The 115,343-nt window shown below is 56.9% G+C and carries 101 protein-coding genes and 1 tRNA gene (2 of these 102 cut by a window edge); 47 read left to right on the top strand and 55 right to left on the bottom strand.

Annotated elements, in window-relative coordinates; translation table 11 throughout:
- Positions 1–226, bottom strand: the 5' end (the start) of a protein-coding gene (locus tag KORM41_RS16845) for a flagellin (RefSeq protein WP_068150925.1). The gene continues 605 nt to the left of window position 1, outside the view; the window shows 226 of its 831 coding nt (coding positions 1–226); it begins with the start codon at positions 224–226; its stop codon lies off the left edge, out of view.
- A gap of 261 nt (positions 227–487) precedes the next feature.
- On the opposite strand from KORM41_RS16845, the gene KORM41_RS16840 reads away from it, so the two are divergent.
- From KORM41_RS16840 to KORM41_RS16825, 4 genes are all read left to right on the top strand, one after another.
- On the top strand, positions 488–1,720 hold the full coding sequence (locus tag KORM41_RS16840) for an argininosuccinate synthase (protein WP_068150922.1): 1,233 nt from the start codon (positions 488–490) through the stop codon (positions 1,718–1,720).
- Between the two features lie 125 nt (positions 1,721–1,845).
- Positions 1,846–2,787 (top strand): AEC family transporter, encoded by a 942-nt coding sequence (locus KORM41_RS16835; RefSeq protein ID WP_068150918.1) that lies wholly within the window; start codon positions 1,846–1,848, stop codon positions 2,785–2,787.
- Positions 2,787–3,248, top strand: a complete 462-nt coding sequence (locus tag KORM41_RS16830; protein WP_068150917.1) for a YtoQ family protein — start codon at positions 2,787–2,789, stop codon at positions 3,246–3,248. Before KORM41_RS16835 ends, KORM41_RS16830 begins: the two co-directional genes overlap by 1 nt.
- Positions 3,249–3,255: 7 nt before the next feature.
- Positions 3,256–3,846, top strand: a complete 591-nt coding sequence (locus tag KORM41_RS16825) for a glutathione S-transferase N-terminal domain-containing protein (RefSeq protein ID WP_068150914.1) — start codon at positions 3,256–3,258, stop codon at positions 3,844–3,846.
- A gap of 64 nt (positions 3,847–3,910) precedes the next feature.
- Here the strand turns inward: KORM41_RS16825 and KORM41_RS16820 are convergent, their stop codons facing one another.
- Complete coding sequence (locus tag KORM41_RS16820; protein WP_068150912.1) at positions 3,911–5,557, bottom strand: M28 family metallopeptidase; 1,647 nt, start codon at positions 5,555–5,557, stop codon at positions 3,911–3,913.
- A gap of 206 nt (positions 5,558–5,763) precedes the next feature.
- On the opposite strand from KORM41_RS16820, the gene KORM41_RS16815 reads away from it, so the two are divergent.
- The gene (locus KORM41_RS16815) at positions 5,764–6,552 is read left to right on the top strand and encodes a hypothetical protein (RefSeq protein WP_068150909.1); all 789 of its coding nucleotides are present in this window, start codon (positions 5,764–5,766) and stop codon (positions 6,550–6,552) included.
- Here the strand turns inward: KORM41_RS16815 and KORM41_RS16810 are convergent.
- The 6 genes from KORM41_RS16810 to KORM41_RS16785 form a co-directional block, all read right to left on the bottom strand.
- Complete coding sequence (locus KORM41_RS16810) at positions 6,541–7,260, bottom strand: LytR/AlgR family response regulator transcription factor (protein WP_068150906.1); 720 nt, start codon at positions 7,258–7,260, stop codon at positions 6,541–6,543. The genes KORM41_RS16815 and KORM41_RS16810 overlap by 12 nt on opposite strands.
- Before the next feature lie 3 nt (positions 7,261–7,263).
- Entirely contained in the window at positions 7,264–8,991 is a 1,728-nt protein-coding gene (locus KORM41_RS16805) for a histidine kinase (RefSeq protein ID WP_068150904.1), read from the bottom strand.
- Positions 8,992–9,015: 24 nt separating this feature from the next.
- Positions 9,016–9,636, bottom strand: coding sequence for a MarC family protein (locus KORM41_RS16800; RefSeq protein WP_068150902.1), 621 nt, complete (start codon positions 9,634–9,636; stop codon positions 9,016–9,018).
- A 103-nt stretch (positions 9,637–9,739) separates the two neighbouring features.
- Positions 9,740–10,645 carry a bifunctional methylenetetrahydrofolate dehydrogenase/methenyltetrahydrofolate cyclohydrolase FolD gene (gene folD, locus KORM41_RS16795; RefSeq protein WP_068150900.1) on the bottom strand — a complete coding sequence of 302 codons (906 nt, stop codon included), beginning with the start codon at positions 10,643–10,645 and terminating at the stop codon, positions 9,740–9,742.
- 37 nt (positions 10,646–10,682) lie between these two features.
- A complete protein-coding gene (locus KORM41_RS16790) occupies positions 10,683–11,015 on the bottom strand; it encodes a DUF167 domain-containing protein (RefSeq protein WP_068150898.1) in 333 nt (110 codons plus the stop codon).
- Positions 11,005–11,301 carry a YggT family protein gene (locus tag KORM41_RS16785; RefSeq protein ID WP_197421230.1) on the bottom strand — a complete coding sequence of 99 codons (297 nt, stop codon included), beginning with the start codon at positions 11,299–11,301 and terminating at the stop codon, positions 11,005–11,007. Before KORM41_RS16785 ends, KORM41_RS16790 begins: the two co-directional genes overlap by 11 nt.
- Before the next feature lie 226 nt (positions 11,302–11,527).
- On the opposite strand from KORM41_RS16785, the gene KORM41_RS16780 reads away from it, so the two are divergent.
- The 5 genes from KORM41_RS16780 (at position 11,528) to KORM41_RS16760 (ending at position 23,088) form a co-directional block, all read left to right on the top strand.
- The gene (locus KORM41_RS16780) at positions 11,528–14,536 is read left to right on the top strand and encodes an SBBP repeat-containing protein (RefSeq protein WP_068150895.1); all 3,009 of its coding nucleotides are present in this window, start codon (positions 11,528–11,530) and stop codon (positions 14,534–14,536) included.
- A 519-nt stretch (positions 14,537–15,055) separates the two neighbouring features.
- Positions 15,056–15,484, top strand: coding sequence for a hypothetical protein (locus KORM41_RS16775; RefSeq protein ID WP_068150893.1), 429 nt, complete (start codon positions 15,056–15,058; stop codon positions 15,482–15,484).
- A gap of 157 nt (positions 15,485–15,641) precedes the next feature.
- Positions 15,642–18,311 carry a TonB-dependent receptor domain-containing protein gene (locus tag KORM41_RS16770; RefSeq protein WP_068150888.1) on the top strand — a complete coding sequence of 890 codons (2,670 nt, stop codon included), beginning with the start codon at positions 15,642–15,644 and terminating at the stop codon, positions 18,309–18,311.
- Positions 18,312–18,915: 604 nt separating this feature from the next.
- Positions 18,916–21,453, top strand: coding sequence for a TonB-dependent receptor (locus KORM41_RS16765; RefSeq protein ID WP_068150884.1), 2,538 nt, complete (start codon positions 18,916–18,918; stop codon positions 21,451–21,453).
- Between the two features lie 186 nt (positions 21,454–21,639).
- A complete protein-coding gene (locus KORM41_RS16760; protein WP_082720019.1) occupies positions 21,640–23,088 on the top strand; it encodes an inorganic phosphate transporter in 1,449 nt (482 codons plus the stop codon).
- Between the two features lie 44 nt (positions 23,089–23,132).
- On the opposite strand, the gene KORM41_RS16755 is transcribed toward KORM41_RS16760, so the two are convergent.
- The 4 genes from KORM41_RS16755 to KORM41_RS16740 form a co-directional block, all read right to left on the bottom strand.
- On the bottom strand, positions 23,133–24,317 hold the full coding sequence (locus KORM41_RS16755) for a multidrug effflux MFS transporter (RefSeq protein ID WP_068150878.1): 1,185 nt from the start codon (positions 24,315–24,317) through the stop codon (positions 23,133–23,135).
- A 127-nt stretch (positions 24,318–24,444) separates the two neighbouring features.
- The gene (locus tag KORM41_RS16750; protein ID WP_068150875.1) at positions 24,445–25,197 is read right to left on the bottom strand and encodes an alpha/beta hydrolase; all 753 of its coding nucleotides are present in this window, start codon (positions 25,195–25,197) and stop codon (positions 24,445–24,447) included.
- 265 nt (positions 25,198–25,462) lie between these two features.
- Entirely contained in the window at positions 25,463–28,249 is a 2,787-nt protein-coding gene (polA, locus tag KORM41_RS16745) for a DNA polymerase I (RefSeq protein ID WP_068150872.1), read from the bottom strand.
- 55 nt (positions 28,250–28,304) lie between these two features.
- Positions 28,305–28,487: a zinc-finger domain-containing protein gene (locus KORM41_RS16740; RefSeq protein ID WP_068150869.1), complete on the bottom strand. Its 183-nt coding sequence runs from the start codon at positions 28,485–28,487 to the stop codon at positions 28,305–28,307.
- 160 nt (positions 28,488–28,647) lie between these two features.
- Between KORM41_RS16740 and KORM41_RS16735 the strand changes: the two genes are divergently transcribed.
- The 3 genes from KORM41_RS16735 to KORM41_RS16725 all read left to right on the top strand — a co-directional run bounded on the left by KORM41_RS16735 (position 28,648) and on the right by KORM41_RS16725 (position 32,608).
- Positions 28,648–29,595, top strand: coding sequence for an ABC transporter ATP-binding protein (locus KORM41_RS16735; protein WP_068150867.1), 948 nt, complete (start codon positions 28,648–28,650; stop codon positions 29,593–29,595).
- A complete protein-coding gene (nadB, locus tag KORM41_RS16730; RefSeq protein ID WP_068150863.1) occupies positions 29,592–31,220 on the top strand; it encodes an L-aspartate oxidase in 1,629 nt (542 codons plus the stop codon). Before KORM41_RS16735 ends, nadB begins: the two co-directional genes overlap by 4 nt.
- A gap of 230 nt (positions 31,221–31,450) precedes the next feature.
- Positions 31,451–32,608 (top strand): DUF547 domain-containing protein, encoded by a 1,158-nt coding sequence (locus KORM41_RS16725; protein ID WP_197421228.1) that lies wholly within the window; start codon positions 31,451–31,453, stop codon positions 32,606–32,608.
- Between the two features lie 105 nt (positions 32,609–32,713).
- Here the strand turns inward: KORM41_RS16725 and KORM41_RS16720 are convergent, their stop codons facing one another.
- Together KORM41_RS16720 and KORM41_RS16715 are read right to left on the bottom strand one after the other, a co-directional pair.
- Positions 32,714–33,079, bottom strand: coding sequence for an energy transducer TonB (locus KORM41_RS16720; protein WP_068150858.1), 366 nt, complete (start codon positions 33,077–33,079; stop codon positions 32,714–32,716).
- A gap of 133 nt (positions 33,080–33,212) precedes the next feature.
- Positions 33,213–33,578 (bottom strand): energy transducer TonB, encoded by a 366-nt coding sequence (locus KORM41_RS16715; protein WP_082720027.1) that lies wholly within the window; start codon positions 33,576–33,578, stop codon positions 33,213–33,215.
- A gap of 387 nt (positions 33,579–33,965) precedes the next feature.
- Here KORM41_RS16715 and KORM41_RS16710 point away from each other — a divergent pair.
- The 4 genes from KORM41_RS16710 to KORM41_RS16695 all read left to right on the top strand — a co-directional run bounded on the left by KORM41_RS16710 (position 33,966) and on the right by KORM41_RS16695 (position 36,589).
- Positions 33,966–34,042 (top strand) — tRNA-Arg (locus tag KORM41_RS16710).
- Positions 34,043–34,185: 143 nt separating this feature from the next.
- Positions 34,186–34,722: a prepilin peptidase gene (locus tag KORM41_RS16705; RefSeq protein WP_068150852.1), complete on the top strand. Its 537-nt coding sequence runs from the start codon at positions 34,186–34,188 to the stop codon at positions 34,720–34,722.
- A gap of 209 nt (positions 34,723–34,931) precedes the next feature.
- Complete coding sequence (locus KORM41_RS16700) at positions 34,932–35,738, top strand: hypothetical protein (protein WP_068150847.1); 807 nt, start codon at positions 34,932–34,934, stop codon at positions 35,736–35,738.
- A gap of 14 nt (positions 35,739–35,752) precedes the next feature.
- On the top strand, positions 35,753–36,589 hold the full coding sequence (locus KORM41_RS16695; protein WP_068150845.1) for a hypothetical protein: 837 nt from the start codon (positions 35,753–35,755) through the stop codon (positions 36,587–36,589).
- 3 nt (positions 36,590–36,592) lie between these two features.
- Here the strand turns inward: KORM41_RS16695 and KORM41_RS16690 are convergent, their stop codons facing one another.
- From KORM41_RS16690 to KORM41_RS16640, 11 genes are all read right to left on the bottom strand, one after another.
- Positions 36,593–37,504 (bottom strand): RDD family protein, encoded by a 912-nt coding sequence (locus KORM41_RS16690; protein WP_068150843.1) that lies wholly within the window; start codon positions 37,502–37,504, stop codon positions 36,593–36,595.
- Positions 37,501–38,532 (bottom strand): stage II sporulation protein M, encoded by a 1,032-nt coding sequence (locus tag KORM41_RS16685; protein ID WP_068150839.1) that lies wholly within the window; start codon positions 38,530–38,532, stop codon positions 37,501–37,503. Before KORM41_RS16685 ends, KORM41_RS16690 begins: the two co-directional genes overlap by 4 nt.
- Positions 38,532–39,842 (bottom strand): DUF58 domain-containing protein, encoded by a 1,311-nt coding sequence (locus KORM41_RS16680; protein WP_068150835.1) that lies wholly within the window; start codon positions 39,840–39,842, stop codon positions 38,532–38,534. Before KORM41_RS16680 ends, KORM41_RS16685 begins: the two co-directional genes overlap by 1 nt.
- Positions 39,842–40,798, bottom strand: a complete 957-nt coding sequence (locus tag KORM41_RS16675; RefSeq protein WP_068150832.1) for an AAA family ATPase — start codon at positions 40,796–40,798, stop codon at positions 39,842–39,844. The genes KORM41_RS16680 and KORM41_RS16675 overlap by 1 nt, the downstream gene beginning before the upstream one ends.
- On the bottom strand, positions 40,785–42,029 hold the full coding sequence (locus KORM41_RS16670) for a DUF4350 domain-containing protein (protein WP_068150826.1): 1,245 nt from the start codon (positions 42,027–42,029) through the stop codon (positions 40,785–40,787). The genes KORM41_RS16675 and KORM41_RS16670 overlap by 14 nt, the downstream gene beginning before the upstream one ends.
- A complete protein-coding gene (locus tag KORM41_RS16665; RefSeq protein WP_231727312.1) occupies positions 42,029–42,793 on the bottom strand; it encodes a DUF4129 domain-containing protein in 765 nt (254 codons plus the stop codon). Before KORM41_RS16665 ends, KORM41_RS16670 begins: the two co-directional genes overlap by 1 nt.
- 85 nt (positions 42,794–42,878) lie before the next feature.
- Positions 42,879–44,096 (bottom strand): right-handed parallel beta-helix repeat-containing protein, encoded by a 1,218-nt coding sequence (locus tag KORM41_RS16660; RefSeq protein ID WP_197421226.1) that lies wholly within the window; start codon positions 44,094–44,096, stop codon positions 42,879–42,881.
- A gap of 128 nt (positions 44,097–44,224) precedes the next feature.
- Positions 44,225–45,214, bottom strand: a complete 990-nt coding sequence (alc, locus tag KORM41_RS16655; RefSeq protein WP_068150818.1) for an allantoicase — start codon at positions 45,212–45,214, stop codon at positions 44,225–44,227.
- Positions 45,215–45,230: 16 nt separating this feature from the next.
- On the bottom strand, positions 45,231–45,746 hold the full coding sequence (gene uraD / locus KORM41_RS16650; protein ID WP_068150815.1) for a 2-oxo-4-hydroxy-4-carboxy-5-ureidoimidazoline decarboxylase: 516 nt from the start codon (positions 45,744–45,746) through the stop codon (positions 45,231–45,233).
- On the bottom strand, positions 45,743–46,675 hold the full coding sequence (puuE, locus tag KORM41_RS16645) for an allantoinase PuuE (RefSeq protein WP_068150812.1): 933 nt from the start codon (positions 46,673–46,675) through the stop codon (positions 45,743–45,745). The genes uraD and puuE overlap by 4 nt, the downstream gene beginning before the upstream one ends.
- 10 nt (positions 46,676–46,685) lie before the next feature.
- Positions 46,686–47,375 carry a GntR family transcriptional regulator gene (locus KORM41_RS16640; RefSeq protein ID WP_197421224.1) on the bottom strand — a complete coding sequence of 230 codons (690 nt, stop codon included), beginning with the start codon at positions 47,373–47,375 and terminating at the stop codon, positions 46,686–46,688.
- A gap of 195 nt (positions 47,376–47,570) precedes the next feature.
- On the opposite strand from KORM41_RS16640, the gene uraH reads away from it, so the two are divergent.
- Genes uraH through KORM41_RS16610 form a run of 6 tightly spaced genes read left to right on the top strand, consistent with a single transcriptional unit; the run spans position 47,571 to position 54,223 of the window.
- Positions 47,571–47,924, top strand: coding sequence for a hydroxyisourate hydrolase (gene uraH, locus KORM41_RS16635; protein ID WP_068150807.1), 354 nt, complete (start codon positions 47,571–47,573; stop codon positions 47,922–47,924).
- Between the two features lie 15 nt (positions 47,925–47,939).
- Entirely contained in the window at positions 47,940–49,418 is a 1,479-nt protein-coding gene (gene xdhA / locus KORM41_RS16630) for a xanthine dehydrogenase small subunit (protein ID WP_068150804.1), read from the top strand.
- Positions 49,411–51,717, top strand: coding sequence for a xanthine dehydrogenase molybdopterin binding subunit (xdhB, locus tag KORM41_RS16625; protein WP_068150801.1), 2,307 nt, complete (start codon positions 49,411–49,413; stop codon positions 51,715–51,717). The genes xdhA and xdhB overlap by 8 nt, the downstream gene beginning before the upstream one ends.
- Positions 51,718–51,721: 4 nt before the next feature.
- The gene (xdhC, locus tag KORM41_RS16620; protein WP_068150799.1) at positions 51,722–52,480 is read left to right on the top strand and encodes a xanthine dehydrogenase accessory protein XdhC; all 759 of its coding nucleotides are present in this window, start codon (positions 51,722–51,724) and stop codon (positions 52,478–52,480) included.
- 54 nt (positions 52,481–52,534) lie between these two features.
- Positions 52,535–53,722: a urate hydroxylase PuuD gene (locus tag KORM41_RS16615; RefSeq protein ID WP_068150796.1), complete on the top strand. Its 1,188-nt coding sequence runs from the start codon at positions 52,535–52,537 to the stop codon at positions 53,720–53,722.
- A gap of 3 nt (positions 53,723–53,725) precedes the next feature.
- Complete coding sequence (locus KORM41_RS16610; RefSeq protein WP_068150793.1) at positions 53,726–54,223, top strand: ureidoglycolate lyase; 498 nt, start codon at positions 53,726–53,728, stop codon at positions 54,221–54,223.
- On the opposite strand, the gene KORM41_RS16605 is transcribed toward KORM41_RS16610, so the two are convergent.
- The 7 genes from KORM41_RS16605 to KORM41_RS16575 all read right to left on the bottom strand — a co-directional run bounded on the left by KORM41_RS16605 (position 54,220) and on the right by KORM41_RS16575 (position 60,942).
- Positions 54,220–54,981, bottom strand: a complete 762-nt coding sequence (locus tag KORM41_RS16605; RefSeq protein ID WP_082720016.1) for a substrate-binding periplasmic protein — start codon at positions 54,979–54,981, stop codon at positions 54,220–54,222. The genes KORM41_RS16610 and KORM41_RS16605 overlap by 4 nt on opposite strands.
- 71 nt (positions 54,982–55,052) lie before the next feature.
- Entirely contained in the window at positions 55,053–55,766 is a 714-nt protein-coding gene (locus tag KORM41_RS16600) for a substrate-binding periplasmic protein (RefSeq protein WP_068150786.1), read from the bottom strand.
- Positions 55,767–55,856: 90 nt separating this feature from the next.
- A complete protein-coding gene (guaD, locus tag KORM41_RS16595; RefSeq protein ID WP_068150783.1) occupies positions 55,857–57,155 on the bottom strand; it encodes a guanine deaminase in 1,299 nt (432 codons plus the stop codon).
- Between the two features lie 176 nt (positions 57,156–57,331).
- On the bottom strand, positions 57,332–57,868 hold the full coding sequence (locus tag KORM41_RS16590) for a PAS domain-containing protein (protein WP_068150781.1): 537 nt from the start codon (positions 57,866–57,868) through the stop codon (positions 57,332–57,334).
- An 85-nt stretch (positions 57,869–57,953) separates the two neighbouring features.
- Complete coding sequence (locus KORM41_RS16585; protein ID WP_068150775.1) at positions 57,954–58,913, bottom strand: hypothetical protein; 960 nt, start codon at positions 58,911–58,913, stop codon at positions 57,954–57,956.
- A gap of 6 nt (positions 58,914–58,919) precedes the next feature.
- Positions 58,920–60,131 carry a glycosyltransferase family 4 protein gene (locus KORM41_RS16580; RefSeq protein WP_068150772.1) on the bottom strand — a complete coding sequence of 404 codons (1,212 nt, stop codon included), beginning with the start codon at positions 60,129–60,131 and terminating at the stop codon, positions 58,920–58,922.
- A gap of 193 nt (positions 60,132–60,324) precedes the next feature.
- Positions 60,325–60,942 (bottom strand): PAS domain-containing protein, encoded by a 618-nt coding sequence (locus KORM41_RS16575; RefSeq protein WP_068150770.1) that lies wholly within the window; start codon positions 60,940–60,942, stop codon positions 60,325–60,327.
- A 207-nt stretch (positions 60,943–61,149) separates the two neighbouring features.
- Between KORM41_RS16575 and KORM41_RS16570 the strand changes: the two genes are divergently transcribed.
- A complete protein-coding gene (locus KORM41_RS16570) occupies positions 61,150–61,341 on the top strand; it encodes a (2Fe-2S)-binding protein (protein ID WP_068150765.1) in 192 nt (63 codons plus the stop codon).
- Between the two features lie 103 nt (positions 61,342–61,444).
- Here the strand turns inward: KORM41_RS16570 and bfr are convergent, their stop codons facing one another.
- The gene (bfr, locus tag KORM41_RS16565; protein WP_068150761.1) at positions 61,445–61,924 is read right to left on the bottom strand and encodes a bacterioferritin; all 480 of its coding nucleotides are present in this window, start codon (positions 61,922–61,924) and stop codon (positions 61,445–61,447) included.
- A 224-nt stretch (positions 61,925–62,148) separates the two neighbouring features.
- On the opposite strand from bfr, the gene trhO reads away from it, so the two are divergent.
- Both trhO and KORM41_RS16555 read left to right on the top strand, forming a co-directional pair.
- Positions 62,149–63,126 carry an oxygen-dependent tRNA uridine(34) hydroxylase TrhO gene (trhO, locus tag KORM41_RS16560; protein ID WP_068150755.1) on the top strand — a complete coding sequence of 326 codons (978 nt, stop codon included), beginning with the start codon at positions 62,149–62,151 and terminating at the stop codon, positions 63,124–63,126.
- Complete coding sequence (locus KORM41_RS16555) at positions 63,126–63,785, top strand: glutathione S-transferase (protein WP_156432029.1); 660 nt, start codon at positions 63,126–63,128, stop codon at positions 63,783–63,785. The genes trhO and KORM41_RS16555 overlap by 1 nt, the downstream gene beginning before the upstream one ends.
- On the opposite strand, the gene KORM41_RS16550 is transcribed toward KORM41_RS16555, so the two are convergent.
- Positions 63,782–64,210, bottom strand: coding sequence for a BLUF domain-containing protein (locus KORM41_RS16550; RefSeq protein ID WP_068150752.1), 429 nt, complete (start codon positions 64,208–64,210; stop codon positions 63,782–63,784). The two genes, KORM41_RS16555 and KORM41_RS16550, sit on opposite strands and share 4 nt — an antisense overlap.
- A 158-nt stretch (positions 64,211–64,368) precedes the next feature.
- On the opposite strand from KORM41_RS16550, the gene KORM41_RS16545 reads away from it, so the two are divergent.
- Positions 64,369–64,797 carry an OsmC family protein gene (locus KORM41_RS16545; RefSeq protein WP_068150750.1) on the top strand — a complete coding sequence of 143 codons (429 nt, stop codon included), beginning with the start codon at positions 64,369–64,371 and terminating at the stop codon, positions 64,795–64,797.
- Here KORM41_RS16545 and KORM41_RS16540 read toward each other — a convergent pair.
- Together KORM41_RS16540 and KORM41_RS16535 are read right to left on the bottom strand one after the other, a co-directional pair.
- Positions 64,763–65,506, bottom strand: a complete 744-nt coding sequence (locus KORM41_RS16540; RefSeq protein ID WP_068150746.1) for a metallophosphoesterase — start codon at positions 65,504–65,506, stop codon at positions 64,763–64,765. The two genes, KORM41_RS16545 and KORM41_RS16540, sit on opposite strands and share 35 nt — an antisense overlap.
- A 30-nt stretch (positions 65,507–65,536) precedes the next feature.
- Positions 65,537–67,330 (bottom strand): aminopeptidase P family protein, encoded by a 1,794-nt coding sequence (locus tag KORM41_RS16535; protein WP_068150744.1) that lies wholly within the window; start codon positions 67,328–67,330, stop codon positions 65,537–65,539.
- A gap of 162 nt (positions 67,331–67,492) precedes the next feature.
- Between KORM41_RS16535 and KORM41_RS16530 the strand changes: the two genes are divergently transcribed.
- Complete coding sequence (locus KORM41_RS16530) at positions 67,493–69,544, top strand: S9 family peptidase (protein WP_068151148.1); 2,052 nt, start codon at positions 67,493–67,495, stop codon at positions 69,542–69,544.
- Positions 69,545–69,569: 25 nt separating this feature from the next.
- Positions 69,570–70,178, top strand: a complete 609-nt coding sequence (locus tag KORM41_RS16525; protein WP_068150742.1) for a GNAT family N-acetyltransferase — start codon at positions 69,570–69,572, stop codon at positions 70,176–70,178.
- Positions 70,179–70,184: 6 nt separating this feature from the next.
- Here the strand turns inward: KORM41_RS16525 and KORM41_RS16520 are convergent, their stop codons facing one another.
- The 6 genes from KORM41_RS16520 to KORM41_RS16495 all read right to left on the bottom strand — a co-directional run bounded on the left by KORM41_RS16520 (position 70,185) and on the right by KORM41_RS16495 (position 75,956).
- Positions 70,185–70,628: a TIGR01244 family sulfur transferase gene (locus tag KORM41_RS16520; protein WP_068150739.1), complete on the bottom strand. Its 444-nt coding sequence runs from the start codon at positions 70,626–70,628 to the stop codon at positions 70,185–70,187.
- A 16-nt stretch (positions 70,629–70,644) separates the two neighbouring features.
- Positions 70,645–71,283: a DNA-3-methyladenine glycosylase family protein gene (locus KORM41_RS16515; RefSeq protein WP_068150737.1), complete on the bottom strand. Its 639-nt coding sequence runs from the start codon at positions 71,281–71,283 to the stop codon at positions 70,645–70,647.
- Positions 71,284–71,544 (bottom strand): hypothetical protein, encoded by a 261-nt coding sequence (locus tag KORM41_RS16510; RefSeq protein ID WP_068150736.1) that lies wholly within the window; start codon positions 71,542–71,544, stop codon positions 71,284–71,286.
- A gap of 147 nt (positions 71,545–71,691) precedes the next feature.
- Complete coding sequence (locus tag KORM41_RS16505) at positions 71,692–73,446, bottom strand: serine hydrolase domain-containing protein (protein ID WP_068150731.1); 1,755 nt, start codon at positions 73,444–73,446, stop codon at positions 71,692–71,694.
- Positions 73,447–73,549: 103 nt separating this feature from the next.
- Entirely contained in the window at positions 73,550–74,341 is a 792-nt protein-coding gene (locus tag KORM41_RS16500) for a MipA/OmpV family protein (protein ID WP_068150728.1), read from the bottom strand.
- A gap of 232 nt (positions 74,342–74,573) precedes the next feature.
- A complete protein-coding gene (locus KORM41_RS16495; RefSeq protein ID WP_068150725.1) occupies positions 74,574–75,956 on the bottom strand; it encodes an MATE family efflux transporter in 1,383 nt (460 codons plus the stop codon).
- Positions 75,957–76,111: 155 nt separating this feature from the next.
- Between KORM41_RS16495 and KORM41_RS16490 the strand changes: the two genes are divergently transcribed.
- The 5 genes from KORM41_RS16490 (at position 76,112) to KORM41_RS16470 (ending at position 82,871) form a co-directional block, all read left to right on the top strand.
- Positions 76,112–77,842: an OPT family oligopeptide transporter gene (locus KORM41_RS16490; protein ID WP_068150722.1), complete on the top strand. Its 1,731-nt coding sequence runs from the start codon at positions 76,112–76,114 to the stop codon at positions 77,840–77,842.
- A 14-nt stretch (positions 77,843–77,856) separates the two neighbouring features.
- Positions 77,857–78,396, top strand: coding sequence for a hypothetical protein (locus tag KORM41_RS16485; RefSeq protein ID WP_068150720.1), 540 nt, complete (start codon positions 77,857–77,859; stop codon positions 78,394–78,396).
- 137 nt (positions 78,397–78,533) lie between these two features.
- Positions 78,534–80,135, top strand: coding sequence for a tetratricopeptide repeat protein (locus tag KORM41_RS16480; protein WP_068150717.1), 1,602 nt, complete (start codon positions 78,534–78,536; stop codon positions 80,133–80,135).
- A gap of 184 nt (positions 80,136–80,319) precedes the next feature.
- A complete protein-coding gene (locus KORM41_RS16475) occupies positions 80,320–81,588 on the top strand; it encodes a Xaa-Pro dipeptidase (RefSeq protein WP_068150714.1) in 1,269 nt (422 codons plus the stop codon).
- A gap of 17 nt (positions 81,589–81,605) precedes the next feature.
- Complete coding sequence (locus tag KORM41_RS16470) at positions 81,606–82,871, top strand: M24 family metallopeptidase (protein ID WP_068150710.1); 1,266 nt, start codon at positions 81,606–81,608, stop codon at positions 82,869–82,871.
- Positions 82,872–83,105: 234 nt separating this feature from the next.
- On the opposite strand, the gene KORM41_RS16465 is transcribed toward KORM41_RS16470, so the two are convergent.
- Positions 83,106–84,662 carry an MFS transporter gene (locus KORM41_RS16465; RefSeq protein ID WP_068150705.1) on the bottom strand — a complete coding sequence of 519 codons (1,557 nt, stop codon included), beginning with the start codon at positions 84,660–84,662 and terminating at the stop codon, positions 83,106–83,108.
- A 286-nt stretch (positions 84,663–84,948) separates the two neighbouring features.
- On the opposite strand from KORM41_RS16465, the gene KORM41_RS16460 reads away from it, so the two are divergent.
- The 3 genes from KORM41_RS16460 to KORM41_RS16450 all read left to right on the top strand — a co-directional run bounded on the left by KORM41_RS16460 (position 84,949) and on the right by KORM41_RS16450 (position 88,982).
- A complete protein-coding gene (locus KORM41_RS16460; protein ID WP_156432028.1) occupies positions 84,949–85,446 on the top strand; it encodes a PAS domain-containing protein in 498 nt (165 codons plus the stop codon).
- A gap of 195 nt (positions 85,447–85,641) precedes the next feature.
- The gene (locus tag KORM41_RS16455) at positions 85,642–87,237 is read left to right on the top strand and encodes a response regulator (protein WP_068150701.1); all 1,596 of its coding nucleotides are present in this window, start codon (positions 85,642–85,644) and stop codon (positions 87,235–87,237) included.
- Positions 87,237–88,982, top strand: a complete 1,746-nt coding sequence (locus KORM41_RS16450) for a GAF domain-containing sensor histidine kinase (RefSeq protein ID WP_068150698.1) — start codon at positions 87,237–87,239, stop codon at positions 88,980–88,982. The genes KORM41_RS16455 and KORM41_RS16450 overlap by 1 nt, the downstream gene beginning before the upstream one ends.
- A 54-nt stretch (positions 88,983–89,036) precedes the next feature.
- Here KORM41_RS16450 and KORM41_RS16445 read toward each other — a convergent pair whose 3' ends face one another.
- The 4 genes from KORM41_RS16445 to mobA all read right to left on the bottom strand — a co-directional run bounded on the left by KORM41_RS16445 (position 89,037) and on the right by mobA (position 95,192).
- Positions 89,037–90,734 carry a dipeptidyl-peptidase 3 family protein gene (locus tag KORM41_RS16445; protein WP_068150695.1) on the bottom strand — a complete coding sequence of 566 codons (1,698 nt, stop codon included), beginning with the start codon at positions 90,732–90,734 and terminating at the stop codon, positions 89,037–89,039.
- 48 nt (positions 90,735–90,782) lie between these two features.
- The gene (locus KORM41_RS16440; RefSeq protein WP_068150691.1) at positions 90,783–94,028 is read right to left on the bottom strand and encodes a S41 family peptidase; all 3,246 of its coding nucleotides are present in this window, start codon (positions 94,026–94,028) and stop codon (positions 90,783–90,785) included.
- 206 nt (positions 94,029–94,234) lie between these two features.
- A complete protein-coding gene (locus KORM41_RS16435) occupies positions 94,235–94,441 on the bottom strand; it encodes a cold-shock protein (RefSeq protein ID WP_068150689.1) in 207 nt (68 codons plus the stop codon).
- 232 nt (positions 94,442–94,673) lie between these two features.
- The gene (gene mobA, locus KORM41_RS16430; RefSeq protein WP_197421223.1) at positions 94,674–95,192 is read right to left on the bottom strand and encodes a molybdenum cofactor guanylyltransferase; all 519 of its coding nucleotides are present in this window, start codon (positions 95,190–95,192) and stop codon (positions 94,674–94,676) included.
- Between the two features lie 556 nt (positions 95,193–95,748).
- Here mobA and KORM41_RS16425 point away from each other — a divergent pair.
- The 3 genes from KORM41_RS16425 to KORM41_RS16415 all read left to right on the top strand — a co-directional run bounded on the left by KORM41_RS16425 (position 95,749) and on the right by KORM41_RS16415 (position 100,709).
- Positions 95,749–96,432 (top strand): RNA polymerase sigma factor, encoded by a 684-nt coding sequence (locus KORM41_RS16425; RefSeq protein ID WP_068150685.1) that lies wholly within the window; start codon positions 95,749–95,751, stop codon positions 96,430–96,432.
- Positions 96,433–96,466: 34 nt separating this feature from the next.
- Positions 96,467–97,462, top strand: coding sequence for a FecR family protein (locus KORM41_RS16420; protein WP_068150682.1), 996 nt, complete (start codon positions 96,467–96,469; stop codon positions 97,460–97,462).
- Between the two features lie 67 nt (positions 97,463–97,529).
- Positions 97,530–100,709, top strand: coding sequence for a TonB-dependent receptor (locus tag KORM41_RS16415; protein ID WP_231727310.1), 3,180 nt, complete (start codon positions 97,530–97,532; stop codon positions 100,707–100,709).
- Positions 100,710–100,752: 43 nt separating this feature from the next.
- Here KORM41_RS16415 and KORM41_RS16410 read toward each other — a convergent pair whose 3' ends face one another.
- Positions 100,753–101,031, bottom strand: a complete 279-nt coding sequence (locus KORM41_RS16410) for an energy transducer TonB (RefSeq protein WP_231727309.1) — start codon at positions 101,029–101,031, stop codon at positions 100,753–100,755.
- 297 nt (positions 101,032–101,328) lie between these two features.
- On the opposite strand from KORM41_RS16410, the gene kefF reads away from it, so the two are divergent.
- From kefF to KORM41_RS16385, 5 genes are all read left to right on the top strand, one after another.
- The gene (gene kefF, locus KORM41_RS16405) at positions 101,329–101,871 is read left to right on the top strand and encodes a glutathione-regulated potassium-efflux system oxidoreductase KefF (protein WP_068150670.1); all 543 of its coding nucleotides are present in this window, start codon (positions 101,329–101,331) and stop codon (positions 101,869–101,871) included.
- On the top strand, positions 101,868–103,664 hold the full coding sequence (kefC, locus tag KORM41_RS16400) for a glutathione-regulated potassium-efflux system protein KefC (RefSeq protein WP_068150667.1): 1,797 nt from the start codon (positions 101,868–101,870) through the stop codon (positions 103,662–103,664). The genes kefF and kefC overlap by 4 nt, the downstream gene beginning before the upstream one ends.
- An 81-nt stretch (positions 103,665–103,745) precedes the next feature.
- Complete coding sequence (locus tag KORM41_RS16395) at positions 103,746–104,039, top strand: hypothetical protein (RefSeq protein WP_068150664.1); 294 nt, start codon at positions 103,746–103,748, stop codon at positions 104,037–104,039.
- A 153-nt stretch (positions 104,040–104,192) separates the two neighbouring features.
- Positions 104,193–105,770: a SulP family inorganic anion transporter gene (locus KORM41_RS16390; protein ID WP_068150662.1), complete on the top strand. Its 1,578-nt coding sequence runs from the start codon at positions 104,193–104,195 to the stop codon at positions 105,768–105,770.
- Between the two features lie 135 nt (positions 105,771–105,905).
- Positions 105,906–107,120: a M24 family metallopeptidase gene (locus KORM41_RS16385; RefSeq protein ID WP_068150659.1), complete on the top strand. Its 1,215-nt coding sequence runs from the start codon at positions 105,906–105,908 to the stop codon at positions 107,118–107,120.
- 5 nt (positions 107,121–107,125) lie between these two features.
- Here KORM41_RS16385 and KORM41_RS16380 read toward each other — a convergent pair whose 3' ends face one another.
- Genes KORM41_RS16380 through KORM41_RS16370 form a run of 3 tightly spaced genes read right to left on the bottom strand, consistent with a single transcriptional unit; the run spans position 107,126 to position 109,822 of the window.
- Entirely contained in the window at positions 107,126–107,626 is a 501-nt protein-coding gene (locus KORM41_RS16380; protein ID WP_068150656.1) for a SixA phosphatase family protein, read from the bottom strand.
- A gap of 8 nt (positions 107,627–107,634) precedes the next feature.
- Complete coding sequence (locus tag KORM41_RS16375; protein WP_082720011.1) at positions 107,635–108,534, bottom strand: alpha/beta hydrolase family protein; 900 nt, start codon at positions 108,532–108,534, stop codon at positions 107,635–107,637.
- Positions 108,535–108,589: 55 nt separating this feature from the next.
- Positions 108,590–109,822 (bottom strand): TIGR03862 family flavoprotein, encoded by a 1,233-nt coding sequence (locus KORM41_RS16370; protein ID WP_068150649.1) that lies wholly within the window; start codon positions 109,820–109,822, stop codon positions 108,590–108,592.
- Positions 109,823–110,055: 233 nt separating this feature from the next.
- Here KORM41_RS16370 and KORM41_RS16365 point away from each other — a divergent pair, with 233 nt between their 5' ends.
- The gene (locus tag KORM41_RS16365; RefSeq protein WP_068150647.1) at positions 110,056–110,769 is read left to right on the top strand and encodes a TonB family protein; all 714 of its coding nucleotides are present in this window, start codon (positions 110,056–110,058) and stop codon (positions 110,767–110,769) included.
- 69 nt (positions 110,770–110,838) lie between these two features.
- Here KORM41_RS16365 and KORM41_RS16360 read toward each other — a convergent pair whose 3' ends face one another.
- The 4 genes from KORM41_RS16360 to KORM41_RS16350 form a co-directional block, all read right to left on the bottom strand.
- Positions 110,839–112,089, bottom strand: a complete 1,251-nt coding sequence (locus tag KORM41_RS16360) for a type III PLP-dependent enzyme (RefSeq protein ID WP_082720010.1) — start codon at positions 112,087–112,089, stop codon at positions 110,839–110,841.
- A 109-nt stretch (positions 112,090–112,198) separates the two neighbouring features.
- Positions 112,199–112,342, bottom strand: coding sequence for a hypothetical protein (locus KORM41_RS21940; RefSeq protein ID WP_156432027.1), 144 nt, complete (start codon positions 112,340–112,342; stop codon positions 112,199–112,201).
- 202 nt (positions 112,343–112,544) lie between these two features.
- Positions 112,545–113,204 carry a bifunctional tRNA pseudouridine(32) synthase/23S rRNA pseudouridine(746) synthase RluA gene (gene rluA / locus KORM41_RS16355; RefSeq protein ID WP_068150645.1) on the bottom strand — a complete coding sequence of 220 codons (660 nt, stop codon included), beginning with the start codon at positions 113,202–113,204 and terminating at the stop codon, positions 112,545–112,547.
- A complete protein-coding gene (locus KORM41_RS16350; RefSeq protein ID WP_068150642.1) occupies positions 113,204–113,743 on the bottom strand; it encodes a GNAT family N-acetyltransferase in 540 nt (179 codons plus the stop codon). The genes rluA and KORM41_RS16350 overlap by 1 nt, the downstream gene beginning before the upstream one ends.
- 162 nt (positions 113,744–113,905) lie before the next feature.
- Between KORM41_RS16350 and KORM41_RS16345 the strand changes: the two genes are divergently transcribed.
- Positions 113,906–115,343 carry the 5' portion of a formate--tetrahydrofolate ligase gene (locus tag KORM41_RS16345; RefSeq protein WP_068150637.1) on the top strand. The gene runs 272 nt beyond the window's last position, so 1,438 of the gene's 1,710 nt are visible here — the first part of the coding sequence; it begins with the start codon at positions 113,906–113,908; its stop codon lies off the right edge, out of view.

Here is a 115,343-nt window from a genome sequence, read left to right as displayed (position 1 = left end):
CCCGGTCCAGGCTGTCCATGGACGCGCGCAGGCCAGACAGGTCGCCCCGCATGCGCTGGGCAATCGAATAGATGGCAGCGTCATCGGTGACGGAGCCGACCTTGTACCCGGTGGTAATTCGTTCCTGAAGAGTCTCGAGCCACTTATGGTTGGCTTCAAGGTTACGCAGCGCGGAAAGCGCGCCCGCGTTTGTGTTAACGCTCAGCATTGCCAGTTTCTCCAGCATTCGGCCCGCTTTTTTGGCAGACCACCCGTTAGGGCACCCATAGGTAGAATATACTAAAGCGCCTGACGCCGCAATCGGCACTGCAATCTGCAGAATATTTAGTTTCAGTTGACAAAAACTGCAGAATCTGCTGTTTACACCCCCGCGATTCGATAGAATTTCTGCGTTCCCAAATGAGAAAGCATGTTCGTCGAAGCAATTGACCCGGGGGTGGTTGCGCCCCCATACTCGCGCTGACAATTTTTATCCTGGAGTTCCTATATGTCGGACAAGATCAACAAGGTGGTACTGGCCTATTCTGGTGGCCTGGATACCTCGATCATTCTCAAGTGGTTGCAAGTGACCTATGACTGTGAAGTGGTAACCTTCACGGCTGACCTGGGTCAGGGCGAAGAGCTTGAGCCGGCACGACGAAAAGCCGAGATGCTGGGCATCAAGGATATCTTCATTGAAGACCTGCGCGAAGAGTTCGTGAAAGACTATGTCTTCCCCATGTTCCGCGCCAATACGGTTTATGAAGGCATGTATCTTCTGGGCACATCCATCGCCCGGCCGCTGATTTCCAAGCGCCAGATCGAGATCGCGAAAGAAGTGGGCGCGGACGCGGTGTGCCACGGCGCAACCGGCAAGGGCAACGACCAGGTCCGGTTCGAGCTGGGCTATTATGCCCTGAACCCCGATATCAAGGTGATCGCCCCCTGGCGCGAGTGGGACCTGCACAGCCGGACTGCGCTCCTTGAATTTGCTGAACAGCACCAGATTCCGGTGCCAAAAGACAAGCGCGGCGAAAGCCCGTTTTCTGTCGACGCCAACTTGCTGCACACCTCCAGTGAGGGCAAGGCGCTTGAGGACCCATGGGAGGCTGCTGAAGAATATGTCTATAGCCGCACAGACGATCCGCTGACGGCCCCCAATGAGCCCGAATATATCGAGGTTGAGTTCGAGAAGGGTGACGCAGTGGGCATCAACGGCGTGGCCATGAGCCCGGCGACGCTGCTTGAGCAGCTGAACGCCTACGGCAAGAAACACGGCATTGGCCGCCTGGACTTACTCGAGAACCGTTTTGTCGGCATGAAGTCCCGCGGGATTTACGAGACGCCGGGCGGCACGATCCTTCTGGCCGCGCACCGGGGTATCGAGCAGATCACGCTCGACCGCGGCGCCATGCACCTGAAGGACGAGATTATGCCCAAGTATGCGGAATGCATCTATAACGGCTTCTGGTTCAGCCCAGAGCGCGAGATGATGCAGGCGCTGATTGACAAGAGCCAGGAGTTCGTGGCGGGCACAGTGCGCCTGATGCTCTACAAGGGCAGCGCGCATGTCGTTGGCCGCAAAAGCCCCTACAGCCTCTATTCCATGGAACATGTGACGTTCGAGGAAGACAGTGTCTACGACCAGCGCGACGCGGCTGGCTTTATCAAGCTGAATGCCCTTCGCCTGCAGCTTCTGAAGCGCCGCGGTAATGTGACTGAGCCGCCAGCTTACGAGTAAGCTGACAGCCACGCGCATAGCAGCCTTTCGAAACCGGGCCTTGACGGATGTCGTGGCCCGGTTTTTCATGCCTGCAGTTGAAAAGGTGCCGAGCTGGCGCAGTTTCACAGATCAAAGGAGCGTTTGTGGCCGACATTTTCACTATCATTGCACCGGTCTTTCTGATCATGATGCTGGGCTTTGGCCTTGGGAAAACCAAGCTGTTCCCCGAAGGCTCCGCCCCCATTTTGATCAGCTTCGTCTGGTATGTGGCGATCCCGGCGCTTCTGTTCCGCGCGCTGGCGCCGAAGGAGCTGCCGCATGCGTCCGAGATGCTCTTGGTGCTGGCTTATTATGGCGCGCTTTATGTGGTTTATATGTTGGCCATGCTGCTCACCCGCCTCCTGTTTGGCCTGACAACGGCAGAGCAGGGCACTTTCGCCTTTGTCACCTGTTTCGGCAACGCGGGCTTCATTGGCATCCCGATTGTCGAAGGCGTTTACGGCGAAGAAGGCGTGCGGATGCTGTTGATGCTGGTGAGCTTCCATTCGCTGACGCTGCTGCCTGTCACCACCATGGTGGTGGAGCGCGCGCTCAACCGCGGCAACGGCACCAACATCCTGGCGACAACCTTCAAAAGCGTGCGCCAGAACCCCATCATTATCGCCCTTGTGGCGGGGCTTGGCTGGTCGGCGCTGCAAATACCCGTGCCCAACTGGCTGGACAAGGTGCTGGAGCTTCCCGCTGTGGCCGCGGCACCCGTGGGGCTGTTTTCTGTGGGGCTTTCGCTTTCGCGCGTGCAGATCGCGGGTAACATCACCCACGCTGTGCTTGCGGTGGCGCTGAAGCTTGCGGTGCTGCCGCTGACGGTCTTTGTCACCACCTATTATCTGGTCGGCCTGCCACCCGTTTGGTGCGTGGTGGCAACCCTGATGGCGGCGCTCCCGTCGGGCATGATCCCCTACAGCTTCGCCACCAAATATGCTATTGGTGCCCGGCGTGTGGCAACGGCGGTGCTGATCTCGACAGCAGCGTCGGCCTTCACGCTTTCGGTGGTGCTTTACCTTATTCGTGCGGGAGGTCTGTGATGAAAATGATCTGGCAGGTTTATCTTTCGGGGGAGATCCACAGTGACTGGCGCGCTGAAATCGCAGCAGCGGTTAAGGACGCAGAGTTGCCGATCGAGCTGATGGGCCCCAATACCGACCACAGCGACTCGGACGATTGCGGCGCGGTGATCATGGGCGAACCGGAAAGCGCCTTCTGGCGCGACCATATGGGCGCGAAGGTGAACGCCATTCGCACGCGCACGCTGATTGAGGCTGCAGACATTGTGGTGGTGCGTTTTGGCGAACAGTACCGGCAGTGGAACGCCGCCTTCGACGCGGGCTATGCGGCGGCGCTGGGCAAAAGCCTGATTGTGCAGCACCCGGTTGAGTTCACCCACGCACTCAAGGAAGTGGACGGCGCGGCCATGGCCACCTGCGAAACTGTCACACAAGTGATAGAGATTTTGCGCTACGTCACAACCGGCGTGCTGAACCGTTAGGACCCATATGAAGCTCTATTATTCCAAGACATCGCCTTATGCCCGCAAGGTGCTGCTGCTTGCCAAATCGATTGGCTTTGGCGACCAGCTTGAGGTGGTGATGGCCAACCCGCTGGCGAACGAGGATGCGCTTCTGGCGGCCAACCCCCTCAATAAGGTGCCAGCTTTGATGCTGGACGATGGCCGCTGCGTGTTCGACAGCCCCGTGATCATGGAATCCCTGCTGGATATGGCCGGGCAGCCGCGCGCGGGTGATGAGTATTTCGAAGACCTGCAGATTCAGGCCCTGACAGACGGTATATTGGATGCCGCCCTTGGCCTTGTGATGGAAAGCCGGCGCGAGGACAGCGAAAAATCTGCTTACTGGCAGGAACGCTGGCACGGGGCAATCAAGCGGGCGCTGGCCGTACTGGAAGCCACCTGGCTCGATAAGCTCCACGCCTGGAACAGTGCGTCCATCGCCGCGGCCTGCACGCTGGATTACCTTTCGTTCCGCCTGCCGGAAATCAGCTGGCGCGAGGCGCACCCGGCGCTCGCCACCTGGTTTGATGAAGTGGCCACAAACCCTGACTTCACCGCCACCAACCCGCGCGATTGAGCCCCATAGAAAAAGGCCACCCGGCGTACCGAATGGCCTTTTGTATTTTTTGCCGACGCGCCTGTTAGTTGGCGCGCTGTGCATCACGTGTGGCTTTGAACTCGGTGCCTTCGCGCCAGTTTGGCCATGCGTCGCTATCAATCAGGCTGCGGCCCGTGCTGTAGTATAGCTTGAGGTCTTCGACAGCGCCCGTCAGGTCCCAGTCTTCACGATATTCGTCAGACGGCGAGTGATAGTGCTTTTCGATATACTCGGCGACGATCGCTTCCACATAGGCCCGGCCTTTTTCCCGGTGGTCATAGCCCGAGTTGGGGTAAAGCATCGGCACACCTTTTTTCGACAGCTCAAAGTGGTCGGAGCGGTAGAAATAGCCTTTCTCCGGTTCCTGGTCCGCCACCAGAATACGGTCCTGCGCCTTGGCGGCGGCCTTCAGGTAGTCGTCCAGTTCGGAGTTGCCGAGCCCCACGACCGTCACGTCCCGGGTGGGGCCATAGAAATTCAGGCCGTCCATATTGATGCCGCCCACAGTGTTTTTGAGCGGGAACAGCGGATGTTCGGCATAATAGGCTGAACCCAGAAGGCCCTGTTCCTCTGCCGTCACGGCCAGGAACAACACCGAGCGTTTTGGCTTGGGGCCGGTCGCGTATTTGCGTGCCAGCTCAATCAGGCCGCCGGTGCCGGTGGCATTATCGAGCGCGCCGTTATAGATGCCGTCGCCCTCAACGGTCGGGTCGGTGCCGATATGGTCCCAGTGCGCCATATAGACGAAAACCTCGTCCGGCTTTTCCGAGCCTTCGATAAAACCGGCCACATTGCGGCTGTCCATGTGCGCCACATCTGACCGGAAGCCGGTTGAAAACTTCAGGTTCATCGGTACGGCCTTGAAGCCCGGCGTTTTGGCGGCTGTATACATGGTGTCGAGGTCAAGCCCCGCCATAGTGAACAGTTCTGCGGCTTTTTCCTTGGTGATCCAGGCTTCGGCCTCGGAAAAGCCGGTGCCCTTGTCTTCGCGCACAAGGCCGAACTGCGGGCCGGTCCAGCTGCTGTCGACCGTCTGCCAGCCGTAGGCGGCGGGCTTGGTGTCATGGATGATGATGGCGGCGGCAGCACCCTGGCGGGCGGCTTCGTCGAACTTATAGTCCCAGCGGCCATAGTAGGTCATGGTGTTGCCAGCAAACAGCTCGGGGTCCTGGGTCGCATAGCCGGGGTCGTTGACCAGCATCACGACCGTCTTGCCCTTGACGTCCACGCCTTCATAGTCATTCCAGCCGCGCTCTGGCGCGTTGATGCCGTACCCCACGAATACCATGTCGCTCATCTGCACTTCACTGTCGGTCTGCTCGCGTCGGGTCCAGACAACATGGTCAGCGCGGTAAGAAAGCTTCAGCTCGCCGCCGTCGCCTGTGACTGTCATCTCAGGCGCGCCTTTGGTCTCAATCGACACCAGCGGCACGGCCTGGGTGTAGCTATCGCCGTTGGCGGGCTTCAGGCCTGCGTCCTTGAAGGCGGCTTCCAGATACTGGACTGTCAGCTCCTCGCCCGGGCTGCCGGGCGCGCGGCCGCCGAACTCGTCAGACGCCAGAGTGGTGATATGGCCCTTCAGCGCCTCTGTGTTCATGGCATAGGGGGCGGTTGCCTCCTCCGCCTGCTGGCTGTCGCCGCAGGCCGCGAGGGCGAGCATAAGCGCCCCTGTTAATGCAAAATTCTTCATGGAAAACTCCCCGTTTATATTTGTGACGGAGAGTGGCTGGTAGCGGCGGCGCTGTCAATGCGGCTTGGGTTCGCCGAATGGAATTGGCGAGTGCTTTTGAGGCGTTCGCGTCGCCATTTGAGGCGTTCGCGGTCCGGTTGTCGCTTTCATTGATTTGCCGGGTGCACGGTCCATTCAGACAAAGCGAATGGATTCAGGAGGTAAGAATGAAATCCAAGAAAAAAGTCATGATAGCGACAGCTGCCTGTGCCCTTTGGACCGGCCCTGCAGTCGCGGCAGACGAGGCAACCATCTTCAGCTACAGCTTCTTCGAAGGCGCCTTCGTGCATGACGATTTGCGCACTGGGGGCCTTCAGATCACAGACCGTGACGGTGTTGGCGATACGACAGACGACAATTTCGGCACGCTCTCGGGCGATACCGGCAATGGCGCTTCCGCGCGCCTGTCGTTCGAACTTTTCGGGGACGGTGATCGCGGTTTCCATATCGTCACCGACTATATCCAGACAAGCCATGCTCCGGTTCTGAACCTTACCAGCCTGCAGGGCTGGTCGGCATCGGGTGTGTTGGATGCGAAACAGAAAGAGTGGCGCGCCGCCATCGGCTATCACACGCTTGTGGGGCAAAAAGTCAGCCTGTTTGCGGAAGTGGGCGTGGTGAACAGCAAGGTTGATTTCGGCACCGCAGCCCTGGTGCTTGGTGGCAGCACCGCCAGCGCAGACCTTGGTGAGGCCAGTGGGTCCAGAACATCGGTGGATGCCAAGCTTGGTGTCCGTGCCATGGTGAGCGAACGGTTCGAGGTGACAGGTTTTGCCCGCTACCACGGCAACGGCGACATCGGTACAAGTGACGGTGGCAACAGGGTTGATTTTTCTGGCAAGGTACGGGCAGGCGCAGGCGTGCTTTACCGTCTGAATAAACGCTTCGCGTTCGGGCTGGATTACGAATTTGGCAAACCGGGCCGGGCGCGACTGGGCGCGCGGCTAAGCTTCTAGGCGGGCTTCCAGCAGTTGCCGGACATGGTCAATCCGTGTCCGGCCAACGGGCAGCTCAGTACCGTTGCTGAGATGCAGGGCATAGCGACTGCCTTCCAGCGATTTGATGTCCAGAATGGCTGTCCGGTGGACTAGGTAGCTCTTGTGGGTGCGGACGAAGGCGCTTGCCAGGATATGTTCCAGCCGGTTCAGCGACTTGTCGTGGAATCGCGTGTCACCAGTTGCCAGAAGGGCTTCTGAATATTTGTCCGCCGCCTTGAAATAGAGAATGTCCTGAAGCTCCACCACCTCGAAGCCGCCGCGGGTCTCGAAAGAAAGCTGCCTGGGCTGGGCGGGCCTGTCTGGCGTACTGTCCCACAGTCGGGTGAAGGCCTTCGACAGCCGCGCCCTGGTGAACGGCTTGGGCACAAAATCCAGCACGCCATACTCGAACGCCTCAAGCGCGCGGTCGGTTTGGGCTGACACAATGATGGTGTGGGCTGCCTTGGCCGTGAAACGCTTCAGAAGGTCGAACCCGTCCTCCCCCGCCAGGTTGAGATCCAAGAGGATCACGTCGGCGTCCATGCCAGCCAGTTGCTGGTCCGCCTCCTCAACGCTGGTTGCCAGCGCGCAGGCTGCCAGCCTGTCGCCCAATATCTCGGTGCTCAGGCGCTGAAGCCGCCGGGCGACAAGTGGTTCATCCTCAACGATCAGTATGCGGTAGGGCATGGGTTATCTGGTTCCGCCCTTTTCATTCTTCCGGCCAATTTCAATGATGGTTTCCCACGCCGAGCCTACCTGCCTGGCGTCAAAGCGAAAAGCTTTTCCGCAAAATTCTTCAAGCCGCGCGATGACATACCGGGTGCCCGTACCTGTGCCAAGCCCCGTGCCGACAGCGCCTGCAGTGACCGGGCAGCGCAGGTGGTAGCGCGTGCCGGAGGCCAGCTCTTCGGCCATCAGCCGGAAGCAAATATCGCGGCCCGTGTAGTTATTGTGGGTGAAGGCGTTTTCCATCAGCGTATGAAGGATGCCCGGCGGCACATTTGCCTGCAGGTCTACGCCCGTTGTCTCGATGGTCATTCTTGCCTCGAAGCGCTGTTCCATCAGCCTGAGGTGGACACGGCACAGGTCAAGCTCTTCCCTCAGCGTGACGGATTGCCTTTCTGCAAAGTCGGCGAGCAGCCGGAATTCGGTCGCCAGTCCGTCGATGAAATCGACCGCGTCTTCGGGGCTGGTTTCCACCCATTCCATCAGCGCCGTCAGGGAATTCATCAGGAAATGCGGCTGGATGTTGCGCTTGATCAGGTCGGCGCGCAGGCGTTCTGATACGAGCGCCAGTTGCTGCGCCTCCCTGGTCCTGCGCCGAAGGTCCAGTCCCAGATCGATGGCAAGCAAAAGCGTGACGGCAATCAGGTAGGGGTGTTTGCCCAGAGGGTCGACGGCAAGGGCGGCCAGGGCCATGCCATGACCCCAGAAATACAGGCCCGGTGCGGTGCGGCCCCTGTAGGCGGCCAGGGCCGCCGCGCCCATCAGCAGCAACTGAAGGGCGGCGAAGGCCCAGATGTCTTCCCGGCCATCCGGTGCGGCGACAAGGGCCAGGGCCAATGCAAGGCCTGCCGCGCCCATCCATAGGGCGCGATTCTTCAGGCCTAGGCGGACCAGCGTCACCCAGGCCAGCAGGGCGAAGACAAGCAGGGCAAACGGCACGATCATTCGGTCAAGAAGGGGCTGCCAGCCATAGGGGTAGCTGAACAGGAACTGGCCTTCCTCCAACAGGATTACGGCAAAGATGGCGAAGCAGGTGACCGCCGCTGCCAGAAGTGTGGGGGACCGGCCACCGGTGAAGGTGAGCACCAGAAGATAGCCGCCCACGAGGAAGGATGCGGTGGCCACGAAGAAGGTGCTGATAACCGACCAGTGGACGCCGAAAAAGTCTGACTGGAGCGCCGCCGTCCGGACATACAGGTCGAGGCCTGCGCCCTTCTCAAGGCCAAGCGCGTTGATCCGCATTTCCAAGAGGTGCTTTCCCGGCTCCAGGGCCCCTGCGGGGATCATCACCCGACTGTGGCGGTTGGCGCTTTCACCCCTCTGGCGGTTCGAACCGATGAGAGCGCCGTCCCAGTAGAAGTCGTAAACACCATAGAGGCTGACGCTCATGGCCAGCGGGTTGGTGACGGCCTCTTCCGGGCCGTCGCGGACCAGGATTTCCTGCCGGAAAACCAGGGTGGCGTCCTTGTGGGGCACCCGGCCCGTGAAGGGTTTCCAGTCTTCCGGTCCGGGCAGGGGCTTATCCACTGTCGGGACAAATTGCATGGGGGGCGCGACGGCTTCCAGCTCAACTGCCAGCGCTGTAGGTGAACAAGCCACCCAAAGGACCACCAGATATGTCAGGAACCGTTTCATGGACAGACCATAGCCCAGTCGGCGCGATTTGCCACCGCAAAGGCGCCAACGTCTCATGGCGCTGTTCTGACTGGCTTGGGCTTAACCGATGAAGGTGTTTTTGATGCCGTCCAGCATGAACTGGCACGACAGGGCCGCCAGGATGACGCCCAGAAGCCGGGTCAGTACCGCGTTCACGGTGGGGCCAAGCCAGTCCATCACCTTGGAGGCGGCGAAGAAGATGATGAGCGTGATCAGCATCACGACCGCAAGCGCGGCCAGAATAGCCCCCTGGGCCGCCATATCATGCTCATAGTTGGACATGGTCAGCATGATGGTGGCGATGGCGCCGGGGCCTGCCAGGAGCGGAATAGCGACGGGAAAGACGGAAATGTCTTCGAAATATTCGTCCAGCTTTTCAGCCGATTCCTGCTTTCGTTCGGTGCGCTTCTCGAACACCATTTCAAGTGCGATGATGAGTAGCATCAACCCGCCCGCAACCCGAAGGCCGTCCATGGAGATGCCAAGCGCGTTCAGGAACGGTTTCCCCACAAGGGCGAAAAACACCAGCACCAGCGTGCCCACAATGGTGCCCTTGATGGCCATGGTACGCTTGTGGCTTGTGGTGGCGCCCTGGGTCAGGCCCGCGAAAACCGGTGCGATGCCGATGGGGTCGACAATGACAAACAGGCCGATAAAGGCGGCGATAAAGGCTTCATACATACTGCATGCTCCGTTTAACTGACGCGGTTATCAGCCTGTTCTGAAAGCTGGATGCTTACGGGCTGCCGTTCTTAAAGCGTACCTGGCTTAAAGCGTATCTGGCTTAAAGCGTATCTGGGTCAATATTGTTCTGACGGCAGGTCGCTGTCACGGTATTTTTGAGCAGGCATGCGATTGTCATGGGGCCAACGCCGCCAGGAACCGGCGTGATGGCACCAGCGCGAGCAGCTGCTGTTTCAAATTCCACGTCGCCCACAAGGCGGGTTTTGCCTTCACCGCGCTCAGGCGCATCGATGCGGTTGATGCCCACGTCGATGACAGTAGCGCCTTCCTTGATCCAGTCCCCTTTGACCATTTCCGGTCGGCCAACGGCAGCCACCACGATGTCTGCCTGCGCCACTTCCGCGGCCAGGTCCTTGGTGCGGCTGTGGGCGATGGTAACGGTGCAGTTTGCGTCCAGCAGCAGTTGCGCCATCGGCTTGCCGACGATGTTCGACCGGCCCACAACGATGGCTTTCTTGCCGCTCATGTCGCCCAGCGTGTCCTGCAGCATGAGAAGGCAGCCAAGCGGCGTGCAGGGCACCATGGCGTCGCCACCGGTCGCCAAGAGGCCGGAGTTGATCACATGGAAGCCGTCCACATCTTTTTCGGGGGCGATCGCGTTGATCACCGACGCTTCATCAATTTGCTTCGGCAGCGGCAGTTGAACCAGGATACCGTTCACCGCCGGGTCTTCGTTCAGCTCGTTTACCTTGGCCAGCAGCTCTTCCTGGCTTGTGGTGTCCGGCATTTCAAAGTGGAAGCTGTTCATGCCGGTCTCGCCGGTTTGCTTAACCTTGTTACGGACATAAACCTGGCTTGCGGGGTCCTCGCCCACAATAACAACGGCGAGGCCAGGCGTGATGCCGTGTTTTTCCTTGAGGCTGGCAACGTCCTTTGCAACGCCTTCGCGTACTTTGGCGGAAAAGGCTTTGCCGTCGATGATTTTGGCGGTGGTTTCGGTGGGCATGGGTGTCTCCGTGCGGTGGTCGCGAACGCCGGGGTCCTTAACCCAAAAGGCCCAGCTCGCGAAGCTTTGCGTCGAGCGCATCAAATAGTTCGACCGGCGCACCTTCAAAAAGGATCGTTTTATTCCGGTTCTGGTCACCCGCTATAAGGCGAATGGCGGATTTGGGCAACCTCAGTTTTTTGGAAAGAAGCTTGATGAGAGCCGCATTTGCCTTGCCGTTTTCCGGTATGGCGGTGACGGTTGCGCGCAGGCGCGGCATGCCGTCCGCGTCCTTATCAACCCGGTCGAGCTTGTCCGCGGAAGCCTTTGGGGTCAGGCGGATGTGCAGCCTGACGCCCTCGGGAACGCGGGTCAGCAGGCTATCCGACATTATAGAGGATGTTCACGATCAGCCTCTGGAGGAACAGGATCACCAGAAACAGAATGATGGGTGAGATATCCATGCCGCCCATGTTGGGAATGAAGCGGCGGATCGGCCTCAGTGCCGGTTCCGTGACCGCATAAAGGAAGCGCCCCAGGCCCTGCACAAACGGCTGGTAGGCATTGACCACACCAAAATGGATCAACCAGCCCAGGACGATGCTGATGATCAGCATCCATTTGAAGATGTCGAGCGCGACATAGGAGACTTGCAGCAATGCATCAATGACGACCATGTTCGATCCCTTTTTCCTGTTAACTGATCCTTATCAGGACAGGCTGTAAATTGTCACAGTTATTGCAAGACATGTAAGGTGAGTGGCCGCGAAATGCAATTAAGCGGCAAAAAATACCCTGGGGCTCCGAGTCGAATGGCTCAAAATGAGACGCTTGTGGGTAAGAATTGCCTATGGGGCAAAAATTGCCCCCTCTGGCAGAGGCAGAAAGCTGGTACGTTAGCGCATGGCGTTTTTTGGTGGCACAAGCTTTGGTGGACTTTTCGGTCCCGCACAACAGCAGACATTCCGTCCGCAGATTGTGGGGATTGATACGTCGCTTATTGCCTTGTCGGTGGATGCCAAAATTACTCAGCGGCAGCTCTCCCTGCTGACGCCGGAGCAGCGGTCGGCGTATAATTTCAGTGATCGTGGTGACGCGGTCATCCCGCCATGGCAACTGCCCGAAGAATCAAAGACGCTCAACCAACAGATTCGTGAAGTCCGCCAGCTGACAAAATTCATCGACCTGAAGGCCAATGACCTGGACGGCGTGGACGATGCAGACAAAAAGGCGACGTTCGCGCTTTACAAAGCGCTCAACAACCTGCGGGTTCTGGCGGAATATGCCTCCCAGAACAGCACGTCTGCCTCGTCGCTGTCGCGCCTTAATGACCAGTTTCAGCAGGGCCTTGCGGAAGTCCGGGACTTCCTGTCGACGGCGGATCTGCAGAAGCTGGATCTGTTTCTGGGTGACAAGCAATATAAAACCGAGGCGACAACCCGCCTGGGCAAGAACGGTACGGAATCGAACGGTACGTTGATCACCAACGACCCTAATGCCGCTATTACCGGCTTGGTGGGCAATGAGGTCTTCACTGTTTCCATCACCAAAAGTGGCGTGACCGACGATATCCAGATTGATCTGTCGGGTGTAACTGGCACGCTGTCGCTCAATAATATCAAGGACTATATCAACACCCAGATCGAGGCCCTTACGGCAATTGATGATCAGGGTGCAGAATATATCAAGCACGGCACACGTTTTGATGTGCGCCGCGACGGTGAGTCAGGCCGGTACAGCCTGCAGATAGACGGAACGATCACGGAAGAGGTCCAGTTGTCTGCGGCGGTGACCACGCCCACGCTTTATGTGGCATCGGCGGTATCGCAACTGGATGATGATTTTGCCGTTACCAGCAGGATCACGGAGATTAACGGTCTTGATGCTACCCTGACTGTGGATGACACCACGTCTTTCGCCGGCATCGACTATGAAGCCACGGCTGTGAAGGAACAGGTGGCCGAGCAAAAAGAGGATGACCTGGACCCTAAAATCGCTGGCCTGCGCGATAAGCTTCTTGCGGACGCCAAGGCCGATGTGACGGGCACCACCGGCTCGGATACAGTCGATGCAACAGACAACGAGCTTTCAATCACCAATGTCAACACCGACTATCAGGTCAATTCAGACACCAAGGCCAGCCGGGTTGCGGTTGACAGCGAAGGCGGCATTTATGTGGTTGGAACGTCTGAGGGCAGTTTCGGTCACCAGCTGAATACCGCGTCGGGCGAGGATGTGTTCCTTACCAAATTTGACACGGAGGGCAATGTTGTCTTCTCGCGCCTGTTGGGTGTGGCAGGTGACGCGGATGCATACGGCATCACGGTTGACAGTGAAGACAATGTGATCGTTGTCGGCAAGACCGACAGCGCCTTGTCCACCAGCGACGTGATCGACAGCACAGATGCCTTTGTTACCAAGATCAGCAAGCGCGGTGACGAAGTGTTCCGCTATCAGCTTGATACGTTTGGCGAATCTGCTGCATATAGCGTTGCGGTCGACAGCAACAACGATATTTTTGTTGGCGGCTATACCAAATCGGCCATCAGCTCCACGTCCGGTTTCTCGGGTGGTCAGGACGCGCTGGTCCTGAAACTTTCGGGTGCTGACGGCAGTCTGCAGGATTCTGCTGTGTTCGGCACAGCCGGCAATGATGTGGTCAAGGGCATTGCGGTTGACGGCAACGACAACCTGGTTGTTGCGACTGAGCAGAGCGGTAATGCGGTTGTGTACCGGCTTGATTCAACCAACCTGGCCGATACGTCCAACAGCCTTGATTTTGGCAGCCTTGGCACGGGTGGGTCTATTCAGAGCATCGCGATCGACAACCTTAATAACGATGTCTATATCGCGGGCGTTACTACAAATGCATCTCTGGATGCCGGCGGCACCGCGTCTGTTGTGGGTACGGCTGCGGGCGGTTTTGAAGGGTTTGTCAGCGCGCTAAGCATGAACGGCCAAACGAACCTGAAGGCTGAAAGCACCACCTATCTGTCTACCAGCGGCACAGACCGCATCAATGACGTGGTCGTCGTTGACCAGGTTGTTTATGTGGCGGGCTCCACTGCAGGCACGCTTTCGGGTGAGACATCGCGCGGCTCCGTGGATGCCTTTGTCGCTCGTGTTGACGGTAAGACCGGCGCGCTTCAGGATATGGAGCAGTATGGCGAGGGCCTGTCCAAGTCTGCTGTTGGCGGCTTGGCCTTTACCACAAAGGGCAATTCCGTCCTTGAAACGCTTGGCCTGCCAACGGGCACCATTGCCATTGACCAGACGCTTGATGTGCAGACGCAGACGTCGGCAAAGGTTGGTGACTATTTCTATATTTCGATCGATGGCGGCACGAAGAAAAAGATCACGCTGAGCGAAGGCGATACTTTCGATGATCTCAAGCGTAAATTGCGTATCGCCGGTTTTGGCAAAATTAGTGTGGATGTCTCTTCCACGGCAGAAGGCGACAAGCTGAAAATTTCAACCCTTGATGACGGCGTGTCGGTTGACTTGCTGCCTGGCAATGGGGACCGGGACCTACTGGAGCGTATCGGGCTTGAGCCAGGGAAGCTGCTGCCCAAGAATGAGGTTTTCGGCCTTGGCGAGGATGAAGAGAAAGACGGTACCGACCCGGATAACCTGGGGGGTGCGTTCGGTCTTGGACTCAAAGGTGAACTGCATATCAAGGATAAAGCCACGGCCAAATATGTGCTTGGGCTGTTTGATGGCGCCATAAGCTCGGTACAGCGTGCATTCCGCTCGCTGGAATATAACCCACTGAAAGCCTTGATACAGGAAGGAAAGTCTTCCACTCAGGGGCAAGTTCCCGCGCACCTGCAGGCTCAACTGGCGAATTTCCAGACCGGTCTTGCACGCCTGCAGTCAGGCGCTTCCTCGCCCTCGCTCAGCCTGTTCGTCTGAGCCCTTTTTCTGGTCATCTGATAGCTGGTTCAGCCTCATGCCGTCGTTCCGCGTGACTTTGCGGCCGCATGATCTTTGGCGTCGTTGATGTTTCAGGAGGCCATAAAAAAAGCCGCACGTTTGCGCGGCTGTGGATCAGAAAACCTCCCTCGGCGGGGTTGGCGGGAACAGGTGCACGATTGGGGGTCGAGTAAATAAATTTACCCATTCCCGCACCCCTGCTCGAGAGGTACTCTATACTATACAAACCCTGTGCCACTTTTTGTAATTCTCAAATTATCAATTTGAAACAATGGCTTATGGTTTTACAATGAAGTTCACAGTCATTTCGGGAGGTGCGTTTATCGCATATTGCATCAATAAATGCCGCAATATGCAATTATGTTGCAAATAGAGACATTTATTTAATTCATGCTCTACGATTGTCATTCAGGCGATATTCACACACTATGCCTTACACTTATAAGGCCGGAGCCTGATACGGCTGGCTGTGGTGGGATTTTTAAGGATAAAGACCATATGCGCTCATTGGCTGTTTATTTCATGCTGCTGTTCACGCTGCTCGGCTTCGCGGCTCAGCCCCTTCAGGCTGTGCAGGAAGAAGAACAAGAAGCTGAGGAGTTGCAGGAGTTTGGCAAGCCCAAGATAGAGATGAAGCCTTTCAACATGGCCCTGCTGGAGCGTGGCCGCGTGCGCGGGAAGGTGACTATCTATCTGGTGCTGGTTATTGAACAGAGTGGCGGGCACGAATTTGTCCGCACCCGGTTGCCGCAACTCCGGTCCGATTTCAACAGCGCGCTGACCGTGCTGGCCCGCCAGCGTTTCAGTGTCAGCCGCCCGATCAATCCTGATATCGTGAAAGCCTATCTGACCCCTTATGCCGACCGGCGCCTGGGTGCGGGCGTGGTCTCTATTTACGTCAAGCAGGCACTGATTGAACCAGACTGACCCGGGGATGCCAGATTTTTGGGCTGTGGTGAAAAAGTAACACCTCATCAAATCCCGTAAATAATGATGCTAATTACTTGACCCCTCTTGCAATCGTCCTATCCCATATAAGTGGGAAGGACTAATGAAGTTGTATTAAACATCACGGAGGGGAAACATGCGCCAGAACCGCTTGTTTAAATCAACCGCGCTAACGGCCGGTTGTCTTGCTTTCCTGGCCTCGGGCTCTGCAGTTATGGCCCAGGACGAAAGCGACGATGAATTTACCATCGAAGAAGTAGTTGTTACGGGTACCTACCTTAAAGGTAAATCACAGTTTAACAGCCCATCACCACTTGCTGTGATTGGCGCCGAAAACCTGAACCAGATCGGGGCCAGCAACGTGGCGGACCTGGTTCAGACGCTGACCATCAACAACGGTGCTCAGAACAACCCGGATGCCTTTACGCAGAACGGCACCACGGGTACATCTAACTTTAACCTGCGCGGCCTCGGTGTGGCTTCAACGCTGGTGCTCCTGAACGGTCGCCGTCAGGTGGTTGCCGGTACGGTGACAAACGACGGTATCGCCTTTGTCGACACCAGCTCGCTGGTGCCGCAGATCGCTGTTCGCCGGATTGAAATCGTGAAAGACGGCGCGGCCGCCATTTACGGTACCGACGCCGTGGCCGGCGTGGTGAACTTCATCACCGACGATGATTTCGAAGGCGTTGAGGCATCTGTCAAATATCAGACGCTCACGGATCAGGGCAGCCAGTCCGACAAGCTCTATCAGGCCAAATTCGGTTGGGGCAACGACACCACCCACTTCATGGGTGCGTTCAGCTACTATGACCGTTCGCAACTAACCACAGCGGAGCGTCGCCTGAGCCAGGTCTCGGACGATAGCTCGGTCCTGGGTAACCCAGGCGCTTATTATGTGCCGTCCATCATCGGCGTTGTTGGCGCGGTGGTTCCGGTGATTGACCCGACGGGCTGTGAAGAATTTGGCGGCCAGGCGAATGTTGCCGTGGACATCGGTGTTGCCCGCATCGGTACCTGTGGTTTCGACTTTGGTGATTATTTCAGCCTGGTACCGGAAGAAGAGCGCAAGCAGGCTTATGCTGTGATCACCCAGGAACTGGGGGACAGCCACCAATTGCGTATTGAAGGCGGCTGGGCAGAAACGGAAGCAATCCGCGGTAACTCGCCAACCTTCCCATACCTGCAACTTGGCCAGGCTGGCGTGCCAGCTTACCATCCTGCGAACCCGTTCGGTCAGGGTGTGACTTTCCTCGGCCGTGCCATCGGTAACGGCGGCGAGGTATCACCTAACCTCAGCACATCCGACACCTACCGGTTCAATGTTGAGCTGACAGGCGACATCAACGATGTCTGGAGCTACGACGTTGGCTTCACCATCGCTGACAACAGGTATGTCATCAATACAGAAGACGTACTGACTGCAAACTTCCAGCGCGCGCTGGCGGGCTTCGGTGGCGACGGCTGTGATCTTGCTGCCGGTGTACCGGGTGCGAACGGCTGTCTGTTCTATAACCCATTTGCATCCAGCTTCACGACGCTGCCAAACAGCCCTGAAGTGCTTGACTATATCATCGGCACCCAGGTGATCGACGGTTCTTCGAACACCAAAGTGTTTGATGCGGTAGTGTCTGGCACGCTTGGCTCCACGCCAGCGGGCGATATCGGTATCGCGGTGGGCATGCAGTACAGGAACGAGTTCTGGGGTCGTGATTATGACGATGTCTCGAACAGTGACGGTTTCGCGTTCCTGGTTGGTAACCCGGACTTCAGCGAAGGCCGTTCTGCTGTTGGCATCTTCGCGGAATCACTGATCCCGATCACAGACCAGCTGGACCTGTCTGTTGCTCTGCGTCATGAAAGCTATGGCGGCGACATCGGCAGCACCACTGATCCGAAGGTCTCGCTTCTCTATCGTCCAACCGACAGCTTGTCGTTGCGCGGTAGCTACTCCACCAGCTTCCGGGCACCAAGCGTGCTGCAGGTGGCCGGCGGTACGACATCGCTTGAGCAGGTCTCTGACCCCTCGAGCGGTGGTACAGCGTTCGCTGCGATTCGGGCGATTGCCCCAGAAGGCGGCCGGACGATCCGTCCGGAAACTGGCAAGGCCTGGAACTTTGGCCTGTCCTATGCTGGCGACAGCGGCCTTTCGGTTGATGTCGACTACTGGAACTACAGCTTTACCGACGTGATCATCAAAGAGAACTCGCAATCGGTAGTGAACGGCTTCAGCGATGACCCAGACCGGGTTATCCGTGCCCCTGGCACCAACGCGATCATCATGGTGATTGTTGACTTCCTGAATGCCTCCAGCGTGAAAACGCAAGGCTTCGACGTCAATGCTCGCTATGCTTTCGACACCGACTATGGCACCATCCAGCCATTCTTCGAGGCAACGCATGTCCTGAAGTATGACCTGGTGGATCCACAAGCCGGTGCTGTTGACGGTGCAGGCAACCGAAACTTCGCGAACTTCGGCAGCCCAACGCCAAGCTGGCGTTTCAACACTGGTGTGTCCTGGACCACAGAAGATCATGACCTGCGCTTCTATGTGCGTCATATCGGCGGTATGGACGACGACCAGAATGCCGGAAGCCGCGTCGGTGCGATGACCACGGTTGATGCTCAATATACCTTCAACATCGGCAGCCTGTTCGATGGTGGTGAAGGCTCCAGCATCCAGGTGGGTGTAATCAATGCCTTCGATAAGAAGCCACCATATGTTTCGACAAACGGGGGCTATGAATCGCGGACACACGATCCGCGTGGCCGAATGGTCTACGCGAAGCTGACCGCAGCATTCTAAAAAGTAAAACAGAGACACCGGGGCGAAATCTTTCGCCCCGGTTTCCGTTTAAGGCCAGAGTATTTATCGGAGTATTCGCCAAGCCAGAAAACGGTATGAAAAAAGTTGGCTCCGCCCAGTCATTTGACGGGTAGCAGCAACGGGTGTTTCAGGCGCCTGGTTGACGTTACGGAATTATGGTGTTCAAGAAGAAAATGGCGGATATCCGGGACTTTCTATTGTTGTTTTGACGTTACACAATTACCTGAAATCTTTAGAAAACTGATTTGAACCGCTTGACGTTAACGTAAATCAGGAGGCACAATTACCGGGAGATCAGATCTGGCTCAGGAAGGCGCCGACATTATCGGTTGGGTTTGCCAGGATGATTTGACTGTGGGAGGACAAAAGGGAGCAACTCGGCGGCATGGTCATCTGGCCACCGCTATCCGGCTATTTTCCCACCTGTAAGCGTAAGCATTGTGAAGATCTTGGCTTTTGCCATGAGGGCCCGGTTCCTATGTAGGGGAGCACTGTTGCCAGACAAGTGCCCCAGACAAACATCAGAGGAAAAAAGGGTTTTCATGTGTCTCAGCAAAAGTCGAAGGGAATGGGAAGGAAACCAATGAGCAAGAATTTAGGGCATAAAACCCGTGCATTTCTGATGACGACGGCTGCGGCCGCCGCTGTCGTGACCGGAGCCAGCCTCTCTGCCCAAGCGCAGGACAACGACTCCGAATTTTCACTTGAAGAGATTTTGGTAACGGCGCAGAAGCGGCCTCAGACGCTGCAGGAAACGCCGATTGCTGTATCCGTGACAGACGCTGCCACGATCGAGAAGTCCCATATGCTGGACATCTCGGACATGCAGTCTGTTGTGCCGTCACTCCGCGTATGGACGCTGCAGACGTCATCCAACACCAACTTCGCGATCCGGGGTTTTGGTAACGGTGCCAACAACGCCGGTATCGAGCCTTCTGTTGGTGTTTTCATCGACGGTGTTTACCGTTCCCGCTCTGCAGCCCAGATCGGCGACCTGCCGCGCCTGCAACGCGTAGAGGTCCTGCGTGGCCCACAAAGTACGCTTTTCGGCAAGAACGCATCCGCGGGTGTGATCAGCATTGTGACCGCTGCGCCGTCATTTGAAGCGGAAGGTGGCATCGAGGCCACTTACGGCAACTATGACGCTCGCCAGATCAAGGCTTACTACACCACGGGCCTGACCGACACATTCGCTGTCAGCATCTCTGGCGGTGTGAACAAGCGCGATGGTTATATTGAAACCAGCGACCCGAACATCGACGACATCAACGACCGCGACCGCTGGCACATTCGTGGCCAGGCGCTGTGGGAGCCGTCCGAGACTGTTTCTGTCCGCATGATTGCAGACTATAACGAACTGGACGAGCTTTGCTGCGGCGTGACCAACGTCCTCAACGGCCCGACAGCTGGCATTATCCAGCTTCTGGGCGGTGAAGTGCTCGACGACAGCGACCCGTTCGCATATCAGTCGCCGATCAACGAGGTTCCGGTGAACGAAATCAAGGACGGCGGCATCTCGCTCGAAGCTAATATTGATTTCGAAGGCTTTACGCTGACGTCTATCTCGGCGTACCGCAGCAACAAAAGCTTCAACGACACCGAGCCTGACTATACGGGCGGTGAGCTGCTGGACAGCGCCTATAATGACGCTGATATTGACACCTATACCCAGGAAATTCGGCTCTCTTCCACGGGCGTGAACACGCTGGACTGGATGGTCGGTGGGTATTTCTTCAAAGAAGACATCACCCAGATCCAGGGCCTGAAATACGGTGCGGATACCCGCAGCTATATCGACTTCCTGACAGGTGCGCCGGGTACGCTGGCAACGCTTGAGCTTCTCTCAGGCATGCCGTCCGGTTCTTTCTTCGCGGCCGATACAGCGACGCGGGAAACCTTCACCCAGGACAACACGGCCTTCTCGCTTTTCGCATCGCTTGATCTGCATATCACAGACCGGCTGACGCTGACCGGCGGCATCAACTATACGAAGGACAAGAAAACCGTTACCGGCAGCACCGTTAATGGCGACGCTTTCTCAAGCATCGACCTGTTCACTGTGAACGGCGGCTTTATCCCGACGGCCCTGTTTGGTCAGGCCTTTGCCGATAATACCGGTCTTGCACCCACGCCTGAGAACATCGCTTTCATTGAAAGCGTTGCACCGGGCACGTCAGCTGCGATCCAGTCCGGCGTAACGGCGGCACTTCAGGGCCTGCAGGCGCTGCAGTTCCAGCCGCAGTTCCTGGCGTTCCCGAACTCGGTTCAGGATGCCAAGACTAACGATGACAAGGTGACCTGGCAGGCGCGTGCGTCCTATGAGGTTAACGACAACATCAACGTCTACCTGAGCGCCGGCACGGGCTTCAAGTCCACCAGCTGGAACCTGTCGCGGGATGCTCGTCCGTTTGCGGCTAACCAGGCAGCACTTGAAGCGGCTGGCCTGACGCTGCCAAACCAAAGCTACGGTACGCTTTATGCCGGTCCGGAAAACTCGACCGTCTATGAGATCGGTATCAAGGCACGCTATTCGAAAGGGGCGATCAACATCGCGCTCTTCGACCAGACCATCAAGGGCTTCCAGTCCAACATCTTCCAGGGCACCGGCTTCGTTCTGGCAAACGCCGGTAAGCAGTCCACTAAAGGTCTTGAGATTGATGCGACCTGGGTACCAACGGAGAACCTTGAGTTCCGCTTCGCCGGTACGTTCCTTGATCCTGTCTATGACAGCTTCCCAGGTGCCGCTGGCCCGAACAGCACGGTGATTGACCTGTCCGGTGAAAAGCCAGCAGGTATTCACGAAACAAGCCTCTCAGCCGCAGCAACCTACTTCTTCGAACTGGGTGACAGCATGACTGGCTTCGTTCGCGGTGACTGGCAGTATGAAAGCGAAACCCAGGTTGTGGACAACGTCGATGGCGTGTTCCGTAAAGTCAGCCTGTTTAACGCCAGCGCTGGTCTTGAGTGGGAAAACGGCCTGAGCCTCACTGTTTGGGGCCGGAACCTGTTTAACGACGAGTTCTACCTGAGTGCCTTCCCAGGCGTGATCCAGCCGGGCACAGTGAATGCCTATGCCAACCCACCGCGGATGTACGGCGCAACACTTGGCTACAAGTTCTAAAACACCAATCATATGATTGTGCAAAGGGCGGCCTTCGGTCGCCCTTTTCTTTTGCCGATGCCTTTGTCTCTGGCTCTTTGTGACATTTTCATTACATTTTTGTGACAGCCTGCTATAAGCGCCCAAGGGAAAGGTTTGGGGCTCTGGAAAACCTTTGCCAACAGAATGAAGGGAAAGGGAACGTCCATGGTTAATAACCACCCGGTGAACAAAGACCTGAAAAAGGTCCAGGCCTTCCGCGAAGGCGTGGCAAAAGAAAACCGCTCCATCGAGAACCTTGGGGTTGCCCTTGTGTTCCTTGTTCTCGTGTTGATCTACACGGCGATGACCCAAAGCGAAGGTTCTACCGGTATTTTCGTGATCGCTGCAGCTGTCATTGGCGGCTATATGGCGATGAACATCGGTGCCAACGATGTGGCGAACAATATCGGCCCGGCTGTGGGCTCCAAGGCGCTGACAATGGTTGGCGCCCTTGTGATTGCAGCGGTATTTGAAGCTGCAGGCGCGCTCCTTGCCGGTGGGGACGTGGTGTCCACCATTCGCAAAGGGATCATTGACCCAAGCGCGATGGCTGACCAGATGACGTTCATCTGGGCCATGATGTCTGCGCTTCTGGCTGCCGCCTTGTGGCTGAACCTGGCCACCTGGCTTGGTGCGCCTGTCTCCACCACACACTCGATCGTCGGTGGTGTCGTGGGCGCGGGTATTGCGGCTGCCGGTGCCGCCAGCGTGGAATGGGGCCAGATGGGCGCTATCGCGGCAAGCTGGGTAATTTCCCCGCTTCTTGGTGGGCTTATTGCAGCTCTGTTCCTGTTCTTCATCAAAAGGAACATCCTTTATAAGGAAGACAAGATCGCAGCTGCGGAAACCTGGGTGCCGGTTCTCGTGGGCATCATGGCCGGGGCTTTCTCCATGTATCTGGTGATGAAGGGCCTCAAGAAAATCTGGAAGGCAGACACGGCGATGCTGTGGATGATCGGTTTTGGTTCTGCGGCGCTTGTCTGGGCCATTACCAAGCCGCTGGTGAAAAGGGCTGCGGCCGGCCTTGAAAACCGCCGGAAATCAGTTGCCAAGCTCTTTACCATTCCGCTTATTTGCTCAGCCGCGCTTCTGTCTTTTGCGCATGGGGCCAATGATGTGGCAAACGCAGTTGGCCCGCTGGCAGCCATCGTCAGCGCAGCGCATCAGGTTGACATGGGCTCAGGCAAGGTCAGCCTGCCGTTCTGGGTTATGGCTATCGGTGCCATCGGGATTTCGATTGGCCTGTTGCTTTATGGCCCGAAACTGATCCGCAAGGTGGGTGAGACAATCACCAAGCTGAACCAGATGCGGGCCTTCTGTGTGGCGCTGTCTGCCGCTATCACCGTGATCGCAGCCAGCTGGCTTGGCCTGCCTGTGTCTTCAACCCATATCGCTGTGGGCGGTGTGTTCGGCGTGGGCTTCCTGCGGGAATATCTCAACAGCCGCGAAAGCAAGAAGCGGCGCCTGACCCGCTCTGAGGAAGTGAAGATTGCGCATCGCCGCCTGGTACGTCGGCGTGAGCTTCTGACCATTGCGGCAGCCTGGGTGATTACGGTGCCGGCCTCTGGTCTTTTGTCTGCCGCACTCTTCTACGCCATGATAAACGCCTTCTAGGGGCGGGCTATAACGACATGAAAGGGCGGCCTTGGCCGCCTTTTTTATTCGGGAGGTACCTTTTCCGGCAGGCGGGACACCAGGAAAGCGATCACGGCGCAGGCGCCCATCACGGACGCAAGCGCCAGGGGGGTCTTGTCCGGGACCATACCGACAACGGCGGACGAGACAAAGGCGGACGAAAAGGTCAGCGCGCCCGAAAGGGCCGATGCAGCCCCAGCCCGCGTATCTTCCGTTGCCAGCGCACCAGCCATGCTGTTGGGCATAACCATGCCCAGGGACGCCAGGAACAAAAAGAGTGGCATCAGGAAGATATAGAGCGGCGCATCAAGCGCGCCTGCGACCAAGAGCGCAAGCCCTGCCACCAGCAGAATGGTAAAGCCAACCTTCAGGATGGCTGAAAAAGGATGCCGCTTCAGCAGATACCGGTTCAACTGCGTCAGCGCGATCAGGCCAAAGGCGTTGGAGCCGAAGGCCACTGCAAAGAAATCTGCTGACATGCCGTAATAGCCTTGGATCACCAGGGTGGCCCCGGCGATATAGGCGAACATGCCGGCATTGGCGATGCCGCCCGCGAGCGCATACTTCAGGAAAGACCGGTTCTTTAGGATATCGGCATAGGTATGGAAGGCGCGGCTGAACCGGACGCCTGAATTGCCTGCATGGGTTTCGGGCAAAAGAAGGGCTGTCGCGATCAGGGCCAAAAAGCCGAAGGCGCTGATCAGGTTAAAAATCCAGGGCCAGCCCAGTGTGCTGGCCACAACTGCCCCCGCCAGGGGCGCCAGGATCGGGGCGACACCCATGATGGCCATCAGAAGCGAAAAGAAGCGCGCCCCTTCGCGGGGTTCGAAAACATCCCGGACGATGGCGCGCGCGATCACGGCGCCCGAACACACACCCAGCGCCTGCAGGAAGCGGTAGACGATCAGCGCATCGATGGTGGGGGCTGTGGCGCACAGAAGCGACGCCAACACAGCGATCATGAGGCCAACAAGCAGAGGTATCTTGCGGCCGAACTTGTCCGCCGCCGGGCCATAGCATAGCTGGCCAACCGCAAGCCCGATGAAGAAGGATGTCAGCGAGAGCTGCACGCCCGCAGGCGGGGCTTTCAGGTCCTCGGCAATGGTGGGGAAGGCAGGCAGGTACATATCAACCGCAAGCGGCGTCATCGCCGTGACGCTGCCCAGGATCAGCGCCAGGCCGACTGTATTTTTGCTGCTCAGTATCATCGGGCACTCATGGTATGAAACAGGGACCGGCCACACCGAAGGCATGACCGACGGTAAAGGCCTAGCATGCTTCTGGATATATCCTCAAGCGCGCATGCGGCAACACCATGTCGCGATCAGCGCAACATCACCGGGCAGGGGCGAAGAAGGTACGCAGAATATCGTCCTGCAGCGGCCCCCAGTTTTTCCAGTCGTGCCGATGATGAACTTCGCGGTAGATCAAATCGTAACCCTTGTCGTCAAGCACCTTGCGTAGTCGGCGTGCTGAGGTGTTGCTTGTTTCCTTTCTGCCCACGCTGAAGAAAATTTTGATGGGCTGCACAGGGGCGGCTTCATATCTTTCCTTCAAATCCGAGAAGGGATAATAGGCAGGGGATTGCATGGCGATGCCTGAAAATTTATCTGATGCCATCAGACCGAAACAGCCAGCGTTCAGGCCACCCAGAGACAGGCCAGCGATCACTCTATCTTCGCGTCTGGTACTAACGGGGAATTGGCGCTCCACGGCCGGGATCAATTCATCCTTGAAGAAATTCACATAGTCCGGGTTGCAGACAAATTCATGAGCGCGGCGGTTATTTTGTTGGTAGGTCGGGTCACGTGGGTCGATGAAAACAGCAATGATGGGTTTGATCCGCCCTGCTTTGATTTCTTTATCGATCAGGCCGTGCAGTTTGCCGTATTCCAGATACAGCTGTCCATCTGCCAGATATAAGGTTGGCAGTTTGTCTGTGGTCTTAACGCCTGTGGGATAATAAACCCAATATTGCAGGTGGTACCCCAGGTGCTTACTGGCGATACGGATATTGGCGGAAAGTTGCCCAGCCATGGCGGCGGTGCTGGTGCAAACCAGACAAAGGATGAAAAGCAGGAAACGCATGAAACCCCCTCACAGTGTTAAGGTAAGGCACACACTACCTGGAGGAAGGTATGTGAAATATTATAACATGTCAACAATGTGCGATGATCGACCATACCCGTGCAGGTTTTGATCAATGGAATCGGCCAAGGGGATTTCGTCCGGTGTTTTATAATGTCTGGTTGATCTGTTTAGGGCACTTTTGGGCCCTATGGGTGTGCCCTTTTGTGCCACAGGGGCACTATGGTGCCCCTATGTGTGCCCGTTTCTGGATTGGGAGTAGCGCTTAGTGCGCTTCTTGCCAGTTCTTGCCGATGCCGCTGTCGACCACCAGCGGCACCGAAAGCTCCAGCACCGGCTGGCAGGCGTTTGCCATGATGTCCTCAATCACCGGAATCGCGGCTTCGTCGCGGCCTTCGGGGGCTTCAAACACCAGTTCATCGTGCACCTGCAAGAGCATCTTCACGTCCGTGAGGCCATTTTCTTCAAGCGCCCCAGGCATGCGCACCATCGCCCGGCGCAGAATGTCCGCGGCAGTGCCCTGGATCGGCGCGTTGATTGCCGCCCGTTCACCAAAGCCGCGCTTCATCGGGTTCTTGTCCGCAAGCGCCGTGATGTGGCATTTGCGGCCGAACAGGGTTTCCACATAGCCGTGTTCGCGGGCGAAATCGATGGTCGTGTCCATATAGTGGCGGATGCCCGGGAAACGCTCGAAATAAGCGTCGATATAGCCCTGGGCGTCCGTGCGGCTGATGCCCAGCTGGCGGGCCAGCCCGAAAGCGGAAATGCCGTAGATGATGCCGAAATTGATTGCCTTGGCCTGCCGGCGGACCATCGGGTCCATGCCTTCAATCGGCACGCCGAACACCTCACTTGCAGTCATGGCATGAATGTCCGTGCCGTCGGCGAATGCTTTCTTGAGCGCGTCGATATCCGCCATGTGCGCCAGCACGCGAAGCTCGATCTGGCTATAGTCAGCAGCGATCAGGATATTGCCGTCCTCTGGCACAAACGCCCGGCGGATCTTGCGGCCTTCTTCGGTGCGGATCGGGATATTCTGAAGGTTCGGGTCATTTGACGACAGGCGTCCGGTGGTGGTTGCCGCCAGATGATAGCTGGTGTGCACGCGGCCCGTGCGCGGGTTCACTTCATTTTGAAGCGCGTCTGTATAGGTGCTCTTCAGTTTGGAAAACTGACGATATTCCATGACCTTGGCAGGTAGTTCGTGGCCTTCAGCCGCAAGCTTTTCCAGCACATCCACGTTCGTCTGCCAGGCGCCGGTTTTCTTCGATTTTTTTCCGCCTTCAAGCCCCATGTCGTCAAACAGCACTTCGCCCAACTGCTTGGGCGAGTTCACGTTAAAGGGGCGGCCCGCAAGGTCCTGGATTTCGCGGTCGAGCCGTTCGATGCCCACGGCAAATTCGTTCGACAGCTTGTTGAGGACGCTGCCGTCCACCTTGATGCCCTCGCGTTCCATGGCCGAAAGCACAGCCGCCATCGGGCGCTCAAGGGTCTCGTAAACGGTAGTGACTTTTTCCTTTGCCAGGCGCGGCTTCAGCACGTGCCAGAGACGAAGCGTGATGTCCGCGTCCTCAGCTGCATAGTCGGTCGCCTTATCAAGCGGCACCTTGTCGAAGGTGATCTGGTTCTTGCCCGTGCCAGCCACTTCCTTGAAGCTGATGGGGGTCATGTCCAGGTGGATGCTCGCCAGCTCGTCCATGCCGTGGCCGTGAACGCCCGCGTCCAGCGCGTAGGACATCAGCATGGTGTCGTCGATGGGGTGAAGGGTGATGCCTTCGCGCGCCAGGATCGACATATCATACTTGAGGTTCTGGCCAATCTTCAGGACCGACGGGTCTTCCATGAGTGGCTTCAGTACATCAACCGCATCCGCTTTCGCGATCTGCTTCGGCACTTCCGCCAGCAGGTCGTCGCTGTTGGTGCCGTGTCCTACCGGGATATAACAGGCCTTGCCGGGCTCGCATGACAGGGATATGCCCACCAGGTCCGCCTTGGCCGGGTTAAGGCCTGTGGTTTCGGTGTCAACCGCCACATAGCCAACGTCATAGGCTTTTTTGATCCAGGCCTTCAGTGTGTCCATGTCCGTCACACACTCGTAAGCCGCCTTTTCAACCGTCACGGCTTCTGTGACCATATCCTCAGGGATGTCGCCGTCCCAGGCGCTGATGACCTTTGCCTTCAGGGACCGGAAATCCTGTGCGTCGAGGAACTCAACAAGTGTTGCGGGGTCAGGGTCCTTGACCTCGAAGCTATCGAGTCCAACTTCGATCGGCACGTCGCGCTCCAGCGTCACCAGCTGGCGGCTGACGCGGGCTTGGTCCGCGAATTCGATCAGGTTTTCGCGGCGCTTGTTCTGCTTGATCTCGCCCGCGCGTTCAAGGAGCGTGTCCAGGTCGCCAAATTCTTCAATCAGCTGGGCGGCGGTCTTGACACCAATGCCGGGCACGCCCGGTACATTGTCCGCGCTGTCACCCGCAAGTGATTGAACATCAACAACTTTATCCGGCCCGACGCCGAATTTTTCCGGTACGTCTTCGGCGCGTGTCCGCTTGTTCTTCATGGTGTCGAACATGTCGGTCTCAGCGTCCAGAAGCTGCATCAGGTCCTTGTCAGAACTGACGATGGTGACCTTCCAGCCTTTTTCGCGCGCCTGCTTGGTGTAGGTGGCGATCAGGTCATCGGCCTCATAGCCCAGCATCTCGATCGAGGGCAGGCCGAAGGCTTCAGTGGCTTCCCGGATGATCGGGAATTGGGGCACAAGGTCTTCGGGTGCCGGCGGCCGGTGCGCTTTATAGTCCGGGTAGATATCATTCCGGAATGTCCGCCCTGACGCGTCGAAGATCACTGCCAGGTGGCTTGGTCGCTCCGCGTCTGAAAGGTCGCGCAAAAGCTTCATGATCATGTTGGAGAAGCCATACACGGCGCCCACGGGCGTACCGTCAGCGCGTGTCAGCGGGCGCTTTGAATAGGCCATCGCATGATAGGCGCGGAAGATATAGCCCGAACCGTCGATCAGATAGAGGTGTTTCTGTTGATCTGTGTGTTCGGGCATATGGCTTTCCGGAATAAATTTGTTTGGCGGTCAGATAAGAAAAAAGGCAGTCAGATCACTTAGATTTGTCTGACGGACCGCCTTGCAGAATATAAAGTCGATCACAATATGGGCATTCTACTTTGCCTTCGTCGTCCATCGTCAGATATACACGTGGGTGGCCGAGGGCGCCTTCGTCGCCGTCGCAGGCGACTTTTTTGGTGGAGACCAGTTTTGTTTCGGGTGCGTCTGCCGTCATGATGCGTCTCTTTTGGCTTGGGTCTGGTTGAATTTGCCCCAACTCAAATTGGGATTTAGCCTTATATAGCGGGGGTGAGCCCCGCGAACAAGCGGCAGCGTGGTACAATGTCCGAAAAGACGGTAATATTGTCGGACGCAAAAATAAGCAGGATCGATTTGTGACAAAAAACGCGATTGAAATCAGGGGACTGAAAAAGGTTTACGGTGGCAAGAAAGGCGGCGGCAAGCTGGCCCTGAAGGGGATCGATCTCGATATCCCGCAGGGGTCCATGTTTGGCCTTCTGGGGCCGAACGGTGCCGGCAAGTCCACCACCATCAATATTCTCGCGGGCCTTGTTAACAAAACCGAAGGCAGCGCCAAAATCTGGGGCTTCGACATTGACGACAACCCACGGAACGCGCGCGCCAATATCGGTATCGTGCCGCAGGAACTGACATTTGATGCCTTCTTCACCCCGCGCGAGATGCTGGAGGTGCAGGCTGGCATGTATGGCGTGCCCAAGGAAGAGCGCCGCACCGAAGAACTCTTGAAGGCGGTGCATCTGTTTGACAAGGCCGACGCTTATTCGCGCACGCTGTCTGGTGGCATGAAACGGCGGCTCCTGATCGCCAAGGCCATGGTGCATAACCCGCCAATCCTGGTGCTGGATGAGCCGACGGCCGGTGTGGATATCGAACTTCGGCAAATGCTGTGGGAATATGTGCGCGAGCTCCATAAGCGCGGCACTACCATTGTGCTGACCACCCATTATCTGGAAGAAGCTGAAGAGCTTTGCGACACCATCGCCATCATCAACCATGGTGATGTGGTTTGCTGTGAGCCAACGGACCAGCTTCTGAAGCGCATCGACGAAAAGGAGATTGTCATCTCTGTGTCCGAGAAGCTCTCGGGCGTGCCGGATGTGCTCAAACCCTTCAACAGCGACGTGCGCGGCGACCACAAGCTGGCGGTGCAGATCAGCCAGGCAACAGCCAATGTCGGCCAAGTTCTGGCCGCGGTACAGGAAGCCGGGCTGACAATTACCGATATTTCCACCAACGAGACAGACCTTGAGGACATCTTTCTGCAGCTCACCAGCAGCAAGGCGAAGGACGCAGCGGAATGAGACGCATCTATGATGTAGTGATTGTAGGCTCTGGCGCGGCGGGTCTGACGGCGGCGCTGAAGCTTGCCCCCCATATGCGCGTTGCTGTTCTCTCGAAAGGCGAGATGTCAGGCGGGTCCACGCGCTGGGCGCAGGGCGGCATCGCGGCCGTGCTTGAAGCCACTGACAGTATCCAGAGCCATATTGACGACACGCTTGTGGCGGGCGCGGGCCTTTGTGACGAAGAAGCCGTTCGGTTTGTGGTCGAACGGGGTCGGGATGCGATTGAGAGCCTGATCAACCTGGGTGTCGAGTTTGACAGGGCGAATTCGGTTCACGAAGACGGCTATGACTATCATCTGACACGCGAAGGCGGCCACAGCCACCGGCGGATCATCCATGCAGCGGACGCCACTGGCAAGGCGGTGCAGAAGACGTTGAACCAGCGCGTGCTGGATGAGCCCAATATCGATGTGTATGAGCATCATATCGCTATCGACGTGATCACCAACCGGCACCTGAAGAACCCAGGTAGCTATGATGATCAGGCGCACGGCGTTTATGTGCTGAACTTGGAAAAAGGCCGCGTTGAGACTTTCTCTGCGCGCGCGACCATCATCGCATCCGGGGGCGCCAGCCGGGTCTATCTCTATAGCTCGAACCCTGATGCTTCCACCGGTGACGGTATCGCCATGGCGTGGCGCGCGGGGTGCCGGGTTACGAACATGGAGTTTAACCAGTTCCACCCGACCTGCCTTTATCACCCTGATGCCAAGACCTTCCTGATCACGGAAGCCATGCGCGGTGAAGGAGCGGTCCTGAGGCTGAAGGACGGTACGCGCTTCATGCCCGGCTATGACAAGCGCGAGGAACTTGCGCCGCGTGACATTGTCGCCCGCGCGATCGACAGTGAGATGAAACGTACGGGTGAGGAATGCGTGTGGCTTGATATCACCCACAAGGATGCGGATTTCGTCATTTCGCATTTCCCGACCATCTACCGCCACTGTTTGGGGCTTGGCATCGACATCACCAAGGACTGGATTCCGGTGGTGCCGGCGGCCCACTATACCTGTGGCGGTATCCATGTGGATATGCACGCGCGCACTGGGCTCGACCGGCTCTATGCCGCCGGGGAATGCTCCCACACCGGGCTGCACGGCGCCAACCGCATGGCCTCCAACAGTCTTCTTGAATGTCTGGTGCTCGGCAATGCGGCGGCTGATGATATTCTGGACAAGATTGATGATCTGCCGTCTGCGGCTATCGCCCGCGATTGGGACGAAAGCCAGGTATCGGACAGTGACGAGATGGTTGTCGTGACCCACAACTGGAAGGAGCTTCGCCGCTTCATGTGGGACTATGTGGGCATCGTGCGCACCGACAAGCGTTTGGCGCGCGCCAAACGGCGGGTGGATCTCTTGGCTGCGGAAATCCAGGAATATTACGGTAACTTCCGGGTTACGGCAGATCTTCTGGAGCTCAGGAACCTTGTGACGGTGGCCGACCTGATCGTGCGGTCCGCCCAGATGCGCAAGGAATCCCGTGGGCTGCACTTTACGGCTGACTACCCGAAGCTTGCCGACGAGCCGCGTGACACCACATTGATCCCGTTCGGGCATGCGGTCTCGGACCGGGTTGCGTAGATGAAAACCAATTGCTCCCCTATAGGGACGAAAGTGATACCCCTTGGCGGGTTTTACCGAACTGCTGAACTTATTTCCTAAGTTTTGCTGAGGAATTGCTTTCGCCTCCCTGTCCTAAAGATTAGGGGGGCTGGCGTTCGGTTTGGCCTCCCATCATGTCAGGGGAGGCATTTATTCTTAGATTTCGTGTATTTTTTTCCGCGCTTTGCGTGTTGTTTCTTGGGCTGTCCATGCCCGCGATAGCTGCCGATGAAACGCATGTACCGACTCCGTTCCGGGGGGATGATCCTGCCTCGATCTTGAGCATCCGGTATGATGACCTGAGCCAGGTCTTAGAGGCGGTGGTACTGGAGGCAGGGCGTTCGGACCGGTCACGGGGCTCGCGGGCGCAGCCGGCGGCGGCATCGCATATCATCCGGGCTTCAAACAGCCACTATTCGCTTGAAGGCAACCGCGTGATGTTCTCCGCCTTTGAGGAAGACCGAAACCTGGCCGTTCTGATTGCCATCAGAAAAAGTCTTGAAGCCGTGCCGGACACTTTGCCGCTCAAGATGCTGTCCCGGGACGAACAACTGGCCTATTGGCTTAACCTTTATAATGTGACGGTGATCGAACAGATTGCCACCATCTATCCCGAAACGCGTTTGAAGCGCCACTACAGTGGCAGCCGTTCGATATGGGACCAGAAGATATTGAAGGTTGCCGGTGTGCCGTTATCGCTCAACGACATCCACCACAAGATTCTGGTGCCCAAATACCGGAACCCGCTCGTTATGTACGGCCTGTTCCAGGGCTTTGCCGGGGGGCCCAACATTCGCCCCGAGGCCTTTGAGGGCCCGCGTGTTATGGCGCAGCTCACGGACAATGCCGAAGAGTTCGTCAATTCGAACCGGGGCATGCATCGGCGTGACCGCCTGATGAAGGTCTCGCACCTCTATGAGGTCAACCGGGATCTGTTTCCTAACTGGGATGCGGATCTGCGGCGGCACCTACGGCGCTATGCGGATGACGTTTACCAGGAACGAGTCAAATCGGCGTCGCGGTTTGCACCGAGCATCACCAACTATGGCATTGCGGATATCTATAACGGTTACAAGGGGCGCGGAACCTCTGTCAGCACCAACCCTGCAGCGCTTTTAGGCGCCATTCGCTCAGCGGGAGATGATGGGACGTCGGCCGAAGGCCACTTTGGCCCGACGTCATACGTCGCAAATGATGGAGCCGTGTTTGCAGCCGGGGTCACACCATACCTGCAGGGACAGAGCCAGTATGGCGGCAGGTTCCCTATTCATGTTGTCGAATATCTGAAGACGATAGAGGAACGTCGGCGTTCAGGTAAGGAAGGCGAGGTCAGCGTTGAGGAAATTGGCTCTTCTTCGCCGGAGTGATCCTTGCCTGACCTCCTGCCGTGCCGCGATCTGTACGGTATGAAAAAAGGCCCCACCCGGAACACCGGGCGGGGCCTTAATCATTTGTGCCCGTAGGCTACCGCTTTATTGCAGCGCCCACTCAAGTGGCAGAACGATTTTCATGTCGGTCTGGCCTTCCGGCAGCGCTGGAAGCGGGTTCAGCTTGGCAACCAGTTTCGGGATTTCACGGTCCAGAAGGTCCTGGCCGGTGGCTTCAAGAATTTCATGGGCTGTGATGGTGCCATCTGCCGCGACGATCAGGCGGACTTTGGCTTTGCCTTCGATTTCGCGCATCAGTGCGGCACGAGGGTAGCTCTGGTTCTGGGAGACGGCACGCAGCAGGGCGACTTTCCAGCTTTGCATGGTGTCGGCGGCTGTCACCTGAGAGCTGACGGCGACCAGGACTGTTGCCGCCACAACGGCAGATTTAAGGGCGTTGGTAACAAACATTTGGGTATACTCACTACTGTGCCGCTGAATTTTTCAAAGCGGCCTTTGGGGGAGGGATCGCAAAAATGGCTCCCGGAACCGGAAGCCATTTTCTACTCGAAACGAATAGTATTTTTACTCGGAACGAAAAATCTTAGTTCAGTGTCCAGTTCAGAGGCAGAACGAAGGACAGTTCCTGCTCGCCGCCAGGCAGCGCAGGCAGCGGATTCAGTTTTTCAACCAGTTTCGGGATTTCACTGTCCAGAATGCTCTGGCCGGTTTCTTCCAGAATTTCGTGGCTGGTGATCGTGCCGTCCGCAGAAACAACGAGGCGAACCTTTGCCTTGCCTTCGATTTCCCGCGCAATGGCGGAACGTGGGTAACGCTGATTTTTTGCGACCGCTTTGATCACCGCGATCTTCCAGCTTTTCATGTCGTCAGCGGCCGATGCAGGCGCAGACGCGAAAGTGAAACTCAGAACCAGGGTCGCAACCAAGAAAGTGCTAAAATTCTTCAACATGTTTCCATCCATTATTCTAGAATGTTCCATGCGGCCTCACGAGCAAGACTGAAAACCGCGATATTTAACCGTGTGTTATAGTGATAGCCCGTTAACCAGTGGTAATAAAAAAGATAAAATTTTATCCAATGGGGAAAATTGGGTGCAAGGCACTGAATTGATTGAATAAAAAATTGGTCTCACGCCTGTATTATGCGCCCGGAATAGGGTGATTCCCCGCGTAAAACTTTAAATTAATGACAGTCGTTAAAATGATTCAGCTGTTTCGAGTGAGCGGTTGTTGGCGGGATGGCGCAAAGATTCGGCGGAGGTTGGCGGGCAAGCGCATTTAGGCTTGCAACGGCTAGGGGGGGAGTGTAGTGTCCGCGCCGATATAAGCCTGTCCGCGCACCCGTAGCTCAGCTGGATAGAGCGCTGCCCTCCGAAGGCAGAGGCCAGAGGTTCGAATCCTCTCGGGTGCGCCATTTTTCCCAATAATCATTAATTGTCAGAATTGGTTAGTGGAGTGAGTGCTGTTCACACTCGATGCCGGGTCTAAGGGTTTTCATGCTTTCTTATAGCGTCTAAGCTGGCTACCAAAGGCACACAGGTCACGCAGGGAATATTCATGACAGAAGCAAGGTGGGGAAGTGGCGTCATAATCGTTCCAGGCCTAATATGCCTGTTGCCGGGCCTACTGTTCTTTCAGGCAGCCCCTCCCGGGCTGCCATCGCTGTTGTTGTTTTTCAATCTTTGGGTCCTAGCCTGCTATGATCTGGTCAGCTTTCGCCTGCCAAACCTTCTGACACTGACCCTTTTCATAACCGGCGCCATGTATGTGGCGACCAGCCCAGGTCTTTTTGTCTGGGACCATTTCATCGGTGCGGTTGTCGGGTTGGTGTTTTTTCCGGCGGTCAATGCTGTCTACAAATTAGTGCGCGGCCGGGATGGCATAGGCATTGGGGACGCCAAGCTGTTGGCGGGCATCGGAATGTGGCTGGGCTGGGCCTTGTTGCCGCCTGTCCTGCTGGTGGCCTCTATCGCTGGGCTTCTGTATGGCGGCGGCCTTGCGTTTGCCACCAAGCAGCCCATTGCGACATCAAAAATACCCTTCGGGCCCTTCCTCTGCCTTGGGGCCTGGGTGGCATGGCTGTATTTACCCTAATATGAGCAGCGTTCCAGAGCGCAACAGATGGTTCGCATGTGTTTAACCTGCGGATGCTCCTTTTCGTCAAGCGCGAAGCCGTGAAGGCGGCCTGCCCATAGGGCCCTTGCCAATCCTGTAACATCTGCCTAAGCTTTTTTTGGTTATGTTAAATATACACGAAGACGAGGGGGGAACATTCGTCTTCTGTCGCAGGGGGAGACAAGACGATGACCGACTCCGTTTCAGCCGAGTCTGTAAAACCGGAATTTCGCATTGGCGAGGTCCTTTCGCAAACATTCGGTACCTATTTTGGCAACTTCTTCAAGTTCCTGGTCGTAAGCTTCATTGGCTATGTGGTTATCATTGGCGGTGTGGGACTGATCACGGGAAGCGGCCTCATGATCAGCCAATCAGCGGCCGCTAATCCACTTGTTGCACCCGGTCAGTTTTTTCTGAACTTTCTTCTCATGATGGTTGCGGCAGCGGTTATCCAGGCCAGCATCACTTTTGGTGCGGTCGAGCATCAGGCCGGTCGGGCTGCTTCCGTAGTGGGTATGATGAAGGCTGGCGTCCGGTCTGCAATTCCGGTTGTCCTTGCTACCGTGGTCATGTCTGTGTTTGTGTTTATCGGGTCCATCTTCCTGCTCGTTCCCGGTATCATTATCTGGCTGATGCTGTCGGTGACCGTGCCGGCCATCGTGTCTGAGAAACTTGGCATGGCTGATGGCCTGAAGCGCAGTCAGGATCTGACGACCGGCTTCAAGTGGCAGGTTTTTGGCGCGTTTATTGTGGTCATGATTGCCATTTGGCTGTTCCAGATTTTTCTGGGCATGCTCCTGGTTGGGTTAGGTACGACGGCCTCTGCTGGGGGCAGTGGCGGTTCGGCGCTGGCGGTGGTTATAATGATTATTTCTATCGCCATGGGCAGCCTGGTCTACGGCTTGATGGGGTCGGCTGTTGCGGCTGTTTACACCAATTTGCGGGCAGCCAAGGAAGGCACGTCGGTTGACGAAATCGCCAGCGTGTTTGCCTAAGCCGGAGCAATAGCATGAGCACAGGTTTTCTTGATCAGATTCGAGATCCGGACGCGCCGCCGCCGGTGCAGCGCAAGATCAGGCGGGAAACCACCTTCAAGCCCTATGCTTCGGCAGAGGGCGAAGGCGGCCCGCTTCGGATCGGCACAGTTTTCGCGGAAGCCTGGGCACTCTACGGGTCTGTATTTCCCGTGCTGATTGGACTTGCACTCATCATTTACCTGCCGGCCTCCTATGTCTATTTCCTGGACAGCTTCAAGGGCCCGGGGCTTTCGATGCCGGCCATTGTCCAGATTGTGGCCAGCGGTGGCGGCGGGCTTCAGTGGGCTCTACTTGAAGCAGCCTATCTGGTCTTTGCGTCGGTATGGTGCCTCGACGCCATGCGCCAGACGGACCAAACTACCGGACAAAAACTGATGCAGGGGCTGCAGTATTTGCTGCCTGGGCTTGGGGTACTGCTGATTTACAAGATTGCACTGGCGCTTGGTTTGGTTTTCTTTGTTGTTCCAGGCTTGATGATCGCGACTTTCGCAGCCGTCCTTATCCCCGCCCTGGTATCGGGTGACCGGCGGCGGGGAGGGCGTCTGTGGTCATGGCAGATGGTGTCGGGCTATGGCTGGCCCGTGTTCGGCATTCTGGCGGTTTTGCTTGTCCTGCGGATACTAATGTTCTTCGGCTCAGCGCTTCTGGTGAAGATGATGTGGACACCCTTTCTCGCACAGGCACGGGACCTTGTGCTAGTTGTCTTGCTTGCGTCACTTGAGGCCGCTGTGCTCTGCAGTCTCTATGTGTCGCTATACCGGAAAAAATTCGGCTCAGGCGGCAAGGATATCGAAGACGTCTTCAGTTGATCGTTAGGTGCGGTCGGTCGTTTTATTACCGGTGTCGAACTTGTCTTTCTTGCGGTTGCCCATCAGAAGCTTGCCTTCAAGGTGTTTCCGAAGCGCGTGATAGTAGGCCGATAGGAAAGCGTCCATCTGGTGTGGCAGTACGGGGTCTTCCCAGCCAATCTTTTTGATGATGGTCTCCCCCGCGGTCTTCAGCTTCTCAGACGCACCTGCCGACTGGTTCCTCAATAGCTCCTCAAGCGTTTGAAGTTCAAAGATGCCGTAAGCGTTCAGTTGCGCGGTGGTAAAGCTGTAGGCTTCCTTGGCGCTTGCCATTTTCTCGTCAGCATCCAGCATGTCGGTGGCCAGCAGCACTTTGGGCTCTCGCACAACAATGGTGCCAGCGATCAGGTCGCCTGCGCGCAGGTTGTCCTTGTTCATCATGGGCAGGAAAACCAGTAGCATAGCCCAGATAAAGGCGAACAACTGCATCACGCCGGAGACGCCCGTCGCGCCGCCTGAAAAGACAATGCCCATGGGGAGGAAAATTTCGATTTCGCGCATCATGTTGCGGGCGAAAATGGCCTCGGATGAAAGCGGCTTGCCGAACCGGTCGATCACCTTGATGCCCAGGCGTCGTTTCCCCGGTGTCTGGCCCTGCCATTTCAGCTCGAAAAACATGAAATAGAAGTTCCTCAGCGCAAAGATGAACAACAGGAACATGATGATCCCGAACCGCCCAAGGTTGGCCCAGCCGGTGGTGATGGCGATTGCGATCGACCCCAAAATCATGATGCCGAACAAGATCAAAAGATCGATCACCACGGCGCCTGCCCGGTCACCGCGGTCTGCCAGTTCCACATTCAGCGCCACGCCTTCCGGTGTCAGGATGCGGCGCGACTTTCTGGCCGGGCGGTAGCTGCGCTGTTTCCTGCTCATGAGGCTTTTCCACCAATATCATCAGACGCATCTTCGGGCGCGTTGCGGCCCACGCCTAGGAAATAGAGTGCCCAAATAAACAAGAAGCCAAGGCCGATCGTGTAGCGACCCGTATCACTGCTGACGAGCTGCCGGGCAAAGCCCTCGAGAAGGCCAGCGACAAGGAACATAAGGATACAACCAAATGCCACGAGTGCGGCTTTCTTGCCGTATATGGCAAGGGATTCCATTCGGCTCAGTTTCCCGGGGAATACATAGTGCCGGGCGATGGCAAGCCCTGCGGCGCCACACAGGATGATGGCCAGTATCTCGGTAGAACCATGGATGATCAGCCAGCCGCCCAGCTCATAAAGCAAGTCTTTTTCATAGTGGAGCGCCAGGAAGGCACCCAGCATGGTGCCGTTCTGGAACAGAAGCCAGATAGTGGGCAGCCCAAGCGCGAAGCCAAGAGCGAACGCCAGCAGCCCGACCTGGGAGTTGTGGGTGAAAAGCTGTGTGGCGAAAATGTCCAGGCTGTTCAGCTTGTCTTCCGCGGGGTAGATGACGGCCTTTAGCTCTTCCGCCGATGCGCGGGGCACCCGACCGTCCGCCAGTTCCCTGTTCATAAAGGTGAAGAACCAATCAGGGTTCTGTAGCACCAGGAAAAAGCCGGCCATGACGCCCAGGAACATCACGACAAAGGCAACAATAAATTCCTGCTTCAGGGACCGCACCGCGTCGGGCACCGAGAATTGCATCAACCGCGCGAAAGCCTTTCCGGCGGGCCTTTGGTGGCCATACAAAAGGAAATAGGCGCGGGTGGTGAGATTCTCCAGATAGTCGACCACATTCTTGTCGAGCGAGATCGACCGCGCCACGCTCAGGCTTGAAAGCGCCCCTTTATAGAGGTGCGGCAGTTCAAACACATCCGCCGCGCTTAAGGACCGGATGCCTTTTTTTTCGGCCTGCATCACCAGCTTTTCGAGCTGTTGCCACCCGGCTTCACGCTCCTGCCTGAACTGGAAGCTTTTGGTCCCTTCAAGCGCCATCAGACCAGCTCCTGATTAATGATTGTGCGATACTGGTTAATCACGTCACCGACAAGATGGGCGGCCTCAGGCTCCAGGCACAGCACGCCTTGGCGCCTGAGATTGGAAAACAGCAGTCTTCTTTCCTTCAGAAGCTCGGCTGCGGTGGCCGCGCGGGAGATATCCTTCACATCCTCGACCGGCCGGTTTGACACGCGTTCCAGATAAGGGTCCTTGAGCGCCACGAACACGACAAAATGATGCACCGCCAGGTGGCTCAGGTTTTCGCGCATCAGCTCTGCTGTTGTGGTGTCGACAAAGTCCGTGAACAGGATCACCAGTGTCCGGCGGGTCAGATGTTCCGCAAGCCGGGTCATCGCCAGCGTATAATTGGTTTCGCTCACGTCGCACTGCATGGCTGCCATATAATGCTGCAAATGGGCGAAGGATGTAATGCCAGACAGTGGCTTGACGAATGACCGAACCTGGCTGTCGAACGAAAAGAGGCCGACCCTGTCGCCGCCCTTGAGCGCCGAGTGAGCCAGCACAAGGCCTGCATTTACCATATGGTCAAGCCGGGTCAGGCCACCCAGCCGTTCCGCCATCAAATGGCCGGTGTCGAACGCCAGAATGATCTGGTGGTTGCGCTCGGCTTCAAATTCCTTGGCCAGAAGCCCGCGATAGCGTGCGGAGCGTTTCCAGTCCACCGTTCTGGGGTCCATCCCCGCGACATATTCCCGAAGCGATGAAAATTCGCTGCCGTCGCCTTGGCGCGGGTGAGGGCGGGGCCCGAAATCTTCCGAGGCCGCCCCCATCAGTTCCTGCGCGCCCTTGGCGGCAAGCTGGAAGTTCGGCAATACCGGAATTTTCAGGTCCGGTTCTTCCATAACCTGTCGCTGCACCAGCCCAAGCGGGCCGCACCAGCGGAACCAGACAGTGGGGATCACTGCTGTACCGCGGCTGAGCGGGATCAGGCTGACCTCAGCCCAGCCGCCGCCGGGTGGGATGGTCACCGGCTTTTGTGCTTCCTGGTCGAGGATATCGCTCACCTCAACGGCCACCTGCACTTTCGGGAGCGGGGTGCCGTCGTGGCGCTCGGCACTGACCACCAGCGGCCGGCTGTCGCCGATAAAGATCTGTGCAGGCTCCTCTATCGAGAAGCTGATTTTTGAAGATCGTGGGCAGGAGAGCCAGTCGATCAGGAAAAGAAACGCCAAAAGTGCAAGATAATAGCCCGTCAGGTTCACAAGGCTCGGCGAGATCGCAAGCAGGGTCACCGCCAGCGGGACCGCAGCCAGGATCAGCCAGAATGTCCTGAGGGTAGGGCGCATCAGCGGGGTGCCTTCACCTGTTCCAGAAGTTGCTGGACCACATCGCCGGCGCGGATGCCTTCAATCTCTGCCGAAGGGCTGAGGACCAGGCGGTGCCTGAGGGCGGGCAGGGCGATGCGTTTGATATCGTCCGGGATGACATAGTCACGGCCGTCAAGGGCGGCTGAGGCGCGGGAGGCGCGGGCGATCATGGTGCCACAGCGCGGTGAGGCGCCGACTCGTACAGCCGGATGCTCCCGCGTGCCGCGCACCAGATCCACGATATAATCGAGAAGCTCGGCAGCGATCTGTAGCCCGGCGATGGTGCGGCGCATGGCCTGCAGGCTTTCAAGATTGAGGACTGGATGTACATTCATTTCCGATACCGACGGCATGGTCGCACGGTGGCCATGCAGGCCTAGAATGCGGCGTTCTTCATTGCGGTCCGGATACTCCAGGATGTGCTGGAACAGGAACCGGTCCAGCTGGGCTTCCGGCAACGGGTAGGTGCCTTGCTGCTCGATCGGGTTCTGGGTAGCGATCACCATGAAACCGTCACCAAGGCTGTAGGCCGTGCCGTCGATTGTGACTTCGCGTTCATGCATCGCCTGCAGCAGTGCCGCCTGGGTCTTCGGCGGTGTCCGGTTCACCTCATCCGCGAGCAGCAGGTCGGTGAAGATCGGGCCTTTGGTGAGCGCGAATTCATTGGTTTCGAACCTGTAGATGTTGGTGCCGAGCACATCGCCGGGCATCAGGTCCGGGGTGAACTGGATACGGCCGAACTTCAGGTCGAGGCTGGCGGAGAACGCCTGTGCGAGCAGGGTCTTTGCCACACCGGGCACGCCTTCGAACAGGATATGGCCTTCTGAAAGCAGGCTGATCAGCAGAAGGTCCACGGCGTCGTCCTGGCCGACAATGACCTTCTTCACGTTATAGCGCAGGCTTTCGCCGGCAGCCTTGATGTCACTTGGTGTCATTCATGATCTCCTGTTTCCAGGTGTAAAATTGATTGGCAAGATTAAGGAGGCGGTTTCTTTTGGTGTCATCGTCGTCTCGCACCCTCAGAATACGCCGTTTGATGGTAGTGAAGCCGGGGTTGACCCCGCGCTTGGATGATTGTTCGTCCAGCCACCGGTCCAGCTGGTTGCGGGCCAGGTCGGCTGGCACATTCAGGTGTTGTGCAACTGCAAGCGCCTGGTCATCGACAAGACGCACAAGGGCTTCCTGTTCTTTTTCCGCGATATGCAGGATACGGGCAGCATTTTCAATGAAGACAGCCTTTGTGTCGTTCACATCAGCCATCCGCCGCCAGGGCGCCCCAAACCTGCGTGTGAGCGCCAGAAGGAACACGATAAGCGCAAGAAGGGCGGCAACAGTGGCGTAAACAAAGGGATGGCTGAACATGGCGCGCGCCAGGCTTGGGTCGCGCTGGAAGCCGTGGATGACTTCGTCGATCACAAGGCTCTGGCGTCCTTCTGAAACCGTGCGAAGCACGTCAAGCGCCAGAGCGGCATTCCAGCCGCGCGCGAGGCCGTGTGTTGCGATCAGGTCGGGGTCCGCCAGAATCCAGACTGGTTCCTCCTCATATTCCCGGTTCAGCCGACCGAACAATATGCCGTGTTCGTTCCAGATGATGGGCGTGATGGCATCGGATTTCAGAAGTTGCAGATTGTCGATGTCTGGTGTGGCCTGTGGGTCAAAGCTGTGCTGCCAGTCACTGATGGACTCTTCAGGTCTTAGTACGTCGATGTCTTCAGCAAGAAAGCCTGCCACCCTCTGTGGGCTGGCCATGGACATCAGGAATTCCGCACCAATCCATCCTGCCTTGAAGGGGTGAGGCGCACCTCTCCGTTTTGGCAGTACCACCAGCATCGGGGCCCAGTCGATCAACGTCTCAATTCTTTCGCCCGACCGGTTGTTGCCTTGGGGTTCCAGAAGAAGGAGTGTCGTGTCTGTGCCAAGTTTGTCACTGGTGTTGCCCTGGCTTTTCAGGCTGTGCCAGCCTTCGCTTTCAGCGAGGCTTGCGAAGGCGGCATGGCCTATTGCCGATTTGGAAAAGCTGTTGGCGCCGCTAGATGTTTCATACTGACCGTCTCCCTGGAACACGGATGTGACTGCCAGACCAAGAGTTGCCAGAATCCCCAGGAACAGAATCCAGAAAAGGGCCTTGTTGGAAAAGGGAGCTGCCTGGTTGGTGTTCGCCTGCATTACACCGCCTCCTTTCCGGTCCCGATCAGCAATTGATAATGCTGGAAACAGGTCTCATAGGTCTGCTGTGAAATGGTATGGCCGGCAAAGGCATAGGCTTCAACCGTGGCTACCAGACAATGCAGCGCATCGGCTGGCTTTGTCGCAAGCTTCGATTCCCGCACGATTTCGCGACCGGTCATCCAGGGCCTAAGGCGCACCAGTTCGCGCTTGGCAAGGCTGAGCAATGCGGTGGCCAGCAGCATCCGAACCGCCTCACCAAAATTGCCAGCCTTTGCAGCTTGCTCAGCCTCTTCAAGAGAGGCGGGCTGTGCCAGGGCGTGAGAGCCGGTCGCTTGCGTTTGTGGCTTTGCGCTGGGCCTTTGCCTCATCGAGTTTCTGGTTTTTGGCGCGGTGCTGCCGGTTGCGAGAATCCAGATCAATACTGCGATGGCGAAAATACCCAGAGCCACCAGCGTATAGAGAATGGCTTTGCCAAGCCAGGCGGGCATCGGGCTGGACTTCTGGCGTTGTTGGGGTTTCGGTACTTCCGGCAAGTCGCGCTGATAATCGCCCTTATCCAGCATCTTGTCGATGCGGCGGCCAAGGTCTGTGTCCGGGAGCGGCGCTTTAAGTTTCACGGTTTCCGTGGAGGCCGCTTCCTCAGGTGTGTTGTGGCGGGCATCATTCCACCAGTAGGCCGCGCCGAACAGCAAAATAGCCGCGCCTGCCGCGATGGACAGCCACCGCCAGTTTTTCCTGATGCCTTTTTGAAACGCCCCCATCATGGCGATACTCTAGAAAGAGCGATTCCAGAGGTAAAGCAGGAAAATCGACGAAAGTGTTTTTTATACGGGTTGGTGGGTCAACTTATCGTTCGTCGCCAATCCGTTGCAAAATATCTGCAATTTTGCAGCTCATCGGCTGGTCAAACGCACCGACCCATTTCTCGAGCGGCTTTCCGGTGCAATAATCCCGGCCTTCAAAACCGAATGCGGCCTCTTCAAGATCATCAATATCTTCCGGTGTCAGATCGTAATACTCTGCGCGGGGAAAGATATCTTCGATATCCTCGACGACAACATTGCCGAATCCACGAAAACGACCGCCGTCGCGTTCCTTTATGCGGCCCTCGATCACATTGTTGACGATGGTGGCAAAGCTGCCGTTGAAACGCACATCGATCCCAGCGGTGTTGACCAGAGTGTTGTTGGTGATTTCGGTGCTGGCAGCGTTGTTCAGATAGATACCCACATCGGCCGGACAGTTCATGATGACATTGCCACGAATGACACCCTTATAGTGTTCAATCTTGCAGGACCGACCCTGGCAATAATCCGGGTTAGTCACCCCGCCGCCGCCAAGGGAAAGACCCAACCGGACACCACCGCTGTGGCGCCATTCGCAGATGACCAGGTTTCTCTCAAACAGGCCGTGATCCGAGTTGCCCTTCAGGAACGCCGCATAGCTTATCGGTGATCCGGCAACTTTGGCAAAATCGGCAATGAAGTTGCCCCTGACCACCCAGCGTCTGCCACCCACCACATCAATCGGTGTCACGGGCGTGTTGGTGATCCGCGGTGTGGTGTTATATAGAATATTGTCTTCGATCAGCACGTCGTCCGGGAAATATTGACGGCCGTCGATGATTTCGCCATTGCCTTTGATTGCAGCGTTGAAATCCACGAATTTGTTGCGGCGGACAATTGTGTTGTCGGCTTTGCTGGCGATCTGCAGCGCATGTTCGCACATTTGGTGATTGCCGCAGGTTCCATTGAACTCCAGCCCCTCGATGATCCAGTTGGATCCACTGATCTTGAAGCCGATGGCGCCGACGGTCTCAATGATTACTTTGCCGCCTTCAAATGGTTTGATGGTAATCGGTTCTGCCTTTGTGCCATTTGCCGTCAGTTCGATATAGCGCTTGATGGTGTAGCGGCCTGGCGCGATGATAAAGACATCGCCCGGTTTGGCGTCTTTCATGTATGTGGTGAACTTATCATCGGTGATAAAGATTTCATCCGCCTTGGCGGGCATGCCAAGCGTCGCTAAAAGAAGAGCTGTAATCAAGCTGTATGCTCTGAACACCGGGATCTCCATCACGCTGTTAACCATGTCAGGTCGATACCATAACGCTGACAAAAGCACATGACAACGCACGAACAGGAGATTGATGATAAGCAGTCCAGATGAAGGGGCGGTGAACGCCAGGTCACCTAGTCCAGATGTGGTTTTCCCATCAGGCGAAGTCTACTGATCCCGCCGTCCGGGAAAATATTGATGCGCACATGGCTGATGGGCCCAAGCTCTGCTGTTGGCTTGAAGGGGTGTTCGTCATCTGCCCGCAAGTCCTGTTTGGACATCAGCTCCGGCCAGAACTGGCTTTCCACCGTCAGGCTTTCGTCCGTTCCGCCGGTCACCAGCGCTGCCTGCAGCGAGACATGGCTGGGATAGTTGCCCTTGAAGAAGGCAGTATCCACCAGAATGTCCTCAATGGTGCCTTTGTGGCCAAGCGCTATGATGGCCCAGTCATTGCCGGGCTCGCGACGGCGGCGGGTTTCCCAGCCATCCCCCATGTTGATACCTCTGCCAGGCGCCATGATGTTGGCCAGCACGCCGAAATGCTCGTTATTGGCCACCACGGGTCGGCCACCGTTTTCTAGGGCCGCCAAGTCAACGGTTCTGCCCTTGTCCGCCTGGCCCCAGACCTTGTGCATCATGCCAAACACGCGCAGGCGCGCCACGCCGCCGTCGGGGAATATGTTCAGCCGCAAATGCGTCCATGGCTGGTCGGATGAGACCGCGATCATATGGTGGCTATCACCCTTGAGGTTCGTGGCAGGTACAATTTCTGTCCATGCTGTATCTTCACCCGGTATATCGCCCTCTGCCACGCAGGCATCAATGGACGCGGCTGGCGGGAAGTTGCCGGTGAAGTGGCTGGTGTCGATATCCACGCCATGGATGATGCCCGCCTGCCCAAGCCGGACGATGGCATGGTCATGGCCCATGCCGCGTTTGCGGCGGCTTTCCCATCCGTCCATCCATTTGCCGTTATCGTCATATTTGCCGGGGATGAAAACCGGGTCCGCCGGGTCGATCAGGCGCGCCTTGTCGGCGAAGAAATCGTCGGTAGCAAAGGTGACTTTGGCACCCAGGCGTGGCTGCGCCAGATTAACGAGCTTGCTGAAATCCATGCGTGTCATCGGCTGATCCTCAAAACTATGTCAGTTCGGCCAGGCGGAGCCGGGCAATCTTGTGAATTTGCTCAAGCGCGGCATCATACTCCTGCGACCGGTCATGATTGAGGCGCGCGCGGAAGGCGGCCAGAATGTCATACCGGTCCAGCCCCTTCACCGCGATGATGAATGGAAAACCGAATTTGGACTTGTAGGCGCTATTGAGCCGGGTGAATTCTTCAAGTTCCTCGGCGCTGCACTGGTCAAGCCCTGCGCCAGCCTGCTCGGACCGGGATTCCGCTGTTAGCTCATCCCTGAGCGCAGCCTTGCCCGCCAGATCCGGGTGCGCGCAAATCAGCGTCATTTTTGCGGCCTCGTCTGCACCGTCCACCACGGCTGCCATGGCCGCGGACAGGTCTTCGAGTGTATCGAGGTTTTGCGGATCGTTTGTTTTCCACGTCGCTTCCGCGACCCAGGGGCTATGCTCATAGATATGGCCATAAGCCGCCATGAAGGTGGCCTTGTCACATTGGCTGGCCCTGAGCTTCATGCTTGTCATGCGCCAGACCTTTCATCAGTTCCCTTGTAGGGATGAACCTTGCGCCAGTGGCGCGCGATGTCGATCCGGCGGGTGAACCAGACAGCGTCATGGCTTTTGGCGTATTCAATGAAGCGCCTCAGTGCCTGGAATCGTCCGGCGCGCCCGACAATGCGGCAGTGCAACCCCACAGACATCATCTTTGGGTGGGTTTCGCCTTCCTCATACAGCGTGTCGAATGTGTCCTTGAGATAGGTGAAAAACTGGTCGCCGCAGTTGAAACCTTGTGGGCTGGCGAAGCGCATGTCGTTGGCGTCCAGTGTGTAGGGAATGATCAGCTGTGGCTCGCCCGCGAATTCCTTCCAGAAGGGCAGGTCGTCTGAATAGTCGTCGGAATCGTAAAGAAAACCGCCATATTCACCCACCAGGCGGCTGGTGTTGGGGCCGGTGCGGCCTGTATACCAACCAAGCGGGCGTTCCCCGGTCAGATTGGTCAATATATCGACCGCCTTGGCGATATGCTCGCGCTCCACTTCCTCTGGCACATCCTGGTAATTGATCCATTTATAGCCGTGGCTGCAGACTTCATGGCCTGCTGCAACAATTGCGCGTGCTACATCCGGGTGTCGTTCAAGCGCGGTCGCCACAGCAAACACCGTGATCGGGATGTCGTGGTCGTCAAACAGTTTCAGAAGCCGCCATACGCCAGCCCGACTGCCGTATTCATAGAGCGATTCCATGCTCATATGGCGGGCGCCTTCAATGGTTGGCGCGCCAATGATTTCCGACAGGAAGGTTTCCGCGCCTTTGTCACCGTGCAGGACGCAGTTTTCGCCGCCTTCCTCATAGTTCAATACCATCTGCACTGCGATGCGCGCGCCGCCGGGCCAGGAAGCCTGGGGTACATTCTGGCCGTAGCCAACAAGATCGCGTGGATAGTCGCCGGTCATCGCCGTTTCCTCAATCGTTCGCGGTGGCGAAAATTGTGTGCAGGTCCTGATCACCCGACCGGGCTTCGAACACCAGCTGGGCCTCAATGGATTCCAGGTGGCGTGTCAGGATATCACCGGCCTCAACTGCGTTGCGGTTCTCGATCGCATCGACAAGCCGCTCATGGTCGCCACCCTTGCAGTTGGGGGCGGTGCCTGTGCGGCCATAAAGCGCGATGATCAGGCTGGTCTGGAACACCAGCTGCTCCAGGAAATTGCACATCAGGTCATTTTTCGAAAGCTGCGATAGCAGGATATGGAATTTGCCTGTCAGCCGGATCCAGCGGGCGATATCTGCGTCCTTCAAGGCCTGTTCTTCATCTGCCAGGTGGGCGCGCAGGCGGGTGATGTCATCAGTGGTCGCATTCGCCGTCGCCTTTTCCAGCATGGCGCGCTCAAGCACGATGCGCGCCTCGAACACCTGCCGGGCGTCCTCGGGGCTTGGCGTTGCGACCACGGCCCCCTTGTTTTTCTGCAGTTCGATGATGTTGTCGCGGGTCAGCAAAAGGAAGGCACGGCGGACGGTGGTCCGTCCCACGCCGAAGATGGAGCAAAGCGAATCTTCCGTCAGCTTGGTGCCGGGCGCCAGGCGCTGTTCCAGCACACGGTCACGAATGGCTTTGCAGACATCCTCTTCGGTAAAGGCTGTGCTCTTTGACATAATTTTGTGATCCATTGTCGGTAGCTTCAGTGGCGCCTTAGGGGCTTTCTTGGCACCAAATTCCTTTGGATTGTCGCGTATTTGGCAAGATTGTCAACAATTTCATATCAAAAGTGTCGATGATCTACTTTACAAATCCTGATTCTTCGGTCAGGGTTGAGCATGACGAATTTCAACTGACTTCACGAGGGCAATATGGGAAGGCTTACCACCCATGTCCTGGACACGGCAAATGGGTGTCCGGGAGAAGGCATTCATATCAAGCTCTATGCGCTCAAGTCTGATGGCATGACGCTCTTGAGGGAAGCTGTCACCAACAATGACGGTCGGGTGGATGCACCGCTTCTGGAAGGGGCCGATTTCGCCAAAGGTGAGTATCTGCTGGAATTCGCAGCGGGCGATTATTTCCGTGCGCGCGGCACCGGGCTTTCTGATCCGGCTTTCCTTGATGTCGTGCCAATCCGTTTTGGTGTTGCGGACGCGGGCGCGCACTATCATGTGCCGCTCCTGATCTCGCCCTTTGGCTACAGCACCTATCGTGGCAGTTAGGGAGTTTTTGGCCTGATGTACGGCACAGTCAGATTTCTTCTGGATGGTGAACTGCATGAGCTTGTGAACCCGGATCCCACGGAAACGGTGCTCCAGTTCCTGCGCTACCGCCTGGCGCGCACCGGCACCAAGGAAGGCTGCGCGGAGGGCGACTGCGGCGCCTGCACGGTAGTGCTTGGTGAAGTGGTTGACGAGGAAATGCGCTACCGGGCGGTAAACGCCTGCATCCTTTTCCTGCCCACGCTGGACGGCAAGGAGCTGATTACGGTTGAAAGCCTGAAGCGTGCTGATGGCACGCTGCATCCTGTGCAGCAGGCGATTGTGGATACTCACGGCTCCCAATGCGGCTTCTGTACGCCGGGTTTCGTGATGAGCCTTTATGCCTTGTATGAGGACGGTGTTACCGCAACGCGCGAGGGGCTTAATGACACGCTTGCGGGCAACCTGTGCCGTTGCACCGGCTATGGCCCGCTCCTTGAGGCCGGGATGCGGGCACAGGAAGCGCGTGTCCCTATGGACCATATGGCGCTGAAGGAAAAGATCGAAGGGCTGATGGCGCTTAAGCGGCACGAGACGCTGGAGTTGATAGCAAAAGACCCGGTTTCCGGGGCTGAAAAAAAATATTTCGCTCCAGTAACAACTGAGGCGCTGGCAGAATTGGTTGAGCAGTATCCAAAGGCTACGATCCTGGCGGGCGGGACGGACGTTGGCCTGTGGGTCACGAAGCAGCACCGGGAACTGTCGGTTGTGATTTATACCGGCGCGGTGGCGGCCCTGAAGGAGACTCGCGAGTCTGGCGAGTCGATTGAGATTGGCGCGGGTGTCAGTGTCTCTGACGGCATGGACGTCCTGGCGAAATACTATCCGGATATGGGGGAGCTTTATCGCCGCTTCGCCAGTGTGCAGATCAGAAACAGCGGCACCATCGGCGGCAACATCGCCAACGGCTCACCCATCGGGGATAGCCCACCTGCCCTCATTGCGGCAGGGGCTGAACTGGTTCTCAGGAAAGGCACGGATGAACGCACCATCGCGCTTGAGGATTATTTTATCGAATACGGCAAGCAGGACCGCACCCCAGGCGAGTTCCTAGTGCGCATCATTGTGCCGAAACCCCAGGAGAATCGCCGATTCAGGGCCTATAAAATCTCCAAGCGGTTCGACCAGGATATCTCTGCCGTGTGTGGGGCTTTCTGCCTGACTATTGTGGACGGCATTGTCGAGGACGCCCGCATCGCTTTTGGTGGCATGGCTGCGACCCCGAAGCGCGCGACCGCGACAGAGGCAGCGCTCGTGGGCAAGGAATGGTCCCTGGAAGCTGCCCAAGCCGCGATGGAAGCGATGCGCCAGGACTATGCGCCGATTTCCGACATGCGGGCGAGTGCTGAGTACCGCATGCAAGTGGCCCAGAACCTGCTGATGCGGGCCTATCTTGAGACTACGACAGATATCGCGACGCGGTTGGTGGGCGATAAGGTACTTGCGCATGTCTGATACGCTTTCGGATATCAAGGGTGCCGTGCACAAGGAGTTACGCCACGACAGCGCGCACAAGCATGTCTCTGGTGAGGCACGCTATATCGACGATCTGCCGGAGCCGAAGGACCTGCTGCATCTTTATGTGGCCATGAGCAAGAAGGCCCACGCCCGCATTACAGCAATGGATCTTAGCGCGGTGAAGGCGGCCAAAGGTGTGGTTTGCGTGATTTCGGCTGAGGATATTCCCGGCCACAATGACGTCAGCGCCTTCGCGGGCGATGATCCACTGTTCGCGGAAGGCCTTGTGGAATATGTTGGCCAGCCGATTTTCGCCGTAGCCGCCACAAGCGTTGACCTTGCCCGCGCCGCCGCGAAGCTGGCGGATGTGACCTACGAGGAACTGCCTGCGCTGATCACCATCGATGACGCGCTGGAAGCGGAAAGTGCAATAGAGCCCATGCAGACCATGGGGCAGGGTGATGCTGCAGCGGCGCTTGGCTCCGCCCCCCACCGGCTTCAGGGCAGCTTCCGTATTGGCGGGCAGGACCATTTCTATCTTGAAGGCCAGATCGCCTACGCGACCCCACAGGAAGACGGCGATGTGCATGTGTTTTCCAGTACCCAGCATCCATCAGAGGTGCAGCATCTGGTGGCCCAGGTTCTTGGCCGCCCGACGAATGCAGTGACGGTTGAAGTGCGCAGAATGGGCGGCGGCTTTGGCGGTAAGGAAACCCACCCGGCCATGTTTGCAGCGATGGCGTCGCTCGTTGCCGTGAAGACAGGACGGCCTGCCAAGCTGAGGCTCGACCGCGACGACGACATGGTTATGACCGGCAAGCGTCATGATTTCAAGTACGGGTATGACGTGGGCTTCGACGACGACGGCAACATCCTCGGCATTGAGATTGAGATGGCCTCGCGCTGTGGCCGGTCCACCGACCTGTCGCCCGCCATCAACGACCGCGCCATGTTCCATGCTGACAACTGCTATTTCCTTGGGGACAGCACGATCAGGTCGCACCGCCTGAAAACCCACACGGTGTCGAACACCGCCTTCCGCGGCTTCGGTGGCCCGCAGGGCATGATCGGCATCGAGTATGTCATCGACGATATCGCTCGCGCGCTGGGTAAGGACCCCACGGAAGTGCGGCTTGCGAACCTTTACGGCGAAGGCCGGGATATCACGCCTTACGGCATGACGGTTGAAGACAATATCGCCGGGGAGCTGATCACTGAGCTAGCAGAAAGCGCCGACTATAAGGCGCGCCGGACGGCGATCCGGGAGTTCAATGCCGCGAGCCCGGTGCTGAAGAAAGGCATGGCGTTGACACCCGTGAAGTTCGGCATCAGCTTCACCACGACCCACCTTAACCAGGCGGGCGCGCTGGTGCATGTCTATGCCGACGGCAGTGTGCACCTGAACCATGGCGGCACGGAAATGGGGCAGGGCCTGTTTGTGAAGGTAGCCCAAGTGGTGGCCGAAGAATTCCAGATCGACGTGGACAAGATCAAAATCACTGCCACGACGACCGCGAAGGTGCCCAACACGTCGGCGACGGCGGCGTCAAGTGGGTCTGACCTTAACGGCATGGCGGCCTTGGATGCCGCGCGCAAAATTAAGGCGCGGCTTGTGGATTTCGCGGCCTCGAGGTATGGCTGCCCGACTGATCGGGTGACCTTCAGGAACAACAAGGTTTACGTGGAAAACAACGAACTGGCGTTTGAGGAGCTAACGAAAGCGGCCTATTTGAACCGGGTGTCGCTGTCCGCCACCGGTTTCTATAAAACGCCCAAGATCCACTATGACCGCGCGGCCCACAAAGGCAGGCCGTTCCTTTATTTCTGCTACGGTGCGGCTGTGAGTGAGGTGATGATCGATACGCTCACGGGTGAATATAAGGTTACCCAAGTTGACATCCTGCATGACACCGGCCGGTCGCTCAATCCGGCGATCGACAAGGGCCAGATCGAGGGTGGCTTCATCCAGGGCATGGGCTGGCTGACAACCGAAGAGCTGGTGTTCGACGGGCAGGGCAACCTGCGGACCCACGCCCCCAGCACCTACAAAATCCCAGCCTGCAGCGACCGGCCGGAAGTGATGAATATCGAGCTTTACAGTAAAGGTCGCAATGTGGAAGCCACGATCCACCGGTCAAAGGCGGTCGGCGAACCGCCGTTCATGCTGGCGAACAGTGTGTTCCTGGCGATCCGCGACGCGGTAGCGTCTGTAGGTGACTATAAGGTTTCGCCAAAGCTAAACGCGCCCGCCACGCCTGAAGAGGTGCTGATGGCGGTACGGGCACTTAAGGGGTAGGCCGGTGAGTAGCGAGTATGGCGTTCTGATTGTTGTCGAGGAGACCAAAGGCTCAGTGCCGCGTGAGGCGGGCACGACCATGTGGGTGGATGCACGCGGCATCCAGGGCACCATCGGCGGCGGCAACCTCGAATATCAGGCGATTGAACAGGCGCATAAGCTGCTGGCGGATGATGCGCTCACTGAACTCAGCCAGAATTACGCGCTTGGCCCTTTGCTCGAACAATGCTGTGGCGGCAGCGTGACGCTGAAACTCACCAAAAAACCGCTCAGTGAGCGCATGGCTTTGATGACCGACCGCCGCGCACGGACACCGCTCTATATGTTCGGCGCAGGGCATGTGGGCAAGGCCGTGATGGCTGCGATCCACAAGCTGCCGTTTCAGGTGACCTGGGTGGACGCGCGCGCGCATGAGTTCCCAAGTTTTATGCCCAAACATGCAGAAAGGGTGACAGACCGCGACCCCGTCGAAGTGGTGGAAAGCGCAGCCCCAGGCAGCCTGTTCCTGATTTTCACCCACAGCCACCAGCTGGATTACGCCATCACGGCCGCGGTACTGGGGCGCGGTGACGCACGCTATTGCGGGCTGATTGGGTCAAAGACCAAACGCGCGCGGTTTGAAAACCGCATGCTCAAGGAACGTGTGATCGCGGAAGAAGACTTGCTGAGGCTCATCTGCCCTATTGGGGTTGAAGGTGTCACGGGTAAGGAACCCGAGATTATCGCCGCCGGCATCGCCGCACAGCTGTTGCAGCATCTGTAACGGCCCGCTCGGGCGACAGGTGGTTTGCCAGAAGTATGAAGGAAAGACGGGACGATGGAATTCGATTTTACTCCTTGGCTTAATCTGGCCATTCGCTGGCTGCATTTCATCACCGGCATCGCCTGGATTGGCTCCAGTTTCTATTTCATCTGGCTGGATAACCACCTTGAAAGCCCGAAAGAGCCCAAGAAAGGTATGTCGGGTGAGCTGTGGTCTGTGCATGGCGGTGGCTTTTACCATAAGCAGAAATATGCCGTAGCGCCGGAACAGATGCCCGAAAACCTGCATTGGTTCAAATGGGAAGCCTATTTCACCTGGATGTCCGGCTTTGCGCTTCTGGCCGTGATTTATTATCTGGGCGCTGATCTGTTCCTGATCGACAAATCAAAGATGGACCTGACGCAGTTTGAGGCAATCGGTATCAGCCTGGCTTTCCTGGTTGGCGGCTGGGTGTTTTATGATGGCCTTTGCCGGTCACCCCTTGGCACGAACAATACGCTTACGGGCATCATCTGGTTCGCGGCCCTGACCGCTGCGGCCTATGCGCTGACGCATATTTTTTCTGACCGGGCGGCCTTCATCCATATCGGTGCCATTGTGGGCACCGCCATGGCGGCCAATGTGTTCATGGTGATTATCCCGAACCAGAAGAAGGTGGTGTCCGCCTTGACGGCGGGAGAGACGCCGGACCCGAAACTTGGCCAGATGGGCAAGCAACGATCCTTGCATAACAACTATATGACTCTGCCAGTCTTGTTTTTGATGATCTCCAACCACTATCCAATGACCTTCTCAAGTCCTTACAATTGGGTGGTTGTGGCGGCCATTGGCCTTGTGGGTGTGATGGTGCGGCATTTCTTCAACTTGCGCCACAAGGGCAAGACAAGCCCGGCGCTTGTTGTGGCCTCGGTGGTGCTTTTCCTCGCCATTGCTTTCTTTGCCGCAGAGGCTGAAAAAGCAAGTCGTGTGGAGGTGAAAGAGACTGTGACGTTCGGGCAGGTTCAGGCGGTTCTGGGGAAGCATTGCAATATGTGCCACGCGGCGGCGCCAACCCACGAATTTTTCCCGGAAGCACCGGGCGGCGTGATGTTCGACACCGCTGATCAGGTGGTTCAATATGCGCCCAAGATCATGGAGCAGGCTGTGATGTCCGATATCATGCCGCTTGGCAACGAGACGGGTATGACGGACGAGGAACGCGCGCTTCTTGGCAAATGGATCGAAGACGGAGCGAGAAGGTAAGCCATGCGCAAACTAAAGGTCGAACCACTGACACGTGAAGCTTTTGCGCCTTTTGGCGATGTGATTGAGGCGTCCGATGATGCCGAAAAGCACACAATCAATTACGGCAACACTACGCGCTTTCATGATCTGGCGACCATCAATGTAACGGCGGACGGTGCGAAGGCTGGCATCAGCATCTTTCGCTCGGCACCGCTTCCGATGCCGATCATGATTGAGGTGATGGAATATCACCCCAAGTCGTCACAGGCGTTTGTGCCGCTTTCCGCCCGATCCTATCTGGTGGTTGTGGCGCCGAAGGGACCGTTTGAAGCGCGGGGTATGCGGGCCTTTCTGGCAAGCGGCGATCAAGGTGTGAACTATCATGCTGGTACCTGGCATCATTTCTCGCTCGCGCTTGAGGATATCAGTGATTTTCTGGTGATTGACCGGATCGCGGATGATGACAACTGCGTGGAATACCACCTGAAGGCAAGCGAGCAGGTCACATTGGAGATTTAATCTGTCGGGGTGGCCTGTCCCATGACTTGTCTTTTAAAGTCCGTCATTTCTTCATTGATCTGTTGAAGCTTACGCATAAGGTCAGGGTCAGTGTCCAGGCTGCAGCCCATGCTTGTGGATACATTTTTAAAAGGCAAGGCTTCTAGCGGCAAAGGTGTGTTTGCTTCCTTGGCGATGTAGGGAATTTCAACGGCGCCGGTCAACAAAAGGTCGACTCGACCATGAAAAAGAAGCCGCACAGCATCCACATTTGTGCCCGCATTCAGGATTCTTTCATGGCCGGTTTCCTGAAGCGCGTTTGCGGATGCGTATCCAGATACAGTGGCGATCTGATAGGGGGCGATATCCGCCAGGCTCTCAAGCTCCAAGGGGGAATCCGGTCGTTTGAAGAAGGCCCAACGCCCCTCATAAAGGGGAGAGACCCACAGGAATTTGTTTTCGCGATCGGGGGTGCGGTCCATAGCAAACAGGCAAGTGTTCGGTGAGCGCCGCGTTAAAGACAGAGCGCGCTTCCAGGGCAAGAGCTCAATAGTATAGTTGATATTGGCCCGTTTCAGCATTTCGTCGACAATGATGAAAACCAGGCCTTCAATTTTCTGGCTGTCTGCGGACAGGTAAGTGAGGGGTGGGTTATGCTCGGTATAGAGGCTCAGCTGCGGTGCCTCAGGCAGTGGTGCGGGCACTGGCTCAGCAGCGGTTACAGTTGCAGCAAAGGCGAAGGCAGCGAACACAAAGTGCTCCAGCTGTTGTTGTCCCATCCGGTAATCAGTTTACATGTTTTTGAGAGTGACACCAGAGACGAAGCACGCCACCCGGTCACGACATGGCTTTAATAGTCGATGTTGCTGTAGGCTTTCTTGCGAAAGTCGGCCATGGTGGCGTTTGCGGCCTGCAGTTTGGCGATAATCGATGGGTCAGTCCCTAAATTGCAGCCCATGCCGGTAAAGGCCTCCTTGAACTGCAGTGCTTTTGTCGGAGTGGGTAGGCCTGCCGCTTTTGCCACATAGGGCGCCTCAAAGTCACCGAGCAGCATCAGGTCGACCCTGCCATGAAATAGCAGTTGCATCGCGCGTTCGTTGCTGGTTGCCATCAGGACTTTCTGGTGCCCGGTTTGCTGAAGCGCCAGCGCGGACGCATAGCCACTTGTCGCGACCACTTTATAGGCCGCTACATCTGCAAGGGACGTCAGCTCAATTGCGGCATCGGGCCGCTTGAAAAAGGACCAGGGGCCTTCAAATAGAGGCGACACCCAAAGGAACTTCTTCTCCCGTTCAGGGGTGCGGTTCATGCCAAAGACACAGGCATTCTTCTGGCGAAGTGTTTCGGAATAGGCCCGCTTCCAGGGGATAAGCTCCACCGTGTAAGGGACGTCTGCGCGCTGCATGAGTTCCCTGACGACTGCCATAGTGGCGCCAGCGATTTCCCCGGTTTCTTCCTGTTTGTAGGTAAAGGGCGGGTTATGCTCGGTATAAAGCTCGAGCGTTGGGGGTGCGTCTGCAGACTGCAAAAGAACAGTCGAAAGTAAGGCAAATGCAGTGAACAACTATATTCCCGCCCATATGCAGTGGTCAAAGGTTCACTATAACGTAACTTGATTAAGGGGCAATGTATGCCTTGTACTTATTTTGGGCACTTATTTTGAGTAGCGGCACTCGCCCGCGATATAGGTATGACTGATAGTGCGGTCGTCACCCAGCATCGACAGGACAAAAAGTGTCTCGTCGATAGAGGTGCAGGTTTTCAGTCGCCGCTTCAGAAGCGGTGTCGCGGCCATGTCGAGGACAATGAAATCAGCTTCTTTGCCATCTTCGAAATTTCCCACCTTGTCCGCCATATTGAGCGCGCGTGCACCGCCAAGGGTGGCAAGGAAGAAAGACTTATAGGGGTCAAGGGCGTGGCCCTTCAGATGACTTACCTTGTAGGCTTCGTTGAGCGTCTGCAGCATTGAGAAGCTGGTCCCTGCGCCCACGTCAGTGCCCAGGCCGACCTTGACGCCATATTTCTCCGCTTCCCTGAGATTAAAGAGACCACTCCCAAGAAACAGGTTCGATGTCGGGCAGTGGCTGACGGCGGCGCCATGCTCTGCCATGCGCTGGAATACCTCGCCCCCCGTATGGATGCAGTGGGCAAATACGCTGCGGTCGGTCAGCAGGCCGAATTTGGCATAGACATCCAGATAGTCTTTGGCGTCCGGATAGAGGGTTTTCACCCAGTCCATCTCGCTGGTGTTTTCCGCCATATGGGTATGCATTAACAGGTCCGGGATTTCAGCCAGCAGTTTGCCAGCACGAGTGAGCTGGTCATCGGAGCAGGCAGGGGCGAAACGAGGCGTCACAGCATACCCGAGGCGGCCTTTGCCGTGCCACTTTTCAATCAGCTCACGGCTATCAAGGTCCCCGCTTTCGGCCGTGTCGCGCACCGCTTCGGGTACATTCCTGTCCATCAGTGCCTTGCCGGCCACAATCCGCATGCCGCGCTTATAGGCAGCCCCAAACAGGGCATCGATGGATTCCTTGTGAACCGTGCCGTATACGAGTGCGCTTGTGGTGCCGTTCCGAAGCAGTTCTTCAAGAAAAAAGTTGGCGCATTCCTCGGCATGGGCCGGGTCTGCGAACTTGGCTTCTTCAGGGAAGGTATAGCGCTCCAGCCAGTCGAGCAGCTTTTCACCGAAGGAAGCGATCATATCCAGTTGTGGGAAGTGGATGTGGGTGTCGATGAAGCCGGGCATAATAAGGCTGCCGCTGTGGTCTACAATTTCCGCCCCAGTGCCCAGCCCAGGTTCAAGGTCCGCGCGCTTGCCGCAGGCACGCACAAAACCGTCCTCAAGGATGAGCATGCCATCGGCGAAATACTGTGTCGCCTGGTCTGCCCCGATTGTTTCGGGGTCGTCCAGCAGGTGAAATATCGCCCCTTTGATCGCTTTAACCGTCACACCAGATTCCTACCTTTGACCCTATGAATTCCTGTTGCTGGCATAAAAACCCCCGCCCGCAGGCAGGGTTCCACTGTGTCATAAACCGGAGGTCGGTGCCCGATCAAACGGACAATCCTGACTCTTTGGTCAGTTAAGCATTTTTGCTGCTGATTTCCAACAGGTTTCAGCCCTATTCAGACCGAAAGGGAACGGCCTGTACGCTTCGAAGCAACATCGACGGCGACGAGTATTTTCTCAATTTCACGGGACGAATCATAAAGCGGCAGATATAGTGCGTAGGCCTCGAGATATTGGCGGTCAGGTGAAACGGCTGGCGTGATACAAAGCTGTGGCAGGCTTTGCTCCAACACCAAAGCGCTGGTGTGATAGATGCGGGCGGCGGCAATCTGGTTGGTCATCTCATTGATGTCCTTGCCGGAAATCTCGCCATAGAAATTGGCAACATGAGTGCCGATCAGCCGCACATTAAGCGAAAAGGGCTGCTTGTCCCGACCGATATCCATAATCACGAGGTGATCCAGATGTTGGCGGATGTCGGTAGGCCTGATGTCGGCGCGGCATGGCAAATGGTCGCCATCATGCTTGGAAAGCCAATAATCATAGAAGAAATCGGCAATCTTGTTTTTGCCCACAAGATCGGCGCCACCGTGAACTGTAAATTCACCGAATTCCGTGCCAGGGGGCAGGATGCTATGATCCAGCTTCAGCAAGACAGTATATCCTATCCAAACGCTCGTTCTGATTGAGTCGCGAAGCTATCATACCCTATTCAAAGAATTGGTAAACAGGCTTGGCTCAGGCCTGTTTGGCGCGCGCGCGCCTGCGCAATGCAGTTTTTGGCAGGGAAGCCAGTGCAAAAACTACCAGATTTGAAGCCTGTGAAAGGACGCCTGCGGCGAAAAACATCCCGGCAAGCTTGCCTTCAGGGGCCGCCAGGTACCCGATCAGTGTGATCCCAAGCCCTGCCAGCAGCAGGTCCGTGTTTGGCAGGAAAGGCACGCGTGTCAGTACCATCTGGGCGGTCAACAGCAGCAGCCAGGCACTCATCGGCACCTCAGGCACAGCCACGGCCCACATGGCCACCTGCGCCAGAAGGACCACGACCTGGCGGGTCAGGTGCGTCAGGAAAACGGCTTTGGCGGTGCTGCCGTCCAGTGCAATCAGGTGATCGCGGAAATGAATGACGGTGGGGATCAGGATTATGCCCACAAGCACAGCCAAGCCAAGATAGTAGCGGAAGTCGGCATCTGCATCGGTAATCAGGTGCAGCTGCCCGCTTGAGAACAAGACAAGAAGCAGTAAGATGGTAAAGCTGTTTGATGCCAGTGCCGAGAGGATATTGCTGTCCTTGATGTTGGAGAAGATCAGGCCACTTTTGCGCTTCAGGTTTTTCCGTGCCCAAAGGCCGAGAAAGGCTTCCCCGGCATAGCTGAGAACCGCGAAGTTATAGACCCGCATGCGCAGGAAAACACCCAGTTCAGGCCCTGTCTCACCGGCCCAGATAAGGCGATACACCCGTTGCTCGGCGATCGGGTAGGCCAGATACATGATGGTGAAGAAGAAATAGAACCAGGGTGTGGTGGGCAGGCTGGCCATCACTTTGTCCCACCCGATATGCCCCAGTTTGCCGGACAGGAACAGAAGCACGCCAGCGACCGCTGACAACTGCACTACCTTCAGCACAAGCGTGAAGCCTGGCTTGGCCGTGATGGAGGCGAGCAGGTTTTCGATCTGTTTTAACGGGCTTTGGGACACGATATTCTATTTTGCGAGACGGGCGCCCCGGCTGACCTTTGCGTTGGTGCGTTTCTTTGCCCAATAGTGGGTAATCGCCTGTTCATAATTGTCCAGCAGAGCGTTCAGCACTGCATCCCAGGAAAATTTCCGGCTGTCCGCGAGGCTTTCTTCCGCCATACCGGCCCTGAGGCCTTCGTCGGCGATCAGGCGTTCAAGCCTGTCAGCGAAAGCCGATACATCGCCGGGGGGCACCAGATAGCCTGTTTCGCCGGGCCGCACAAGAAAATGGCTGCCAGAGGCATCTGCACATACGGCAGGCACGGCTGATGCCATCGCCTCAAGGGTCACGTTGCCGAAAGTTTCGGTGATGCTGGCATTGAAGAAAATATCGGCGGAGGCATAGGCTCGGGCCAGATCTTCGCCCTGCAGATACCCGCAGAAAACGGCGTCGGCCAGGCGCTTGGCGAACCGTTCGCGCTCGGGTCCGTCGCCAACGATCAAGGCCTTGTGCTTCAGACCCCGTTTCTTCAGCTCATCCAGCGTATCGGCAAAAATGCCAAGACCTTTTTCCAGAACCAGGCGGCCAACAAAAGCGATCACGGCCTCATCGTCCGCGATGCCGTTGTCGCGCCGCCACGCCATGTCACGTTTGGTTGGTGAAAACAGGTCTGCGTCAACGCCGCGGGTCCACAGGCGGATATCTTCCCCCATATGCTGTTCTGTCAGAATTTGGCGCATACATTCCGACGGCACATAAACCTGTTCGCATCGGTTGTAGAAGCGGCGCATGAAGGCGCGCACCAGCGGCTCCAGCCAGCCAAGGTGATAGTAGCGGGGGTAGGTATCAAACCGGGTATGAAAAGACGAGACGGTAGGTACATTGTGCTTGCGCGCCCACTTGAGCGCGCCGCACCCTAAAAGGTCTGGCGCTGCAAGGTGGATCAGTTGTGGATCAAAGGCCTCAAGCTGTTTGCGAACGCTTCGGGGCAGCCCCAAGGCTACCCGGTATTCGCTGCGGCCTGGGAGCGCAAAAGACGGTACTGAAACCAGTGTGCCACTGTGCTTGAAGGCAGGCTTGTCGGCGGTTGGCGCAAAGACCAGCACCTCGATGCCCTGCTCTTCAAGAAAGGCGACAAGGGTATTGAGCGCTCGTACCGGGCCGTCCATCACATAATTATAATTGCCGGAAAAGAGGGCAATCCGCTTTGGCTTCAGGTTGTGAATATCAAATGGCATGTGTCCGTTAATCCCATAGCGCGTTACCGTTTTTCGCGCTGCCGAATGACCAGTTTCGGGCCAGGGTGGGGCCCGCCTTCAGGACAATTCCTAGCGGCCTTTGATGAAGCTTTTAGGTCATCAGAAGGTCGCAGGCTTTATTCTACCGATAATTGCGGCAGGGAAATGGCGGCATGGTGGCGGGGTGTGTTTTTTAACCGGCGGTTTCAGGGACGCCAAAACCAATATCGATATAGCCGATATGATCTACGCGTTGATGCTCAGCAACAGTCTTTGGCGGCTGCCCTTCAACATATTCGCCATCGGAGAATTGATAGACGGCCAAAAAGTACCGGATGGTGCCTTCGTCATCTGTCAGCGGCAATTTCAGCGTGGTGACCTGGGCTTTCTTGCCCCGACTTAGCATGAGGACTTCGGAAATATAGAAACCGCAGGGCTGATCGATGACATTGTCATACACAGCCCTAACGCGTGGACGTTGAATTTCCGGGACCAGTGAAAGGGGATTTGTGTCCGTCAATTTACGGCCAAGCCAATCCTCTACCTCGGTGCCTGCAAGGCGTAAGGTATAGTCACCGTCTTGGAGCCGTTCAAAAATGATGATATTTGGCAGGATGGAGGCGAGCTTGGGTAAACGAAGGTCTGACTTGGCCGGGATGGCCTTGCCCTCATCCAGCAGGTCGCGCCACAATACAGGCCACAGCTTGAGCTTCTCTGCCAGAGCAGACCCGGCAACGTCCTTCATTTTCAGGTCAACCCTGGGAGGCACCTGGGGGAAATCAAAAGGCTTTCTTTGGTATGGTTCGTTCATGAGGTTTATCCTGCTACCGCATTTTTTTTTCAACAATAACATACCTATGCTTGATTAAATACGACTGAATTTCATGTTTGGATCACCGGTCTGATTGCGTGTAACCCCCGCTCAGCATGGGATATAGAGATTTCTTTGTTGACGGGCGAATTGCGAGTTGATAGTAATACTAAGAATTGTTCGCAATTTCAGAAGGTTTGTCGCAGCATGTATGTGTGTCTTTGTAATGGATATACTGACCGGGAAATCCGCGCAGCTGTGCGTGAAGGTGGCGTAAGCAACGCTGAAGAAGCCTATATGTCGCTGGGGGGCGGCTTTTGCTGTGGCGCATGCCGCGACTGTGCGACGGGTCTGGTTGAAGAGGAGCTACCGAACAGGCGCCTTCTTGCCGCAGAATAAGTGGCTTCCGGGCGAGAGCCCGGGCACGACGGGGAAAAGGACCGCCAGGGCACGCGCCCAGGCGGTCCTTTTGTATCTGAAACCGGCGTGTTGAACGTGAGGATTAGTCCTCCGCGGCGGGCGTTTGAAGCTGCACGTAATTCTGGTAGCCCATCTTGTCCAGGAGGCCCAGTTGGGTTTCAAGCCAGTCGATATGCTCTTCCTCAGACGAGAGGATGCTCTCCAGCAGCTCGCGGCTGACATAGTCCCGAACGCTTTCGCAATATTCGATCGCATCCCTGAGGTCCTTGTGGGCTGTATGCTCCATCTTCAGGTCGCACTCGAAAATCTCTTTCACGTCTTCGCCGATCATCAGCTTGCCCAAGTCCTGCAGGTTCGGCAGGCCCTCAAGGAACAGGATGCGTTCGATGAGTTCATCGGCATGCTTCATCTCGTCGATGGATTCTTCGTATTCCTTATCCGCCAGCTTTTTCATGCCCCAGTCTTTGAGCATGCGGGAATGCAGGAAATACTGGTTGATGGCTGTCAGCTCGTTCTTGAGAATCACATTAAGATGCTGAATGACTTGTCTGTCGCCTTTCATGACGAGCCTCCTTTGCCGCTGACTGGATCTGAATATGTCGCGACTATAGCAAGGGCCGGGCAGGTCGCCAACCCTTATCGGCAGGTAAGAGGCGTTCTTAATCGCAGGAAAACAAAGGGATTTTTCTTTAACAAAGACCGATTCGTTCCTGATTTTACAGGGGCGGTCAAACTTGCTATAAGGCGCGCAGTTTTGGTCCCGGCTTTACGCGTCGGTCCCCTGAAATGAATGGAACAGACATGTCGAATTATCTTGTGGCTGCGCTTTATAAGTTCGCGGCCTTCCCTGACTTTAAAGATTGGCAGCAGCCAATCACGGATGTGTGCCTTGCGGGCGATGTGAAGGGCACGCTTCTTCTGGCGAACGAGGGCATCAATGGCACCATCGCAGGCCCCGAAGCGGGTGTGCGCAAAGTGCTTGATTTCCTCCACACGATTGCGCCCATCAGCGGCTATACCCACAAGGAAAGCTGGGCGTCGGACGAGCCTTTCCTGCGCATGAAGGTGCGCCTGAAGAAAGAGATTGTGACCCTGGGTGTCGAGGGCGTGGACCCCAACAAGGTTGTGGGCACCTATGTGAAACCCGCTGACTGGAATGCCCTGATCTCAGACCCAGACACCGTGGTGGTGGACACGCGAAATGACTATGAAGTGGCCATCGGCACCTTCAAGGGCGCGGTGGACCCCAAGACCAAATCCTTCCGCGAGTTCCCCAAATGGGCGGAAGAGAACAAGAGTGTTCTGGATAAGCCCAAGCTGGCCATGTTCTGCACCGGCGGCATCCGCTGCGAAAAATCCACGGCTTATATGAAAGAGCAGGGCTACGAGGAGGTCTATCATCTTGAAGGTGGCATCCTGAAGTATCTTGAGGAAGTGCCAGAGGAAGAAAGCCTGTGGGAAGGCGACTGTTTTGTCTTTGATGACCGCGTATCCGTGCGTCACGGCCTTGCGGAAGGGGACTATACCATGTGCCGTGCCTGCCGCCGTCCGGTTTCGCCGGACGCCAAGCTGCTGCCGGAGTATGAGGAAGGCGTGAGCTGCCCGCTGTGTATCGATGAGACGACGCCGGAGCAGAAAGAGCGCTTCAAGGAACGCCAGAAGCAGATTGAGCTGGCGCAAAAACGCGGCGAACGCCATGTGGGCATCACTAAGCCGCCCCGTGACAAAATGGGCGACAAGGCCGAAAGTGCTGAGGCAGATTAGTGCCTGAAGAACGCCCCATTCTCTATAGCTTCCGCCGCTGCCCGTATGCCATGCGGGCGCGGCTCGCGCTTGCGCAAGCCGGCGTAGCCGTAAAGCTTCGGGAAGTGGTGCTACGGGACAAGCCAGCGCACATGCTGGAGATTTCACCCAAGGGCACGGTGCCAGTGCTGCAGTTGCAGGACGGCGCGGTGATCGACGAAAGCCTCGATGTGATGCTATGGGCGCTCACGCAGAATGATCCGGATGGCTGGTTGACGCCCGAACAAGGCACGCTTGAGGGCATGCTCGCGCTGATCCGCGAAAACGACGGCGACTTCAAGCACCATCTGGACCGGTTCAAGTATGCCACCCGGTACGAAGATGTGGACCCGCTTGCGCATCGGCAGGCGGCGGAAAACTTCCTTGAAAAGCTTGAAGCACGCCTCGCCGGTCATGGCTGGCTGTTCGGCAGCCGCGCGAGCCTTGCGGATTATGCCGTCCTGCCTTTTATCCGTCAGTTCTCGGGTGTGGACAGATCCTGGTTTGACGCGGCGCCCTATCCGGCGCTTCGGTCCTGGCTTCGGGCTTTCACCGAAAGCGCCTTTTTCAAGTCAGTGATGAAAAAGCACTCGCAGTGGCAAGTGGGTGACGCGGAAGCCGATTTTCCTGAACAGGCCTAGATGCTGTTGGCGGCGCTCACGTGGCGTGCCATCTCCAGATAGCGCATGAAGGTGATCAGGCTCTGTGCTGACATCCTGCGCGGCCGGAAGCTATTGTCCGTGGCAAATTTCTTCACGATATCCTGCTCGTCCTTGGACGCGTGATAATAGGCCATCGACCAATCAGAGAAGATGCGTTCTGCGGCTGGTTCAAAAAAGACCAGTTCGAAATTATGATGAGCATCGGACCGCATGATGCGGGCCAACGCGCCCGAGAGGGCCATCCGGTCCCCTTCCAGCATCTGGACAAAAACCGTGCCGTCAAACCACAGCGCACCGGTTATATGATGGTCCTTGTTATAGTCCCTGGAGCGCTGGACAATGGTATCCATGTCCTGAGACGCATCGCTCTTCAGTTCGCTGATATATAAAAGATGATACAGCACGGCACCTGGCCTCCACCGTTAACCATGTCTAACTATATGAATTCAGGGATAAAGATAGCGTTAACAGGAATTTGCACCGAACAGCCGTTGCCGCACAGCCCCGGCATGGTTTAAAAGCGGCAGAACCAAATTTTTAAATCCATACCGGGAGCATGATCATGACAGCAAAAAAAGCACGGGTAAAATGGGCAGGTGACATGACGTTCATTGGTGAGTCGCCTTCCGGTCATGCCGTGGTGATGGACTCAGGCTCCGGCGATGGCGGCCTTGACCATGGCATCCGCCCGATGGAGATGCTTCTTCTGGGCATGGGTGGGTGTTCCAGCATCGATGTAATGATGATGCTGAAGAAATCGCGCCAGAAAGTGACCGATTGCTGGGTGGAGCTCGAAAGCGAACGCGCGGCTGAGCCACCCCGTGTCTTTACCAAAATCCACGCACATTTTGTGGTCACGGGCGTTGGTGTGGACCCGCGGGCGGTTGAGCGCGCCATTCAGCTTTCAAAAGACAAATATTGTTCGGCGTCTGTGCAGCTTGGCGCGATGGCCGAGATCACGACCGACTTCGAAGTCCGCGAAGCCGACTGAGGATTGACGGTTTGGCATCTGGCGGGATTGCCAGCGCCTGCTCCACGCTCACCAGCGTCAGCGTGCCGCCATAGACACAGCCCGTATCAATGAAAAGCGCGCTCCCAAGCTTCTTGGGGGCGTCGATCGGCGTGTGGCCATGCACTGTCAGTACCGCTGAGCGGTCACTCTGGGGCTTGCCTTTGCTGAGCACACGGCGGCCCCACAGCATGGCCTGAACCTGATACAGATCGAACACGGTCTCTTCAACAACGCTCCAGTCTTCGCCTGGCCATTCGGCATGGCAGACGCCTATGGTTCGACCGTCCTTAAGTTCCAGCGTGATGGCCAGCGGCATCTGTTGTGCAAGCGTTGTGCAGTCGTCTTTCTGGTCTTCACTCAGTTCCAGGAACCATTCGCCGCCGTTGGCCATCCACATGGCCATGGCACCATCAAACTGGGCATCCAGCAGCATGGTCTCGTGGTTGCCACGGGTGGCATAGAACCAGGGCTTGTGCAGAAGCATCATGCAGTCGTAGGAGCTGGGGCCCCGGTCTACCAGGTCACCAACCGAAATCACCCGGTCTTTCGCCGGGTCAAACTTGACGCGCATCATGGCCTCGACGAACTGGTCGTATTCACCGTGCAGGTCACCCAGCAAAAAGTCCCGTCCGGCCATGTTGGCCGGTAGCCTGATATGGCGCGGGGCTTTCTGGTGGGATGCGTTCATCTGGGATCTCGATCTGTCTATTTCGCCTGTTTATGCTGCGCGTTCAATTGGTGCGGTTGCTTCTTTAAGCCACTCGCGCGTGTCGGCGTCAACCAGGTCTGCGATCTTATCATACACTTGTGTATGGTACCTGTTCAGCCAATCAAGCTCAGTGTCCGACATGATTTTGGTGTCAACAAGGCGGCGATCAATTGGTGCCCAGGTGAGGTTTTCAAACTCATACATCTCGCGCTCGGTGTCTTCTTCAACCCGTTTGACAAGGATGAGGTTTTCAATCCGGATGCCGAAGGCGTTTTCCTTATAATAAGCGGGCTCGTTGGAGAGAATCATACCCGGCTGCAGCGGCACGCTGGTGCCGCCCTTGGCGATGCGTTGCGGACCTTCATGCACGCCCAGGAAGGCGCCAACGCCGTGGCCTGTGCCGTGATCATAATCCAGCCCCGCTTCCCAGATCGGGCGGCGGGCGATGGCGTCCAGGGCCATCCCGCTGGTGCCTTTCGGGAAGCGAGTGGTAGCCAGTGCGATATGGCCTTTGAGCACGCGGGTGAATCGGTCGCGCATCTCGTCGGTCGGGTCCCCAACCGGCACGGTACGGGTGATGTCTGTCGTGCCGTCCAGATACTGGCCGCCACTGTCCACCAGATAAAGCTCGCCATTCTTGAGGGGGCGGTTTGATGCTTCATTCACGCGGTAGTGCGGCAGGGCGCCGTTCGGGCCACTGCCTGAGATGGTATCGAAGCTTTTGTCACGCAGCAGGTCACGCTTCTTGCGGCAGGCCCAAAGCTTGTCGACAGCGATCAACTCATCAATGCCGCCCTTGGGCGCTTCGGTTTCAATCCAGTGCAGGAATTCTGCGATGGCGGCGCCGTCACGGATATGGGCATCACGGCTGCCTTGCTGCTCGGTTGGGTTCTTCACGGCCTTCGGCAGGATGCAAGGGTCCTGGCCTTCGACGATGGTTGCGCCACTGACCTGCAGGGTGTTGAACACCTTGGCGTTATTGGTGTCCCGGTCCGCCAGGATCTTGCGGCCCGCCCCGCCAAGGGCTGCGAGCGCAGTATAGAAGGTGTTGCGGGGTTCAATCTGAACCTGATTGCCCAGGTGCACCCGAAGCTCATCGGTGACTTTTTCGGGCGCGATATAAAGATTGGCGCTGCCGTCTGCATGCAGGATGCCCCAGGCATGGGTAACGGGCGTGTTGGAAACGTCTGTACCGCGAATGTTGAAAGCCCATGCAATGCTGTCCAGCATGGTGATGACGGCTGCGTCCGCGCCTTCCTCGCGCAGTTTCTCGCCGATCTCGGCGCGCTTTTCCTCGGCTGACTTGCCGGCATGCTCTGCCGTATGCACAAGGGCGGGCGCCAGCGGTTCAGCAGGGCGGTCTTCCCAGATGGCATCGATCGGGTTGGTGCTTACCGCTTCCAGCTTCAGGCCTTTTTTCTTCAGCGCAGCCTCGGCCTGTTCGACCCAGGCGATGGTCGTCAGTTCAGGGTCATAGCCTATCACGCCATGCTCTGGTGCATTGTCGGCAACCCACTTCAGCAGGGGATAGTTTTCAAACAGATGATGCTCATAAAGCGCCGGGTCCAACTCTGCCGCTGCCTGTATGGTGTAGCGACCGTCAATGAACAGGCTGGCTTTATCCTGCAGCACCGCCGCATTGCCGGCAGAGCCTGTGAAATTGGTCAGCCACGGAAGCCGCTGGGCATAGGTGCCAACATATTCGCTCATATGCTCATCCGTCAGCGGCACGATAAAGCCGTCAAGGCCGCGCTCCTTCAGCTCAGCTCTAAGGGCGGTCAAACGGGCAGCATGGTCGGACATGGGCGGCTTCTCCTATAGTTTCAACTGAAAACAAGCTGCGCTTTACATGGCAGGGCGGGGGGCATTTTGCAAGGAAAGTCGCACCTTTTGCCGTGGGCCTTTACAGCGGGATTTGGGCAGCCTACCTATTGGAAAACTCATATGACAGTCAGGACAAAAACCATGTTGAAAGCACCCGCGTCACCGAAGCCGCCAATGGCAGCCCGGAAGCCTTATGAGGCAAGCCATCACGGCATCACGTTTGAGGACCCTTATTTCTGGCTCAAGGACCCGGGATATCCTGAGGTGACGGACAAGGATATTCTCGGATATCTCAAGCAGGAAAATGATTATTTCGAAACCATAATGAAAGATCATGCGGGCCTGACGGACACCCTGTTCGAAGAAATCAAGGGCCGCATCAAGGAAGATGACGAAAGCGTGCCGTGGGCGGATGGCTCTTATGAATATCGCTGGGCCTTTGCCAAGGGCGCCGAGTACCGGGCCTGGTATCGCCGGGAGAAAGGCGCGACCGAATGGGATGTGCTGCTGGACGAAAATGTGGAAGCCGAAGGGCATGAGTTTTTCAAGCTGGGCGGCATGGCCGTCAGTCCGTGCGGGCGATATCTGGCTTTCTCAACCGATACCAACGGGTCGGAGCGTTTCACGGCGCGCGTGCGGGATCTTGTGACTGGTGAGATGCTGGCAGTCGAGATTGTTGAAGCTTCGGGGGAAATTGTCTGGGCGGCAGACAGTAGCGGCTTTTACTATGTGAAGGTCTCGAAGGAATGGCGGCCTTATCTGGTGAATTTCCACGCGCTGGGTGGCGAAGACAGCAAGGTCTATGAGGAGAGCGACACCAGCTTTTTCGTTCATATCCGCCGCACCAGCTCAAAATCGCATCTGGTGATCAGAAGCGCTGACCATGTTACGGCTGAGAACCTTGTTGTACGGCTAGATGATCCATCTGCAGCACCAGCGCTGGTTCGTGCTCGGGAAGCGGGCCATGACTATACGGTCGATCATGACGGGGCGGGGCATTTCTATATCCGCTCAAATGGTGAACAGAAGAATTTCAGCATCTATAAGGCGCCTGTGGATGCCCCGGCGGACTGGTCACTTCTGCTTGAGGGCAGCGCATCACTGTATCTTACCGGCATGCAGGCGTTCGACGGTTTCCTGGCGGTGGAGGAAAAACAGGACGGGCTGGACCAGATCCGCCTAGTGTTCACAGACGGCAATAGCTGCCATATCGGCATGCCGGAACCGGTCTATGAAGTGGGTCTCGGGACAAATGCGGAATTTGGCCAGAAACATGTGCGGCTGGTGTACTCGAGCCTCGTGACACCGCCCAGCGTGTTCGACTATGACTTGAGTAGCGGTACATTGACGCTCAAGAAAGAACAGGAAATCCCATCTGGTTACGACAAATCGCAGTATGCGTCCGAGCGTTTGATGGTGACAGTGCGAGACGGCGTCGAAGTGCCGGTCAGCCTTGTGTATAAGAAAGACTGGAAAAAGGGCGCGCCGCTGCATCTGTATGGCTACGGCGCTTACGGCCTTGGCATGAGCCCAGGCTTCTCCGCCACACGCCTCAGCCTCCTCGATCGCGGCTTTGCCTATGCCATCGCGCATATCCGCGGCGGGGACGAGTTGGGCTATGGCTGGTACGAAGATGGCAAATTGGAGAAGCGCACCAACACCTTCAATGACTTTGTCGATGTGGCCCGATACCTGGAAAATGAAGGGTACGCCTCGAAGGGCGGTATCAGCATCTCGGGCGGTAGCGCCGGTGGTGAGCTGATGGGTGCGGTGGTGAACCAGGCGCCAGATTTGTTTAAGGGCGTCGTGCTGCATGTGCCGTTTGTGGATGTGCTCAACACCATGCTGGACGCTGACCTGCCGCTGACGCCGATCGAATGGCCTGAATGGGGTAACCCGATCAAGGACAAGACAGCGTTTGAGACGATCCAAGGCTATTGCCCTTACACAAACATCGAGGCGAAAGATTATCCGCCCATGCTGGTAACCGGCGGGCTGAATGACCCGCGCGTAACCTATTGGGAACCGGCCAAATGGACAGCCAAGCTGCGAGCCACGAAAACCGACGACAACCTGCTGATGATGAAAATCAACATGGGGGCGGGGCACGGCGGCAAATCCGGCCGGTTTGAACGCTACCGCGAAGTTGCAGAGGAATATACATTCCTTTTGATGGCGTTTGATCTTATTTAACCGAACGATTGGTTGGGAATTATTTATGGCACAGGATGGCACCTATGAACGGGAAGCTTTGGTCCTTGATCCGGCACCGGTTGAGACCGAGAGATTGCGATTGAGGCCATTTGAGGAAGGGGATGCACACGCATTTTGGCTGATGCTGTCGAACCCCAATGTAATGCGTTTCATCCCCCGCCCGACAGGGACTGATGAGGCTGAGGAGAAGCAGGCTTACCTGAAAGGCCTCAGAGAGGGGCGTTTCAAATTCTTCTATGCGGTGAACTGGAAAACCCTTGAGGACAGCGAGGACGATACGGCCCTTGGCTGGGTGTTGATGCGCCCGACGCCTGATGGTCGGTTTGTCGAAGTAGGCTATTGGTTCCGGGAGGAATATTGGGGCAAGGGGCTGGCAACGGAAGCTGGAAAGGCCGCGATCGAGGCAGCTCGGAAAACAATGAAATTCCCGAACGAAGACCTGTTCGCCTATGTTCTCAGGGGAAATGATGCCAGTCGCAATGTGCTGAAGAAGTTAGGGCTTGAGCACCGGCAGGACGCAGTGATTGATGGCGACGAAGTGTGGGAGCTATATGGTCCCGACGCCGAGATTTACGAAGAAACGGTACGTTTCATTCACAAGCAACCTTCATAGCCAACGTCAGCCATGATGCAGCTGCTTGAGGTGTTCAAGCGTGGGCGCCATGCCTGAAACGTCATAGCCGGCTTTGGCGGCATGATCGAGGATATCCTTTGTATCCATCGCACCGGTCAGCGCCTGCGCAAGCGACCATAGCGTGCAGGACCGGGTGCCGGATCGGCAGAAAGCCAACACAGGGCCGTCGGCGTCCTTGAGCGCCATCGACATCATTTCGATCGATTCAAAGGTCAGCTGGCCTCCAACCACCGGAATGCTGGCCCACTTCAGGCCTTTCTCAGCCGCATAAGCCGCCAGGTCGGCGTTTGCGGGTTGGCTGCGCTCCTCGCCGTCTGGGCGGTTGTTGATGATCAGCGTAAATCCTGCGTCCGCCGCTGCATCAATATCCGCTTTGCTAATTTGCGGGGAGACAGAAACCGTATCCGTCACTTTCTTAAAATCGCTCATGTCTGTCTCCTGATACTTATTCACCAATGGCAGGGGCGTTAGAATAGTAATGCCATGCCAGAAGCGCAATGGCGCTTCGGTGTGGCTTCCAGCGTTCACCAATTACTTCGGCTTCTTTTTCCGTCGGGCGCTCTGCATGACCGATAATCCGGCCCGCGGCCACACGCACTGCAAGGTCACCAACTGGCCAGATGTCAGGCCGCCCAAGCGAGAACATCAGGTACATATGTGCGCTCCAGACCCCAAGGCCCTTCACTGCCGTGATGGCCTTGATGGCGCCTTCATCCGACATGTGTGGAAGTGCGTCCACATCCAGCGTGCCGTCACGCACCGTGTCAACCAATGACCGCGCATAGGATATTTTCTGCCGTGACAGGCCTGCGGACCGGAGGTCTTCGTCTGATACCTTGTCGTAGCTGTCCGGATTTGAGGGGTCTCCCACCAATGCTTCAACCCGGCCGCGGATTGTGGCGGCTGCCTTGACGGAAAGCTGTTGGCCCACAATTACCTGCATGAAGGTCTGGAAGCCCTGTGTGCCGCGACGTTCTGCCGGATAGCCGACAAGCTTTACTGCCGCTGCTACATGAGGGCAGTCCTTGGCTACCAGATCAAGTCGGCGCCTGATCTCGTTCTCTGTCAAAATAAAATCGGTCATCTATCCCACAAAATGCTCGAGCATGGCGCGCAGCACCTGCTTGTCTTCTTTCAAGTCTGATTGGATAGCACGGGCTTCCGCTTCGGCCAATTCCTTGACGACAATGATGACCGAAAGTGTCCCATCCTTGTGGGCTACGGTACTTACCCGTGACGGCTGGCTTTGGCTGGTGGAAAAGTGGGACAGCACGTTGCTGAGCGCGTGCGGCTGCCGCCATGTGAGGACATCAAATCTATTAGCTATTTCAAATGGCGCAGTCATGGTGCGCGACTCCCGTAAACGAATTGTGGTTGGACCAAATGACAAGGACCCGGCTTCCTTTGGAAACCGGGCGGATCATTCGCCACATTCGTTTATACGCACCTGTTTGTGTCATGAGCGGGACCCTATAGTGACCAGACGGAGAAATCAATAGGCTGTGAAGGTGCCTGCGATTCCCCAGATAATGGTGGTCAGAAAGAGGCCAATCGCGGCCAATGACATCAGCCCCAGGTGTGGCCCGGCGAACAGCAGCGCGACCCCCCGTTCGGGCATATTCTGTTGCCGGATGAATGTCATGGACAGCATCGGCAGCGCAAGAAGCAGCATTAGCCCGATGTTGAGGCCTGTGCGCCACAGCGTAATCAGCCACGGCATTTGCAACTGATAAAGTACCGTTGGCCACCAGTACCAGTCGGCATAGACGCCGAACCCGACCAGTGTTGCGCCCGCGAGGCAGAACCAGCCAAAGCGCCGCCACTGCACGGAGGTTTTGCTGCGGATATGCAGCGCGCCTGTAAGGAGGATAACAATCATCAGCGGGATATATTTTCCAGCAATGGTGCGGAAGTATCCCAGCACGCCCACCCGCACATAGGCCATGTCGCCAATATAGGCATATCCGCCGGCGCGGTAGGGGCTGAAGATCAGAGGCTGTTCAGCAAGGCTGCCCCGATAGGCATAAGGGGCTTCCCTTTGATAGCGCCGAGACAAAGGCGGTCCCACAACAAAGTCCGCATGCGGTGGCCACACGATCTGCGCTGTCAAGGTTTCGCTGTCAATCAAGTGGGCCGTCAGCCTGCAGGTGGCCGATCCTTCAACCCGGTCTTTCACCCAGGCGGAGACATTGGCACATTGGTAGCGCCCGCCCAGCGTTTCCGGCTCGAGCAATTTATCCGCAGCTGCAATTGCCTCCTGTCGGGACCACGTTGGGGGTATGTTGGCAGTCGCGTTCGAGAGCGCCCGTTCGCGAAACAGTTTGCCAGCGCAACTTTGGCTTTGGACGCTTGGAAAAGGTGTGGCCGACGGATGGATGTAGGCAACGCCGGACGCAGGGAAGGCCACAACTGAAACACCCGGTCTGCAGAGCCCAAGTTGGACCCATTCATGTGACCCAGACCGGTATCGCCGTGACCCTGCCAAAGCCCCAAACCCAAGCGGATGCATCTGCCAGAGGGGTCTCGTGGTGAGAAGCCCATAGCTTTCCGATGTTAGGAACGGTGCGCCTGAGGCATCCTCATTGGCAAGCAGCAACCGGGCCATTGCAGCAACAGCATCGCCCCGTAAAACCGCGTCGGACAATGGTGTGGCGGGCATATCAGGGTATCTGGTTTCCACTGGAATTAAAGCCTCTTCCGGCAGGCCAAGCGGCGTTAGAAGTTCCTGGGCAAGCAGCTCGACAACAGGCTGGTCCGTACGCTTTTCAAGGAACGCCTGTAGCAGCCGCCAGCCGATGGGATCGTGTAGTGAAATCTGCCCTGCTCCCCGCGACGTGATCAGATAATAGCGGAGCGGTGCGTCGTTAATGTCCGCGATCGGTCTTGCAAAACCGGCGGTTTCTGCCATGAGGTGTTTTGGCGTGATCGCCACTTCGAACGGGTTGAAGTCGATCAGGCTAGGCAGGGCCTTTGCGACCGGCTCATCCAGGCTTATGACGCCCTCATCCGCCAGCCGAAGGGCCACGAGTGCGAGCATAAATTTGGCAGCGTCTCCCAGCGGATAATAGGTATTGGCAGTTTCATCAGTCATGCCGTGTACATCATGCCCGTTGATATAGAAGGCCTCCGGTGCAACGTCCTTTATGCGCGGCAGGACATCCTCGGGCCGGAGCACAACGGCCTGACCAAAGGCTGGGGCCGCCGCTAGCATCAGGCACAGCCACAGAATGATTTGGGAGAAGCGCATAAACCCCCACGTTGATCGCTGGTTACTATGGTTCAGGCGATATAAGCACGAGATGAGTTCGATTGCCACCTGAGCATTAGAAAGGAATGGAAATGATGGTTCATCAGAACTGCATCATCAGGCCCACGCCGGCGATGACCTGCAAGGGTGATCCTGTACCGTTTGTCACCAGCGGGCTATCGGCAGCGTCACCAAGAAGATGGCCAACAGAGACGAGGCTCATCAGCCGGGCTTTGTCTGTCAGACGATAAGCGCCGATAATATTTGCGGATACATCCGATACTCCGGCGGAGGCCCGGAAGGGATCATAGCCAGCACGGGAAGCGTCAGCCTGTTCTTGGGTGATGCCATAATTGGTCTGCATGCCTTTTTGGGACAAATACTGCAGCCGAACAGCCAGGCTCGCGCCAAAATTGCCGTTCTGGTAAATGCCGTGAGCTGCGGTCAGGCGCGCAAGGGTGCCCTGGCCTTCGCTGATGCCACGCCGAACGTCTGTTTCAACGAGCAGGCCCTCATGTTTGAAGCGAGCAAATATGCCGACATCCAGGGTGGTGCCAATGTTCCCAAGGCCGGTAAGGGCCTTATTGGCGCTTTCCTTCCTGCCGAAATGCAAATTGACGAGTGGGCCGATCTCCAGCCCGTCTGTCTTGAAGGCGGTGTAGGTGAGTTTGCTGCCGTTCAGGCGCCAAAGCTCTTTGTAGCGGATGTCGAGGATTGGCAGGGCGCGGAAACGGTAGTTGTCGGACCCGACATAGTCTGGAATCCAGCCCATTCCGATACCGATGCGGGCGTTCATGTTTTCGCTGTCCAGGTCGCCGGGCCAGATGAGGTCAATGCCTTCCTGCACCGCTTCAATTGCATTGTTGAAACGGTCGGCCAGGCTAAGGCCCTGCATCGCGTATCCTGATGAAGTATGACAAAAAACTGCCGTCAGCAAACTTGCCGACAGTATCGTCTTCCTTTTCCGGCCTTTGTACCACCGTGACATAGTCCGTCTATCCTCCGCCAGGTTCTCCCTACTTGGTGCTGAAACCGTGCCTGACCCTTATTAGGAATCCATAAAAGGGTAAAAGTATGGCAAACAAAAGCTGAAATTTTTTTAGGTTATGTTTGCCATATCCGGCCAGTCACAAACGCGTGCGCGCCAGAAAACGGAAACGGGCCATTTGCAAAATCCAGCTTGTGACGACGCCCATGCACATGCCTTCCATCAGCCCTGCCCATCCGTGGCCGACGGGGAAGGCCATGATATAGCAGGCAGGCAGCATCACGACGATGAAGGCGAAACCCTGCAGATAGGTGGGCCACCAGGTCTCCCGGTAGCCGCGCAGGATCATGGAAGCCACCATCTGGCTGGCATCGAAAATCATGGCAATGCAGTAGATCACCACCGGTGGCACCAGAAGCGCGATGATGCGCTGGTCATCGGTGAAGATATCCAGAAGCGGCTCGATAAAGAAAAAGATGCCAACTGCGAAAGCGCCGGTGAGCAAGAAGTTCAGCAGCACCCCGGAAAGCCCTGCCAGCGCTGTGTCGGCCTTGTCCCCGCGCGAGAAGGCGATGCCGACCCGCACACTGGCGGCCACCCCGATACCGATGGACATCATCAGCGGCACACCCACCACCTGGAACACAACCCCGTGGGCGGCCAGTGGCACGGTACCAAGCCAGCCGGCAAAGATCGCCAGCGCGCCAAACGCCAGGACTTCAGCCGCCAATGACACCGCAGAGGCATAGCCCATGTGGCGCTGGTCTCGCCACTCGTGCCATTTCTGGCCGTGAGGTTTCCTCAGGCCATAGCCGCGCACGCTGGGCGCCAGCCAGACATAACCAAACGCCGCGAAGGCCATGAACCAGCGCACGCCGGTTGACGCCCAGGCCGAGCCCGCAGCCCCCAGTTCCGGGAAACCGGCCTGTCCGAAGATCAGCACATAGTTGAGCGCCACATTCACAAGGTTGGCGCCGATCATAACATAAAAGCCCACTTCTGCCCGCTTGATGCCTTCCAGGAACATGGTGCAGCAGACAAACAGCATATGGGCCGGAAGCCCAAGCGCCAGAATCTGGATCAGCTTGCCGCCTTCAAGTGCCTTGACTTCTGGCTGCCCGAGGAGCGTCAGCCAATATTCTGCGGGCCAGACAGCCAGCATCAGGCCGATACCAACAGCAATGGTGAAAGGCACATTCCTGCGCCATACGCGGCCCGCTTCGCGCTTGTCGTCCGCGCCGATGGCATTGGCCGTATAGACCGTGATGCCGCCCAGAAGCCCAAGTCCCACCACAAGCGCAAACATGATGACAGACTGGTTGGCAAGGTTCAGCCAGGCCAGGTGCTCAGTGGCATAGTGGCCGACCATGGCGGTGTCCACCATCGCCAGGCCAAAGATACCGATGCGCATGGCAACAGCAGGCAAGGCAAGCCGCGCCAGTTCGCTGAAGTGACGCTTCAGGCGTTCGCGCAGCCACCGGGGGTCAAGCCCTGGGCTATTTGTGGTGTCAACTTCAGACATATCTGGTCGCTGTACGTTATTGTTTGGGTCGCCTGAACGCCCTTGTTGTGCTACTGCTATGCTGGTTTTGCGCGGCTGGCAAGCAAATGAAAGCGCAGAACTGACAAAAAAGAAATGAATATCTCAGGGGAAATACCTGAGGGGGAGAGGTTAAGGTGTCACAAGAAACTGCAGTGAGCCAGGGGCCGCTAACGCGCGGCGCATACCCTGAGCTTTCACCACAAGCAGTGCTCGTAGGCTATTTTCTGGGCGTTATCATTGCGCTTTCAATAGGCTTTGCAGCACTGAAACTGGGTTTTTCCATTGAGGGATCAGAACTCGCAGCCATCCTTGGTTTCGGTATCCTGCGCGGCATTCTGCGCCGGCGATCCATCGTCGAAAACAACGTCACACAGACGGTCGCAAGTGCCGTCAATGGCGCGTCATCGGGCATGATGTTCTCCGTGCCTGCCATATTCATTCTGGGCTACGGCACAGAATTTAACCCATATGTGCTGACGTTTGGCGCGATTGCGGGGGCGTTCCTCGGGATTGCGTTCATCATTCCGCTTCGGAAACAGATGATCGACTTCGAGCGCCTGACATATCCGGGGGGCGTGGCCGTTGCCACCATCCTGAAGTCACCGGGTGCGGGCATTGAGAAGGCAAAGCTACTTCTTATCGCCATGCTTGTTTCCGGCGCGGTTCACGTGATCAGCCTGTCGACCGGGTTTGAAAACTGGCCTCTGTTTGATCAGCTTGGACTGCCGGGCTACTTCAACGGCACCTTCTATGTATCACTGATGACCATCGGTGTGGGCTTTATCGCCGGCAGGGGCGGGGTGGCTTTCATCATCGGCGGCTATGTCTGTTACTTTGTGCTGGCACCGCTCCTGAACTGGTTTGACATGCCTGTTGCTGGTGTTGATGTAAGCAATCCGGGCGACCTGCGCCTTGGCCTGTTCCGGCCAACGGGTATTGGCATGCTGATCGGTGGTGCGGTGATTGGCGTGATGTTCGCCTTTCCGCTCATCCGGTCTGCCGTCTCGTCGATGCAATCCTCCGCGAAGGTGGAAAGCGCCATGAGCCGTGATGAGATGCCGATCAAGCTGCTTTATGTGGGTATTATCGGCGCCGCTATTTTGCTGACTATCATGGCGATCACGTCAGCAGAGGAGGTTGGCATTGTACGGGGCCTTATGATGGGGCTTCTTGGTACTGTCTGGATCTGGATGGCAGGCATCATCCTGTCGGAAGCCATTGGCCGGACCAACTGGTCACCGCTTTCCGGTATGACGCTGATTGCCGTGACGCTTCTGATTGTTATTACCCAGAGCTTTGGCGGCATGGAAACGACGCAAGCGATCGTTGCCGCGATTACCGTGGGGGCTGCAACCTGTGTGGCCATGAGCCAGGCAACCGACCTGATGCTGGATATGAAAACCGGCTACCTTGTGGGTGCCACGCCGCGTATGCAGCAGATGGGGCAGTTCTTTGGCGCGTGGCTTGGCCCGATCGTCATCATCGGCTTGATCTTCCTGCTTCATGAAGCCTGGGGTCTTGGCTCTGACCAGTTGCCGGCGCCGCAAGGCCAGGCACTGGCATCCATGGTGGAAGGCATCACGGGTGGCAATGTGCCGACAGAGAAATATATCGCCGGTGCGATTCTTGGGGCGCTTTTGTCGGCGGTTCAGACCGGTCTGGGTATTACCGTGGGGCTCGGGTTCTATCTGCCGTTCAATGTGGTACTGACCTATTCGATCGGGACGCTCCTTCGGGAAATTTCTGACCGTAAGAAAGGCCACAGCTGGTCTGACAACAAGGGCATCCCTGTTGCAGCCGGCCTGATTGTTGGTGAAGCGCTTGTGGGTGTCGGGTACGCCGCCTACATGATCTTCACAGCGTAACAGGGAGAGAAAAGATGAAAACAGTAGCTTACCTTCTTGTCATGCTTTCTTTCCTCGCAGGCGCTTTTTTGACGTCGCTGGACAAGCTCACACTGGATTGGATCACCTTTATTCCAGTGATGCTGGTTGGTGTTGTTGGCGTTGTGATGCTGAAACGCGCTGAAGCGGCGGAAGCCAAATGCTCCGAAAAGCTTGAGCATCACCGAGGCGAACTGAAGGGTGCGCTTGAAAATATTCTCAAGAACCTTGAAGAGCTTCATGGTCGCAAAGACAAGGTGCCAACCTATGATATGCGGTTTGAAATCGACCGCCTGTTCCGGGATGACCTGACCCGCTTTGCCGACGCGCGCGACAGCATGAAGCATATCTTCGGCCTGCAGGCTTACGCGGATATCATGTCCAGCTTCGCGGCCGGCGAGCGCTATATCAACCGCGTCTGGTCGGCCTCCACCGACGGCTATGTGGACGAGGTTCTGATGTATGTGGACAAGTCGCTCAATCAGTTCCGTCACGCGATGGAAGAGTTCGACAAAGCGGTCCGTGCGGCAGCTTGAGCCACCAATAGTGTTAAAGATTGAAACCGGCGGCCCATGTGGTCGCCGTTTTCCTTTGGGGGCCGCGTCGAGTTTTGACCTTTAAACGAAAGGTGTATATGTATATCTAACACTAGCGATTGACATTTGGGGGTACCATGCGCTTTTGGCTTCTTATTCTGGCTGCGGTTTCAACCGCATCCTTCTACACACTTCGTGCTGATGCGGATGACGAGTGGCACTATTACAGGTCCGAACATTTTCAGGTCTACAGCATGGTGGAGAGCGAGCGGGCAGAGAGCATTCTGCGCGATCTGGAATATTACCGCTATTATATGTCTGTGTTGACCGGAACTGATGGGGCTGGGTCCCCTTTGCCGCTGACGGTATACCTGATCCCGAAATATGACGATTATAAAGAGCTTCTCGGCTACAGGCCGTCTTTTGCTGGTGCTTACTGGGTAACGCCACGCGGTGCGGTGACCATCGCTGAAGTGGAAGACAAGAAGGGCATCTACAAGGAAGACGGCCGCAACACCCTGTTTCATGAATATGCCCACCATTTCCTGCATGAGTTCGGCGCGCTCAATTTCCCGAAATGGTACCAGGAAGGATTTGCAGAATATCTTTCCACCTTCAGAATCAACGGTACGACCGCGCAGATTGGCAACCCGCCGCTTCAGCGCTTCTGGTGGTTGCGGTATCAATGGATGCCGTCTGGCCTTCTGTTTGCGGCCAATGCCCGTTTCGAAAATACCGACCGGGCCGGGTTTCATGTGGGCGCTTTCTATGCCCAGGCTTGGCTTTATACCCACAAGATCCGCTCGACGCCGACCCTGATGGAAGTGCTGGATGACTATCTGATCGACATCAACAAGGGTATGGAGCAGAAGGACGCCTTCCTGAAACATTTCGGCATGACCGAGGAAGAATTTGGCCGTGAGGCTCGCGACTATTGGGATGACAAGAAGTTCCCGGTATTGCAGCTGGATTTCTCCAACATCGACTATGTACCGACCTGGGAGCATCACAAGCTTGATGATGTAGAGGTGGAGAAAATGAAGATGCGCCTGCGGATGGACTATCTGCGGGACTGGGAGGCCGACCCGTGGCTGAAGCGCTTCCTGAAGAAAAAAGTCAAGGACCCCGAAACTGCTTTTGTGGCGCGGCTCTATCAGGCCAAGGTTGCCATCAATGAGCAAGACTACGACGAAGCAGAAGCCATCATCGACCAGGCCTTGGCAGAAGTGCCAGATCATCGGGATGCGCTGCTGCTGAAGTCGGAACTTCTGATGTCTCGTGAAGGAACACGGAAGTGGGAGCTCGTGAAAGCCGCACAGGGTGGCGATAATGACGAAAACTTCGACCCTGACACTGTTACCTATGAGCCAGATATGGCTGCGGTCCAAGAGGCCAAGAAGCTGGCTTTTCAGGTGGCGCGCAGCGACCGGCTCGATAGTGAGGCCTATCTGCGATTTGGTATCGCTTCGCTTTATGAAGGCGCGAACGCATCCGAGAGCGGTATCAAGGCATTGCGGTCTTTCATCAAGCTGGTGCCGCAAAACGATCAGGCGCGTTTCCTGTATGCCCGAGCCCTTTTCCTGAAAGGGCGGTATGACGAAGCGAGACCGCTTCTGAATAACATCGCCAACTGGAGTGCCAGCGAGCGCACAGCAAAGCGGGCAGAACAGATGCTGGGGCGAATTGACAGGGCATTGAAGAACGCCTCTGCCAGAGACGGCGTACCGTCTACCGAGTAGGCTAGTTCCGGTCAGGCGCTCGGCAGTCTCCTGACGGTTCTTCTTTCGGATTAACGAATAACACGAACTTGTGTTCTGTCCGGTGAATTGTCCACGCCTGTGATGCGTGGACAAAACCGCCCCATGCCCTTAGGCTCGCTCGCCAGAAACCAATAAGACTTTAAACGTGCCGGGGAGGACAACCATGCGCGCATTCATTCTGGCCCTTTTCATGACCCTGATGGCGCCTTTTGGCGTGATGGCCCAGGAAATTTATCTGACAGCAGACGCCATGATCGATGTGGCCGACGGCAAACGAATCGAGAAGCCGGCGCTGATCATCCGCGAAGACCGTATCGTGGCTATCGGTAGTCAGGGCAGGTTGCCGGTGCCGGATGACGCGCGGGTCATCAACCTTGATGGCCAGACGCTGCTGCCGGGCTTCATGGACATGCATGTGCATCTCACGGGTGACCCGGAAACGCCATTTTATGAAAGCATGGGCTATTCCATTCCGCGCCAGACAGTGGTGGCGGTGAGGAATGCGCGGGCGACCCTGATGGCGGGCTTTACCACTGTGCGCGATGTCGGGGCGGACGGCTACAGCGTGATCGGTGTGCGCGACGGCATCCATGCCGGTGACATCATCGGGCCGCGTATTTATGCGGTTGGCCATGCATTGGGGATCACCGGCGGTCACTGTGACAATAATTTCCTGGCGCCTGAAATGCAGGCGACGTCAGGCGGAGTTGCCGACGGGCCGTGGGCCGCGCGGGAAAAGGTGCGCGAAAATATCAAATATGGCGCTACCGCCATCAAGTTTTGCGCGACAGGCGGTGTGTTCTCGAAGGGCACCAAGGTGGGCGTGCAGCAATATAGCCTTGAGGAAATGAAAGCTATTGTCGAAGAAGCGCACCGCCGCGGCGTCACGGTGGCGGCCCACGCGCATGGCACGGACGGCATCAAGGCAGCGATTGTGGCGGGTGTTGATTCGGTTGAGCACGTCAGCTTCCTGGACGATGAAGGCGTGGCGCTGGCCAAACAGTTTGGCACCTATTTTTCCATGGATATCTACAACACCGAATACACGCTGACCTATGGCGAACAAAACGGTGTACCGGAAGAGAACCTGAACAAGGAACGCCAGGTGTCTGTGCGCCAGCGCGAAAGCTTTACCAAGGCCGTAAAAGGTGGCGTGAAGATGGTGTTTGGCTCTGACGCCGCCATTTATCCGCACGGCGACAACGCCAAGCAATTTTCGCGCATGGTGAAGTTCGGCATGACACCGATGCAGGCGCTGCAGGCCGCCACGATCAATGCGGCAACACTTCTGAAGCGCGAAACCGACCTGGGCATGATCCGCGAAGGCTATCTGGCAGACATCGTGGCTGTGAAGGGCAACCCGCTTGAAGACATCACCACGACCGAGGCAGTGACTTTCGTGATGAAAGACGGCGTTATCTACAAACAATAAAGACGAGGCAGCGAACCATGACACTTTCCAAACGGGACTTTTTCAAACTGGGTGCCGCGGCTGGTGGTGCTGCCCTTCTGGCAGGGGTTTCCACTACTGGTGCGCGGGCAAGCAACGTATTGCAGCCGATCACAGGGGACGTGCAGCCTATCGGCACCAGCGAGCGCAAGGCGCGCGTTGCAAAAGCACAGAAACTGATGGCTGAGCACGGCATTGATGCCATCCTCTTGGAGCCCGGTTCGGCCATGCTTTATTTCACCGGCATCAGCTGGTGGCGGAGCGAACGTCTGACGGCTGTGGTGATCCCGCGTGAGGGCGAGATCGCAGTGGTGACCCCTTATTTCGAGGAACCCAGCGTGCGTGAAAGCATGACCTTCGGCAGCGATGTGCGCACCTGGAACGAACATGAGGACCCGTTTGAGCGGGTGGCTGGCATCCTCAAGGATCGTGGCCTGACGGGCGGCAAGATCGGTCTTGAAGACACGGTGCGCTATTTTGTCGTTGAAGGGCTGAAGCGCGCCGCTCCCGGTTTCGAGATCACGTCAGCACTTGATGTCACGCTTGGTTGCCGCATGTATAAATCCGCCCATGAAATTGAGCTGATGCGCAAGGCCAATGAGGTGACACTGACAGCCTATGGCCACGTATGGCACAAACTCGAGGTGGGCATGACGCCTGCTGACATCACCGCATTGATGCGCACGGCGCAGGCGGAACTGGGCGGGCAGGGCATCTGGGGCATGGCGCTGCTGGCTGAAGCCAGTGCCTACCCGCACGGGTCGGGCCAGCAGCAAACCCTGAAGGAAGGCGATATTGTGCTGATGGATTGTGGCTGCAAGGTGCACGGCTACCAGAGCGATATCTCCCGCACTTTTGTGTTCGGTGAGCCCACGAAGCGCCAGCGCGAGGTATGGAATACCGTGCGCCAAGGCCAGGAGATCGCATTCGAGACAGCGCAGATAGGCACGCCCGCAGGGCAGGTCGATGACGCGGTCAGGAAGATGTACGAAGGTCTTGGCTATGGCCCCGGGTATAAGACACCGGGCCTCAGCCACCGGACAGGTCACGGCATCGGTATGGACGGGCACGAGAGCGTGAATTTTGTCCATGGTGAGACAACGCGCCTTGCCCCTGGCATGTGTTTCTCTAACGAGCCCGGTCTTTATATTTTCGGCGAATTTGGCGTTCGCCTTGAGGACTGCATCTATATGACCGATGACGGTCCGGCCTGGTTTACCGTTCCGCCGGAAAGCCTGGAAAAGCCGATCGGCCGCATGGGCTGATGAATTGCCAAATAGCGGTTAAACTCGGGTCTTATTTAGGCCCGAATTCGCACCTAAATTTTTTTTAGGTAGCCAATTACCAAGCAAACGGGCATCTTGACACTTAGTCGATTGGTGATCGGCGAACTATTGTGGGGCGTGCCATGATGGGGGTGGCACGTCCCCTTTTTATTGTTCGGGCCAAATAAAAAGCCGCGGCGGGTACCGCGGCTTTTCGTCTGCTTGTTGCCTGGATTACTTGGCGGCTTGGGCGTCTGCCTGTTGGCTCATCGCAAAGCGATATGTCCATCGGCCATAAAGGAAAAGTCCGAAGGCAGATACAATTCCAACAGCAGCAAAAATGTAAAACACCGAGCCAATGTCGTTGGCAGTATACATTTGGTTGGTCAGCGCCCATTCGGCCTGGCCAGTCATATCAACCAGCACCTGGAAGGCGTCGCCGATTGGGATGCTTTTCACCTCTTCTGGGCTCATGCCATTCTGAAGCAGCATTTCGCGGGAGAGCGTGTCTTTGGAAGCATATTTTTCATAGGTGATTTGCCCCACCATGCCCTCAATAAATGCCCCAACCGCAAACGGAAGTTGGCTAAAGCCCAGATACATCGCTTTCTTCTGTGGGGGCGCCACATTGCCAAGAAATTCAAGGCATTTCGGGCTTGAGAGCATTTCCCCCAGAGAGAAGATAACAATACCGAAAACCATAACCCAGGCAGCGTTGAATCCACCCAGCAGCAGAAGGGCAGCAGAGGCCAGGAACGTGCCAACCGCCATGGCGTTTGCAGCCTTCATCCGGGCGCTCCAACCTGTCACCAGGAAGCAGATGAGCATGATCAGCAACGAGTTGATATTGACCATGCCCTCAGGCATTACGCGGGTTCCGTCCTGACTAAGGACAAAGAACCAGCGGGAGAATGCCCCAGGCCCTTCCGTGCCCCAGACATCTTTCACGAGGACACTTGTGTCTACCCAGTCCCGGAAATACAGCGGCCCAAGATCCCAATAAATGTAGAGCATGAACCAGAAGCCGGAAAACAGCAGCATGTACCAAAGCAGAATCGGGTTCGATAGTTCCTTAATCGAGTCTACAAGCAACGAGTCCTGATGGATTTCGCCGCTTTTAACTTTGGCTTTGTGTGCCAGCCGTTCTTCTTTGTCTGGCTCTTTATAAGTAAGGAGCAATAGGAAGTTCAGCGAGATGATGGCAGCACAAGCATAGAATACATAAGACCATTCCAGCTGACGCAGTTGTCCGGCAAGTACCGGGCCCAGGAACCCACCAATATTGACTGTCTGGTAGAAGACACCCCAGGCAACGGAGCTATTGTGCCGACCCGTCGCTTTTACGATTGTCCCCTGGATGCCGGGCTTGAAGATGCCGGTGCCGAATGCCAGGATCCAGGCACCCGCCAGGAAACCCATAAAGGACGGGAACCAGGCCATGACCAAATAGCCAATGATTTTGGTCGCGGTGGAAACGAAGATGGTTTCCTTGTATCCGAAGCGGTCGGCGATACCGCCTGTAAACACTGGTACAAGACCCTGAATCAGCAACCACGTGCTGAGGATGAAACCGATTTCAGTGCCTGTCAGGCCAAGCGCCCCGCTTGACTTCGGATTGGTTCCATACAGGCTGGCAAGTGAACGAACGCCGTAATAGGCAAGGCGCTCCACCATTTCCATGCCGCCACAAATCCAGAATACATAGGACAGGCTGGCCAGCGCGGCGAAGGTACCAAGCTGCTTGACGTCCTTGACGGTCGTCGTTTTGAGGTTGTTATCTCCCTCAGACATACATTTCCCCTTTTATATTGTTGGGCACTTTTTGATTGTTTGCAGCCTCCCAAGCTGCGTGCCTTACTCAAAACTGCGGCGCATTAGGGCGCACTCGTTCGCCCGGGTCAATGCGAAACAGGTGAAAAGCTGTTTTCAAGCGATAAAAGGTGGATCTGCTCACGACTTGGGGACTGGAAACGGGCGTATTAACCAAGTGGTGACGGTCTTGCGATATGATGGCGCGATAAGATACAGGAGCCGGTCTATTTCGTCTTTTGAAGAAAATATCGCTGATATAGCCCGCGTGCGGGAAAACCTTCCGGGTTTCTCGTTTGAAGATGCTGAAGATCACAGGGCCGACATGCCGGTGGTCGACCGAATCCTCAGTTATTTTGAGGCGCGTACCGGTGGTAAACGGCTCGCCTGTCGGGCCGACATCAACCCAAGCGACATGAAAGATCTTCTGCCTGACGTCTGCATTTTTGAGCTCGAAAAAGATCCAGACGGTTTGCTGGAGGATGTTGTCATTCGGTTGATGGGCACCAATGTGGTCAGTTTCTATGGCGAACTGACGGGCAAGAGCATTTTCACCCATCCATCGTCGCTGGTCGCAGACCGCATATTCAAGAGCGCGGTGTTCGGCCTTAAGCGCCGCTGCCCTGTATTGGTTCAGGCTTTCACGCTGTCGGAAGAAAAAAATCATCTGAGAGTATCGGTCCTTTATGTGCCGTTATCGGAAAATAACGCTGACATCGACCGTTTCTTCACCCATGTGTCTGTCAGCCGCAGTCTAACATCCTAGGCGCTGCAATTCCGCCCGGACTGTGATAGGATTAACCGATAATAAAAGGGTTTGTGCCACGCTGGCATGACCTGAAAAAATGTCAGGAGTCGTTCAGGGAAAGTTGCCCGGGAGGCGGTTTGGGAAGGAGCAAAAGCAGGCGTTCAGCCTGGAAGTTCCCACGGCCCCCATCAACACCAGAAGCGGAGACACCGCGTGGACGATGACTTTTTGGTTATAGAAGATGACGACGAAGACCTGCTGATCGAAGATGACGACGGGGCTGCCCCGGATACTGATCAGTCAGCCTGGAAAATCCTGATCGTGGACGATGAGCCTGACGTTCATGTCGCGACCAAGCTGGCGCTTAGGGGTTTTCAATTCGACGGTATGCCGATCCAGTTCCTGGAAGCAACATCCGGCGCTGCCGCCCGCAAGATACTCGAAGAAGTGGATGATATCGCCATAGTCCTTCTGGACGTGGTGATGGAAAGTGATGACGCTGGCCTGAACCTGGTCGATTTCATCCGGAATGAGCTCGGGAACACGATGGTGCGTATCGTGCTCAGAACCGGGCAGCCGGGACAGGCACCCGAACGCGACGTCATCGTGCGCTATGACATCAACGACTATAAAGAAAAGACCGACCTGTCGGCCACCAAGCTGTTCACGCTGGTTTATGCCACGCTCAGGAGCTACCGCGACATCAATATCATTGAGGCCAGCAGGCGCGGCCTTGTGCGAGTGATCGATTCGTCTGCTGAGATGTTCAAGGAACAGTTCCTCGACAATTTCGCAAACGGCGTGCTGAAGCAGGTGTCGTCCCTGGTGGCCGGAGGGCGCGATGTGGCCTTTTCGCTCGAAGACGCGGCCGCCGCAACCCACGACCGCAAGGAAATGACCCTGGTGGCCGGTACAGGCCGCTTCGCGGGTAATGTGGGCAAGTCGGCGTGGGAGCATTTCCCGCCGCGGGTTGCCGCCGCCATCGAAGAACATCGGGAACGTGGCCGCGGCGAATATGGTTTCTGGGTCGATGGATCCTATGTCGGGATGGTTGTCGGCAATTCGGGCCGTGCCAGCATCCTCTATCTGGTGGGCGAGGGCCGCCCGGCGATGATCGATACCCACCTGATCCAGATTTTCGTGCGCAATGTGCTGATTGCGGTGGAAAACCTGTATCTGCGAAATGCGCTTCTTGATACCCAGCGCGAGGTGGTCTACCGGCTGGCGCAGGCGGTGGAAACCCGGTCGAAGGAAACCGGCAACCATGTGAAGCGGGTGGCCGAACTTTCGAAGCTGCTTGGGATTGAGATGGGCATGAACGAGCATGACGCGGAAACATTCCGGCTTGCCTCGCCGCTCCATGATATCGGTAAAATCGGTATTCCGGATGCCATTCTGAACAAACCGGGCAAGCTGACGGCGGAAGAGTTCGATGTCATGCGCACCCACGCGCAGCTGGGTTATGACATCCTCAAGCATTCCGACCGTGCGCTTTTGCAGGTCGCGGCCTCCCTTGCCTATGAACACCATGAAAAATGGGACGGCAGCGGATATCCGCAAGGCCTCAAGGGCACGGATATCTCGCTTGTGGGCCGCATAACGGCGCTGGCGGATGTCTATGACGCGCTGGTGTCTGAGCGTTGCTATAAAAAGCCATGGCCGGAAGACAAGGTGCATGCCCTTCTTCAGGAAGAAAAAGGCAAGCATTTCCAGCCGGAATTGATCGATACTTTTTTCCGCAAGTTGCCTGAAATCCGTGACATCTATACCCGCTATCAGGACACGCCCCTGGGAACCGGGAACGACTGATGCTGCCCAAGGACCCTTATGAAGGAGAACTGAGCCCGTCGCCCGTGGGCTATATCGTGTATGGCGCGGATGGCCGGCTCATGTCATTTAATGACCGCGTCGGCGAACTGTTTCCCGGCCTTCTTGCCAACGACATGGTTGGCAAGACCCGCGATGAAGTGCGGGACATGTTGCGTGCCTATGAGCCAGCCGCGGTTGATGCCCTCAATCAGTTGGATGAAATCCTGGTTCTGAGCGCAGAAGATGGCGTTTTCGAATTCGGCAAGGGGCGCTTCTGCTCGCTTGACGATCTGCCGCTGCCGGATGGCGGCACGCTGACGCTTATCCGCGACCTGTCTGAAAAGAAGCGCCAGCTGGATAGTATCGCCCGCCTGGAACGCGCAACCTCTGAGCTTGCAAATGAGGAAGCGATCTACAGCGGCACCAAGGACCGCGCCTATCTGATCATGACGGAGGTTGCGGCGAAAGCGCTTGTGGCCACGCGCGCTGACGTATGGCTGATGAATGTGGACGGCACGGCGCTTTACCCACAGGAGAGCTATTGGGCGCCGACGGATGAGCATATGGAGCTTGAGCGGCTCGAGAAGGAAACCAGCCCGGCCCTGTTTGACAAACTGGCAAGCGGTGAGCCGATCAATGTCCCGGACGTGACGATTGTTGATTTCCTGAAGGGAGTTCGGTCGGGCGACGGGCGGGAACGCGACGTCAAATCCATCTTGATCGTTCCCATCATGCGCGGCCCGCGGGTTGTAGGCGCCATCGCGGTGGCAGAAGAAAAGTACCAGCGCCGTTGGCGCCAGAGCGAAGTGGCGTTCGTTTCTTACCTGTGTGACCTGATCCTGCGCATGTTGGAGGCCCACGACAGGCGCGTGGCTGAAGAAGGCCTGCGCGACTTCAATGAAATGCTGGAGATGCAGGTCAAGAAGCGTACCAAAGACCTTGAGGACGCCATGGAAACGCTCCAGCTTGCGCAGGAGGAACTGGTGCGGTCCGAAAAGATGGCTTCGCTTGGTGGCCTTGTGGCGGGCGTCGCGCACGAGATCAACACGCCGCTAGGTGTCGCGCTCACCAGCATCACCCATATGGCGGAAGTGTTCACCGGTTTCAAACGGTCAGTCGACAGCGGGAAGATCAAGAAATCCGACCTCATGAATTTCATGGAAACCGCGGACGAGGGCACAACTGTCGTGCGCCGGAACCTTGAGCGCGCGGCGCATCTGATCCGCAGCTTCAAAATGGTGGCAGTGGACCAGTCAGCCGACGACACGCGTGAGATCGATGTGGGTGACTATATCGATGAGATTGTAGAAAGCCTGGTGCCCACGCTCAGGAAGGAAGGGGTCAAGGTGGCAGCCGAAGCGGAACCCCGGCTGGTCATGAACACAGTGCCGGGGGACCTGTCGCACATTTTGACCAACCTAATTATGAACGGTGCACTGCACGGCTTTTCCGACAGGCCCGACCGCGCCGACAAAGAGATCAGGGTGAAAGCCCAGGCGCGTGACAAAGAGGTCCAGATTGAGGTGACCGATAATGGTCGCGGCATCCCAAGCGATATCCGTGAGAAGATTTTCGAACCCTTTTTCACCACAGCCCGCGGTGCAGGCGGGTCCGGTCTTGGTCTCAACATTGTTTATAACACCGTCTATCACAAGCTCGGTGGCAGCATACGGGTGGATGATGCCGAAGGCGGCGGCACCCGCTTCACGATCACCTTGCCGCTGGAGCACCGCAAGGCGGCGTGAGGACAAAAAAGGCGGGCAAATACCCGCCTTTTTTATATCTGTCGTTCCAAGTCCTTAGATTTTGCTTGGATATTCTGGCTGGATGTCCACTGGGATATCGGCGGTGCGGGCAATGGCTGCCTTGGCCGCATCATCCAGTTTGCCGTATGTGTCAAGGAAGGCTTTGGCGGCGTCATAGTTGCCGTCACCCTGCAGCATCACAACGCGGCGCACGATGTCTGTCACTGCGGCTTCCATTTTGTCATAGTCCAGGCTGAAGCGGCCGGTCTCAGGGTCGGTGGTGAAGGCGCCGTCTTCCTTCAGCAGGCTATATTGGAAGGCAGCCCCCTGGCCGTGGGCTTCGTCTATGCCGAAGCGCATGGCGCGAAAGAGGCCAACGAAATAGGTGGCCAGCAGGTTGTTACGCTCGGCCTTCGGCAGCTCACCCTTTTCCATCATGAACAGGATATTATAGACGCCCATCGCGTCGGCTTTGCCTTCTTCAATGGCGCTATAAAGCTCCTTCAGCTGCGCGTTCACCGTGGTTTCCACGCCGTCAACAGTGATGGTGCCAGGCCCCAGGCTGTGGCTAAGCTCGTGGAACAGCGTCTCGTTGGCCATATATTTGGCCATCAGCTTTTCAGCGTCCGATGGCGCCAGGATATGCTCCGCCATCGGGGCGAGGATCAGTTTGAACTTGGCTTCCAGAACATTGTTCAACAGAACTTTTTTGGCACCTTTGGCTTCGCGCACGCGCTCATCATTCGGCAGGTTGAAAGCGATGGTCTGCACCCCCGGCACATTGTCGCCGCCGCCATGGATCTGGTACGTGGCTGCGATCGGGCTTTCAAATCCGCGTTTGAAGTTCTTGTAGCTTTCATCCACCGGCAGGTTAGCTTCCATGTCCCGCAGATAGTCTTTATAGCGCGCGAGGGCGGCGCTTTCTTCCGGGTTCTTGATGGTGATGAAGGCCTCATAGGCGGCCTTGTAGCCGAACATGCCGTCTGTATAGACCTCATAGGGGCCGATCGCCACTTCAATTGGCGTGTCCTTGAGGTCCATCCAAGCCATTTCGCTTTCGAAATAATCGTCTGTCAGGAAGCTTTCCGCGCGCAATGTCAGGAATTTTTTAAGGCTTGGGTTCGTGGTGATGTCTGCGGCTTCGCGCATCAGTTTCGCGGCTGGCTCCAGCCATTCGCGGTAATGTTCTCGGTAAGGGATGGCCACCAGTTTGTCGCCCTCACGGCGGATCACTGTATAGAGGCTGGTGAAGGCTTCCTTGTCTTTAGGGTGGGCTTCCAACCAGGCTTCGAATTCTGCCTTGGTCATGTCCGCCGGATAGAAGGCCGCGCCGGCAGGCATCTCTGTGTCGCCATAGAAGGGGTGAGATTCCGCCACCGTATCCCATGGGCCGAAATGCAGGTCGAACATGTCCAGCAGAAGCTCCCTGTTTGGCGCATCTGAGGCCGCGATTTCCGCGCGGATCGCCGGGTTGTCTTCACTGCGCTGGCGCAGGTAAATCTCGCTCATCAGCTCTGCGGCTTCATTGAGCTTGTTGATCACTGCACGCTCTTCATCCGTCAGGAAGCTGGTGTCCACATCCATCTTCACCTTGGCGATCTTGTCACGCTGGGTCTGCAGGTCGTAGGCGTGCTCAGCTGTCTGATGCTCCTGTTGCGCGATAGGCTCCGGTAAGCCCTGGCTGGACATATAATAGTAGCCACCAGCGAGAGCGATTGCCGCTGCGGTCAGGCCAATTACGGTTTTAGACATTACTAAGTCCCCTTGGTTTCTTTTTGTCTTATTCGGATGCCGCTGGTCTTATTCAGATTTCAGGGCGGCATCGAGATCCTGCAGCATCACGCGCACGGCTTCTTCAAGCTGCGCGTCTTTGCCTGCGGCCACGTCGCCTGGCAGGTTTTTCACTTTCACATCGGGCTCAAGCTGTTTGTTTTCCATCCAGTCGCCTTCCATATCCAGGATGCCCATTTGCGGGATGCCGAACACAAGGTCACCGGTCATCAGGCGTTCCCACCAAACGTAAGAGCATGTGCCGGGTACGGGCATGCCGACTGTCTTGCCCATTTCAAGTGCGCTATAGCCCGCCGGGAAACAATGGCCGTCGGAATAGTTGCCCTCGTTCATCAGAACGATGGACGGTTTGGTCCACTGCGTCAGTGGCTCGCCCTGGGCTTCGCGCCCGCGCGGCATGTTGGTCATATATTGTTTGCCGCTCAGAAGCTTGATCAGGTCGTTCGTCAGGTCACCGCCCCGGTTGTTGCGGGTGTCCACAATCAGTGCTTCGGCATTCATAAAGCGGCCGAACATATCGCGGTAGACGCTGCGGTACACATGGTCCGCCATCATTGGCACATGCACATACCCAAGGCGCCCGCCCGAGAGTTCCTCCACCAGCTTGCGGCGGCCCTCCACCCAGCGGTCATACATCATGCCGCCCTCGGCGCGCAGGCTCGTGGGCTTCGCGACGATATCGAAGGCGTCCCCTTCAGCTGGCTGGAACGTCAGGCGTGTGCGCTCACCTGCTTTGCCGGCGAGAAGCGCGTACATGTTGGTGTCCGCATCCAGGGCTTGGCCGTCAATGGCCGCGAGCGTCATACCGGCCGTGACCGCAGTGTCGGCCTCAAGAACGGGGCTGTCTTCCAGCACTTCAGCCACGCGGAAGCTGCCTGCTTCGAACAAGAGTCCAAGTGCCGCCGTGCTGTCGCCGCCATTGCCGCCCCGATAATACGCGCCAGTGTGCGAGCCGTTGAGTTCACCCAGCATTTCTTCCATCAGGCGCGCGAAGTCGCGGTTATTGCTGATGCTGTCCACTTTCTTGGCATAGTCGCGGCGCATGGCGTTCCAGTCCTGACCGTGGAAGCCGGGCCGGTAGAATTTATCATTCACCTGACGCCAGATGTGCTCAAAGAGATACCGGCGCTCAGCCGATGCGCTGATGGTCTGGTCGGCCGACACTTTGATGCCTTCGGGCTTGCCGCTTTTGGCGTCAACTTTCTTCAGCGCGCCGTCTGCCAGCAGGAACAGGGTCTTGCCGTCCTTGGAGAGGGTCATCGATGCGCGGTCTGCCCCCAGCGGAAGGAGCTTCTTGGTTTCATCCTCAAGGAAGTCATGTACCCAGAGGTCATAGCCGCCCTCGAACGACGACAGGTAAAAGAGCTTGTCTGCTTCTTTCGACAGTACGGCCCCGCCAAGGTTGGACGAATGGATGGTCAGACGCGCCTGGCGGTCCTCGATTTTGTCCCATTCGATGGTGATCGGCTCTACCGTATCAGCATCTTTCTTGTCGCCGTCTTTGCTGTCGCCTTCATTCTTGGCTGCTTCCTCGGCCTTTTTAGCTTCGGCCTCGGCTTCCTTTTTCAGCTCAAGCTCTTCCTTGTTTGCCTTGAACTTGTCCCACGCATCCTTGTTGAGGAAGCTTGCGTACATGTCGAACTGGGTGCCGTGGCTGCCGTGGTCGCGTTGGCCAAAGCGGGCGCTGGCCCAGTAAACAATTCCGCCGCTTTCATGCCATGTGGGCGAAATATCTGTGTAGCCCGACAGGCTGATGTCATGTGGGCCTTCGCTGCCGTCTGCGGGCACGATGGCGACATTGGTGAAAAATAGGCGCCCGTTTGAGGCAAAGTCCGCCGTGATCCATTTGCTGTCGGGTGACCAGTCAAAGGTGATGTCGCCGTCCACATATGAATAGTTGTGCGTGGCGTCCAACACCGTGGTGATCTCTTTGCTGTCGCGGTCATAAACGCGAATGTTGTCGCGTGTGCCGATGAAAGCGATTTTCTTGCCATCAGGGGAGGCCAACGGCTGGAAGGCGTCTTCGTCTGTTGCGAATGCCTCTGTTTCTTCAAAGCCTGTGGCTGCAAAGAAATATTTTTCGCCGTCATACTTGCGTGCAGCTTCCATCACGCGCCACTTGCCTTCGCGTTCAGCGGCATACAGAAGCCTGTCACCATCCTTGGTGAAGCTGACGCTGCGTTCCATGCCCGGTGTATCGGTGATGCGGGTGGTGGTGGCGAAGTCTGTGGACGTGACAAAAACATCCCCGCGCGAGACGAAGGCGATTTCCTTGCCGTTTGGTGATACAGCAAATTCACCGATGCGGCCCGCGACCGACAGGCGTTCCTCATCCGTGCCGTGACCGTCGTTTGCGAATGTCACCTTCACTGCCTTAGGTTTTTTCCCGGGCTTGACGGTATAAAGGTCACCAAAAAACAGGTAGGCGAGCGTGTCGTCTTTGGCGGCGGAAAGCGAGCGCACAGCGTGAAGGTCATGCTTTGTCAGCTGCCTGGCGTCACCCCCAACCTTGGCGGACCACACGTTGAATGTGCCGCTGCGGTCGCTGAGGAAATAGAAGGTGTCGTCTTTCTTCCCCCATACGGGTTCCTGGTCGCCAGCTGGGTCAGTTGTCAGCTGCGTGTGAGCACCTGTGCTGGCATCATACATCCATACGTCGCGTGCGAAGGCTGAGCGGTCGTGTTTCCTGAGGTCACTTTCCCGGCCCTTTTCTTCCTGATAGATCAGCTTGTCGCCACGTGTGTTCCAGCGGGCGTTCACGCCGGGCGTGGTCATGAGCTGCGCCGGGGTGCCACCCGTCAAGTTGACCTGATAGAGTTCGGGATAGGCCGCCGCAGGGAACTGGCTGCTGGCGGCGGCGTCAAGGCGCGCGGATTGGAACAGCACGCTTGTGCCGTCTTTGGAGAAGTCGCTGGGGATATCGTCAGCGGAATGGAAGGTCAGCCGCGTGGCGTCCCCACCCTTTGCGGGCATAACATAGACATCCATATTGCCATTCCGCGTGGAGGCGAAGGCAAGCCGCTTGCCGTCCTTCGACCAGACGGGGTGGCCTTCCCAGGCGGCATTGACAGTCAGCGGTATTGCCGTACCGCCCTTGGCGGGCACTTTGTAGATATCGCCCTTGTAGCTGAAGGCGATATCTTTGCCGTTTGGCGAGATGGCAGCGTGCTGCAGCCAATTCGGGCTTATGTCTGCGGCCAGCGCCGTGCCGGACAGAAGTGTGGCGAGCGTGAGAGTGATGGATGTCTTTTTCATTGTGATCCCCGATATCCGTGTGACGGACTGCTTCCCCCGAAGCAGTTATTTTTATAGGCAATCTTCCTGCCACGCCTGAAGGCGGATTGCAACTGGTCGCATAGTGGGACCAATCGCCGCGCCCGGTTGCCCTGAGACTTGTCGTGGGAGCATAAAAAAAGGGACGGAAAAATCCGTCCCTTTCCTACCTTGCGGTATGAATTCTGTTAGCGAAGCTTCAGCTCACCAGCAGACATACGACCGCGGCGGTCTTCAACCAGCTCGTAAGAAACAGGTTGGTTGTCTTCCAGGCCGGAAAGACCCGCGCGCTCAAGAGCGGAAATGTGTACGAATACATCGTTGCCGCCATCTTCAGGCTTAATGAAGCCGAAGCCTTTAGTGGTATTAAACCATTTTACAGTACCGTTAGCCATCTTAGTGGTCTCCAAATAGTAGCGAAGTCAGTCGTGGCAACGGCGTTTTTGGAAACAGTTCGGTACCAAGCAGATCAGTCGCAGTCCGCATTCAGACTTGGGTCAAGTGATTCCAAATCCATGCAAAACGCACCTTATACTAACGCGGGCGGCTGTCCAGCAGATTCAAGCGGTAACGGAATGAAATTTATATGACATTTTCGAGCCCCTGTGCCCGAAAAGACGCAGCATTCTATTGCCCGTCCAGCCCGCCCAGAGCGTCAGGAGTGTTGATGTTTTGGAGCGCCGAACCCCAGCCCGGATCGCCCTGAATGCTGGTGACGCCAAGGGCGGCCAGAAGGTCACGGACACGGTCGCCATCAAAGGCGATGCTTTCTTTTACCCGGGCAGCAAAAGGCAGATACTGCCTTTCAAAATGGCAACCATGCTTTTGGGTAAGTAACACGTTGATATGTAAGGGTTTCAGAAAGGGCATGTCCACCGGCAAGACAAGGATTCGCGCTGGGATGGAGAGGTGTGCCAGTTGGGTCGCAAGCGCCTTGGCGGGTCCCTCATAGGGTCGGTCGTCTGCCACGCCCAGTGCATGATCCGGGCGGCCCAAAACCAGAATGCGGTCGCTCCCCACATCGGCGGCAAGGCTGCAGGCATGCTCAAGCATGGTTCGCGCCCCGACCTTGATGGTTGCCTTGTCCCGGCCCATCCGGCTTGAGCGGCCACCGGCAAGAATGAATGTGGTCAGCGGTTCGGTCATAACCGGGATCATAATGTGGTTCAGGGCCTTTTGGAACGGCGAATCACTTGCAGAAAACGGGGAACCACACTTGCAATCTATATCAAAGGTTTAGAAAAATGGTCATTTGGCCCCGCATGGGGCTGGCTTTGTGGATAAATCCGGTCTTTATCCGTGATGTGTGGTCTTTATGTAACGGTAGGTGCGCGCCGAGGATTTTTGAAATAAAATTTCAAATAATCTAAAGTAAATATAAATATTTATGGCAGTATTTACTTATTTTAATCAAGAGAAATAGCGGAGTGGGAAAGTATCCCGCTCCGCTTGGAAAGTTTAAACATGAGAGGAAACACCATCTGTGTTTCGTACTCTAAGACAGCCCGTTTGGCGGCATCCCTCCAACTTTTTTTGTTGCTGGCCTAGTACGTTCGATCTATGACCAAGGAACTGGGTCCGGTTTTCCGTTTGTAAGCCGCAGAGAGCTTGAGGTTTTTCGGATCAGTCGGCGGAGGCGAGAGGCAGCGTTTTTCTGGTGGAGGGCCAGCGAAGGCTGCGTCAGGCAAGCAAGGGATTATTTGTGCTGCGAAAAGCGCCACATATCAAATTGGTCAAAGACACGGATGCGCCGGTCGAGGCGCAGGAGAGTGGCGACAAGCCGCTTCTGGAGGAGGCTGCCCGCCGCAAGAATATCCGCGCACTCGAAGCCTGCATAAAGGCCAATCATGGTCTTTTAGTGGGCTGGATTACTAAAAAGCTGGGCAATACGGACGACGCATCTGATGTCGCGCAGGATGTTTATATGAGGGTCTACCGCTTCGCGAGTGTCGAAGTAATTGAGAACCCCCAGGCTCTCCTGTTCAAGACGGCGGCAAACCTGGCCATTAATGAGCTGAAACGCCGTGGTCGCGTGCTCAGGCGCCAGGTGCAGGTGGATGATGACAGTGTTTCAAAAACTGTCGCCGACCTGCCGACCGACGATCCGACACCCGAAGAGGCTCTTGGGCACAGACAGGAAGTGGGAGAGATGATGGATGCGATCCGTGCGCTGCCTGACAAGGCGCGGACTGCGTTCGTCAAAAACCGGTTTGAAGACAAGACCTATGCCGCGATTGCGGGCGAGATGGGCGTGTCTGAGAGCACGGTTGAAAAATATATGATGGACGCCCTCAAGCGCCTTCGAACCCGGCTTCTACGGAAACCGGGCGCAGCCATTCTTCCCATGCCCCGCAAGACGCGGCGGGGCCGGGGTGGCAAGGCGTGATGAGGGATGACTATAGGCGAAAGGCCTTGAAGTGATGACGATGACCAAGAAGCAGGACATAGAAGAGCAGGCGGCCCGCTGGGCTGTGGGGCTGATGTCTGGCGACAACCGTACGCATGCGGATGTAGATTTGGCTGCGTGGCGGGACGAAGACCCGCGCCATGCACGGGCCTATGAGGACCTGCAAGCTATGGCCGATGACCTTGACGCGGTTGGCGAAGAGGCGCTTCAGGAAGAATTTGAACGCGAGCTTCATGAAGCCGCGGCAGAGCGCAAGCGTCAGCGCTGGGTGGCCGGGATTTCCTCACTGGCGGCGGGATTTGTCGTGGCGGCAGTGATGACCGTCAGCATGTGGGTGTCGGCGCCCGAACCTGTGACTTACCAGACTGCAAAGGGCCAGCGTTCCACTATCGCGCTTGCTGATGGCAGCGTGCTTCAGCTTAATACCGATACGCGGGTGACAGCCCTCCTGGAAGACGATGAAAGGCATGTGTCGATCGAAAAAGGAGAAGCCTTTTTCAGCGTAAAACGCGATGAGAGCCGACCGTTTATCGTTAACGCGGGCGAGACCCAGGTACGAGTGCTTGGTACCAAGTTTAATGTGCGTTTAGGGGCGTCGTCGAATGTCGTGTCGGTGCTCTCTGGCCTTGTGTCCGTGGCACAGCGTTCCGATGATGAAGATGATGTTCGTGAGATTGCGCGCCTTCATGCTGGCGAGCAGGCAGAGCATCACACGTCCAGTCAGGAAGCTGTCGTGGAGGGCTTCGACCAGGGTTCTGTCATGGCGTGGCGGAACGGCAAAGCCCTGTACCATGAGACGCCGCTCAGGGACGTGGTCAAAGATCTGAACCGTTATTTCGACGCGCCGCTAGAAATCGCAGACGCGCATCTTGCGAACTTGCCTGTATCCGGTACCTTTAACCTGACTGATCAGGATGTGGTAGTGGATGCCCTTGAATCGGCCTTCTCCATCGTGGCAGTCAAGCGATTGGATGGTGTAATTCTTCTTTATGCGAGACAAGAGAATTAGATCGTCCTAGAAGCGATACTCGTGCCAGCGGGGAGGCATTAAAGGGCTCGGGATGAAGTGCAGTGTATTGACATCGGTATCTTATTTGGCGGTGGTTCTCGCATGCGGGGGCAGCGCTGCTGCATCTGAAATTGCCGCCACGAGCGATGTTGCCAGTGTTCACACCACGGTTGAATTCAACCAGACTGGCAAGCCGCTATCGGATGCCCTTCTTGAATTCACGGACCGGACCGGACTGGGCCTGGTATTCGATAGCCGCCTTGTCGCCAACAAGGATGCCCCGGCCATCACCGGTCAGTATTCGGCCAAAGTGGCTTTGGACCTTCTGCTGGCAAACAGTGGTCTTCAGGTGGTTGACGTGGGTGGCAACACGCTTGCGATTGTGCCAGTTAGGCTGGCAATCAGCCGACCGGTGGGCAGCAGCGGCGGCCTTTCGCCCGGTGGTGAAGCGACCAACCTGTCCCTAAGTGCTACCGCAGTCGTTGATGAACTGCTGATTGTGGGCACCCGTACCAGTAACCCGCCATACTATAAATTCAAGCCAACCCAGGCGATGGGCGGCGAGGAGATGCAATTCGGCGGCAAGGTGAATGTGTCGGATTTCCTGTTTGAGCTTCCCAGCATGCTGTCGGATATCACGTCAGCCAATACCACAATTTTCGGCACCCCGGCCGGGCTCAACCTTGCTGATCTGAGGGGGATCGGGCCGGAGCGGACCCTGGTTCTGGTAAACGGCCGCCGGTTTGTACCCACTTTTGGGGGGTCTTTGACACTGTATGGCGTTGACCTTAACAGCATCCCGGCCTCGCTTGTTGAGCGGATCGAAATCATCAATGGGGGTGCTGCAACCTCTTATGGTGGCGAAGCTGTCTCTGGCGTAGTGAATTTCACACTGCAGGATCATCTTGACGGCTGGAGCGGAGCGGTTCAGGGCGGCATCACCGAGCGCGGCGACCGCGAGGAAATCCTGGCAACCCTGACATTCGGTAACGAGTTTTCCGAAGGCCGCGGCAGCGTCATTGCAAGTCTGACCATTGATGATCAGTCCGGTCTTTTCATGACTGATCGTGACGTGACATCCAATCCAAGTGGCTTCGCCCTGAATGGACGACGGTCCGGTGCGGAAGGGGCTGTGTTCACCCGAGGTTTTGGTGGCAGCAGCACCACGCCCGCTGGGCTGATTCAAGGAGTGAGCCTGCAAAACGGCGGTATCGAGTCGCTGGACGCGGTCTATTATTTGAATGAGGCAGGGACGGCCATCGAAGAGGCCGATGGCAGCCAGCATCAGATATATAACTTCGCCGAAGACCATACGCTGATCACGCCGATTGACCGTGTATTCGCTACATTGAACCTGAATTATGACATCGCGCCAGGGCATAAGCTGGTGTTTGAAAACAGCCTGGCGGACACGAATGTGGTCTCGCAATTGGCGCCCATACCGTTGCAGGTCGGCGCTGGCCTGAATGGCGATGACGGCACGCCGATTGCCGTCCCGCTAGATAACCCATATATACCGGACCCCGTGCGGGCACTGCTGGCGGCACAGGGCCTGTCGGATGCAGCAGGCCTGATCCTGTCGCGGCGGATTGTCGAGCTTGGGCCCCGCCGGACCCATATTTCGCGCCGGACGCTCAGGTCGCTTATCGGCTTCCAGGGCATGATGGCGCCGGGCTGGTCCTATGATGTCTATTATCAGTTCGGCCGAAACGAAGTGGATGAGGAGCGCGATGGGCTTCTTGATATCCGTAATTATGAGGCTGCGCTCAATACTGACCTATGTAGCCGGACAGTTGGCTGCAGCCTGATCAACCCATTCGGGGTTGGGCACTGGAACGACGCACAGATTGATTTCCTTAAGGCGCCGAATGCCCACCGGAAAATCAGCACTCGCCAGAATGTTTTCAGTTTTGCGATTTCAGGTCCGCTCGATGGTTTCACGGATGAAGACACAAAGCTGACCGTGGGCCTCGAGTATCGCCACGAAGCGCTAGATGATGAACCCGACCCCGCGCTAGAGGCCCGCCCTGTAAGCGGCTCGCTGGCGTTTCCGGGCTCGAGCGGTAGCTTTGATGCCATTGAAGGATTTTTCGACGTTACGGCTCCGCTCTTGAAGGACAAAAGATTTGCTGAAGAGCTGACGGCGACATTCGGGATGCGTCTTTCAGACTTCTCCACCACCAGCGGGATCATCAACTGGCATGCAGGCGGTTATTGGGCGACCGGTGGTGGTGTGTCTGTCAGATTGTCATACCAGAGCGGTCGGCGGGCACCGAACATCGCCGAACTGTTTGCGGGTGGCCCCAGTGGCTTCGATTCCTTTCAGGATCCATGCGGCTTAATTGAAGAATTTGAAGCCACTACTTTGGCCAAAAATTGTCGAAGCAAAGGTTTACTTGGTGTTCCTGACGGCTACACGCAAGTTCAGTCTTTCGTTGATATCCAGAGCTTTGGTAATCCTAACCTGACCGAGGAACGATCCACCAACCTGACTTGGGGCATTGCGATCGATAGTGACGGGGTTTTTGATAGTTTCCTTGGTCGTTTCAGACTTTCGGTAGACACTTACCGCATCAAGGTTTCGGACTATATTGTCAACCTTGACGCCGACCAGCTTCTGGATGTGTGCTACCAGAGCGAGGGGCTTACCCACCTGTTTTGCGGCGATAATCCGGTTACCGGAAGTCCTTATATCCAGCGCGATCAGTCAACGGGGAGCCTGCTGGCGGTTACGGGAACCATCTTCAATGCAGGCCGGTTCTGGCTGAAAGGCTATGATGTCGAATTCCAGTATATGCTGGACCTGAGCGATAGCGCAGGCTTTCTTGACGGCGTGTCGATCACTGGTCTCTATTCTCGAAACCTGGACGCCAAGCAGCAGAATTCCATAGACGGCCCCATAGAAGATTTACGCAGCTTGCCGAAATATCCAAAACACCGTCTTCAGGCTGGTGTCAGCTTCGATATGGGCAAAGTAACTGTGGACTGGGATGTGCGTTTTCGGGGGCGAGCCATTACCAATAAGGCGCTTGGGGATTTGCCTGAAGCAAGGATCCCGGCGGCTCTCTATAATGATGTGGCGGCACGTGTAAGGGTGAACAAGAATATCACTTTCTATGGCGGCATTCGTAACCTGTTCGACGAGGATGCCCCCCGTATCGTCGGTGGGTCGGTTCAGGACACATTCCCCGAATTTTACGATACGGTAGGTCGGCGCTTCTATCTTGGGGCTGTATTTGATTTCTAGGCGCGACGCTATGGGGGTCGCGCCTCATGCCTTCAGGCAGGACTTAGTCGAGCGACCAGTTCAGCGGCAGCACGAAAGTCATCTCTGACTGGCCACCAGGCAGCGGAGGCAGAGGACTCAGCTTGCCAATAAGGGGTGGGATAGCCCGGTCCAGCACGTCTTCGCCGGTGGCTTCGAGGATCTCATAATTGCTGATAGTGCCGTCTGCAGCCACAGTCAGGCGCACCTTGGCACGGCCTTCAATCTGCCTTGCCACGGCCAGCCGGGGATACCCCTGCTTGGCACGCACTTTTTCCACCACGGCCCGTTGCCAGTCGGTCATGGCGTCGGCCAGAATTGCTGGAGACGAAAAACCAAGGAAAGAGGCTACAAGAATTATGCTGGTAAGTCGGATCGTCATGGCCAGTTACCTTCACGATGATACGCCGGTATCTCCGGCGAAAACAGGAACCATAATGGCACCCCAATAAAGCGTTTTCACTATGCACAGCACCGGTTAATAATCATTAAACCATAGGGTGCGTTTTAGCCGAAAGGAATTCTGCACAGAATAGGTGGTGAAAATCCTTTGCTTTGCCTATGCTGAACGAATGGCCCTACTGACGAAACGGGGAAGTTTATGAGCGGCGCACTGGTGCTTTTTGCGCATCCCAACACCCAGCGTTCACGCTTGAACAGGCAACTGATTCTGGCGGCACAGAGGCTTCAGGGCATAGAGGTTCATGACCTGTATGAAATGTATCCTGACCATTATATCGATGTGGCGCACGAGCAGGCGGCGTTGGCGCAGGCTGACGCGGTGGTGTTTCAGTTCCCCATCTACTGGTTCAGTGCTCCGGCCATCCTGAAGGAATGGCAGGACAGCGTGCTGACCAAAGGCTTTGCCTTTGGCGCTGATGGGACGGCCCTCAAGGACAAGCGTTTTATGCTGACGGTTACAACTGGCGGTGACGCGGCCTCTTACGCCGAAGCCCGGCCACACGGGGCACCATTGTCAGTCTATCTGAAGCCATTTGAACAGACTGCGCGTTTTTGTGGCATGCGGCTTGTGGAACCTCACGTCTGCCACGGTGTTGGTACCATGTCTGAGGCGGATGTCAGCGCGGAAGCGGAGCGTTATGCTGCGCGGCTCCAGGAGCTTGTGACGGAGAATGCTGCATGATGGGTGAAGGATTTCTCGAAAGCGCGATGATCTACCTGGCAGCCGCAGTGATTGCGGTGCCCATTTTCAAGCGACTAGGGCTTGGCGCAGTGCTTGGCTATCTGGTGGCCGGTATGGTGATCGGCCCTTGGGGGCTGAAACTGATTTCCGATGTGGGAACTATTTTCAAATTCTCAGAGTTCGGTGTGGTGCTCCTGATGTTTCTGATCGGGCTTGAGCTCAAGCCGGCGACGCTCTGGCAACTCAGGAAACCGGTGTTTGGAATGGGGGGCGCCCAGGTTTTCCTGAGCACGCTCATGCTGGGACTTTGTGCAAGTCTTCTGGGGCTTGAACCCGGGGTGGCGCTTGTGGCTGCGCTCGCGCTTGCCATGTCGTCCACGCCCATGGCGTTGCAGTCTCTTGAAGAAAGGGGGCTGGCGAAAAACCCGGTCGGTCGCCTGACATTTTCGGTCCTCCTGTTCCAGGACTTGGCGGTGATCCCTGTGCTTGCGGTTGTGCCCTTGTTCGCGACCCATGCCTTGACCCAGGAAGCGAACCTTATGGCAGTGCTGAAGCCATTTGCCGTTTTTCTGCTGATTATCGTGGGTGGGCGGTATCTCCTTAGGCCCGTCTTTCGGTACATTGCAGAAACCCGTCTCAGGGAGGTTTTCACAGCCTTTTCGTTGTTCCTGGTGATTGGCACCGGGCTTCTGATGCAGGCAGTGGGCATCTCCATGGCGCTTGGCACTTTCCTCGCGGGGGTGCTTCTGGCGGAATCCGAGTATCGCCACGAACTTGAGCTTAACCTTGAACCTTTCAAGGGCTTGCTGTTGGGGCTGTTCTTCATCGCTGTTGGGATGACGGTGGATTTTTCCCTCCTGATTGCGGAACCGCTTCGTGTGCTGATGATTTTGGGCGGCTTTCTGGCGGTGAAGACACTGGTTCTTCTGGCGCTCGCACGCCCAGCTAAACTGACGCTCGCGGACGGTTGGCTGTTTGCCTTTGTGCTGTCGCAAGGCGGCGAGTTTGCCTTTGTCCTGATTTCACTGACCGCGCAGGCTGGGCTGATGGATACTGAACTTGCCGCACTTCTTGTGCTTGTCGCCACCTTCTCCATGCTCACCACGCCTGTCCTGTTGTTGATATACGACCGCTTCATCTGCCCGCATGTGTGCCGGGAGCAGGAACTGGAAAGCGATGTGCGCGATGAAGGCAACCCGGTGATTATCGCCGGATATGGCCGGTTCGGGCAGATCGTAGGGCGGCTTCTGATGTCGCTTGGTATTCCCATCACGGTTCTGGATCACAACCCCAATCATATCGAGATGCTGAGGAAATTCGGCTTCAAGGTTTTTTATGGCGACGCGGGGCGGCTTGACCTTCTGGAGGCGGCGGGCATCGCGAAGGCGCGGATTTTGGTCCTTGCAATCGATGACCAGGAAGTACTGCTGGAGACCGCAAAACGGGTGCGGCGCCACTATCCTGACCTGACCATTCTGGCGCGGGCGCAAGGGCGGGGCGATGTGGCTGACTTGGTGGAAATCGGGGTCACGCTGGCCCGGCGCGAAACATTCGGCTCCGCGCTTGAAATAGGCGAGTTGGCGCTCAAGGAGCTGGGGTTCGGTGCCCATCAGGCGCACCGGGTGGCGCGGAAGTTCCGCCGGTATGACGAGAAGATGCTGAAGGATGCGATGCAGTTCCGGGGCGACCAGAAAAAAGCTATCGACTATGCCATCAAGGCCCGGCAGGAGCTTGAGCGCCTGATGCAGGCGGACGAACAGGAAATCCGCGGGCGTGACAAAGATTGGCAGTAAGCCTTGACCAGGGAGCTCCAGCCGCGTTAAAGCCGCGTCAGTAACGCCAACCCGATACGCCCAAACTGATGCGAGAGAGATATGCCCAGAAAATTGACTGTCACAGTGCTGAAGGATGAACAACCGTTCCTGAACGGCACCTTCGATGTGAAGGATGAGGACTATCCGGTTATCGTGAACCTTCTAAAGGAAGTGGAGATGACCCATGGCCAGGCGGCGTCTATGCTGTCGGGCTATATGCATGCCGGCGACGTGGGCCAGGTGACCGCCGAGATGGGCAAATTGGCGATGCTGGCGGTGGTCTATATGCTGGAAGCTGGTGAGACGGAGATCGAGATTCCGCTCGAGACCGGCACGGACACACCGAACGCCTAACAGAAATTTCATCTTTTAAGGCCATGCTCTGGCCCCACAAAGCTTGCTTTTCCGGGCGAAATAGCCCAGAAGGCACGCTCAATTTTGCGCGGGGCTGTGTTTTTTGACGCCCAATGCTCCGCAACAGATGCATCCAACGTGTAAGGAAATCCCGTGCAGTCGACGGTAACAAAGAAGGCCAGCCTGGCCGATATCTTCACCCCAGAGCGCATCAAGACCGAGGTGCTTTCGGGCCTGACGGTGGCGCTTGCGCTGGTGCCGGAAGCGGTGGCTTTCGCCTTTGTTGCCCACGTTCACCCGCTTGTCGGCCTTTATGCTGCCTTTATCGTCGGCCTCGTGACAGCGCTTTTTGGCGGTCGTCCGGGGATGATCTCCGGCGCTACCGGGGCACTCGCGGTTGTGATGGTGTCGTTGGTGGTTACCCACGGCGTGGAATATCTGTTCGCCACCGTGATCCTGATGGGCATTCTTCAGGTGTTTGCGGGTATTGCCAGACTTGGCAAGTTTATTCGCATGGTGCCGTATCCGGTGATGCTTGGGTTTGTGAATGGTCTGGCGATCGTGATCTTCCTGGCGCAGCTTGGCCAGTTCAAGGTGCCTGGCCCGGAAGACACCAAAGTGTGGATGGAAGGCAGCCAGCTTTACCTGATGCTGGGCCTGACGGGCTTGACGATGGCGCTGATTGTGCTGTCGGGCAGGTTCATCAGATTCCTGCCGGCGCCCCTTGTGGGTATTCTGGCCGTGTCTGGCCTGGTGATTGGGCTGGACCTTGATGTCCGCACAGTAGGCGACATGGCCTCCATCGCAGGCGGTCTGCCAGATTTCCACATCCCTAATGTACCGTTCGATCTTGAAACGCTGGGGATCATATTCCCGTATGCGCTGATCCTTGCGGCCATCGGCCTGATCGAATCACTGCTGACGCTGAACCTTGTGGCAGAAATTACCGAAACCAAGGGCGGCGCCAGCCAGGAATGTGCGGCGCAGGGTGCGGCTAACATCGTCACCGGCTTCTTTGGCGGCATGGGCGGTTGCGCCATGATCGGCCAGAGCATGATCAATGTGGAATCGGGCGGGCGCACGCGCCTGTCTTCCAGTTCCGCTGCGCTGTTTCTTCTGGCGTTCATCCTGTTCGCCAGCGGCCTGATTGAGCAGATACCGCTCGCAGCACTCGTGGGCGTGATGTTCATGGTGGTGATCGCAACCTTCGCCTGGTCCAGTCTCAGGATCATGCACAAGATCCCGAAATCCGATGCTTTCGTACTGGTTCTTGTGTCTGCCGTTACGGTTGTCAGCGACCTCGCCATGGCCGTTGTGGTGGGTGTGATTGTTGCGGCGCTGGTGTTTGCCTGGAAAAGCTCAACCCGGATTGTGGCGCGCGTGGAACAGGATGCCAAGGGCCGCAAGGTCTACCGCCTTTCAGGCCCGCTGTTCTTCGGTTCGGTTGAAAGTTTCAATGAGCTGTTTGACCCCAAGACAGACCCTGACCGTGTCATCGTTGATTTCGCCGAAACACGGGTGCTGGATCATTCGGGCCTGCAGGCTATTGATGCTCTTGCCGAACGCTACAAGCGCGCGGATCGCACGCTTCGGCTTGTGCACCTGTCGTCTGACTGCAAGGCGCTTCTGAAGAAAGCAGGCACCATGGTCAAGGCCAGCCACGAGGAAGATCCCATCTATGGTGTCGCGGTGGACTATGGCGAGCAGTTGACCAAAACAGCAAACTGGTAAAGAAAATCCAGGGCCCGCGCGGCCCTGTTTTTTTGCCTCAATATCCCTCAAAAAATTGTATACAATTTTCTTTCTTTGCGGGCAAAAGCTGGTAGGCTGCGCGCAAATGAAACGCGTGTAATGCGAGGGACAGCAATGACAATCGGCGTAGGTGGCTCAACGGCTCAGGAAGAACTGGCGAAACTTTCAGACATGACGGCGGGCATCTCCCCCATAGGCAGGGGCGAGTTTGAAGCCCGGCTCCAGAAAGCACGCACGCTGATGATGTCTGAAGGCCTTGAGGCTGTGTTTTTGAACGCGGGCACGAACCTCTATTATTTCACCGGTACGCGCTGGTACGCGAGCGAACGGCTGGTGGGTGCGATCGTGACAAAGGACGCGCTGCATTATATCTGCCCGGCGTTCGAGATTGATACCGTGAAGGATTTCATGGGTATTGAAGGCGAGATACACGGCTGGGAAGAACATGAAAGCCCCTATGAGCTATTTGGTGAAGTGCTGGCATCGCTTGGCATTCGGGGCGGCCAGATGGGCATTGACGAAAGCACCAGCTTTGCCATGACCAACGGCATTCGCCTGGCGCATCCGGGTTATGACTATGTAGACGCCAAGCCGGTAACGGCCGGGTGCCGAACGCGGAAGTCAAAGGCCGAGATTGCGCTCATCAAACGTGCGATGGAAATGACCATTGAGGTCCACAAGGCCGCCGCCCGCATCCTGCATGAAGGCATCACCACAGCTGAAGTGAAAGAGTTCATCCACGAAGCGCACAAGCGTGTGGGGGCGCCCAAAGGCAGCTATTTCGTGATCGTGCTGTTTGGCAAAGCCACCAGCTTCCCTCACGGTGTGAGCTATGAGCAGACGCTTCAGCTTGGCGACACGGTGCTGATCGACACCGGCTGCCAGCTGCATGATTATATCTCTGATATCACCCGCACCTATGTATTTGGTGAGCCGAACGCCAAGCAGCGCGAGGTTTGGAATATTGAAAAGGCCGCACAGGCAGCAGCCTTCGAGGCAGCCCAGCTTGGCACGCCCTGTGGTGACGTGGACACTGCTGCGCGGGCCTACGTGGAAAGCAAAGGCTATGGCCCGGGTTACAAGACGCCGGGTGTGCCGCACCGCACAGGCCACGGCATCGGGCTGGATATCCACGAATGGCCCTATCTGGTGAAAAGCGACCGCACGCCGCTTGATGTGGGCATGACATTCTCAAACGAGCCGATGATGGTGATCGACGGTGAATTCGGTGTCCGCCTTGAGGACCATTTCTATATGGACACGGATGGCCCGAAATGGTTCACCACGCCAAGCCACAGCATCGATGACCCGTTCGGGCTGGAAGCCTAGGCACCCTATGGTGTGCGTGGTTCGCTGTAGGTAAGGCGGTAGGATGCAGTGCCGCCCGCGCTGATGGTCACGATATAAATCCGGTCATACTGATCTTCGGTCAGCTCGCCCAATGGTTCACCGACAAGATGGCCAACCAGTTCAGGCGTTGTGTTGCTGTGGCCGGTTACCAGAATGACACCCGTTTCTTTTTTTAGCTGTTCGGCGAAAGCCTCAAGCGCGCGCGGATCATATAGGCTGATCTCCACGCCAGCATGTTCCGCTGCGGGGGCTGCCGTCTGTCGGGTGCGTTTATAGTCGGTGGAATAGATTTTCGTCACGCCTTTGTCCGCCAGAAATTCGGCGATCCATGCAGCGCGGGCCTGGCCTTCATCAGTGAGATTAGGATCACGGGTGCCGTCCGACGCCTTTTCCGCATGGCGGACCAGATAGATTGTGGCGTCGGCCAGTGCCGCAGGCGTCACGGCAATCAGGGCAACAATTAAAAGGGCAAAAATTCGGAGCATATCAGGTCCTATCTACAGTGTTCTGACATCCAGTTTGTAACAGTGGTGTTGAAAGCGATACGGGTCCAGGCAAAGCCGTGGTCGCCGTCCATCACCACATGACGGAACGGTTTGGCGCCCCCAGCTTTCGCGGCGTCCGCCAGGGCTTGCTGGCCTTCAGGCGGCACGACCACATCCCCTTCGGCCGTCACGATCATCAGGGCGCGGCCCTTGAAAGCAGCCATTTTGGACTGCAGGTCAAAGGCCTCTCTGTCGGCATCCGTTTCCTTTATCAGGTCGGCGAAGCTATAATTCTTCAGGCCGGGCACGGGCGTGTTTGCGCCGGCACTGACCACAATGTTGGGATCTGCATTTTCCACAAAATTCACCATGTCCGCCGGGGCCGCTGCGACGGTGCAGGCAAGACCCGTGTCAGCCGCACCGTTCAGGATTGCATTGAAGCCGCCCAGGCTGTGGCCAAACAGGCTGACGCGCGTGGGGTCAACCCTGTCCTTGCCCGCTTCGCCCTGTGCCCGCACATAGGCAACAGCGGCCTTCGCATCCGCCACCACGTTCGCGAGATGGTAATCACCGCCAGAGCCCCAGGCCCCGCGATAATGGAAATACAGCACATTGAACCCGGCCCGGCGCAGCATCTGGGCGGTGTCCAAATTCTTTTCATTGCCGGGGAAGCCGTGCAGCATCACCACCGTTGGGTGCGGCCCCGCACCACCCGCCAGATACATATGGCCGTTCATCATGGCGCCCGCCGATGGGATCTGCAGCTCCACCATGCCGGGCGGGTTTTCACGGTCTATGGTTGCCGGGTCGCTCAAAAGCGGGTCGGTGTCTGCCACGGCAGGTACTGAAAGTGCCGCAAGCAGGCCAAGGATAATGCGCATGAGGATTGCCCCCTTTGGTTCGGTCATGTCCGATGTCTGAAGGCAAGTTAAGGGGCAAGCGCGGGGGTGTGTCAATCAACAGTTAGGTGCTGTGGGTGTTCAGCCAGTTCATCACACCGGCTGCTGCCTGCTTCCCTTGTGCGAAACAGGCAGTCAACAGGTAGCCACCCGTGGGGGCTTCCCAGTCCACCATTTCACCGGCGCAGAAGACACCGGGCAGCGCCCTCAGCATCAGATGGTCGTCCAGTTCCTCGAACGCCACGCCGCCAGCCACGCTGATGGCTTCCTCAATGGGTCGGGTGCTCTGAAGCACAAGCGGCAGTGCTTTGATACTGGCCGCCAGCTTTTCAGGGTCAGCAAACTCGTCCGCGGAGAGGCATTCGCGCAAGAGGCCCGCCTTCACGCCAGTTAGCCCGGTTGCCTTCTTGATATGGGTGGCCATCGATTTCTTGCCGCGAGGTTTCAAGAGGGCGCTTTTCAGTTGCTCTACGGTTCGGTCTGGGGTCAGGTCAACCGTCAAAGCCACCGGTCCAACTTCCTCGATCGTGTCGCGGATGGCGGTGGATAGGGCATAGACGGCGCTACCTTCCACCCCGTGCCTGGAGACAACAAAGTCGCCTTTTGTGGTTTGGCATTCAAACGAGAGGATGGTGTTCTTCACTGGCTCGCCCTCGAATCTGTCGCGGAAATGATCGCTCCAGTTTACATTGAAGCCGCAGTTGGCAGGCCGGAACGGTGTGACATGCACGCCGCGGTCCTTGAGGTACGGGACCCACGACCCGTCTGACCCAAGCCGTGGCCAGCTCACCCCGCCAAGCGCCAAGATCACCGTATTGGCCCTGACCAACACTTCCCCTTCTGGCGTTTGCATACGCAGGCGACCATCTTCCGCCCATCCGATCCAGCGGTGGAGGGTCTTGAGAACGGCGTGACCGTCCTTGAGGCGCGTCAGCCATGCGCGTAAGAGCGGCGATGCCTTGAAGGCGGTGGGGAAAATGCGGCCCGAGCTGCCGACGAAGGTTTCGGTGTCCAGGCCCTTGGCCCAGTCGCGGATGGCCCAGCTGTTGAAGCCGCGGATGGCATCCCCTAGCCGGTCTTCCCCCGCGCCGTATCGCTTCAGGAATGCCTGAATGGGTTCAGAGTGCGACAGGTTGAGGCCGGACTTGCCCGCCATCAGGAACTTCCGCGCGGGCGTGGGCATGGCGTCATAGATAACAGGAGTGATGCCGGCCGCGATCAGGTCTTCCGCTGCCATCAGGCCAGCAGGCCCGGCGCCAATGATGGCAACGTCCACTTGTTCCTCTGATGGTGTCACGGCGCATTTCCCCAGGTGGTCCAATCTCGCCCGGACACTAGAGCTTATGTCCGCCCCAGGCAAGCTGGTTTGAGGTGGTCATTTGACGCATGGCTTGTATGCGCGGGTCACCATTTTTTCACATAAGTGCGATCATGTTGAAATGGACCGCAGGGCATTTAGACAGCGCGCACAAAGCGCCAGAATTTTACCTCCCCCAGGAGTCTTCCACAGGTGTTTTTTAGGAGCAGACAATGCCTCGTTCTTTTTTGAAATCCGCTACCCTTGCGGCACTGATGATGGCGTCAATCACCGTGCCGGTTTTTGCTGCCGATACCCTTGAAGGCTGGGCTGACGATGTCCGCCAGGAATTTGCAGCCAAGCAGCGCTACCCACGCCGTGCCCGCCAGGCCAATGCCGAAGGGACGGTCAAGGTTCGCGTGCGCGTGTCGGCGTCAGGCGCTGTCAATGGGTTCGAAATTGTTGAGCGCTCCGGCAACGAATATCTCGACGCTGAAGCGCTTGACCTGATCGCCCGCGTTGACCCACTGCCTGCCGTACCGGGTGCCCGCGACGAACAGTCTTTCGTGATTCCGCTGAACTTCCGCCTGACTGATGTCGCCATGTCGGCGGACCGGGTGACAGTTGAACAGCCGTCGGATGCGATGGCCGAATGGCAGATGAAGGCGAAGCGCCAAGTGGCGTTGAAGCAATCATATCCCCAGTATCTGATCAACCGGGGTGTTGAAGGCAGCGTGAAGCTGCGCGTCGACATTGCGGCGAACGGCCTGGTGACTGATGCCCGCCTGCTGAAGTCTTCCGGCAACGAAGAACTGGACGAAGAGGCGCTTCTGATGGCGGGTGACCTGCGCCTTCCGCAGCTGCCTGAAGGCAAGGAAAGCTTCACGCTTGTGCTGCCGCTCAAGTATGAGATCGCAGCCGAGCGCACCAATTACGCCCGCCGCTAAGGCAGGTAACGAGAGACGTGAAGAGGCGGCTAGTTGGCCGCCTCTTCAGTATTTGGGGTCTGCCAAAGCTTAGGCAATCAGGGTCGGTGCAGCCACAAGGGTGGGCACTGAAACGCTGGTTGAAATGTCTTTTTCACGTGAAATAGCAACCATCGTTTCGGAATAGAAACCATTGAAGCGCGCTTGCATCGTGTGGCCATATGCGCCCAGGTGCTCGAAGATCACCCAGTCGCCCTCTGCCACGTCTGCTGGCAGCGGGAAGGGGCCTTCCATCTTGTCGCAGCTGTCGCAGGTTGGACCGAAGCAGCGGTAGAAGCTGGTCTCGTCCAGAAGGGCGCGATCATCGGCGGTGATGAGCGACAGCGGGAATGGCCACTCTGGCACACCCGCATCGAACAGCGCGCCATAGGTGCCGTCGTTCAGGTACAGGTCAGTGCCTTTGCGGAGCTCCACACGGGCGGCGACGGCGCCGGATTCGGCGACGAGCGCACGGCCGGGCTCGCACAGGGTCTCTGCGTCTTTAAACCCGTGCATGTCGAGCGCGCTGTGGATGGTCTGGAAATAGTTGTCTAGTGCCGGGGGCTCCATGCCTGGATAAGCTACAGGGAAGCCGCCGCCGACGTCGATCACGTCCAGCTTGATGCCGGCGTGGCGCACCACGGCCGCTGCCTGCAGGATCGCTTCCGAGAAAGCGCCAGGACGCATGCATTGGCTGCCAACATGGAAGCTGACACCAAGGCGCTTGGCTACCTGACGGGCGCGGCTGAGCAGCATCGGCGCCATATCAAGTGGCGCACCGAACTTGCCGGAAAGCTCATAGGCGGCACCTTTGGCGGACACACCAAGGCGCAGGAACAGTTCCAGGTCTTCGGCATAGCCAGTTTCTTCGAGGATCTTGTTCAGCTCATCCATGTGGTCGAATGCGAAGGCACGCACACCCATCATGTAGGCGCGGCTGATGGCCTGACGGCTCTTGATCGGGTGCATGAAGTAAAGCTTCGCGTCTGGCAGCAGGCCGGAGACGAGCTCAACCTCGCGGATAGAGGCCACGTCGAAATCGCGCACACCTTCAGCCCACAGGGTTTTCAGCACTTCCGCGTGTGGGTTTGCTTTCACGGCATACATGGATCGTCCACGAAATCCGGTCAGGAATTCGGCTGCCTTATCTTTCAGTACGTCCGGGAAGAACAGATGCACGCTGTCGTTCGATGCCTCGGCTTCGATGGCACCGCGAATGGAAGAATAGCAATTCAGAGCTCCATACTGTCCGCGAAAATCTTCTGATGGGGACGATGGACGTACAATTTCCAATACCTGCATTGGCCTGGATTCCTTCACTCAAGAGGAAAAAAGCACATGACCCTTAAGGAAACAGCTCCAAGGGTCTTAGACAGGGCCGCCAGCGCATTGCCGGCGTTTGGCGCATCCGTTAGCGATGCGCGGAAATATGGAAAAGTTTCAGCACGACTGAAAAATAGTCGTACATGTCGGCCGACATAAACAGCCGGTTGGCTTCGAATTCATGGGATGCAGACAGTTGCTGCAGCGCCTCTTTGCGTGCGGTACGGATCATTCCGGCAAACCCCTCGATCAACTTTGACCGGTAGTGGCCGGCCCCAATCAACAAAGGACGATTTGCGTCGTTACCCGTACATGGCTGCCGGAAGCCTGATGGCTTGTTGCCCGGGAGTCGTGGCACGTGCGCTTTTTACGTCTGGCGGCGTAAATGATGTTTTTTGACTGTGATTGCAAGCGTTTTTTTGAGCGTCGCATTTTTAGAAGGGAACAGGCGCCTCAAAGGTGAGCATTTCTGCCGTTTCAGGGTGCCTGAGTGTTAGCGTTTTTGCATGCAGTTGCAGGCGCGGTGCGGCCTCAAGTGCCTCACCTTCAGCATATAAATTGTCACCCAGAATCGGATGGCCGAGGCTGAGCATATGAACCCGAAGCTGGTGCGACCGTCCGGTGACGGGATAGAGCGCCACACGGGTGGCGTTTTCTTCGCGTTCGATCACTTTGTATCGGGTCAGGGACTTCCGGCCGGTCTCGAAACAGACCTTCTGCTTCGGCCGGTTTGGGTAATCGAACACAAGCGGCAGGTTCACTTCGCCCTCATCGGCGCCCATCTGGCCATAGACGCGGGCCTCGTATGTTTTTTCTGTCAGCCGGTCTTCGAACTGGCGCCCCAGATTTCTCAGCGCATCCATGTGCCGCGCCATGATGATGACGCCCGAGGTTTCCATATCCAGCCGGTGGACGGTGCGGGCGCCTGTGAACTGGGCCTGCGCCCTGGTGGCCAGGCAGTCCTGCTTTTCCTCCGTACGCCCGGGCACGGACAAAAGCCCTGCGGGCTTGTTCAGCACCAGGATATCATCATCTTCGAACAGGATATCGAGCCAGGGCTCAAGGGGAGGATTATAGGGACGGAGCAAGACCATCAGACCAGTGACTTTTCCATTTTTATAAGCGGTACATTGACGCCCAGAGACGTCGGGACCTCTTCATACACGACAGGCGAATATCCGCAAACCTTATAGAGCGGCTCGCCAGACAGGGTGGCCATCAGCTGGCAGGTCCTGAAGCCTTCTTCACGAGCCTTGCCTTCACACAGTTCCATAATCATGCGGCCAATGCCCTGGCGGGCCCAGCCGGGGTGGGTATACATGGCGCGAATGCGGGCGGCTTCGGTTTCCGGGTCAAGAAGGCGCGGATTGCGTCCCTTCGTGTGGTTGGCGCCATAGAGCGTTTCACGCCGGGACCAGCCGCCGCAGCCGACTATCTCACCCTCGCACTCAATCGCATAATAGGTGCCGTCTTCAATAAGCTGCGTGTCCATGCCCATCAGCTCATAGGAGGCCTGGACCTGCTCTGGCGTCAGGAAGCCGTCCTGCAGCTTGCCAATGGAGGCATTCATGATGCTGGTCAGCACGGGGATATCGTCTTTTGTGGCCACGCGGTGCGTGAATTTATGGGTCATGGGTCAGTCACTCTGGTTGATTTGTGTCACTATGTGGTGCGCGCCTTGTGTCTGTCCAATGAAAATGCTCCCCTGAATTGACAGCCCTGCACACAGCCACCATAGTTTCCTGAGAGGGACAACAGGGCGCCAAAGAGTGCCAAAAAACGGGAAGGATTTGAGGTGGCTAGCCAACCTTCAGACCAACACGCACATCCAAAATCTGATATTGAAATCGCCCAGGCCGCCAGCATGCGGCCGATCATGGACGTGGCAAAAGACAAACTCGGGATTGAGGCCACAGACCTTGAACCCTATGGCCACTATAAGGCCAAGCTGTCACTTGACTATATCGACAGCCTTGAAAACCACCCTGACGGCAAGCTCATTCTTGTAACGGCCGTAACGCCGACGCCAGCGGGCGAGGGCAAGACCACCACCACCGTGGGCCTTGGTGACGCGCTCAACCGTATCGGCAAGAAGGCCATGATGTGCCTGCGCGAACCCAGCCTTGGTCCCTGCTTCGGAATGAAGGGAGGCGCGGCCGGCGGCGGTTACGCCCAGGTGGTGCCCATGGAGGATATCAACCTTCATTTCACCGGCGACTTTCACGCCATTGGTGCTGCGAACAACCTCCTGGCCGCGCTGATCGACAACCATGTCTACTGGCGGCAGAACGATGAAACGGGGCTTGATAACCGGCGCATCACCTGGCGTCGGGCGCTCGATATGAACGACCGGTCTTTGAGGCAGATCACAACGTCGCTAGGCGGTGTGGCAAACGGCGCGCCGCGCGAGGCTGGGTTTGATATCACCGTTGCATCAGAGGTGATGGCGATCCTGTGCCTGGCGAAGGACCTCAAGGATCTGGAACGGCGTTTGGGCAATGTGATCATTGGCTTCACGCGCGACCGCAAGCCGGTTCTGGCGCGAGAGATCAATGCCCAGGGTGCGATGACGGCGCTTCTGAAGGACGCCATGAAGCCCAATCTTGTTCAGACGCTTGAAGGCAACCCGGCGTTTGTCCATGGCGGGCCGTTCGCCAACATCGCCCACGGCTGCAACACGCTTATCGCCACCAAGACAGCCCTGAAGCTGGCGGATTATGTGGTCACCGAGGCCGGGTTCGGCGCTGACCTGGGGGCAGAGAAATTCTTCGACATCAAGTGCCGCAAGGGTGGCCTCAAGCCCGATGCTGCAGTGCTGGTGGCCACAATCCGCGCGCTCAAGATGCATGGCGGCGTGGCGAAGGATGACTTGAAAACGGAAAACCTGGATGCGCTGGAAAAGGGCTGCGTGAACCTTGAGCGTCACATCCGAAACCTGAAGCGCTTTGGCGTGAAGGTGGTGGTGGGCATCAACCGTTTCTCGGCAGACACCCCTGCGGAGATGGAACTCGTTCGTAAAAAATGCGCCTCGCTTGGCGTCACGGCGGTTGAAAGCGATCACTGGGCTGAGGGCGGCGCGGGTGCCGAAGAGCTCGCACGCCAGGTTGTGGAAGCAGCAGAAAGCGGCGAGAGCGATTTCAAACCGCTCTACGGTGACAACACGTCGCTCTGGAACAAGATCCAGACCATCGCGACGGACCTTTATGGCGCCAGCGAAATCATCGCCGACAAGA

The sequence above is a fragment of the Kordiimonas lipolytica genome, assembly GCF_001550065.1.
This window is presented reverse-complemented; position numbering and strand designations above follow the sequence as displayed.

Excerpts from the sequence above, each read along its gene's own strand:
- xdhA (WP_068150804.1), top strand. The coding sequence starts at position 47,940 with ATGTACGGCACAGTCAGATTTCTTCTGGATGGTGAACTGCATGAGCTT.
- KORM41_RS16720 (WP_068150858.1), bottom strand. The coding sequence starts at position 33,079 with ATGTTTGTTACCAACGCCCTTAAATCTGCCGTTGTGGCGGCAACAGTC.
- KORM41_RS16815 (WP_068150909.1), top strand. The coding sequence starts at position 5,764 with ATGAAATCCAAGAAAAAAGTCATGATAGCGACAGCTGCCTGTGCCCTT.
- KORM41_RS16725 (WP_197421228.1), top strand. The coding sequence starts at position 31,451 with ATGCCCGCGATAGCTGCCGATGAAACGCATGTACCGACTCCGTTCCGG.
- KORM41_RS16790 (WP_068150898.1), bottom strand. The coding sequence starts at position 11,015 with ATGTCGGATAGCCTGCTGACCCGCGTTCCCGAGGGCGTCAGGCTGCAC.
- uraD (WP_068150815.1), bottom strand. The coding sequence starts at position 45,746 with ATGACAAGCATGAAGCTCAGGGCCAGCCAATGTGACAAGGCCACCTTC.
- KORM41_RS16705 (WP_068150852.1), top strand. The coding sequence starts at position 34,186 with ATGACAGAAGCAAGGTGGGGAAGTGGCGTCATAATCGTTCCAGGCCTA.
- KORM41_RS16610 (WP_068150793.1), top strand. The coding sequence starts at position 53,726 with ATGCGCAAACTAAAGGTCGAACCACTGACACGTGAAGCTTTTGCGCCT.
- rluA (WP_068150645.1), bottom strand. The coding sequence starts at position 113,204 with ATGGTCTTGCTCCGTCCCTATAATCCTCCCCTTGAGCCCTGGCTCGAT.
- KORM41_RS16465 (WP_068150705.1), bottom strand. The coding sequence starts at position 84,662 with ATGTCTGAGGGAGATAACAACCTCAAAACGACGACCGTCAAGGACGTC.
- bfr (WP_068150761.1), bottom strand. The coding sequence starts at position 61,924 with ATGAAAGGCGACAGACAAGTCATTCAGCATCTTAATGTGATTCTCAAG.
- KORM41_RS16495 (WP_068150725.1), bottom strand. The coding sequence starts at position 75,956 with ATGTCTGAAGTTGACACCACAAATAGCCCAGGGCTTGACCCCCGGTGG.
- KORM41_RS16365 (WP_068150647.1), top strand. The coding sequence starts at position 110,056 with ATGCCTCGTTCTTTTTTGAAATCCGCTACCCTTGCGGCACTGATGATG.
- polA (WP_068150872.1), bottom strand. The coding sequence starts at position 28,249 with ATGCCCGAACACACAGATCAACAGAAACACCTCTATCTGATCGACGGT.
- KORM41_RS16820 (WP_068150912.1), bottom strand. The coding sequence starts at position 5,557 with ATGAAGAATTTTGCATTAACAGGGGCGCTTATGCTCGCCCTCGCGGCC.
- KORM41_RS16840 (WP_068150922.1), top strand. The coding sequence starts at position 488 with ATGTCGGACAAGATCAACAAGGTGGTACTGGCCTATTCTGGTGGCCTG.
- KORM41_RS16515 (WP_068150737.1), bottom strand. The coding sequence starts at position 71,283 with ATGACCGATTTTATTTTGACAGAGAACGAGATCAGGCGCCGACTTGAT.
- mobA (WP_197421223.1), bottom strand. The coding sequence starts at position 95,192 with ATGACCGAACCGCTGACCACATTCATTCTTGCCGGTGGCCGCTCAAGC.
- KORM41_RS16615 (WP_068150796.1), top strand. The coding sequence starts at position 52,535 with ATGGAATTCGATTTTACTCCTTGGCTTAATCTGGCCATTCGCTGGCTG.
- KORM41_RS16530 (WP_068151148.1), top strand. The coding sequence starts at position 67,493 with ATGTTGAAAGCACCCGCGTCACCGAAGCCGCCAATGGCAGCCCGGAAG.
- KORM41_RS16750 (WP_068150875.1), bottom strand. The coding sequence starts at position 25,197 with ATGCGTTTCCTGCTTTTCATCCTTTGTCTGGTTTGCACCAGCACCGCC.
- KORM41_RS16435 (WP_068150689.1), bottom strand. The coding sequence starts at position 94,441 with ATGGCTAACGGTACTGTAAAATGGTTTAATACCACTAAAGGCTTCGGC.
- KORM41_RS16350 (WP_068150642.1), bottom strand. The coding sequence starts at position 113,743 with ATGACCCATAAATTCACGCACCGCGTGGCCACAAAAGACGATATCCCC.
- KORM41_RS16805 (WP_068150904.1), bottom strand. The coding sequence starts at position 8,991 with ATGAGACGTTGGCGCCTTTGCGGTGGCAAATCGCGCCGACTGGGCTAT.
- KORM41_RS16485 (WP_068150720.1), top strand. The coding sequence starts at position 77,857 with ATGAAAACAGTAGCTTACCTTCTTGTCATGCTTTCTTTCCTCGCAGGC.
- KORM41_RS16540 (WP_068150746.1), bottom strand. The coding sequence starts at position 65,506 with ATGAACGCATCCCACCAGAAAGCCCCGCGCCATATCAGGCTACCGGCC.
- puuE (WP_068150812.1), bottom strand. The coding sequence starts at position 46,675 with ATGACCGGCGACTATCCACGCGATCTTGTTGGCTACGGCCAGAATGTA.
- KORM41_RS16780 (WP_068150895.1), top strand. The coding sequence starts at position 11,528 with ATGGCGTTTTTTGGTGGCACAAGCTTTGGTGGACTTTTCGGTCCCGCA.
- KORM41_RS16740 (WP_068150869.1), bottom strand. The coding sequence starts at position 28,487 with ATGACGGCAGACGCACCCGAAACAAAACTGGTCTCCACCAAAAAAGTC.
- KORM41_RS16785 (WP_197421230.1), bottom strand. The coding sequence starts at position 11,301 with ATGGTCGTCATTGATGCATTGCTGCAAGTCTCCTATGTCGCGCTCGAC.
- KORM41_RS16665 (WP_231727312.1), bottom strand. The coding sequence starts at position 42,793 with ATGGGGGCGTTTCAAAAAGGCATCAGGAAAAACTGGCGGTGGCTGTCC.
- KORM41_RS16695 (WP_068150845.1), top strand. The coding sequence starts at position 35,753 with ATGAGCACAGGTTTTCTTGATCAGATTCGAGATCCGGACGCGCCGCCG.
- KORM41_RS16715 (WP_082720027.1), bottom strand. The coding sequence starts at position 33,578 with ATGTTGAAGAATTTTAGCACTTTCTTGGTTGCGACCCTGGTTCTGAGT.
- KORM41_RS16385 (WP_068150659.1), top strand. The coding sequence starts at position 105,906 with ATGACAATCGGCGTAGGTGGCTCAACGGCTCAGGAAGAACTGGCGAAA.
- KORM41_RS16685 (WP_068150839.1), bottom strand. The coding sequence starts at position 38,532 with ATGGCGCTTGAAGGGACCAAAAGCTTCCAGTTCAGGCAGGAGCGTGAA.
- KORM41_RS16450 (WP_068150698.1), top strand. The coding sequence starts at position 87,237 with ATGCTGCCCAAGGACCCTTATGAAGGAGAACTGAGCCCGTCGCCCGTG.
- KORM41_RS16535 (WP_068150744.1), bottom strand. The coding sequence starts at position 67,330 with ATGTCCGACCATGCTGCCCGTTTGACCGCCCTTAGAGCTGAGCTGAAG.
- KORM41_RS16395 (WP_068150664.1), top strand. The coding sequence starts at position 103,746 with ATGCCCAGAAAATTGACTGTCACAGTGCTGAAGGATGAACAACCGTTC.
- KORM41_RS16690 (WP_068150843.1), bottom strand. The coding sequence starts at position 37,504 with ATGAGCAGGAAACAGCGCAGCTACCGCCCGGCCAGAAAGTCGCGCCGC.
- KORM41_RS16605 (WP_082720016.1), bottom strand. The coding sequence starts at position 54,981 with ATGGGACAACAACAGCTGGAGCACTTTGTGTTCGCTGCCTTCGCCTTT.
- KORM41_RS16480 (WP_068150717.1), top strand. The coding sequence starts at position 78,534 with ATGCGCTTTTGGCTTCTTATTCTGGCTGCGGTTTCAACCGCATCCTTC.
- KORM41_RS16810 (WP_068150906.1), bottom strand. The coding sequence starts at position 7,260 with ATGCCCTACCGCATACTGATCGTTGAGGATGAACCACTTGTCGCCCGG.
- KORM41_RS16755 (WP_068150878.1), bottom strand. The coding sequence starts at position 24,317 with ATGATACTGAGCAGCAAAAATACAGTCGGCCTGGCGCTGATCCTGGGC.
- KORM41_RS16760 (WP_082720019.1), top strand. The coding sequence starts at position 21,640 with ATGGTTAATAACCACCCGGTGAACAAAGACCTGAAAAAGGTCCAGGCC.
- KORM41_RS16670 (WP_068150826.1), bottom strand. The coding sequence starts at position 42,029 with ATGCAGGCGAACACCAACCAGGCAGCTCCCTTTTCCAACAAGGCCCTT.
- alc (WP_068150818.1), bottom strand. The coding sequence starts at position 45,214 with ATGACACGCATGGATTTCAGCAAGCTCGTTAATCTGGCGCAGCCACGC.
- KORM41_RS16445 (WP_068150695.1), bottom strand. The coding sequence starts at position 90,734 with ATGTCTAAAACCGTAATTGGCCTGACCGCAGCGGCAATCGCTCTCGCT.
- KORM41_RS16770 (WP_068150888.1), top strand. The coding sequence starts at position 15,642 with ATGCGCCAGAACCGCTTGTTTAAATCAACCGCGCTAACGGCCGGTTGT.
- KORM41_RS16700 (WP_068150847.1), top strand. The coding sequence starts at position 34,932 with ATGACCGACTCCGTTTCAGCCGAGTCTGTAAAACCGGAATTTCGCATT.
- KORM41_RS16680 (WP_068150835.1), bottom strand. The coding sequence starts at position 39,842 with ATGCGCCCTACCCTCAGGACATTCTGGCTGATCCTGGCTGCGGTCCCG.
- nadB (WP_068150863.1), top strand. The coding sequence starts at position 29,592 with ATGAGACGCATCTATGATGTAGTGATTGTAGGCTCTGGCGCGGCGGGT.
- KORM41_RS16505 (WP_068150731.1), bottom strand. The coding sequence starts at position 73,446 with ATGCGCTTCTCCCAAATCATTCTGTGGCTGTGCCTGATGCTAGCGGCG.
- KORM41_RS16800 (WP_068150902.1), bottom strand. The coding sequence starts at position 9,636 with ATGTATGAAGCCTTTATCGCCGCCTTTATCGGCCTGTTTGTCATTGTC.
- trhO (WP_068150755.1), top strand. The coding sequence starts at position 62,149 with ATGAATGGAACAGACATGTCGAATTATCTTGTGGCTGCGCTTTATAAG.
- KORM41_RS16520 (WP_068150739.1), bottom strand. The coding sequence starts at position 70,628 with ATGAGCGATTTTAAGAAAGTGACGGATACGGTTTCTGTCTCCCCGCAA.
- KORM41_RS16440 (WP_068150691.1), bottom strand. The coding sequence starts at position 94,028 with ATGAAAAAGACATCCATCACTCTCACGCTCGCCACACTTCTGTCCGGC.
- KORM41_RS16775 (WP_068150893.1), top strand. The coding sequence starts at position 15,056 with ATGCGCTCATTGGCTGTTTATTTCATGCTGCTGTTCACGCTGCTCGGC.
- KORM41_RS16410 (WP_231727309.1), bottom strand. The coding sequence starts at position 101,031 with ATGACCGACTGGCAACGGGCCGTGGTGGAAAAAGTGCGTGCCAAGCAG.
- KORM41_RS16640 (WP_197421224.1), bottom strand. The coding sequence starts at position 47,375 with ATGTCAAAGAGCACAGCCTTTACCGAAGAGGATGTCTGCAAAGCCATT.
- KORM41_RS16830 (WP_068150917.1), top strand. The coding sequence starts at position 2,787 with ATGAAAATGATCTGGCAGGTTTATCTTTCGGGGGAGATCCACAGTGAC.
- KORM41_RS16510 (WP_068150736.1), bottom strand. The coding sequence starts at position 71,544 with ATGACTGCGCCATTTGAAATAGCTAATAGATTTGATGTCCTCACATGG.
- KORM41_RS16475 (WP_068150714.1), top strand. The coding sequence starts at position 80,320 with ATGCGCGCATTCATTCTGGCCCTTTTCATGACCCTGATGGCGCCTTTT.
- KORM41_RS16570 (WP_068150765.1), top strand. The coding sequence starts at position 61,150 with ATGTATGTGTGTCTTTGTAATGGATATACTGACCGGGAAATCCGCGCA.
- kefF (WP_068150670.1), top strand. The coding sequence starts at position 101,329 with ATGAGCGGCGCACTGGTGCTTTTTGCGCATCCCAACACCCAGCGTTCA.
- KORM41_RS16470 (WP_068150710.1), top strand. The coding sequence starts at position 81,606 with ATGACACTTTCCAAACGGGACTTTTTCAAACTGGGTGCCGCGGCTGGT.
- kefC (WP_068150667.1), top strand. The coding sequence starts at position 101,868 with ATGATGGGTGAAGGATTTCTCGAAAGCGCGATGATCTACCTGGCAGCC.
- folD (WP_068150900.1), bottom strand. The coding sequence starts at position 10,645 with ATGCCCACCGAAACCACCGCCAAAATCATCGACGGCAAAGCCTTTTCC.
- KORM41_RS16575 (WP_068150770.1), bottom strand. The coding sequence starts at position 60,942 with ATGAACGAACCATACCAAAGAAAGCCTTTTGATTTCCCCCAGGTGCCT.
- KORM41_RS16380 (WP_068150656.1), bottom strand. The coding sequence starts at position 107,626 with ATGCTCCGAATTTTTGCCCTTTTAATTGTTGCCCTGATTGCCGTGACG.
- KORM41_RS16525 (WP_068150742.1), top strand. The coding sequence starts at position 69,570 with ATGGCACAGGATGGCACCTATGAACGGGAAGCTTTGGTCCTTGATCCG.
- KORM41_RS16500 (WP_068150728.1), bottom strand. The coding sequence starts at position 74,341 with ATGCAGGGCCTTAGCCTGGCCGACCGTTTCAACAATGCAATTGAAGCG.
- KORM41_RS16825 (WP_068150914.1), top strand. The coding sequence starts at position 3,256 with ATGAAGCTCTATTATTCCAAGACATCGCCTTATGCCCGCAAGGTGCTG.
- KORM41_RS16675 (WP_068150832.1), bottom strand. The coding sequence starts at position 40,798 with ATGACACCAAGTGACATCAAGGCTGCCGGCGAAAGCCTGCGCTATAAC.
- KORM41_RS16545 (WP_068150750.1), top strand. The coding sequence starts at position 64,369 with ATGACAGCAAAAAAAGCACGGGTAAAATGGGCAGGTGACATGACGTTC.
- KORM41_RS16765 (WP_068150884.1), top strand. The coding sequence starts at position 18,916 with ATGAGCAAGAATTTAGGGCATAAAACCCGTGCATTTCTGATGACGACG.
- KORM41_RS16420 (WP_068150682.1), top strand. The coding sequence starts at position 96,467 with ATGACGATGACCAAGAAGCAGGACATAGAAGAGCAGGCGGCCCGCTGG.
- KORM41_RS21940 (WP_156432027.1), bottom strand. The coding sequence starts at position 112,342 with ATGATCCGTACCGCACGCAAAGAGGCGCTGCAGCAACTGTCTGCATCC.
- KORM41_RS16360 (WP_082720010.1), bottom strand. The coding sequence starts at position 112,089 with ATGCAGGTATTGGAAATTGTACGTCCATCGTCCCCATCAGAAGATTTT.
- xdhB (WP_068150801.1), top strand. The coding sequence starts at position 49,411 with ATGTCTGATACGCTTTCGGATATCAAGGGTGCCGTGCACAAGGAGTTA.
- uraH (WP_068150807.1), top strand. The coding sequence starts at position 47,571 with ATGGGAAGGCTTACCACCCATGTCCTGGACACGGCAAATGGGTGTCCG.
- KORM41_RS16580 (WP_068150772.1), bottom strand. The coding sequence starts at position 60,131 with ATGCCATTTGATATTCACAACCTGAAGCCAAAGCGGATTGCCCTCTTT.
- KORM41_RS16375 (WP_082720011.1), bottom strand. The coding sequence starts at position 108,534 with ATGACCGAACCAAAGGGGGCAATCCTCATGCGCATTATCCTTGGCCTG.